Origin of the sequence: Arthrobacter sp. Soil736, from assembly GCF_001428005.1 — a bacterium.
Taxonomy (GTDB): Bacteria; Actinomycetota; Actinomycetes; order Actinomycetales; family Micrococcaceae; genus Arthrobacter.
In genome coordinates, this window is record NZ_LMSB01000034.1 from 340,547 (window position 1) to 454,663 (window position 114,117).

Annotated in this window: 98 protein-coding genes and 3 pseudogenes (2 of these 101 only partly in view); 41 read left to right on the forward strand and 60 right to left on the reverse strand. The window is 66.2% G+C overall.

Annotated elements, in window-relative coordinates; all coding sequences use genetic code 11:
• On the forward strand, nt 1–892 hold the 3' portion of the coding sequence (locus tag ASG92_RS18615) for a DUF445 family protein (RefSeq protein WP_056631523.1). Its footprint begins 461 nt before the window's first position; the window shows 892 of its 1,353 coding nt (coding positions 462–1,353); the start codon falls outside the window, past its left edge; it ends in the stop codon at nt 890–892.
• Between the two features lie 235 nt (nt 893–1,127).
• Nucleotides 1,128–3,266 carry a M1 family aminopeptidase gene (locus ASG92_RS29025; RefSeq protein ID WP_056631531.1) on the forward strand — a complete coding sequence of 713 codons (2,139 nt, stop codon included), beginning with the start codon at nt 1,128–1,130 and terminating at the stop codon, nt 3,264–3,266.
• On the opposite strand, the gene ASG92_RS18625 is transcribed toward ASG92_RS29025, so the two are convergent.
• From ASG92_RS18625 to ASG92_RS18645, 5 genes are all read right to left on the reverse strand, one after another.
• A complete protein-coding gene (locus ASG92_RS18625) occupies nt 3,253–4,185 on the reverse strand; it encodes a biotin-dependent carboxyltransferase family protein (protein ID WP_082579594.1) in 933 nt (310 codons plus the stop codon). The two genes, ASG92_RS29025 and ASG92_RS18625, sit on opposite strands and share 14 nt — an antisense overlap.
• Nucleotides 4,185–4,826 (reverse strand): 5-oxoprolinase subunit PxpB, encoded by a 642-nt coding sequence (gene pxpB / locus ASG92_RS18630; protein WP_240987192.1) that lies wholly within the window; start codon nt 4,824–4,826, stop codon nt 4,185–4,187. The genes ASG92_RS18625 and pxpB overlap by 1 nt, the downstream gene beginning before the upstream one ends.
• Complete coding sequence (locus ASG92_RS18635) at nt 4,810–5,559, reverse strand: 5-oxoprolinase subunit PxpA (protein WP_056631533.1); 750 nt, start codon at nt 5,557–5,559, stop codon at nt 4,810–4,812. The genes pxpB and ASG92_RS18635 overlap by 17 nt, the downstream gene beginning before the upstream one ends.
• Nucleotides 5,543–6,376: a hypothetical protein gene (locus tag ASG92_RS18640; RefSeq protein WP_056631538.1), complete on the reverse strand. Its 834-nt coding sequence runs from the start codon at nt 6,374–6,376 to the stop codon at nt 5,543–5,545. The genes ASG92_RS18635 and ASG92_RS18640 overlap by 17 nt, the downstream gene beginning before the upstream one ends.
• A 107-nt stretch (nt 6,377–6,483) precedes the next feature.
• Nucleotides 6,484–7,074, reverse strand: a complete 591-nt coding sequence (locus tag ASG92_RS18645; protein ID WP_056631539.1) for a hypothetical protein — start codon at nt 7,072–7,074, stop codon at nt 6,484–6,486.
• A gap of 61 nt (nt 7,075–7,135) precedes the next feature.
• On the opposite strand from ASG92_RS18645, the gene ASG92_RS18650 reads away from it, so the two are divergent.
• The gene (locus ASG92_RS18650; protein WP_056631540.1) at nt 7,136–8,470 is read left to right on the forward strand and encodes an MFS transporter; all 1,335 of its coding nucleotides are present in this window, start codon (nt 7,136–7,138) and stop codon (nt 8,468–8,470) included.
• 75 nt (nt 8,471–8,545) lie between these two features.
• On the opposite strand, the gene ASG92_RS18655 is transcribed toward ASG92_RS18650, so the two are convergent.
• The 3 genes from ASG92_RS18655 to ASG92_RS18665 all read right to left on the reverse strand — a co-directional run bounded on the left by ASG92_RS18655 (nt 8,546) and on the right by ASG92_RS18665 (nt 12,767).
• The gene (locus tag ASG92_RS18655; protein WP_056631541.1) at nt 8,546–10,915 is read right to left on the reverse strand and encodes a glycosyl hydrolase family 65 protein; all 2,370 of its coding nucleotides are present in this window, start codon (nt 10,913–10,915) and stop codon (nt 8,546–8,548) included.
• 86 nt (nt 10,916–11,001) lie between these two features.
• Complete coding sequence (locus tag ASG92_RS18660; RefSeq protein ID WP_056631542.1) at nt 11,002–11,748, reverse strand: HAD-IA family hydrolase; 747 nt, start codon at nt 11,746–11,748, stop codon at nt 11,002–11,004.
• Between the two features lie 401 nt (nt 11,749–12,149).
• Complete coding sequence (locus ASG92_RS18665; protein ID WP_056631547.1) at nt 12,150–12,767, reverse strand: phospholipase; 618 nt, start codon at nt 12,765–12,767, stop codon at nt 12,150–12,152.
• Between the two features lie 170 nt (nt 12,768–12,937).
• Between ASG92_RS18665 and ASG92_RS18670 the strand changes: the two genes are divergently transcribed.
• From ASG92_RS18670 to ASG92_RS18700, 7 genes are all read left to right on the forward strand, one after another.
• Entirely contained in the window at nt 12,938–13,195 is a 258-nt protein-coding gene (locus tag ASG92_RS18670) for a DUF6458 family protein (RefSeq protein ID WP_056631550.1), read from the forward strand.
• A 298-nt stretch (nt 13,196–13,493) separates the two neighbouring features.
• Entirely contained in the window at nt 13,494–14,303 is an 810-nt protein-coding gene (locus ASG92_RS18675) for a DeoR/GlpR family DNA-binding transcription regulator (protein ID WP_056631555.1), read from the forward strand.
• Entirely contained in the window at nt 14,300–15,298 is a 999-nt protein-coding gene (locus ASG92_RS18680; protein WP_056631558.1) for a hexose kinase, read from the forward strand. The genes ASG92_RS18675 and ASG92_RS18680 overlap by 4 nt, the downstream gene beginning before the upstream one ends.
• Before the next feature lie 2 nt (nt 15,299–15,300).
• A complete protein-coding gene (locus ASG92_RS18685; protein ID WP_056631561.1) occupies nt 15,301–17,352 on the forward strand; it encodes a fructose-specific PTS transporter subunit EIIC in 2,052 nt (683 codons plus the stop codon).
• Between the two features lie 57 nt (nt 17,353–17,409).
• Entirely contained in the window at nt 17,410–17,688 is a 279-nt protein-coding gene (locus tag ASG92_RS18690) for an HPr family phosphocarrier protein (RefSeq protein ID WP_056631563.1), read from the forward strand.
• Between the two features lie 202 nt (nt 17,689–17,890).
• The gene (locus ASG92_RS18695) at nt 17,891–18,370 is read left to right on the forward strand and encodes an SRPBCC family protein (protein WP_056631566.1); all 480 of its coding nucleotides are present in this window, start codon (nt 17,891–17,893) and stop codon (nt 18,368–18,370) included.
• Between the two features lie 24 nt (nt 18,371–18,394).
• On the forward strand, nt 18,395–18,661 hold the full coding sequence (locus ASG92_RS18700; protein WP_056631569.1) for a Rho termination factor N-terminal domain-containing protein: 267 nt from the start codon (nt 18,395–18,397) through the stop codon (nt 18,659–18,661).
• Between the two features lie 41 nt (nt 18,662–18,702).
• Here the strand turns inward: ASG92_RS18700 and ASG92_RS18705 are convergent, their stop codons facing one another.
• The gene (locus tag ASG92_RS18705) at nt 18,703–19,725 is read right to left on the reverse strand and encodes a Ku protein (protein WP_056631572.1); all 1,023 of its coding nucleotides are present in this window, start codon (nt 19,723–19,725) and stop codon (nt 18,703–18,705) included.
• Nucleotides 19,726–19,765: 40 nt separating this feature from the next.
• Here ASG92_RS18705 and ASG92_RS18710 point away from each other — a divergent pair, with 40 nt between their 5' ends.
• The gene (locus ASG92_RS18710) at nt 19,766–22,456 is read left to right on the forward strand and encodes an ATP-dependent DNA ligase (protein WP_056631573.1); all 2,691 of its coding nucleotides are present in this window, start codon (nt 19,766–19,768) and stop codon (nt 22,454–22,456) included.
• Between the two features lie 76 nt (nt 22,457–22,532).
• Here the strand turns inward: ASG92_RS18710 and ASG92_RS18715 are convergent, their stop codons facing one another.
• Together ASG92_RS18715 and ASG92_RS18720 are read right to left on the reverse strand one after the other, a co-directional pair.
• Complete coding sequence (locus tag ASG92_RS18715) at nt 22,533–22,793, reverse strand: hypothetical protein (RefSeq protein WP_056631579.1); 261 nt, start codon at nt 22,791–22,793, stop codon at nt 22,533–22,535.
• A 320-nt stretch (nt 22,794–23,113) separates the two neighbouring features.
• Nucleotides 23,114–23,620, reverse strand: coding sequence for a DUF2231 domain-containing protein (locus ASG92_RS18720; RefSeq protein WP_056632204.1), 507 nt, complete (start codon nt 23,618–23,620; stop codon nt 23,114–23,116).
• 443 nt (nt 23,621–24,063) lie between these two features.
• Here ASG92_RS18720 and ASG92_RS18725 point away from each other — a divergent pair, with 443 nt between their 5' ends.
• Together ASG92_RS18725 and ASG92_RS18730 are read left to right on the forward strand one after the other, a co-directional pair.
• Complete coding sequence (locus tag ASG92_RS18725) at nt 24,064–25,659, forward strand: MFS transporter (RefSeq protein WP_056631582.1); 1,596 nt, start codon at nt 24,064–24,066, stop codon at nt 25,657–25,659.
• Between the two features lie 205 nt (nt 25,660–25,864).
• Complete coding sequence (locus tag ASG92_RS18730; RefSeq protein WP_056631584.1) at nt 25,865–26,944, forward strand: FUSC family protein; 1,080 nt, start codon at nt 25,865–25,867, stop codon at nt 26,942–26,944.
• Here ASG92_RS18730 and ASG92_RS18735 read toward each other — a convergent pair.
• The 5 genes and pseudogenes from ASG92_RS18735 to ASG92_RS18755 all read right to left on the reverse strand — a co-directional run bounded on the left by ASG92_RS18735 (nt 26,889) and on the right by ASG92_RS18755 (nt 33,382).
• Nucleotides 26,889–27,686 carry an SDR family oxidoreductase gene (locus tag ASG92_RS18735; protein WP_056631586.1) on the reverse strand — a complete coding sequence of 266 codons (798 nt, stop codon included), beginning with the start codon at nt 27,684–27,686 and terminating at the stop codon, nt 26,889–26,891. The genes ASG92_RS18730 and ASG92_RS18735 overlap by 56 nt on opposite strands.
• A gap of 104 nt (nt 27,687–27,790) precedes the next feature.
• A complete protein-coding gene (locus tag ASG92_RS18740; protein ID WP_056631587.1) occupies nt 27,791–29,638 on the reverse strand; it encodes an IucA/IucC family siderophore biosynthesis protein in 1,848 nt (615 codons plus the stop codon).
• A 146-nt stretch (nt 29,639–29,784) separates the two neighbouring features.
• A pseudogene (locus ASG92_RS18745) lies at nt 29,785–30,300 on the reverse strand (GNAT family N-acetyltransferase); the annotation flags it as partial.
• The gene (locus ASG92_RS18750) at nt 30,297–31,712 is read right to left on the reverse strand and encodes a lysine N(6)-hydroxylase/L-ornithine N(5)-oxygenase family protein (protein WP_056631588.1); all 1,416 of its coding nucleotides are present in this window, start codon (nt 31,710–31,712) and stop codon (nt 30,297–30,299) included. The gene ASG92_RS18750 and the pseudogene ASG92_RS18745, both read right to left, overlap by 4 nt.
• Nucleotides 31,709–33,382, reverse strand: coding sequence for an aspartate aminotransferase family protein (locus ASG92_RS18755; RefSeq protein ID WP_082579597.1), 1,674 nt, complete (start codon nt 33,380–33,382; stop codon nt 31,709–31,711). Before ASG92_RS18755 ends, ASG92_RS18750 begins: the two co-directional genes overlap by 4 nt.
• Nucleotides 33,383–33,705: 323 nt before the next feature.
• On the opposite strand from ASG92_RS18755, the gene ASG92_RS18760 reads away from it, so the two are divergent.
• Nucleotides 33,706–34,134, forward strand: coding sequence for a hypothetical protein (locus ASG92_RS18760; RefSeq protein ID WP_056631589.1), 429 nt, complete (start codon nt 33,706–33,708; stop codon nt 34,132–34,134).
• Between the two features lie 131 nt (nt 34,135–34,265).
• On the opposite strand, the gene ASG92_RS18765 is transcribed toward ASG92_RS18760, so the two are convergent.
• Nucleotides 34,266–34,538 (reverse strand): hypothetical protein, encoded by a 273-nt coding sequence (locus tag ASG92_RS18765; protein ID WP_056631591.1) that lies wholly within the window; start codon nt 34,536–34,538, stop codon nt 34,266–34,268.
• Complete coding sequence (locus tag ASG92_RS18770) at nt 34,535–35,029, reverse strand: hypothetical protein (RefSeq protein WP_157372274.1); 495 nt, start codon at nt 35,027–35,029, stop codon at nt 34,535–34,537. The genes ASG92_RS18765 and ASG92_RS18770 overlap by 4 nt, the downstream gene beginning before the upstream one ends.
• Before the next feature lie 130 nt (nt 35,030–35,159).
• Between ASG92_RS18770 and ASG92_RS18775 the strand changes: the two genes are divergently transcribed.
• The gene (locus tag ASG92_RS18775) at nt 35,160–35,915 is read left to right on the forward strand and encodes a GAF and ANTAR domain-containing protein (RefSeq protein WP_056631598.1); all 756 of its coding nucleotides are present in this window, start codon (nt 35,160–35,162) and stop codon (nt 35,913–35,915) included.
• 25 nt (nt 35,916–35,940) lie between these two features.
• On the opposite strand, the gene ASG92_RS18780 is transcribed toward ASG92_RS18775, so the two are convergent.
• The 8 genes from ASG92_RS18780 to ASG92_RS18815 form a co-directional block, all read right to left on the reverse strand.
• A complete protein-coding gene (locus ASG92_RS18780; protein WP_056631607.1) occupies nt 35,941–36,294 on the reverse strand; it encodes a GNAT family N-acetyltransferase in 354 nt (117 codons plus the stop codon).
• Nucleotides 36,291–37,568 (reverse strand): acyltransferase, encoded by a 1,278-nt coding sequence (locus ASG92_RS18785; protein WP_056632210.1) that lies wholly within the window; start codon nt 37,566–37,568, stop codon nt 36,291–36,293. The genes ASG92_RS18780 and ASG92_RS18785 overlap by 4 nt, the downstream gene beginning before the upstream one ends.
• Before the next feature lie 186 nt (nt 37,569–37,754).
• On the reverse strand, nt 37,755–39,347 hold the full coding sequence (locus tag ASG92_RS18790) for a long-chain fatty acid--CoA ligase (RefSeq protein WP_056631610.1): 1,593 nt from the start codon (nt 39,345–39,347) through the stop codon (nt 37,755–37,757).
• Between the two features lie 42 nt (nt 39,348–39,389).
• Nucleotides 39,390–40,718 (reverse strand): MFS transporter, encoded by a 1,329-nt coding sequence (locus ASG92_RS18795; protein ID WP_056631612.1) that lies wholly within the window; start codon nt 40,716–40,718, stop codon nt 39,390–39,392.
• Between the two features lie 71 nt (nt 40,719–40,789).
• The gene (locus ASG92_RS18800; RefSeq protein WP_056631614.1) at nt 40,790–41,245 is read right to left on the reverse strand and encodes a MaoC family dehydratase; all 456 of its coding nucleotides are present in this window, start codon (nt 41,243–41,245) and stop codon (nt 40,790–40,792) included.
• Nucleotides 41,246–41,361: 116 nt separating this feature from the next.
• A complete protein-coding gene (locus ASG92_RS18805) occupies nt 41,362–42,573 on the reverse strand; it encodes an acyl-CoA dehydrogenase family protein (protein ID WP_056631615.1) in 1,212 nt (403 codons plus the stop codon).
• A 1-nt stretch (nt 42,574) separates the two neighbouring features.
• The gene (locus ASG92_RS18810) at nt 42,575–43,468 is read right to left on the reverse strand and encodes an amidohydrolase family protein (RefSeq protein WP_056631616.1); all 894 of its coding nucleotides are present in this window, start codon (nt 43,466–43,468) and stop codon (nt 42,575–42,577) included.
• A gap of 2 nt (nt 43,469–43,470) precedes the next feature.
• A complete protein-coding gene (locus ASG92_RS18815) occupies nt 43,471–44,424 on the reverse strand; it encodes an SDR family NAD(P)-dependent oxidoreductase (protein ID WP_056631619.1) in 954 nt (317 codons plus the stop codon).
• A 126-nt stretch (nt 44,425–44,550) separates the two neighbouring features.
• Between ASG92_RS18815 and ASG92_RS18820 the strand changes: the two genes are divergently transcribed.
• Entirely contained in the window at nt 44,551–45,033 is a 483-nt protein-coding gene (locus ASG92_RS18820) for a MarR family transcriptional regulator (RefSeq protein ID WP_056631624.1), read from the forward strand.
• Nucleotides 45,034–45,248: 215 nt separating this feature from the next.
• Here the strand turns inward: ASG92_RS18820 and ASG92_RS18825 are convergent, their stop codons facing one another.
• From ASG92_RS18825 to ASG92_RS18835, 3 genes are all read right to left on the reverse strand, one after another.
• Nucleotides 45,249–46,121 carry a class II fructose-bisphosphate aldolase gene (locus ASG92_RS18825; protein WP_056631627.1) on the reverse strand — a complete coding sequence of 291 codons (873 nt, stop codon included), beginning with the start codon at nt 46,119–46,121 and terminating at the stop codon, nt 45,249–45,251.
• Nucleotides 46,121–47,029 carry an NAD(P)-dependent oxidoreductase gene (locus tag ASG92_RS18830; protein ID WP_056631629.1) on the reverse strand — a complete coding sequence of 303 codons (909 nt, stop codon included), beginning with the start codon at nt 47,027–47,029 and terminating at the stop codon, nt 46,121–46,123. Before ASG92_RS18830 ends, ASG92_RS18825 begins: the two co-directional genes overlap by 1 nt.
• Before the next feature lie 133 nt (nt 47,030–47,162).
• Nucleotides 47,163–48,644, reverse strand: a complete 1,482-nt coding sequence (locus ASG92_RS18835; protein ID WP_056631630.1) for a four-carbon acid sugar kinase family protein — start codon at nt 48,642–48,644, stop codon at nt 47,163–47,165.
• A 148-nt stretch (nt 48,645–48,792) separates the two neighbouring features.
• Here ASG92_RS18835 and ASG92_RS18840 point away from each other — a divergent pair, with 148 nt between their 5' ends.
• Both ASG92_RS18840 and ASG92_RS18845 read left to right on the forward strand, forming a co-directional pair.
• The gene (locus ASG92_RS18840; RefSeq protein ID WP_056631631.1) at nt 48,793–49,494 is read left to right on the forward strand and encodes a FadR/GntR family transcriptional regulator; all 702 of its coding nucleotides are present in this window, start codon (nt 48,793–48,795) and stop codon (nt 49,492–49,494) included.
• A 75-nt stretch (nt 49,495–49,569) separates the two neighbouring features.
• Nucleotides 49,570–49,779: a dodecin gene (locus ASG92_RS18845; protein WP_056631632.1), complete on the forward strand. Its 210-nt coding sequence runs from the start codon at nt 49,570–49,572 to the stop codon at nt 49,777–49,779.
• A 14-nt stretch (nt 49,780–49,793) separates the two neighbouring features.
• Here ASG92_RS18845 and ASG92_RS18850 read toward each other — a convergent pair whose 3' ends face one another.
• The 3 genes from ASG92_RS18850 to ASG92_RS18860 all read right to left on the reverse strand — a co-directional run bounded on the left by ASG92_RS18850 (nt 49,794) and on the right by ASG92_RS18860 (nt 51,304).
• A complete protein-coding gene (locus tag ASG92_RS18850; RefSeq protein WP_056631635.1) occupies nt 49,794–50,039 on the reverse strand; it encodes a hypothetical protein in 246 nt (81 codons plus the stop codon).
• A 10-nt stretch (nt 50,040–50,049) separates the two neighbouring features.
• On the reverse strand, nt 50,050–50,241 hold the full coding sequence (locus ASG92_RS18855) for a hypothetical protein (protein WP_056631637.1): 192 nt from the start codon (nt 50,239–50,241) through the stop codon (nt 50,050–50,052).
• Between the two features lie 130 nt (nt 50,242–50,371).
• Nucleotides 50,372–51,304 carry a helix-turn-helix transcriptional regulator gene (locus ASG92_RS18860; protein WP_056632214.1) on the reverse strand — a complete coding sequence of 311 codons (933 nt, stop codon included), beginning with the start codon at nt 51,302–51,304 and terminating at the stop codon, nt 50,372–50,374.
• 158 nt (nt 51,305–51,462) lie between these two features.
• On the opposite strand from ASG92_RS18860, the gene ASG92_RS18865 reads away from it, so the two are divergent.
• Nucleotides 51,463–52,308 (forward strand): aldo/keto reductase, encoded by an 846-nt coding sequence (locus tag ASG92_RS18865; RefSeq protein WP_056631641.1) that lies wholly within the window; start codon nt 51,463–51,465, stop codon nt 52,306–52,308.
• Between the two features lie 35 nt (nt 52,309–52,343).
• Nucleotides 52,344–53,315 carry an aldo/keto reductase gene (locus ASG92_RS18870; protein ID WP_056631656.1) on the forward strand — a complete coding sequence of 324 codons (972 nt, stop codon included), beginning with the start codon at nt 52,344–52,346 and terminating at the stop codon, nt 53,313–53,315.
• 72 nt (nt 53,316–53,387) lie between these two features.
• Here ASG92_RS18870 and ASG92_RS18875 read toward each other — a convergent pair whose 3' ends face one another.
• Both ASG92_RS18875 and ASG92_RS18880 read right to left on the reverse strand, forming a co-directional pair.
• A complete protein-coding gene (locus ASG92_RS18875) occupies nt 53,388–53,594 on the reverse strand; it encodes a hypothetical protein (protein ID WP_056631660.1) in 207 nt (68 codons plus the stop codon).
• 164 nt (nt 53,595–53,758) lie between these two features.
• Nucleotides 53,759–54,505 (reverse strand): CDP-alcohol phosphatidyltransferase family protein, encoded by a 747-nt coding sequence (locus ASG92_RS18880; protein WP_056631663.1) that lies wholly within the window; start codon nt 54,503–54,505, stop codon nt 53,759–53,761.
• A 97-nt stretch (nt 54,506–54,602) separates the two neighbouring features.
• Here ASG92_RS18880 and ASG92_RS18885 point away from each other — a divergent pair, with 97 nt between their 5' ends.
• The 4 genes and pseudogenes from ASG92_RS18885 to ASG92_RS29970 form a co-directional block, all read left to right on the forward strand.
• A complete protein-coding gene (locus tag ASG92_RS18885; RefSeq protein WP_056631666.1) occupies nt 54,603–55,433 on the forward strand; it encodes an aldo/keto reductase in 831 nt (276 codons plus the stop codon).
• Between the two features lie 145 nt (nt 55,434–55,578).
• Nucleotides 55,579–55,842 carry a GlsB/YeaQ/YmgE family stress response membrane protein gene (locus ASG92_RS18890; protein WP_056631669.1) on the forward strand — a complete coding sequence of 88 codons (264 nt, stop codon included), beginning with the start codon at nt 55,579–55,581 and terminating at the stop codon, nt 55,840–55,842.
• Nucleotides 55,843–55,958: 116 nt separating this feature from the next.
• Nucleotides 55,959–56,447 carry a hypothetical protein gene (locus ASG92_RS18895; RefSeq protein ID WP_056631672.1) on the forward strand — a complete coding sequence of 163 codons (489 nt, stop codon included), beginning with the start codon at nt 55,959–55,961 and terminating at the stop codon, nt 56,445–56,447.
• A 1,394-nt stretch (nt 56,448–57,841) separates the two neighbouring features.
• Nucleotides 57,842–58,978, forward strand: a pseudogene (locus tag ASG92_RS29970) (HNH endonuclease signature motif containing protein); the annotation flags it as partial.
• A gap of 33 nt (nt 58,979–59,011) precedes the next feature.
• On the opposite strand, the gene ASG92_RS29975 reads toward ASG92_RS29970, so the two are convergent.
• Nucleotides 59,012–60,034: a putative protein N(5)-glutamine methyltransferase gene (locus tag ASG92_RS29975; RefSeq protein WP_056631681.1), complete on the reverse strand. Its 1,023-nt coding sequence runs from the start codon at nt 60,032–60,034 to the stop codon at nt 59,012–59,014.
• A 223-nt stretch (nt 60,035–60,257) separates the two neighbouring features.
• On the opposite strand from ASG92_RS29975, the gene ASG92_RS18915 reads away from it, so the two are divergent.
• Entirely contained in the window at nt 60,258–61,310 is a 1,053-nt protein-coding gene (locus ASG92_RS18915) for a beta-propeller fold lactonase family protein (protein WP_200952015.1), read from the forward strand.
• Nucleotides 61,311–61,465: 155 nt separating this feature from the next.
• Complete coding sequence (locus ASG92_RS18920) at nt 61,466–64,252, forward strand: alpha-amylase family glycosyl hydrolase (protein WP_056631685.1); 2,787 nt, start codon at nt 61,466–61,468, stop codon at nt 64,250–64,252.
• Nucleotides 64,253–64,265: 13 nt separating this feature from the next.
• Here ASG92_RS18920 and malQ read toward each other — a convergent pair whose 3' ends face one another.
• Nucleotides 64,266–66,503, reverse strand: coding sequence for a 4-alpha-glucanotransferase (malQ, locus tag ASG92_RS18925; protein WP_056631690.1), 2,238 nt, complete (start codon nt 66,501–66,503; stop codon nt 64,266–64,268).
• 190 nt (nt 66,504–66,693) lie between these two features.
• Between malQ and ASG92_RS27590 the strand changes: the two genes are divergently transcribed.
• Together ASG92_RS27590 and ASG92_RS18930 are read left to right on the forward strand one after the other, a co-directional pair.
• Nucleotides 66,694–67,074: a hypothetical protein gene (locus ASG92_RS27590; RefSeq protein WP_082579598.1), complete on the forward strand. Its 381-nt coding sequence runs from the start codon at nt 66,694–66,696 to the stop codon at nt 67,072–67,074.
• A gap of 173 nt (nt 67,075–67,247) precedes the next feature.
• Nucleotides 67,248–67,826, forward strand: a complete 579-nt coding sequence (locus tag ASG92_RS18930; protein ID WP_157372276.1) for a hypothetical protein — start codon at nt 67,248–67,250, stop codon at nt 67,824–67,826.
• 183 nt (nt 67,827–68,009) lie between these two features.
• Here ASG92_RS18930 and ASG92_RS18935 read toward each other — a convergent pair whose 3' ends face one another.
• A complete protein-coding gene (locus tag ASG92_RS18935; RefSeq protein ID WP_056631697.1) occupies nt 68,010–68,348 on the reverse strand; it encodes a hypothetical protein in 339 nt (112 codons plus the stop codon).
• A gap of 298 nt (nt 68,349–68,646) precedes the next feature.
• Here ASG92_RS18935 and ASG92_RS18940 point away from each other — a divergent pair, with 298 nt between their 5' ends.
• Entirely contained in the window at nt 68,647–71,241 is a 2,595-nt protein-coding gene (locus ASG92_RS18940) for a GH32 C-terminal domain-containing protein (protein ID WP_240987193.1), read from the forward strand.
• Between the two features lie 114 nt (nt 71,242–71,355).
• On the opposite strand, the gene ASG92_RS18945 is transcribed toward ASG92_RS18940, so the two are convergent.
• Both ASG92_RS18945 and ASG92_RS18950 read right to left on the reverse strand, forming a co-directional pair.
• Nucleotides 71,356–71,649: a putative quinol monooxygenase gene (locus tag ASG92_RS18945; protein ID WP_056631701.1), complete on the reverse strand. Its 294-nt coding sequence runs from the start codon at nt 71,647–71,649 to the stop codon at nt 71,356–71,358.
• Between the two features lie 66 nt (nt 71,650–71,715).
• Nucleotides 71,716–72,714, reverse strand: a complete 999-nt coding sequence (locus tag ASG92_RS18950) for a LacI family DNA-binding transcriptional regulator (protein WP_056631703.1) — start codon at nt 72,712–72,714, stop codon at nt 71,716–71,718.
• Between the two features lie 164 nt (nt 72,715–72,878).
• On the opposite strand from ASG92_RS18950, the gene ASG92_RS18955 reads away from it, so the two are divergent.
• The 4 genes from ASG92_RS18955 to ASG92_RS18970 all read left to right on the forward strand — a co-directional run bounded on the left by ASG92_RS18955 (nt 72,879) and on the right by ASG92_RS18970 (nt 77,062).
• On the forward strand, nt 72,879–73,997 hold the full coding sequence (locus ASG92_RS18955) for a substrate-binding domain-containing protein (protein WP_056631705.1): 1,119 nt from the start codon (nt 72,879–72,881) through the stop codon (nt 73,995–73,997).
• Nucleotides 73,998–74,145: 148 nt separating this feature from the next.
• Nucleotides 74,146–75,192, forward strand: coding sequence for an ABC transporter permease (locus ASG92_RS18960; protein ID WP_056631709.1), 1,047 nt, complete (start codon nt 74,146–74,148; stop codon nt 75,190–75,192).
• Nucleotides 75,189–75,983: an ATP-binding cassette domain-containing protein gene (locus ASG92_RS18965; protein WP_056631712.1), complete on the forward strand. Its 795-nt coding sequence runs from the start codon at nt 75,189–75,191 to the stop codon at nt 75,981–75,983. The genes ASG92_RS18960 and ASG92_RS18965 overlap by 4 nt, the downstream gene beginning before the upstream one ends.
• Before the next feature lie 119 nt (nt 75,984–76,102).
• The gene (locus ASG92_RS18970) at nt 76,103–77,062 is read left to right on the forward strand and encodes a carbohydrate kinase (protein ID WP_056631714.1); all 960 of its coding nucleotides are present in this window, start codon (nt 76,103–76,105) and stop codon (nt 77,060–77,062) included.
• A gap of 169 nt (nt 77,063–77,231) precedes the next feature.
• Here ASG92_RS18970 and ASG92_RS18975 read toward each other — a convergent pair whose 3' ends face one another.
• Together ASG92_RS18975 and ASG92_RS18980 are read right to left on the reverse strand one after the other, a co-directional pair.
• On the reverse strand, nt 77,232–78,863 hold the full coding sequence (locus tag ASG92_RS18975) for an amidohydrolase (RefSeq protein WP_056631717.1): 1,632 nt from the start codon (nt 78,861–78,863) through the stop codon (nt 77,232–77,234).
• Entirely contained in the window at nt 78,853–80,310 is a 1,458-nt protein-coding gene (locus ASG92_RS18980) for an APC family permease (RefSeq protein WP_056631720.1), read from the reverse strand. The genes ASG92_RS18975 and ASG92_RS18980 overlap by 11 nt, the downstream gene beginning before the upstream one ends.
• A gap of 155 nt (nt 80,311–80,465) precedes the next feature.
• On the opposite strand from ASG92_RS18980, the gene ASG92_RS18985 reads away from it, so the two are divergent.
• Nucleotides 80,466–81,071, forward strand: a complete 606-nt coding sequence (locus tag ASG92_RS18985; RefSeq protein ID WP_056631723.1) for a TetR/AcrR family transcriptional regulator C-terminal domain-containing protein — start codon at nt 80,466–80,468, stop codon at nt 81,069–81,071.
• Nucleotides 81,072–81,081: 10 nt separating this feature from the next.
• On the opposite strand, the gene ASG92_RS18990 is transcribed toward ASG92_RS18985, so the two are convergent.
• The 10 genes from ASG92_RS18990 to ASG92_RS19035 form a co-directional block, all read right to left on the reverse strand.
• Nucleotides 81,082–81,666, reverse strand: a complete 585-nt coding sequence (locus ASG92_RS18990) for an HhH-GPD-type base excision DNA repair protein (protein ID WP_056631726.1) — start codon at nt 81,664–81,666, stop codon at nt 81,082–81,084.
• A gap of 32 nt (nt 81,667–81,698) precedes the next feature.
• On the reverse strand, nt 81,699–82,742 hold the full coding sequence (locus ASG92_RS18995; RefSeq protein WP_056631731.1) for a nickel transporter: 1,044 nt from the start codon (nt 82,740–82,742) through the stop codon (nt 81,699–81,701).
• Complete coding sequence (locus ASG92_RS19000) at nt 82,742–83,497, reverse strand: urease accessory protein UreD (RefSeq protein WP_240987194.1); 756 nt, start codon at nt 83,495–83,497, stop codon at nt 82,742–82,744. The genes ASG92_RS18995 and ASG92_RS19000 overlap by 1 nt, the downstream gene beginning before the upstream one ends.
• Before the next feature lie 137 nt (nt 83,498–83,634).
• Entirely contained in the window at nt 83,635–84,252 is a 618-nt protein-coding gene (gene ureG / locus ASG92_RS19005) for an urease accessory protein UreG (RefSeq protein WP_056631737.1), read from the reverse strand.
• Nucleotides 84,253–84,264: 12 nt separating this feature from the next.
• Complete coding sequence (locus ASG92_RS19010; RefSeq protein WP_056631740.1) at nt 84,265–84,948, reverse strand: urease accessory protein UreF; 684 nt, start codon at nt 84,946–84,948, stop codon at nt 84,265–84,267.
• Nucleotides 84,929–85,411 (reverse strand): urease accessory protein UreE, encoded by a 483-nt coding sequence (gene ureE / locus ASG92_RS19015; RefSeq protein ID WP_056631743.1) that lies wholly within the window; start codon nt 85,409–85,411, stop codon nt 84,929–84,931. Before ureE ends, ASG92_RS19010 begins: the two co-directional genes overlap by 20 nt.
• Nucleotides 85,412–85,457: 46 nt before the next feature.
• The gene (gene ureC, locus ASG92_RS19020; protein ID WP_056631747.1) at nt 85,458–87,236 is read right to left on the reverse strand and encodes an urease subunit alpha; all 1,779 of its coding nucleotides are present in this window, start codon (nt 87,234–87,236) and stop codon (nt 85,458–85,460) included.
• Nucleotides 87,233–87,601, reverse strand: a complete 369-nt coding sequence (locus ASG92_RS19025) for an urease subunit beta (RefSeq protein WP_056631751.1) — start codon at nt 87,599–87,601, stop codon at nt 87,233–87,235. Before ASG92_RS19025 ends, ureC begins: the two co-directional genes overlap by 4 nt.
• A gap of 9 nt (nt 87,602–87,610) precedes the next feature.
• Complete coding sequence (locus ASG92_RS19030; RefSeq protein WP_056631754.1) at nt 87,611–87,913, reverse strand: urease subunit gamma; 303 nt, start codon at nt 87,911–87,913, stop codon at nt 87,611–87,613.
• 102 nt (nt 87,914–88,015) lie between these two features.
• Entirely contained in the window at nt 88,016–89,020 is a 1,005-nt protein-coding gene (locus ASG92_RS19035) for a LacI family DNA-binding transcriptional regulator (RefSeq protein ID WP_056631757.1), read from the reverse strand.
• Between the two features lie 650 nt (nt 89,021–89,670).
• Between ASG92_RS19035 and ASG92_RS29985 the strand changes: the two are divergent.
• Nucleotides 89,671–89,883 (forward strand): annotated as a pseudogene (locus tag ASG92_RS29985) (hypothetical protein); the annotation flags it as partial.
• An 18-nt stretch (nt 89,884–89,901) separates the two neighbouring features.
• On the opposite strand, the gene ASG92_RS19045 reads toward ASG92_RS29985, so the two are convergent.
• Nucleotides 89,902–91,428, reverse strand: coding sequence for an alpha-N-arabinofuranosidase (locus ASG92_RS19045; protein WP_056631763.1), 1,527 nt, complete (start codon nt 91,426–91,428; stop codon nt 89,902–89,904).
• A 152-nt stretch (nt 91,429–91,580) separates the two neighbouring features.
• Between ASG92_RS19045 and ASG92_RS19050 the strand changes: the two genes are divergently transcribed.
• The gene (locus ASG92_RS19050; protein WP_056631766.1) at nt 91,581–92,789 is read left to right on the forward strand and encodes a trypsin-like peptidase domain-containing protein; all 1,209 of its coding nucleotides are present in this window, start codon (nt 91,581–91,583) and stop codon (nt 92,787–92,789) included.
• A 62-nt stretch (nt 92,790–92,851) separates the two neighbouring features.
• Here ASG92_RS19050 and araA read toward each other — a convergent pair whose 3' ends face one another.
• The 6 genes from araA to ASG92_RS19080 form a co-directional block, all read right to left on the reverse strand.
• Nucleotides 92,852–94,372, reverse strand: a complete 1,521-nt coding sequence (araA, locus tag ASG92_RS19055; RefSeq protein ID WP_056631770.1) for an L-arabinose isomerase — start codon at nt 94,370–94,372, stop codon at nt 92,852–92,854.
• Nucleotides 94,373–94,432: 60 nt separating this feature from the next.
• Nucleotides 94,433–95,113, reverse strand: coding sequence for an L-ribulose-5-phosphate 4-epimerase (locus tag ASG92_RS19060; RefSeq protein WP_056631773.1), 681 nt, complete (start codon nt 95,111–95,113; stop codon nt 94,433–94,435).
• Nucleotides 95,110–96,906, reverse strand: coding sequence for a ribulokinase (araB, locus tag ASG92_RS19065; RefSeq protein WP_056631776.1), 1,797 nt, complete (start codon nt 96,904–96,906; stop codon nt 95,110–95,112). The genes ASG92_RS19060 and araB overlap by 4 nt, the downstream gene beginning before the upstream one ends.
• 257 nt (nt 96,907–97,163) lie before the next feature.
• A complete protein-coding gene (locus tag ASG92_RS19070) occupies nt 97,164–99,404 on the reverse strand; it encodes an immunoglobulin-like domain-containing protein (RefSeq protein WP_056631779.1) in 2,241 nt (746 codons plus the stop codon).
• A gap of 104 nt (nt 99,405–99,508) precedes the next feature.
• Nucleotides 99,509–102,595 (reverse strand): beta-L-arabinofuranosidase domain-containing protein, encoded by a 3,087-nt coding sequence (locus tag ASG92_RS19075; RefSeq protein WP_056631781.1) that lies wholly within the window; start codon nt 102,593–102,595, stop codon nt 99,509–99,511.
• Between the two features lie 97 nt (nt 102,596–102,692).
• Nucleotides 102,693–105,236: an alpha-L-arabinofuranosidase C-terminal domain-containing protein gene (locus ASG92_RS19080; RefSeq protein WP_082579600.1), complete on the reverse strand. Its 2,544-nt coding sequence runs from the start codon at nt 105,234–105,236 to the stop codon at nt 102,693–102,695.
• 440 nt (nt 105,237–105,676) lie between these two features.
• On the opposite strand from ASG92_RS19080, the gene ASG92_RS19085 reads away from it, so the two are divergent.
• The 5 genes from ASG92_RS19085 (at nt 105,677) to ASG92_RS19105 (ending at nt 111,983) form a co-directional block, all read left to right on the forward strand.
• Nucleotides 105,677–106,651 carry an ABC transporter substrate-binding protein gene (locus ASG92_RS19085; protein ID WP_157372278.1) on the forward strand — a complete coding sequence of 325 codons (975 nt, stop codon included), beginning with the start codon at nt 105,677–105,679 and terminating at the stop codon, nt 106,649–106,651.
• Nucleotides 106,652–106,730: 79 nt separating this feature from the next.
• Entirely contained in the window at nt 106,731–108,257 is a 1,527-nt protein-coding gene (locus tag ASG92_RS19090) for a sugar ABC transporter ATP-binding protein (protein WP_056631790.1), read from the forward strand.
• A gap of 8 nt (nt 108,258–108,265) precedes the next feature.
• A complete protein-coding gene (locus ASG92_RS19095) occupies nt 108,266–109,285 on the forward strand; it encodes an ABC transporter permease (RefSeq protein ID WP_056631793.1) in 1,020 nt (339 codons plus the stop codon).
• Complete coding sequence (yjfF, locus tag ASG92_RS19100) at nt 109,285–110,301, forward strand: galactofuranose ABC transporter, permease protein YjfF (protein WP_082579601.1); 1,017 nt, start codon at nt 109,285–109,287, stop codon at nt 110,299–110,301. The genes ASG92_RS19095 and yjfF overlap by 1 nt, the downstream gene beginning before the upstream one ends.
• Nucleotides 110,302–110,525: 224 nt before the next feature.
• Nucleotides 110,526–111,983: a family 43 glycosylhydrolase gene (locus ASG92_RS19105; protein ID WP_056631796.1), complete on the forward strand. Its 1,458-nt coding sequence runs from the start codon at nt 110,526–110,528 to the stop codon at nt 111,981–111,983.
• A 122-nt stretch (nt 111,984–112,105) separates the two neighbouring features.
• On the opposite strand, the gene ASG92_RS19110 is transcribed toward ASG92_RS19105, so the two are convergent.
• Together ASG92_RS19110 and ASG92_RS19115 are read right to left on the reverse strand one after the other, a co-directional pair.
• Nucleotides 112,106–113,131 (reverse strand): LacI family DNA-binding transcriptional regulator, encoded by a 1,026-nt coding sequence (locus ASG92_RS19110; RefSeq protein ID WP_240987195.1) that lies wholly within the window; start codon nt 113,129–113,131, stop codon nt 112,106–112,108.
• Between the two features lie 73 nt (nt 113,132–113,204).
• Nucleotides 113,205–114,117: the 3' portion of a LacI family DNA-binding transcriptional regulator gene (locus ASG92_RS19115; protein WP_056632222.1), read on the reverse strand. 98 nt of this gene lie beyond the right edge of the window; only the last 913 of its 1,011 coding nucleotides appear in the window; the start codon falls outside the window, past its right edge — the gene reads right to left on this strand; its stop codon occupies nt 113,205–113,207.

The window sequence follows — 114,117 nt, forward strand, 5'->3', positions numbered from 1 at the left end:
GGCGGGCCAGTGGCTCTCCGGTCCGGGCGGCGCCCAGCGGGTGGCCAAGGAAGGTGCCGCCGTCATCCGCGGCGCGTTCAAAGTGCTGAACGACGACGACGTCCAGGCAGTGATCGAGGGCATGGTCCGGAAGCATCTGCTCACGCCGCCGTGGGGGCCGCCGGTGGGCAGGATGGCAGAGCGGATCTTCGCCGAAGGGCACCACCACCAGCTCGTTGACCTGCTGGTGGACCGCGCTGCCGACTGGGTGGCTGCCAACCATGAAACCGTCAACCGGCTGGTAACGGACCGCTCGCCGCAGTGGGTTCCCAGCTTCGTGGACGGCCTGGTGGGAGACAAGGTCTACGTCGAGCTGCTGAAGTTCACGCGCGCGGTCCAGACTGACCCGCAGCACCAGGTCCGGCTGTCCATCGACAAATACCTCACCGACCTGGCCCAGGACCTGCAGCACGATCCGGCCATGATCGCCCGCGCGGAAAGCATCAAGGCCCAGGTCCTCGGCGACCCGGAGGTCCGCGAACTGGCCTCCCGGACCTGGGCCACCATCAAGAACGCGCTGCTCACCGCCGTCGACGATCCGGACAGCGAGCTGACCGTGAAGTTCAAGGCCGCCGTCCGCGACTTCGGCGCCCGGCTGGTCAACGACGACGAACTGGCCGGCAAGGTCAACGCGTGGATCGGTGATGCCGCGGGCTACCTGGTGCGCACCTACCGTTCCGACATCGCCGGGGTGATCACCGACACCGTGGCGCGCTGGGATGCCGAGGAGACGTCGCAGAAGATCGAACTCCAGGTGGGCAAGGACCTGCAGTTCATCCGGATCAACGGCACGGTGGTGGGGTCCCTGGCCGGGCTCGCGATCTTCACGGTTGCGCACCTGACCTTCGGCTGACCCCTCAGCCGGAAGACCCTTGACAGGCCGGACCGCCGGGGCCACGTTGGTGTCTACAACGCCACCTGGTCTCCTGCCGGGCCGTCGCGGGCTGGCGCGATCCGGCACCGCGGCGTTGGTTCCGCAGCGTCCGGAATGAGGTGCCATGAGCCGCGATCCTTGTCCCTCCCCTGTCGGACCAACGTTGTTGCGGCGCGCCCGGCGGAGATCGCCAGCCCGGAACACAGGCCGGCTGTTGTGCCTCCTGCTGCTGACCGCGGCGCTTTCTGCACAGTTCCTCCCGGCCGCCGGCGCCGGCTCCGATCCCGACGGCGGCTACCGGCCCGGCAGTCCCGGCCTCGGCGATCCGTACTATCCGCTGGACGGCAACGGCGGTTACGACGTCGGCCACTACCTGCTTGACCTCAGCTACGACCCCGCGACCAACGGCCTGGCCGGTTCCGCCACGATCAGCGCCCAGGCAACGCAGAACCTTTCGGCGTTCAACCTGGATCTGGACGGCCTCACGGTCCGCTCCGTCAAGGTTGACGGCGAGGCGGCCGCGTTCAGCCGCAGCGGCACGGAACTCACGGTGACACCGCGCCATGGCCTCAAGGACGGACGGGAGTTCGAGACCGTCGTGGCGTATGACGGCGTGCCAAAGACCCTGACCGCCCAGTTCGGCACCTCCGGGTTCATCCACACCGACGACGGCGCCCTCGTGATCGGGCAGCCCCATGTGGCCGCAACGTGGTTCCCCGCCAACGACCACCCGTCGGACAAGGCCTCCTTCACGTTCCGGATCACGGTTCCGCAGGGGCTGCAGGCGGTGGCAAACGGTGTCCTCCGCGAACAGGAGACGGAATCTGCGCAGGGCCGGGGACAGGGCCGGACAACCTGGGTCTGGAACGCGGACGAGCCGATGGCCACCTACCTTGCGACGGCGAGCGTCGGCCAGTTCCGGCTCAATGCCTACCGGGACGGCCGGATCAGCTACGTGGATGCCATCGATCCCGACCTCTTCACCCCGGTGGTGACGCCGCGGACCGGCGCGAACTTCGCGTGGTCGCACGCCGGCACGGGTTCATACACGCGCCTAACCAGGACCATCCGCGTTCCGCAGGCCGGCACCCGGCTCTCGTTCTGGCTCACGCGGAACATCGAAGCGGGGCGGGACTTCACCTTTGTGGAGGCGCGCACGCCGGGGGCCGCGGACTGGACCACGCTGCCGGATACGAACGGCCACACGTCCGCTGACACGGGCCGGTCCTGCACCAGCCTGCTGGCGCTCCACCCGTTCCTGAAGCACTACCAGACGCCCGGCAGCAAGGGACTGTGCGCGCCCACAGGCAGTTCGGGTAAGTGGTGGGCGGCCACCGGGCAGGGCACGGGCTGGGAGCCGTGGTCCATCAACCTTGCCGGCTTCGCCGGGAAAAGCGTGGAAGTCTCGCTCACCTATGTCAGCGATGACGCCATCCCCTTCGACGGCGTGTCCCTGGATGACATCACCGGCCCGGCCGGGGAAGGCTCCACGTCCTTCGAGACGGACGGCAACACCATGGACGGCTGGACCGCCACGGGCCCTCCTTCCGGCAGTCCCCCCAGCGCAGGCCGCTGGACCGCCGGGACGCAGGGGCCGCCGTCGCTCGGCGACAAAGTCCAGGCGTCCTTCAAGAGGCAGCCGGAGATCATCAGGTTCCTGGCCGGGTTCCTGGGTCCGTACCCGTTCAAGGCCGCCGGAGGAATCGTGGATGACGTGAGGAACCTCGGTTTTGCGCTGGAGAACCAGACCAGGCCCATCTATTCCCGGCTCTTCTTCGCCACGCCGAAGGGCGGCGACTCGGTGGTGGTCCACGAGCTGGCACACCAGTGGGTGGGCGATGACCTGTCGGTGAAGGAGTGGCGGGACATCTGGCTCAATGAAGGATTCGCCACCTACGCGGAGTGGCTGTGGAGCGAGAAGGAAGGACGGGAAACTCCGCAGCAGCTGTTCGATTTCTATGCCGCCGCGATACCCGCGAAAGCACCGTTCTGGTCGGTCAGGATCGGCGATCCCGGAACGGCCGCCCTCCTCGACTTTGCCGTCTATGCGCGCGGCGCCATGACGCTGCACGCGCTTCGAACGCGCGTGGGTGATGAGGTGTTCTTCGACATCCTGAAGGAGTGGACGGATTCCCACGCCGGCGGCAACGTCTCCAGCGCGGACTTCATGGAACTGGCACAGGAGCGTTCCGGCCAGGATCTGGCCGGCTTCTTCAACACCTGGCTTTTCACGCCGTCCAAGCCGGCAGGGCTGGACGCCGCTGCACGCAAGTCCGCATCCCTCGCCGTCAGCCCGCCGGAGACTGCACGGTTCCTGGAGCAGCGGGTCCAGGCCGGAGTCAGGCCCCGATAGCGCCGAGGAAACGGATCCGCTGGCCGGGCCGTGCCTGGCCGAGGAGATCCAGGTCAGCCCGCCGCACGACGGCGATCACGGGGTAGCCGCCCGTCACCGGGTGGTCTGCCAGGAACACGGTGGGAAGGCCCGACGGCGGCACCTGCAGCGCGCCGAGCACGGCACCTTCGCTGGGCAGCTCTTCCGTCCGGTTCTGGCGGAGGGGCCTGCCCAGCAGCCGCGCCCCGATCCGGTTGGATTCCGGCGACATCGTCCAGAACTGGCCGGTGAGCCGGCGGAGGGACGCGTCGTCGAACCAGTCGGCTCTGGGGCCCCGGTCCACCCGCAGGGCGATGGGACTGTCAGGGTCCGGCGCGCGGCGGAAAACACGGCGGAAGACCTCGGGCGCCGGGATCTGCGCCGTTGGAGTGGCCGCCGCGCCTGGACCGTTCACGGCGCCTGGACTACCCGCGGTGCCGTTGCCGCGCGCCAGGGCGAGGGTGTCCCCCGCCTTCAAGGGCGGCGGCCCCTCGCCGGAGAGCAGGTCGGCACTGCACGAACCCAGAAGCTCCGGGGCGGCGATGCCGCCGGACACCGCCAGGTAGTAGCGGATCCCGAACGCCGGTGGGGCGAATGCCATGACCGCTCCCGGCGGAACCCGGACGGCCTGGTATGGGTCAATGTCAGTGCCGTTGACAGTGACTCTTCCCTCGGCCCCCGTCACGGCCACGCTGGCTCCGGTGACGAACCGCAGGCGGAGTCCGCCCAGCAGCACCTCAAGTCCCGCCGCTCCGGGCGCGTTGCCCAGCAGGGCATTGGCCAGCATCAGTGATTTTCTGTCCAGCGCACCCGAGGGGCTCAGTCCCAGGTGGGCCGACCCGCGCCGGCCCAGGTCCTCGATGAGCGTCAGCGGGCCCGGGGCCATCACCACGATGCCCATCAGGCCTCCCTGAACCGCACGGTGTCACCCGGCCGGATCAGCGCGGGTTCCGGCCGGGCCGAGTCCCAAAGCACCGCCGTCGTGGTTCCGATCAGCTGCCAGCCACCCGGGGAGGAGCGCGGATACACACCGCTGAACTCGCCGGCGAGCCCCACGGCCCCGGCCGGCACTGCGGTCCGCGGCGTGCTGCGGCGGGGCACGGTCAGCTGGTCGCCGTCCGTGACGAGGTAGACGAAGCCGGGCGCGAACCCCGCGAACGCCGCCGTCCAGTGCGCGCCGGTATGGCGCCTCACGACGTCGGCCTCGGTGATCCGGAGAAGTCGCGCCACCTCGGCCAGGTCCTGGCCGCCGTACGCGACCGGGATTTCCACGGTCCGCCCGGACTCAGCGGCGCCGTGGTCCGGCTCAGCCGCGGAAAGCCAGGCCAGGACGTCCGACGGCGCCAGCGCGTCGGGGTCGAAGGTCACCAGCACGGTCCGCGCAGCCGGCACGACGTCCACGACGCCCTGCGGACGGCCCGCACTTCCGGCGCCGATGAGACCGCGGTAGAACGCGATGACGGCCGCCAGGTCCGGCAGCTCCACGAGGAAGGCGCTGTCGCCATAGGGCACCACGGCGGGCAGCTCAGGCGAAGGGCTCAAGCTCCACACCAGCTTCTTGGAGGCCCGCCCGAACGGCGGCCGCCATGCCCACGGCGCCCGGCGTATCGCCATGGATGCACAGCGAATCAGGGTCCACGCGCACCACCGAACCGTCCACGGCCACCACCTCGCCCTTCAACGCGAGGCGGACGGCCCGCTCCACGATCGGTCCGACGTCGTGCAGCACGGCGCCGGCCTGCGAGCGCGGCACCAGGGTGCCGTCGGGCAGGTAGGCGCGGTCCACGAAAGCCTCGCGGAACACAGGGTGGCCCGCTTCCTCGGCGTGCTTCAGCAGCTCCGAACCCGGCAGGCCCAGGACCGGCAGGCCCGGATCGTACGCGTGAATGGCGGCCACGATTGCCGAGGCCTGCTCGGCGTCGTGGAACGCCCGGTTGTACAGGGCGCCGTGCGGCTTGACGTAGTCCACGGATGCGCCCACAGCATGTGCCACTCCGTCGAGCGCACCCAGCTGATACAGGACATCGCCGAACAGCTCGTCAAAGGACATGTCCAGGGAACGCCGTCCGAATCCCGCGAGGTCATGGTAGCCGACGTGCGCCCCGACCGTGACATCGAGCTCGAAGGCGGCACGGCAGCTGTCCAGCATGGTGACCGGATCCCCGGCATGGAAACCGCACGCCACGTTGGCGCTGGTGACGATCTGGAACATCGCGGCGTCATCGCCCATAGTCCACGAGCCGAAGGACTCCCCCAGATCAGCGTTCAGATCCACCGTTGCCGCCTTCCGGCGCACGGTTCAGCGTCGCGCCTGCTGTTGATTCTGCTGTTTCCGCCGTTGCCTTCAGTTCCCCGGGAATGGTGTCCGGCAGCGGGCCGAACGCCTCCTTGGCATTGGCCACGACCGCACGGCCCATCATGAGGTTGCCGGCACCGCCCACCACAGCGCCGATGCCGAACGGCAGCGCCCGCCCGAACAGTGCCGTGCCCTGCCGCCTCAGCAGGCTCCGAAGGAAGACTTTCTGGACGTGCTCGCGAATGGAGCCGAACCCCGATGACGGCATCTTGCGGGCCAGGACATTTCCCCAGGCCTGAGTGGCGCCCTTCCCCTGCCCCAGGGCCTGGCCGCTCAGCGACCCGAGCAGCGCGGTCCCTTCCTCACCCAGCATCACTGCCATGACCATGGTGCTGGCTTTGTCCGGATCCGTCATCCGGATGCCGTGCAGCTCGGCCAGCGCCGTCGCATAGACCGCCGTCGCCTCGAGGAAGGCCACGGTGGCTGCGGCGGAGAGGCCGAGCGAGGCGATGGTTCCTACCCCCGGGACCACGGCCGTGGCGCCCACCAAGGCGCCTCCGCCGGTGACCGCGGCGAGGTAGTCGCGTTCCATTCTCGTCGCCAGCTGGGCGGCGGAAGCGTGCGGGAAGCGGCGCTGGAGGCGGCGGATGTACGACAGTACGAGCGGGCGCTGGATATCTACCGCGCGAAGCAGCAGATTGTGGACCCCTGGTTTGGGGTTGCCGTGGGCATCGAACACTGCATTGTGTGCTGTTTCCTGCGCGATTCTCACCGCCGGATTGCGTCGCCTGGCCATCGTCACCCCTGCCTCGATACAGCCAACAGCCGGTTGCTGTCGTCTAGCCTTAACACTAGGCCACGGCCCCTGACGCCATGGCCCGGGAGCATGCCACCAGGCAGCAGCTAGATCGCCCAGGACTCGGCCACGGCCATGTACGCGGAGGAGGACGGCCCGCGCGGCCCCGGATACACCGTGGGCGCCCCCGGCCATTCCACCCCGAATTCGGTCAGCCTGCCCGTGCCGCATGGCAGGTAGACATTGCTCAGCGCGGCGCTGGCAGGCCCGAGCTGGAAGCCCGGCGCGGCAAACTGCCGCCGGTCCAGCACCCCGGAGAGCTCGAGCGACGCGCGGCGCCCCGTGGCAGTGAATCCGCGCTCAAGGTCCAGTTTGACGTCGAAGGCGTCGTCGGTATGGCTGATCGCGCCCAGCGGAAAGCGCGCGGCCTCCGGGAAGAAGCGGGTCAGTTCGGAGGCAAGGGTTGCGGCGAAGAACTCGCTGGATCCGTAGCTGCGCCAGCCCTGGAGTGTGGCCACGAGCAGTGCGGTCCCTGTCCCCCACTTGGACCAGTCGGCCATCCAGAACGATGCGAAGCAGCTGGCGGGCTCGCCGGGAACGTGGGTGCCTTTCCGGTCCACGGGGTGCAGGGCAAGGCCGCAATTGGCACCGATGAGCGCCACGCTGCGCCGCCGCGGTCCGGCGGGTATGTTCCCCATGCCAAGAGCCTATCCCGGCCCGCACGTTCCCCCGGGCACTGGCTCGGTTTAAGATTGCCCTGTGCCACTCCCCCGAGCCCTGCGTCCGTTTGCCCACCGCGAATACCGGGTGCTGATCGGTGCGCTTGCCGTGTCCATCTTCGGTTCGGGCATGTGGGCCGTGGCCATGGTTTACCAGGTCATCCACATCGGCGGCGGCCCGCTTGAACTGTCCCTCGTGGCCACGGCCGGAAGCGTCGGGCTGGTGGCGTTTGTCCTTGCCGGCGGGATCGCGGCGGACCGTGTTCCGCAGCGCCTGCTGATCATCGCTGTGGAGGGCACCAATCTCGCTGTCATCGCCGGCATCAGCGGGCTGGCGATGGCGGGCTGGCTGCAACTCTGGCACCTGGCGGCCGGCGCGTTCGTGCTGGGCGTGGGCGCGGCGTTCTTCTTCCCGGCGTACTCCGCGATCCTGCCCAGGATCCTGCCTGCGGAGGATCTGCTGGCGGCCAACGGCATGGAGGGGAGCATGCGGCCCATCCTGCAGCAGGCGGCGGGACCGGCGGTGGCAGGCATCGTCGTGGCCGCGCTGTCGCCGTCCCACGCCGTGACAGGCGTGGCCATGTGCCACCTGCTGGCCTTCATCATCCTGAATTTCCTCGGCCAGCACGCGCTGGATGCCCCGGCCAACGGCGCCGACCATGGATCACCCGCCGGGCCCGCAGACAGCCACACCGCAGAACCGCCAGCCAGGAAATCGTTCTTCCACGACCTTCGCGAGGGAGTCAGCTACACGCTCCGCACGCCGTGGTTGCTCTGGACGCTGCTGTGGGCCTGCATCTCCGTGTTGTTCCTGATCGGGCCAATCGAGGTGCTCCTGCCCTTCGTGGTCCGCGACCAGCTGGGCGGGGACGCCAGGATGTTCGGCTTCCTGCTCGCCGTGATGGGAATCGGCAGTGCCGCAGCCTCGCTCGTCACCGCTTCCTTCAGGCTCCCCCGGCGGTACCTGACCGTGATGATGGTGTCCTGGGGCGCCGGCAGCCTGCCGCTGGCAGCCGTGGGGATCATTGACAGTTTCTGGATGTTGGCCCTGGCGCTTTTCATTTTCGGCGCCACGGGCAGCGTGGGCATGGTCATCTGGGGGACGCTGCTGCAGCGGCGAGTGCCCGCGCACCTGCTGGGACGCGTCTCAAGCCTGGACTTCTTTGTGTCGCTGGCCCTCATGCCGGTGTCGATGGCCCTGGCGGGCCCCGCGGCGGCAGTGCTCCCCATCTCGCTCATCTTCCTGGTGGCCGGAGGCGTCTGCCCCGTCATGGCGGTCGTGGCGATGGCCGTGGCCGGGATGCCCTCGGACGAAATCGCCCATCCGCTGGACCGCCGTCCCAGCCTCTCCGCGGACGCCGAAGCCAGCCGGTAGCTCATCCGCCTCAGCACAAACTGATGGCCGGTTACCCAGACGGGTAACCGGCCATCAGCGGCGTTACGTGAACGGCTAGGCGCGGGCGCGCACCACGGGGAGGCTCGCCGTCGGCGGCCCGCTCGGGAAGATCGACGGTTCAGGAACCTCAACGGGGTCCAACGCCACCCGGACGGGATCGGCGCCGACGGACCAGACTTCGCCCCGAACGTCGACCTCCAGCATTTCGCCGTCGAGGACGCTCAGCGTGATGGCGGCCGGATCCAGGTCCACGAGGAGCAGCCGCCCCTGGAGCTTCAGGTGGAAGGATAGGCTGTCCCATTCCTCGGGAAGCCGCGGGTCGAAGTAGGGCACAGCACCCTGGTCCCGGAGCCCGGCGAAGCCGCAGACCAGCGAGCTCCACACGCCGCCGGTCGAAGCGATGTGCACGCCGTCGATCGTGTTGCCGTGGGAGTCGTCCAGGTCGATGAACACGGCGTTCGTGAAGTGTTCCAGGGCCGCCTTGCGGTATCCCACTTCGGCGGCCATGATCCCCTGGACGCACGCGGACAGCGTTGAGTCGCCGGTGGTGATGGGATCGTAGAAATCGAAGGCGCGGCGCTTCTCCTCGGCGGTGAATTCCTGCCACTGCAGGAACATGGCCAGCACCGTGTCGGCCTGCTTGAGCACCTGGTGCCGGTAGATCACCAGCGGGTGGAAGTTCAGCAGCAGCGGGTACTTGGAGCGGGGCGTTGTCCAGTCCCACGGCTCCAGGGTCATGAAGTCGTTATCCTGCGAGTACACCTGGAAGCGCTCATCGAACGGCAGCTGGATCCGGGCCGCGGCGGCTTCCCACAGCTGCCGCTCGGCGTCGTCGATTTCCGGGTGGTCCAGCGCGGCCGCGGCCCGCAGGTTAAACCGGGCCATGACGTTGGTGTAGAGGTTGTCGTTCACCACGGCCGTGTACTCATCCGGTCCGGTCACGCCGTGGATGTGGAAGAGTCCGTCCTTGCCGAAGAATCCGAGGGACACCCACATCCGGGCGGTCTCGATGAGCAGGTCCGCGCCCATGCCGCCGCGGAACTCGGAGTCGCCGCTCGCCCAGACATACCGGTTGGCGGCGAAGGCGATGGCCGCGGCAATGTGGAACTGCGCCGTGCCGGCTGCGTAGTAGGCACTGGCCTCCAGCCCGTTGATGGTCCGCCAGGGGAACAGCGCGCCGTCCACGCTGAGTTCCTTGGCCCGAATCTTGGCGTCCGGCAGCATCTCGTGGCGGAATTCCAGGACCTGGCGGGCGCCGGCGGGGTTGGTGTAGGTCAGGTACGGCAGGAGGTAGACCTCCTGGTCCCAGAAGTAGTGCCCTTCGTAGCCCGAGCCGCTCACGCCCTTGGCGGGGATGCCCGCAACTCCGGCGCGGGCCGTGGCCTGTGCCAGCTGGAAGAGGTTCCAGCGGATGGCCTGCTGCAGCTCGGGCTGGCCGCCCATCTGGATGTCCGCGGTGGACCAGTAGTCGCGGTAATGGGCTTCGCTTTCGGCAAAGACCTCGCGCACCGGCTTCAGGCCCGCCTCGGCCGCCTCGGCAGGGTCCAGCCCGGCCTGGGCGTCGGCAGCTCCCGGCACGCCGGCGAGCGCACCCCGGGCCACGGCGTAGCTGACGCTCTTCTCGAGCCGGAACGGCTCATCCGCGCCAACGGCCAGCACATAGCGGACGCTGCTGTCGTCCTGGTCCACGATCGTGTCGAAGGGCTGGTGCCCCGCGGACGTCCAGTGGTCCACGGCAACCCCCACGCGCTGCTTGGATTCCGCCGCCTCCCAGGACAGCCGGAGCGAGCCGTCGCCGCCGTCGATCCTGAGGGGAAGCAGGACGCGGCCGGCGTGCCGGCCTGCCCGGCGGGGATCATGCGCGGAGTGGTCGTCCACGGGCTGGTCCTGCCGGTTGATCACGGACGAGGTCACGTCCGCGGAGACGGCGCGGTCCGTGGAAAGCTCCAGGGAAATGCCGAGGCTGCCGCGCGACTCGAACCCTACGGCGCGGCGTTCCACCGTGGTGACCGTGGCACCTGACCGGCACTGCCACACGATGCGGCACTCGTAGATTCCGGTGGCGAAATCCGTGGACCGGCGGTAGTCCAGCACGTTCGATTCAGCGAGAGTGAGCGTTTCGCCGTCGACGATCACCGTGAAGTTGTTGGCGTCCGGGATGTAGAGGATCCGCTGCCCGGTGCGGGCGAAGCCGAAGGCATTTTCCGCGTGCTTGATGTCCCAGATCTCGTGGAATCCGTTGATGAAGCTGCCCGGAAGCTCAGCATCTGCGGCTGCCCAATGGGAGCCTCTGATGCCGAGATGTCCGTTGCCAAGGGCAAAGAGCGTTTCGAGCGTGCCGGCGTTGCCGGGGGCGTGGCTGGTCTCCACGAGCTTCCAGGGATCGTTGGGGAAGCGGACGCGGTCAGCAGTAATGAGTGCCATGAGTGGCGTTCCTTAGGCGGTCGGAGGTGCGGCCAGGGTTGGGGACCTGGCGGGCGGTTCTGCGCTGCTTGGCTAGGACAGTGGGGCTAGAGGAGTTCGTCAAGATCGTTGACCACGAGCGTGGCGCCGGCATCCAGCAGCGTCTGGCGTCCTGCGCCCCGGTCCACGCCGATCACCGAATGGAAGCTGCCGGCGTTTCCTGCCTGCACGCCGGAAACGGCATCCTCGACGACGACGCACTCTTCGCTGGGCAGGTCCAGGAGCCGGGCGGCATAGTCGTAGGTCGCCGGGCTGGGCTTGCCGGGAAGGCCTTCGGCAGCGGCCACGACGCCGTCAACAACCACCGCGAAGTGGACGTCCAGCCCGGCTGCGCGCAGCACCGACGGGGCGTTGCGCGAGGAGGACACGACGGCGACCTTCAGTCCGCGCGCCAGCGCGGCTTCGAGGAAGCGCACCGATCCCGTGTACGGCTCCACGCCGGCACTGACGATGTCGTTGAAGATCTTGTTTTTCCGGTTGCCGAGGCCCTGAACGGTGGCGTGGTCCGGATTGTCGTCGGTGGGACCCTCGGGAAGCGTGATGCCGCGCGATGTCAGGAAGTCCCGGACGCCGTCGAACCTCGGCTTGCCGTCAATGTGGTCGAAGTAGTCGCTCTCGCGGTAGCCGGCCTTGCCGGGCTGGGACTCGAGGTAGCCGTCGAAGAGCTCCTGCCAGGCACGCTCATGGACCACCGCGGTGGGTGTGAGCACGCCGTCAAGGTCGAAGAGGACGGCGGAAGCACCCGTCCAGCTGTTCGGTGTGCTGACGGGACTGGGGTTGGGAAGATCGGTCATGCCTGGTGCGGTGTCCTTTCGGATTGCGGACAGCAGTGGTTGGGGACCATGCGGAAAGGGTTGGTCGCCGGTGACCGTGGGAGCTGATTCTGCGGCTCTTGCCGCTAGTGGCGCGGTGCCTCGACCGTTCGCCGGCTCCGATGGGCCAGCCCGGCTTCAGTGACGGGCTTTGTGGCGTTCAGGTGGCATACACGCGCGGACGCTCTGAGAAACGTCTCATTCCATAATGACGGGACTGAAGCGTCAGGGCAACATAGGGGGCATTCCTTAAAACAGGCATCGCGCAGCCCGGCCCTTTCAAACGCTCTCGTCGTGGGCCGGCGTTCCCGGCCGAAGACGAGTGTAAGCGCTTGCAATTTACCCGGCAACTGTTTTTACCGCCCCGCGTTTCGCCATTTGGCTCAGTTCAGGACGTAGTGGCGGAGGAACGCGCCGACGTCCACCATCTCCGCCTTCGACATCGCATGGCCCATGCCGGGATATGTCCGCGCGGTCAGCCGGGTATGGGCATCCAGCCACTCCGCGGTGTAGGCGGTGGCGTCCTCGTTGATGACCAGATCGGCCTTGTCCCTGCCCCAGAAAAACGGCGGCGGGACGTCAAAGGATTCGCTGAGCGCCAGCAGATCGTTGTCCAGGACAAAACCGGAAAGCCCGACGACGGCGGGAAAGCCCCGCGGCCGCAGCCGCAGCAGCGTGCTCGCCATCGCCATGCCCTGCGAATACCCCAGCAGGCTCACGCTGCTGTGCGCCCCTTTGACCGAATCGATCCAGGAAAAGACCGAGTTGGCGGCCGCGATGACGTCGGCAAAATCGTTCGCCAGGAAGTAGTCCAGCAGGAACCACCCGTAGCCGTCAGCGACCGGCATGGGCGCGCGCAGCGCGGCGCACGTGAATTCGGACGGGAGGTGGCCGAACAGATTCACCATCCGGGACTCGTCCGTACCGTAGCCGTGCATCATGACCAGCAGCGGCGTGCCGGCGCGCTCATTTTCCGGCTTTGACCAAACGACTGTCTCCATCGGAACAGCCTAGCGAGTCAGCACGGATCGATCCCGGGCTGACCTGCGCAGATGATTGAAACAGGGGTTACCGCGATGTAGCCTGACGCTTGACAGCATGCTTAGCAATTGACGCATGACAGGCCGTACTTACCAAGTTGCGGGAAGTCCGCGAACGCAAGGAGCAAGCCATGAGAATCGGTTCAGCCATCTTCCTGATCGCCATCGGCGCCATCCTGGCCTGGGCCATCACCCCGGGGCTCATCCCGAATGTCGACCAGACGCTGATCGGCTACATCCTCATGGCGGTGGGCGTGATCGGGCTGATCGCCTCCCTCATCCTGGCGTCCCCCGGACGGAGCCGCCGCATCAGCGAAACGCGCTCGGTAGTGGACCCCAACCCCGGCGAGCGGATCACCCGCAACGAAAGCCGTGACGGCGGACTCTGACGGCGGACTCCAGGGTCGCGCAGGAGGAACACCGCGCCGCGGAACGGCCGACCGGCCGGCCGTGGACCCCCAGATCAACACCGGACTGCCGGGCCAGACCTCCGGGTCCGGCCCGGCATTTTGGTTTCATGTTGTTTTTCATTGACAAACCAACATGAACGAAGATAAAGTCAAGTAATTGCAGATCATGTGACCACAGTCACGGATCAGGCAATCTCTGACCGGCAATCACTGCCCAGGCAGTGACGGATCGGTTTGCAGTAGTTACGCAGTGCAGGACTTACGCAATGGAGGGTATGTGTTCGCTGAGGAGCGTCAGCAGCAGATCGCCGGGCTCGTGGCAGCCAGCGGCCGCGCCAGCGTCACCGATCTCGCCGAGCGCTTCCGGATCACCACCGAAACCGTCCGCCGCGACCTTGCCGCCCTCGAATCCGCAGGCACGCTGCGCCGCGTGCATGGCGGGGCGGTCTCCGCTGACCGCTTCAGCACCACCGAGGAAAGCATCCTCGAGCGGACCATCCAGCGACAGGCCCAGAAACTCCGCATCGCCGAGGCCGCCCTCAAGTTCCTTCCGCAGGGCCCGTCCGGCAGCATCCTCCTGGACGCCGGCTCCACCACCGAGGTCCTGGCGGACCTCCTCGCCCGCCGCAGTGCCGGCGGAACCGGCTCCCAGGGTGCGGACGGCGAAAGGGAACTGGTGGTCATCACGCACGCCATTCCCATCGCCGCGAAACTTGCCAGCACACCCGGAATAGCCCTGGAGGTCCTCGGCGGCCGGGTGCGGGGACTCACCCAGGCGGCCGTCGGGCAGGCGACCGTGGACGCAGCGCACAAGCTCCGGCCGGACATCGCCTTCGTGGGAACCAACGGCATCCACGCGAGCTTCGGCCTCAGCACTCCCGATCCTGAAGAAGCCGCCGTCAAGGCTGCCTTCGTCCACTCGGCCCGCCGCATCGTGGTGCTGGCCGACTCGTCCAAGCTGGACGCGGAAACGCTCGTCCAGTTCGCCTCCTTGAAAGATCTGGACACCGTGATCACTGACCGCAAACCCAGTTCCGAACTAGCGGCCGCCCTCGCCGAGGCCGGCGTCGAGGTGGTGATCGCATGATTGTCACCCTCACCGCAAATCCCAGCCTTGACCGGACGGTGGCGCTGCCTGGCCCCCTTGAACGCGGCGAGGTGCAGCGCGCAGTCTCCGTCCGCCAGGAACCCGGCGGCAAAGGCGTCAATGTCTCCCGCGCCCTCGTGGCGTCCGGGCTGGAGACCCTGGCTGTACTTCCGGGCGGAGAGTCAGATCCCGTCCTTGCGGGCCTGCGGGATGCCAAGGTGCCTTTCGCGGCGCTGCCCATCCATGAGCCGCTGCGCACCAATGTGGCGCTCACCGAGCCCGGGGGCGTCACCACCAAGATCAACGAGCCTGGACCGGTCCTCAGCGAAGAGGCGCAGGAGGCTCTCATCGACCTCCTCCTGGAGCGCTCGCAAGGCGCCAGCTGGGTGGTCCTCGCAGGTTCCCTGCCGCCCGGGGTTCCGGCCGATTTCTACGCCACCGTCACGCGGAGGCTCCGCTCCCCCGGCTCCGGCACCAGCGTTCCGCAAATCGCCGTCGATTCCTCCGGGGCCCCGCTCGCCGCGGCGATCGCGGGCGAAGCGTCAGGAACAGTGTCCGGGAAACCGGATCTGCTCAAACCCAATGCCGAGGAGCTTGCGGAACTCGCCGCCGCAGCAGGTTTCGCCTCGGTGAGCACGGCTGAGGAACTCGAAGCGGATCCGGAGGCCGCCGCGGCGGCCGCTGCCGCCGTCGTGCGTTCCGGTGTGGGGGCCGTGTTGGCAACGCTCGGTTCGAAGGGCGCTGTCCTTGTAACGGCCGACGGCGCGTGGCTGGCCACGCATCCGCCGGTCACCGCGGTCAGCACGGTCGGCGCGGGCGATTCGTCGCTGGCCGGATATCTGCTCGCCGCCAGCCAGGGCGCCGCCCCGGCTGACTGCCTCCGTCAAGCTGTGGCCCATGGTGCCGCAGCCGCTTCCCTGCCGGGCTCCACAGTCCCGGCAGTCCACCAAACCACCCCCGAAGCCGTTACCATCACGGCCCTCCGGAAGGATTGACAGTGACTCAGCTCATCACCACCGACCTGGTCGAGCTCGACCAGAACCTGGGCAATTCGCCCGAGGACGTGATCCGGCATCTGGCAGGCAGGGTTGCCGCCACCGGACGCGCGAGCGAAGTCGAAGGCCTCTTCACCGATGCCTTCGCCCGTGAGCAGAAGACCGCCACCGGCGTGCCCGGCGGCATCGCCATCCCGCACTGCCGCTCGGAAGCGGTGACCGAACCGACCCTCGCCATGGCACGGCTGTCCCAGCCGGTCGATTTCGGCGCGAAGGACGGTCCCGCCGACCTCATCTTCTTCATCGCAGCGCCGTCGGGTGCGGACCAGGAGCACCTCAAGCTGCTGTCCAAGCTGGCCCGCTCCCTGATCAAGAAGGACTTCACCGGGGCCCTGCGCGCCGCCACGTCCAGGGAAGAAATCGTCGAACTCGTGGAAGACGCCCTCGCGGACAAGCCGGCACCCGCAGTAGCGGCCGCCCCCGCGGAAAGCACCGGAGCCGGCGCAGCCGCCGGCGCCACCGCGGCAAAGGGCGGCCCCAAGCGGCTGGTTGCCGTCACGGCCTGCCCCACCGGCATCGCACACACCTACATGGCGGCCGACTCCCTCGTGGCCGCCGCCAAGGAAGTGGGCGTGGACCTGCAGGTCGAGACCCAGGGGTCCTCCGGCGCCAAGCCTCTCGACCCGGCCGTGATCGCCGCTGCCGACGCCGTAATTTTCGCGGTGGACGTGGACGTGCGCGGCAAGGAGCGGTTCGCCGGCAAACCCGTTATCAACGCCCCCGTCAAGCGCGGCATCGATGAACCCGCCAAGATGGTCCAGGAAGCACTGGCGGCGGCAGACAACCCGCACGCCCGCCGTGTTCCGCACTTCGGCGCAGAGGAGCAGGCCGAGGCAGAAGCCGCCGAAAAGGGCGAGCACATCGGCCAGAAACTGAAGAAGGCGCTCCTCACTGGCGTCAGCTACATGATTCCGTTCGTGGCCGGCGGCGGTCTGCTGATCGCCCTTGGCTTCCTGATGGGCGGGTACCTGATCACGCAGTTCGCCGACAAGATCGTCGTGGAGAACAGCATCTTCAACCTGCCCACGCAATTCCCGGACCAGGCGTGGGGTCCGCTGGGCGCATACCTCGGCGCCGTCCTCTTCAAGATCGGCGCGCTCTCACTGGGCTTCCTCGTTCCCGCCCTCGCAGGCTACATTGCCTACGCGATCGCTGACCGCCCGGGCATCGCGCCCGGCTTCGTCGCCGGCGCGGTCGCCGGATTCATGGGCGCAGGCTTCCTCGGCGGAATCGTCGGCGGCCTGCTGGCCGGTTATGTCGCCCACTCCATCGGCAGGATAAACGTGGCACGCTGGCTGCGCGGCCTGATGCCGGTAGTGATCATCCCGCTGCTCGCTTCAATCGTTGCCTCCGGCCTGATGTTCCTCATTCTGGGTGGTCCGATCGTGGGCATCACCAAGGGCCTGAACGCCTGGCTGTCCGGCTTGACCGGTGCCAGCGCAATCGTCCTCGGCATCATCCTGGGCCTCATGATGTGCTTCGACCTCGGTGGCCCCGTCAACAAGGTTGCGTACTCCTTTGCCGTCGCCGGCCTCGGGGCCGCCTCGCTGAACAACCAGGCTCCCTGGCAAATCATGGCGGCGGTCATGGCAGCAGGCATGGTGCCCCCGCTGGCCATGGCGTTGGCGTCCACAGTCCTCGACAAGAAGCGCTTCAGCCTCGCCGAACGCGAAAACGGCAAGGCAGCCTGGCTGCTCGGAGCGTCGTTCATCTCGGAAGGCGCCATTCCCTTCGCCGCCGCGGATCCGCTGCGCGTCATCCCGGCCAGCATGCTGGGCGGCGCAGTAACCGGCGCCATCTCGATGGCTTCCGGAGTGGGCTCAAAGGCCCCGCACGGCGGCATCTTCGTCTTCTTCGCCATCGACAACTTCATCATGTTCGTCGTCTCCATCCTCGTGGGCACCGTGGTTACCGCGCTGGCGGTAATTGCCCTCAAGCGCTGGGCTGCCAGGAAGGCCGTTGATACGGTGGAGAGCGTGCCCGTAACAGTCTGACCACCCCGCTGATCACCAGCACCACAATCCCCCACACTGCAATTGCAAGGAGCAGAAATGTCCGAACGTACCGCAACCGTCGCCAGCCGAGTAGGCCTGCACGCCCGCCCGGCAGCCATCTTCGCCGAGGCAGCCGGCGAGTTTGACCTCGACATCACCATCGCCCGCGAAGGGGAGCCTGCCGACGAAGCCATGGACGCCGCCAGCATCCTGTCCCTCATGAGCCTTGGCGCATCGCACGGCGACGTTGTGGTGCTCCGGGCCGACGGTGAAGGCGCCGACGCCGCCCTCGAACGCCTGGTCCAGATCCTGGAAACGGACCACGACGCCGAATAGGCCCAGCCAGTTCACGGCCGGTTTCCTCCGCAGCACCCGTCAGGGAGCTGCGGAGGCAACCGGCCATTGCTGTTTAAGTAAGCAAACTTAGTAGTTTCTTGTGTTTGGTCCGGGGCACCACTAGCTTGGATTTGGATGGTTGGATTTGTGGCCCCGCCGTTCGATACCGCCCCGGAGACCCGGGCTGAAGGAGGATGACAGAGTGGCAATTTTGCAGGAAAGCATCGCAGTCGAAGTTCCCGTCAGCACGGCCTACAACCAGTGGACGCAGTTCGAATCGTTCCCGCAGTTCATGAAGGGCGTCGAATCCGTCGAGCAGATCGACGAGACCTCGCTCCATTTCCGCATCAGAGTGGCGGGCATCAAACGCGAATTCGACGCCCAGGTCCTCGAGCAATCGCCTGACCAGTGCATTGCATGGGTGAGCAAGGACAAACCCCGCCATGCCGGCAGGGTCACGTTCGAAAACCTGGGCCGGGACCTTTGCCGGGTAAACGTGGAACTCAAATGGGAGCCGGAGGGGCTGGTGGAGAGGACCGGCGCCGCCGCACATGTGGACGAACAGCAGGTCTCCTCCGACCTGCTGCGCTTCAAGGAATTCATCGAGTCGCGCGGCATCGAAACGGGCGCCTGGCGCTCTGCCGTGCACCACGGTGAGGTCGACGCCCCTGACGCCCACTAACCCAATCAGAAGCCGGAGGTAGCCATGCCTGAGAAAAAGAACCCCAGCTTGAAAGATCCCGAACTGTACGAAGAGCTCCGTGAGGACGGGGCCTCGAAGCAGAAGGCAGCGCGCATCTCCAACGCGGCAGCCAAGAAGGGCCGGTCCGAAGTTGGCCGCAAGGGCGGCAAGTCCGGTGACTACGACGACTGGTCCGTGGCCCGGCTGAAGGCCAGGGCCAAGGAAATCGGCCTCAAAGGCTACTCGGACAAGAGGAAGAGCGAACTCATCTCAGCGCTCAGAAATTCCTGAGCGGAGTTCCCATGAGAACGCGTGGCAGGGTGCCCGCCTCCTCAGGCGCCCTTCCGCGCTGTCTTCGCGGCCGTAGTCTTGCTGGCGGCAGCCGTCTTCGCGGCGCTTCCGGCCTTCGCCGTACCGGTCTTAGCGGGAGTCTTGGCCGCGCTTCCTTCCTTGGCTGCGTCTGCCTTGGCTGCGTCGGTTTTCGCGGCACCGCTCCTGCCGGCCGCACTCCTGCTTGCCGTCTTTGCCGCGGGCTTGGCCTGCCCGTCGGAGTCCCCTCCACCGGCCGCTCCCCGTTTCCGGTCCAGGCTGCGCTTGAGGGCCTCCATGAGGTCGATCACCTCGCCGTTGCCGGACTCGGCGGCCGCCGCCCCGAACGTCTCTTCGGTGTCCAGGGAATCGCCCTTTTCCAGTTTGGCCTCGATGAGCTGGCGGAGCTGGGCCTGGTAATCGTCCGTGAACTGCTCCGGCTCGAAGTCGGAAGCCATGGACTCCACCAGCGCGGCGGACATTTCACGTTCCTGGGCGGAGATGCGGACCGAGGTTTCCAGGGCGGGAAAACCTGCCTCACGCACCTCGTCCGCCCACAGCAAGGCCTGCAGCATCAGGACGTCGTCGCGGATCCGCAGCGCCCCCAGGCGGGTCTTGTCCCGCAGCGCAAACTGCACGATCGCCACGCGTTCCGTGTCCTCGAGCGCCCGGCGCAGCAGCATGTAGGCCTTGGGCGACTTCGAATCCGGCTCCAGGTAGTAGCTCTTCTCGAACATGATGGGATCGAGCTGTTCCGCCGGCACGAACTGCACCACTTCGATCTCGTGGCTGTTCTCCGCCGGAATGGACTTGAGCTCCTCGCGGGAAAGGACCACCGTCCGGCCGTCGTCCTCGTAGGCCTTGTCGATGTCCGCATAGTCCACAATCGTGCTGCAGACCTCGCAGCGGCGCTGGTAGCGGATCCGGCCGCCGTCGGCGTTGTGGACCTGGTGGAGGCTGATGTCGTGGTCCTCGGTGGCGCTGTAGACCTTTACCGGGACGTTGACCAGCCCGAACGCAATGGCGCCTTTCCAGATGGCTCTCATGAGACAAGTGAACATCACACTGCGCCGGAGGTGAAGACCCGTGGCCGGCGGTAGGGAGCGCGTCCGGGTGGGCAGCCGGGAACTGACACTGACCAATCTGGACAAGGTGCTCTACCCTGCCACGGGCACCACCAAGGCGGATGTCCTCGCCTACTACGCTGCCGTGGCGCCGGTGCTGATTCCGGCGGCCGCCAACCGGCCGGCGACGCGCAAGCGGTGGGTCCATGGCGTGGGGACGGCCGAAGAGCCGGGCCAGGTGTTCTTCCAAAAGAACCTGGACAATTCCACCCCGGGCTGGGTTCCCCGTGCCGCGATCACCCACAAGACCAGCACCAACTACTATCCGCTGGTCAATGACCCCGCCACGCTGACCTGGCTGGCGCAGATCGCCTCGCTGGAGATCCATGTCCCGCAGTGGCGCGTGGACTCGCACGGCAATGCCCTGCCGCCGGACCGGATCGTCCTGGACCTGGATCCCGGCGAGGGCGCCGGCCTCCCGGAATGCGCGGAGGTGGCCAGGCTGGCGCGGGCCATCCTGAAGGACGTGGGACTGGATCCGGTTCCGGTCACGAGCGGCAGCAAGGGCATCCACCTGTACGCCGGTCTGGAGGGCACGCAGACCTCGGACCAGATTTCCGATTTCGCGCACGAACTGGCCCGGGCCCTTGAGGCCGACCACCCTGGCCTTGCCGTCAGCGACATGAAGAAGACGCTGAGAACGGGCAAGGTGCTGGTGGACTGGAGCCAGAACAACGCCGCCAAGACCACCATCGTCCCGTATTCGCTCCGCGGCCGGCTGACCCCCACCGTGGCCGCGCCGCGGACCTGGCGGGAGCTGAGCTCTGCATCCCTCCGGCAACTGGATTACGAGGAGGTCATGCGCCGCGTCGCGGCAGGCAAGGACCCCTTCGCCGTCGTTGACGAGAGCAGCGGACACGCAGGCGCCGCCCCGCACGGCCCGGCAGGCAGCGGCGGAAGCCACGCTTCCGTCCAACTCAGTGCCGGAACCTCCGCGGCCGGTAGCCACGGCGAAGAGTCCGACGGCGGCGCCCGCCGGAGCGGCGGCCACGAGGATCCGCGGCTCGACAGGTACCGGTCCCTGCGCGACCAGGGCGAGACGCCGGAGCCGTTTACGGCCGAGAAGCACCGTGGCGCCAGGTCCCGTGGCGAAGACGGGGACAGTTCCCGCGAGGACAGGGCCGACCAGCAGGCCGGCGCCGGGGAGACGGACGTGAAGGAGGTCTTCGTGATCCAGGAGCATCATGCCAGCCGCCTCCACTTCGACTTCCGGCTCGAGCACGAGGGCGTCCTGGTGTCCTGGGCCCTGCCCAAAGGCGTGCCGGAGACGGGATCCAAGAACCACCTGGCGGTCCAGACCGAGGACCACCCCATGGACTACGCCGAGTTCGAGGGCACCATCCCCAAGGGCCAGTACGGGGCCGGCACCGTGAGCGTCTGGGACAAAGGCACCTACGAACTGGAAAAGTGGGTCAACGGCAGGGAAGTCATTGCCACGCTGACGGGCCGGGAAGGCGGCGGGCTGGGCGGGACCAGGAAGTTCGCCCTGATCCATACCGGGCAGGGCCAGGGCGAGCAGTCTCAGTGGCTCATCCACCTGATGGACAAGCCTCACGGAGTCCGAGGCAAGCGCAGCGCCCCGCCGTCGGCGGCTCAGGATGACGAGCCGCATGACGGGGGGCCGCATGACGAAGCTACCCAGGACCATGCACCCCACGCCGCGTCCGCCGGCAGCGGCGGAAGTACCGTCATCGAGGACCCCGTCCCGATGCTGGCAACGGCCGGGACGCCGGCGGATCTCCACGGCAGCGACTGGCTGTTCGAACTAAAGTGGGACGGGATCAGGGCCCTGGTGGTGGCGGACAGCGGGAAAGTCCGGCTGCTCAGCCGCAACGGGAACGACATGTCCGCCAGTTACCCCGAACTGACCGACAGGAGCTGCTGGCCGCCGCAGGACTTCATCGCCGACGGTGAGATCATCGCCGTCGGGCCCGCCGGCAGGCCCGACTTCGGCGTCCTGCAGGGAAGGATGAAACTGACCAAGCCGGGCGACGTGCGGAGGGCCCGCGCAGCCATCCCCGTGCGGCTCATGCTCTTCGACCTGCTGGCCGACGCCGGACGTGACTTGCGCAGGCTCCCCCTCAAGGAACGGCGGGAACTCCTCGCCGATTTTTATAGCCCCTCGGACTGCCCCGTGGAACTGTCCGAAACGCTGGACGACCGTGTGGAACACATCCTGGACAGCGCGCGTGAACTTGGCCTTGAGGGCGTGATGGCCAAGCGCACGGACAGCCGCTACGTCAGCGGCCAGCGGAGCCGGTCCTGGATCAAGCTCAAGATCGAGCAGACCCAGGAGGTGGTGGTGGGCGGCTGGCGCCCCGGAAAGGGCGAACGGGCCGACACCGTGGGCTCGCTGCTGCTGGGCATACCGGACGGCAAGACACTGCGGTATGTGGGGCGCGTGGGCAGCGGTTTCAGCATGCGCGAACTCAAGGAACTGCGGCAAACGATGGACGGGCTGGCGCGCAAGACCTCACCGTTCGATGACGTGCCGGCCGCCGACGCAGCCGATGCCCATTGGGTCAGTCCCGCACTGGTGGGCGAGGTGACCTTCGGCGAGTGGACCGGCAGCGGAAAACTCAGGCATCCCGTGTGGCGCGGCTGGCGGCTGGACAAAGAGCCGGAGGACGTCGTCGCCGAATCCCAGCGCTGAGCCCCGTGACGCGCATATGGCCTGGGGACTCCCGAATTCGGTTGTCCCCAGGCCATATGAGCATCCTCAGGCCGGACTACGACGAGTGCGGCATCTGCGGGCGGCCGGTCCGGTGGACTGCAGTCACGGCTGCCTCCTGGCCCGCGCGGCCGTGGCTTGAGCCGCGGTCCTTGGGGTGGCGGCGCTTACCGTTGCCGTCCGGCCACTGCCGGCTTCCGCCCATGGCAGCGGTGACGGCCATGGTTTCCGGGGTGGGCAGCGGCGGCCTGTCCATGGATTCCGCCAGGTGTGCTGCCACGTCCGGCTTGATGGTGCTTCCCTTATTCTTGTCAGCCATTTGTTCTTCCTTTCCGCGATGAAATGAAGTGTTCACCCAATATAGGGTTGTAATTCCGGCCTGTCTGCTGGAATCAGAAGCGATCTGGCGCCCGTTCTCAGGCTGCTTCAACTGGCCGGCATCTGCGTCCAGCAACACGGGGCAACGCGGAGGCACAGCCTCAACGGGACGCGGCATTTGTGGTCGAATGCGGAAGGCGGGGCACGGCCTGCCTCGGCGGGAACCGATGGCTGCCATGCCGGCCCATTACTCAAAGATCAGTGTTCCCATGGCTCCACCATAGGCAGAAACAGGCCAACCGGGAACCCTCCTTCGGCCACTCAATCTTCGGCGCTGCTGCGGAAGGATCCCTCCCAGACAGCCCTGGATCCCGACTCCCCGATCTGCACCACGGTGAACACCGTTCCGCCGCACAGTACAAGGACCAGGACGACGGCGATCGCGCCCACTACGCGGGAACCGGCGGTTCCGAGCCTTCTCCGCAGCCCGTCCGCCTGCGTTGCGCCGTACCGGAACCACAGCCACTGCACCAGGGCCACGATGAATACGCCCACAACCCAGGACAACAGCGTCCCGCCCAGCTGCATGTGCGCCGTGATCCGGGGCGTTGAATCGACGCGCTCCAGCAGCCAGGCGCCCGCCGCAACGGTCACCGGCACCAGGACAAGCGCCAGGAGCGCCACCAGTGGCGTGACGATCCCCAGTCGCCGCCTGGCGGCGGGCCAGACGACGCTGAGCACCACGCAAAAGGCCGCCAGCGGGACAAAGACCACGGTGGCGTGGACGAGCAACACGTGCATTGGCAGGCCGGTGACCTCATAGTCCATGCCGAACACCCCTGTCTGGAATTATCGATCCCTGAAATCTTTGTCCCGCGGTACCGGATTACCGGGCATACCCACTCAGACGAGCGCCGGCGTCGAACGGTTCAATCGAGCGGTTCAATCGAGGCTTCAATCGCGGGCCCAGACGGCGTCCGCCAAGGGGCTGTCAGCAGGCGGCGAACACGACGTTTACCCCGAAAAACAGGCCTGAAACGGCCTCTTCCAGAAAAAGGTTTGGTAACGATCCCCTCCGCCCCTGCTTTCCGCAGGATTACGCGGTCAGATCGGTCAAAATAAATATGATTTATTGCCCGGCTGGGGCGCTGAACGGGTGATCATACGGCACGAAACTCTCGATTTCCATGGAAATCGCGTAAAATCGAAGGCCTGCCCGGAGCGGGGCAGCTACAAGTCGCAAGCAAATGACCTCCACAGGAGTCGCCCAAATGCCCACAGACCGAAGCACGACCGACTCTTCAGCAGGCGTTATGAACGCCAGCGGAACCAACAATATTGCACCCCCGGGTGTGAAAAAACCGAAGCTACTCGCACGTCGCCGGCTCAAGGAGTCCGACGTCAACGTCGTAGACCAGCCAATGCTTAAAAAGGCGCTCGGCGGCACGATCGTCGGCAACACCATGGAGTGGTACGACGTCGGCGTGTTCGGCTACCTGATCACCACCATGGGACCGGTGTTCCTGCCTGAGGCCGATAAGTCCGTGCAGACCCTGTTCCTCCTCGGAACCTTCGCCGCCACCTTTATCGCCCGACCCCTGGGCGGAGTCATCTTCGGCTGGCTCGGCGACAAGATCGGCCGCCAGAAGGTCCTCGCCGCCACGCTGATGCTGATGGCCGCGAGTACTTTCGCCGTCGGCCTACTGCCCGGCTATGCGCAGATCGGAATGTGGGCAGCGGCCCTGCTGGTGCTGCTCAAGCTGGTCCAGGGTTTCTCCACCGGCGGCGAGTACGCCGGTGCCACCACCTTTGTGAGCGAATACGCCCCGGACAAGCGCCGCGGCTTCTTCGCCAGCTTCCTGGACATGGGCAGCTACCTCGGCTTCGCCCTCGGCGCCGCCCTCGTCTCCGTGCTGCAGCTGACCCTGGGTCAGGGCGCCATGGAGGAGTGGGGCTGGAGGATCCCGTTCCTGGTTGCCGGACCGCTCGGCCTGATCGCGGTCTACTTCCGTAGCAAGATTGAGGAATCCCCGCAGTTCCAGGCCACACTGGATGCCCAGGAAGACCTCGCCAAGGACGCCACTGCCTCAGATGCCGCCGCGTCCAAGGGCCCGGTGGGCATTGTGAAGGCCTACTGGCGTTCGCTCATCGTAGCCATGATCCTGGTTGCCGCCGCGAACACCGCCGGCTACGCCCTGACGTCCTACATGCCGACGTACCTCACTGAGTCCAAGGGCTACGATCCGGTTCACGGCACGCTGCTGACCATCCCCGTGCTGGTCATCATGAGCCTGTGCATTCCGCTGACCGGAAAGCTCTCCGACCGCATCGGCCGCCGCCCGGTCCTGTGGATCGGTGCAGTGAGCACCGTCGTGCTGGCTACCCCTGCGTTCCTGCTGATCGGCATCGGCGGCGTCTGGTCGACACTGGCCGGACTGGCCCTCGTTGCCTTTCCCGTCACGTTCTACGTGGCGAACCTGGCCTCGGCCCTGCCGGCACAGTTCCCGACTGCCAGCCGTTACGGTGCCATGGGCATCGCCTACAACTTCTCGGTGGCAATCTTCGGCGGAACCACGCCGTTCATCGTGGCAGCACTGATCACGGCGACGGGCAACGACATGATGCCTGCGTACTACCTCATGGCCACTTCGGCCATCGGCGCCGTGGCCATCTACTTCCTGAAGGAATCGGCCAACCGTCCCCTGCCGGGTTCCATGCCCAGCGTGGACACCCAGGCGGAAGCCCGGGAGCTCGTAGCCACGCAGGATGAGAACCCGCTGATTGATCTCGACGAACTGCCGTTCGAGGACCTGGACCTGGACGCCGAACTGGACGCCGAACTCGAAAAGGTCCCTGCCAGGGCCTAATGCGATAACAGCCCCGCGTCCGCACTGACGAAGGCCTGCCCGGCGTGCCCTCCCGCGGGGGAAGCACGCCGGGCAGGCCTTCGCTCTGCCCGGCGTTGTGTTGCCCTCTGTTGTGCTGCCCTGTGCTGTGCTGCCCGGCGCTGTGCTATTTTTCCCATGGCGGTTCTCCCCGAGAGCGGCCGGCTGAGTGATAGGTGGTTTTTCCGTGCGGTCCGTTCTGCGCCATGTCAGGATCCTGCACAGCCTGGGACCGGCCAACAACGACCATCTCTCCGCCATTCGCGTGGCCATCAGCGTGGCGGTTCCGTCCCTCCTCCTGCTTCTGAGCGGGAGGCCCGAGCTGATCATCTACGCCGTATTCGGCGCACTGACCGGCATGTACGGGCGGTCCGAGCCGCACCAGCTGCGGCTGAGGCACCAGCTGCAGGCCGCGCTGGTCCTGCTGTCCGGCGTGGGGGTAGGCGTATTCCTCTCCGTCAATCAGCTCCATTCCTGGTGGCTCGTGGGCATAGAGGCATTACTGGCCGGCGCGGGCTCGATCTACTCCGACAAGGTGCGGCTCAAACCCAACGGCCCCTTCTTCGGCATCCTTGCCCTCGGTGCCTGCGCCTCCGTCCCCACGGTTGTTCCGTGGTACGTTGCGCTGCTCATTAGCGCTGGATCTGCGGGCTTTTCCCTTCTTGTGGGCTTTGGCGGCTGGGTGCGGCGCCGCGCCTGGAACACCGGGGCGGTGCGGGAAACTGTCCGGCTGCGTGGACGGCTCCGGCGCCAGGCCATCATCCACGCCGCTCGCTACACGGTGGCGGTGGGCGCCGCCGGGACCATCGGCGTCATCACAGGCAGCGGCCACTCGCACTGGGCAATGGCCGCCGCCGCGGTTCCCCTTGCAGGCGCCGACCTGCCCAGCAGCGTCCACCGCGGCATTCACCGCATCACGGGGACGCTGCTCGGACTGGTGGTCGTCGCCGTCGTGCTCCTGCCGGGCCCGTCGGCCCCCTTGCAATTTTTCCCGGGAGCCGAGGCCGCCGTCCTTGCCGTTCTGGTGATGGTCTTCCAATTCACCACCGAGCTGTTCATGGCCCGGCACTATGGGCTGGCGATGATCTCCTTCACGCCCGTCATTCTCCTGATGACGCAGCTGGCTGCGCCGGCCGACCCCCACGTGCTCATTGCCGAACGCGGCATTGAAACAGTTGTGGGTGCGGTGACCGGCATCCTCGTGGTGGTGTTCATCCGTTCGCGCCGGAGTCCTGTTCCTTCGGCCTCCGCGGCGGGCCGGCCATGAACCGGTCCGGCAGGATCCGGGCGGCCGCGGCAAGCACCTTGTAGCGCTTGGTGGGAATCGAGACCGCCTTCCCCCGCGCGTTGTCCGCCAGCCCTTCCCGGACCACGCGGCCCGGACGCAGCCAGGTCCAGCGCGGGACGACCGATATGTCCATCCCCATCCGGTCGTGGAACTCCGTGTGGACAAAACCGGGGCAGACCGCTGTGACCTTGACGCCCCGGTCCGCGTAAGCGAGGTTGGCCCACCGGCTGAAGCTGAGCAGCCACGCCTTGGCCGCGGAGTACGAGCCGCGGGGAAGGAACGCCGCCACGCTGGCCACATTGATGATCCGGCCGGAGCCGCGTTTCAGCATCCCCTGCAGGGCAGCGTGGCTGAGCACCATGGCGGTTTCCACGTGCAGTTTCAGGTGCTTCTTCTCGTCCTCGATGCTGTTTTCGTCAAAGTTGAGCAACAGCCCGATCCCGGCATTGTTCACCAGCACGTCCACCGGACGCGATGCGTCGGACAGGCGCGCGACGACGGCGAACACACCGGCGTCGTCCGTCAGGTCCGCGGACAGCACCTCGGCCGTGGCTCCGTACCGCCGCTGGAGTTCCTCTGCAGTTGCCTGAAGGCGTGCCTCGTCGCGTGCCACCAGCACGAGGTTGTGGCCCTGTTCGGCGAGCTGGCGGGCGAATTCAGCCCCGAGGCCGGCGGTGGCACCGGTGACAAGGGCTGTGGGGTGGGTGGTGTTCGGTGTCATGCCAACAGCCTAGCTTCGCGGCCGCGCCGGAGGCAGGGCTCTTGGCAGTACGCAGGGCATGACTGTTGGCATGACGCCGAACAGGACCGGAGATCATGCCGAGATCAGGCGAACCTGGCCAGCGGATTCTTGAGCCGTCCGGCCTTCTGCAGGCCGCCCGACGGGTCCGTGAGGTCCAGCATCTGCTGGTTGTTGCGCAGCTGCAGCCGGTTGAGGCAGGACAGTTCGAAGTCCGGGGCGAACAGGTCGTGGCGGGCAAACTGGTCCTCGAGCTCGGGATGCCGCAGCTGGTAATCCCGGATTGCCGCAGCGGCCGGCCCCCAGAAGTCGTCCCCGCTGAGCTTCCCGTCCTCCACCAGCAGCGCGTTGAGGAAACGGAAAATGCAGTCGAACACGTCGGTGAAAATCGCGAGGACCTTGTCGCCATCGGGGATGTCGGCCCGGATCCGTGCCACGGCATCCGGCAGGTCCAGGCGGTCCCCCATCACCACGATTTCCTCGGCGATGTCTTTCATGATGGCCCGGACCGGAACGCCGTCTTCGAGCACCAGGATCACGTTCTCGCCGTGCGGCATGAAGGCGAGCTCATACCGGTAGACACAGTGCACCAGGGGAACGAGGTAGGCGTCGAAGTAGCGGCGCAGCCACTCGGCGGGCGCCAGCCCCGACTGCTCCATGAGGGCAGAGACCATCGGCTTGCCAAGGGCGTCCACGTGCAGCAGCGACGCCATGGTGGCCAGTTGCTGGCCGTCCCTGAGCAGCGGCAGGGGACTCTCCCGCCACAGGGCCGACAGCATTTTCCGGTAGGGCGAGTCCTTGGCGGATCCTGCCTCGTAGCGGCCGTTGTGGTAGCCGATGGCCGCCGTCTCACTGATCATGGCGAACCCGCTGCGCTGGAGGGTGCTGTCCCGGGCGATGAGCCCGCTCAGCCAGTCGTTGATGGCCGGCGTGGCCTTCATGTACTGCGGGGATAGCCCCCGCATGAAACCCATGTTGAGGACGGACAGGGCGGTCTTGACGTAGCTCTTTCGTGGATCGTCTGTGTTAAAAAACGTCCTGATGGACTGCTGCGCCTGGTAGGTATCCGCTCCCGTGCCCAAGTGCACGATGTGCTTCCGGGCTATCTCGGCAGCGAAGGTCACGGTGATCTTGTTTTCCCACTGCCAGGGGTGGACCGGCATGAGGAAGTACTGCGCCGGGTCAAGCCCCTTCGCCCGGATCCCGGCCTCGAAGTTCGCGAGTCCGGCCTCCCCCAGTTCGGCCTCCAGGTGGCTCTGGTAGTCCAGCCCCTCGCCGGAGCTGAACACAGCCCTGCTGCGGTGCACGGCAATCCATTCCAGCTGCACGGGCGCGCCTGACTCCGGTGCGAACGCCTGGTAATCGGTGATGCCAAAGCCGAGACGGCCGTTATTTGCCACGAAGCACGGGTGGCCTTCGGTCATGCTCCGCTCGATCGCCTGGAAGTCGGCTGCAGGATCCGCCCCTCCCGTGACGCCGGCCGCGAGTTGCCTGGCAGTCGCCTGCCCCTTCCATTGCTTGAAGGCGTGGCTGGACAGCGTGCTGCTGATTTCCTCGAGGTACACGGGAAGCATCTCTTCCCGGATTCCCAGCATGTTCCGGAACTCACTGATGAAACTGAGCGCATCAGGGGCGGACTCCGCTCCGTTCCGGATGCAGCGGATGGAGGCGGCGTCGATGGACCAGTGGTCCAGGTCCAGCACCCGCGCGGCGAAGGAGTACTCCACGCTGCCGTCGTCGCTCAGGACCCGGTAGGCCGTGAGCGCCGGCGCCGCAGATGCCGTGATCATCTCAGGTGCCAGGATCCGCTCGTGGGAGAACTCGGCGAGCGCCTTGCGGACCAGGTGCCGGTTGGCCCGGTCCCACAGTTCGGGCTGGAGATGGGCGATGAATTGTCCACGCGATAGTTCAGATTCGAGTTCGATGATGGTCACAGTGAGGCTTCCTGTCCGGTGGTGGAGTGGTCGGTGGTGGAGTGGTCAGTGGTGGAGTGGTCTGTGGTGGAGTCACAAGTGCCCGGCTGGTGTGAGTTCGGCCCGTGGCTGGTCGGCCTGTGGAGGGAAGGGCCGCGGCGGGCAGTCCGTGCGGATTGGAAGTCGCCCTGGGTGCAGAAGCTGAGCAGCGCCTGCTTGTCCGGCAGGGTCACTACTCCCGCAGGCCTGAATCCGAGCCGTGAATTCAGCGCCTGGATCCTGGCGTTACGCGCATCGGGCTCCACCACCACACGGTCCACGCCGGGCTTCAGGAAGAGGCGCTCCAGGACCGCCTCCATGACATCGGCGGTGAAGCCGTGCCGCGGCTTTTCCGGAGGCGCCACGAGCAGGTGCATTCCGATGTCCCCGGGCTGCACGGCATAGGCCTGGTCCAGGGGCGAGTGCGCCGGCAGGTATTCCTCCATCAGGAAGGCGGGGACGCCGTCGTCGAGCCCGAGCAGCGCGTGGTGATGCCCGCTGGACTGGATTTTGGAGTATTCCTCCGCGACGTCCTCGACCGTCGCGGAGAGCATTCCCCAGAAGGAGGCATAGGGCCGGGTCACCCAGCCGTGGATGAGTGGCGCGTCGGCCGCCGCATCGAGGCAGCGGAACGTGAAGCTCATGCCGGCACCTCGGCGTGGGCCTGCACGCCGCCTGCCTGCGGTGTCTCCGGCTCAGCCGGCCTCACGCCTTCCGGCCCGGCGGTGCCCGGCGCGCCGAATTCCTGGAAGGCGATGCTCCGCTCCACCGGGTAAACCTCGCGTCCCGTGATTTCCCGCAGGATGCAGGAGTTCCGGTAGGCCGCCATGCCAAGGTCCGGCGTGACGAAGCCGTGGGTGTGGAGTTCGGCGTTCTGGACAAAGATTTCGCCGGGTTCGACGCCGGTGCTGTAGTTCCGCTGCACCGCAAACCTGCCGCTGCTGTCGCGCGAAATTCGGCCCTGCACGCCGGCGAGGAACGCCGGCTCACGGTAGGCGTACCCGGTGGCCAGCACCACCGCCTCGGTGTCGAGCCCGTAGCCGACGCCCTGCTCCCCGTGCCGCAGCTCCAGCCGGTGCGAATCCGTGGACGCGTCCCACGAAGCTCCGGTGAGCGCCGAGTGCGTCAGCAACCGGGTGTCCACCATGCCGGAAAGGCTCTTGGTGTAGAGGAGATCGTAGATGGCGTCTATGAGCTCGGAGTTGATGCCCTTGTAGAGGTTCTTCTGGCTCCGGACCAGCCCGTCCCGCTGTTCCTGCGGCAGGGAGTGGAAGTAGTCCACGTAGTCGGGAGACGTCATCTCCAGGGTGAGTTTGGTGTATTCCAGCGGGAAGAAGCGGCCGGACCGGGTGACCCAGTTGAGCTGGTACCCGTGGACGTCGATGTCCTGCAGCAGCTCGTAGTAGATCTCGGCCGCGCTCTGGCCGCTGCCCACGATAGTGATGCTGCGCCGTTGCTGGAGCTCACTCTTCCTCGCCAGGTAGTCGGCATTGTGGAGGACAAGACCGCCGGCCTTGGCTATCCCGGCACAGGCGCCGGGAATGTAGGGCGACGTGCCGGTGCCGAGCACAAGCCTCCGCGCGCGAAGCACCTCCCGCCCGTCCAGGCCGTTCACCGCAATCCGGTACACGCCGTCGTCGTAAGTGACCTCCGTGACCTCCGTGCCGAACCGGACCGAGTCCAGCTGGCCCGCCACCCACTGGCAGTACTGGTTGTACTCCGCCCGCAGCGGGTAGAAATTTTCCCGGATGTAGAAGCGGTAGAGCCTCCCGGTCTGTTTGAGGAAGTTCAGGAAGGAGTAGGGTGACGCCGGATCCGCCAGCGTCACCAGGTCGGCCAGGAAGGGGACCTGCAGGTGGGCCGGCTCGAGCATCATGCCGGGGTGCCAGTCGAAGGACTCCCGGCGCTCCAGGAACACGCCGTCCAGGCCGTCGACCGGTTCGCTCAAGGCGGCCAGTCCCAGGTTGAAGGGCCCGACGCCGATTCCGGCGAAGTCGTAAATGCGGCCTGCGCCGGAGGGGCTCAATGAAGGGGAGCTCAATGCCGACGTGCTCATGCGCGTGCCTCCCGGGCTGCAGCGGCGGATTCGCCCGCAGGCGCCGTGCCGGTCAGGCTCTCCCCTGCCCGCCGGACGAGCTCGATGATCTCCCGGATGTCCTCCAGCGTGGCCTCGGCGTTGAGCAGCGTGAACTTCAGGAAGTGCCGGCCCGCGACCTTGGTCCCGGCCACCACCGCTTGGCCCGAGGCAAAGACCGCGGCGCGGATGGCCGGGTTCAGGCTGTCCGCGAGGTCCTCGGACAGCCGCGTCCCGTCCGCGAGCACCGGCCGGTAGCGGAAGACCAGGGTGCTCAGTTGCGGCTCGGCCGCCAGTTCGAAGTCGGCATCCGCCGAGAGCACCGTTCCCACGCGGGCGGCGAGGTCGATCGCCTCGTCGAGGAGCGCACCGATGGCATCCGCCCCCATGATGCGGAGCGTGAGCCAAAGCTTGAGGGCGTCGAACCGGCGCGTGGTCTGGATGCTCTTGTCCACCTGGTTGGGGATCTCGGCCCTTGCGGCGGCTTCCGGGTTCAGGTAGTCGGCGTAATACGTCACGTGCCGGAGCATGGCGCCGTCCCGGACCAGGAGGGCGCTGGAGCTGACCGGCTGGAAGAACGTCTTGTGGAAGTCAACGGTGACGGAGTCGGCCAGCCGGATTCCGTCCAGGAGGTGCCGGTACCTGTTGGACACCATGAGCCCGCCGCCATATGCGGCATCCACGTGGAACCAGGCACCGTAGCCGCGGGCCAGGGCGGCGAGCTCGGCGAGCGGGTCCACGGCACCGAAGTCGGTGGTCCCCGCCGTGGCCACAACCGCCATCGGCACCAGGCCGGCGCTGCGCGCTGCCGCGATGGCCCCGGCCAGTTCGGAAGGATCCATCCGGTGGTCGGCGGCGCAGCCGACGGAGACGACGGCGTCGAAGCCCAGCCCGAGCATGGACGCCGACTTCCGGATGCTGAAGTGGCTGTCCGCCGACGTGAAGATCCGCAGCTTTTCCAGCAGTGCCGGGAGCCGGAGCCCGGCGTTCGCCGGATCGAGCCGCAGCTCCGCCACGGCGTGGTTCCGCGCGATCAGCAGCGCCTGGAAGTTGGACTGGCTGCCGCCGGAGGTGAACACGCCGTCCGCCCCGCTTCCCAGCTGCAGGCGGCCCGCCGTCCAGTCGATGAGGCGCCGCTCGATCATCGTGGCGCCCGCGCTCTGGTCCCATGTGTCCATGGACGAGTTCACGGCGGACAGGACGGCCTCCCCCACGAGCGCCGGAATGACCACCGGGCAGTTCAGGTGCGCGGCGTACTTGGCATCGTGGAAATAGACGGCGTCGCGCAGATACGTCTCCTGCAGCTCGTCGAGGGCGGCCGCCGTGTCGGGCAGGGGCAGGTCCAGGTCGACGGCGTCCACGCGGCTCTTCATCTCGGCAGGGCCGACGCCGGTGAACGGCTGAGAGGTCCGCTCAATTTTGGTGGCCACGGCGTTGACTCCCTGCAGCACCTGCGCCACGTACCGCGGCGCGTTGCGGGCGTTGAAGAGGTGGTTGCTGGCGGCGAGGGCCAGCTCCACCCCGGCCCCGAAGTCGACGTCCGGCGAAATGTTGCCGCGAAGACGGGAACCGGCCGTTGCCTCTCCTGCGGGATATCCGGTATCGGTTTCTTGGTCCACGCGTGTTTCGTCCACATCGGGCAGCAGGGTCATGGCAGTCATCCTTTTTTCGGGATCGGGTCCGCTCAGTTGCGGCGACCGCTACTAAGCAAGGCAAGCCTTACTTAGGACACCCTTTTAGTCAAACTTCAGTGATGTAATTCAAGAAATCCCCGAAAAGTGGCGGCTTTGCGCCGATATCCGGGGTCATTGACTTTCCTTCGCGGGGTGAATTACCCGAGAATGCCCCCTGCCGGGAGGGCGAGCGTGTTCCCGGGGGCTTGGGACACGGGTATCGCCGCAAGCCGGGCGCCGGAAAGTCATGCGGAGTAGAGTTCCTAGCACGCGGCCTTAGAGGCGGCAGGAAGCGGGGGGACGTGTCCGGCACTGAGCATGATCCGATCAATTTCAGGGAAATGGATTCCGAGGGGCGGCCCACCGGCTACGGGCGTATACCGGTCCCGGCCGGCACCGGGCTAAGCGGCGGAGCGCAGGCGGGAGCAGCTAACTTTGCCGGCACTGGTTTTGGCGTGGCCCAATTGGACGCGGCGGATTCACAGCCGGGCCGCCTCATGATCAACCCGTTCATCGCGGCCCTATGGGTCGTCGTTTCGGGGCTGATCGCCGCCTCGTTCGGGGCGTTCACGATTGCCCAGGAAACCGTCAATTCGGGCCCGACAGGTCCGTCCATGCCCCTGAGCTACATCTTGATCAGCTTCGCCCCGCACGTCATGTTCGCCGGACTCCTCGGCCTGCTGGGCCTCCTCTTCTGGCACGCAGCGCAATGGCGCCGGAACCGCGAATAGCAGCCCCCGCCGTCGTAAGTGAACCCTCCGTAAGTCGACCCCTGCGGCCGCCCAAAGTCACAGCGCGAACGAACACTTGTGGCCCCCCAACCGTGCATTTCCTGGGCCACAAGTGTTCGTTCGCGCTGCAGCTAACCGGCCGGGACTTCGCGCCCTGCAGGTCCTCCCGGGCCCCGGTCATCCGAGGCCGCCGGGGTGTCCGCGCTGCCGGTCAACCGACGCATCCGGAGCTCGTCCGCGACCTGGACGTACCAGGAGTGGGCACCGAAGGTCGGGCTGGGCGTATCCAGGTGCCGGTACAGCGCGTCTGCGAGTTCTACCAGCGCCGGTTCGGGCAGCGCCGCCACGGTTTCGGCCGGGTCCACGGTCTCGTCGAAGTACCGGGACAGATCTTCCTCGTTCATCGGGCGCTCCCCGCTTCAACCAGCCCGGCAAGCGTCCCGCCGGGAAAGGACTGAGGACTGATGTTGCCGGCAAGCGGTACGCCGGCCAGCGCTGATTCTGTGTCGGCTTCGCCGCCGTGATCGGTTTCGCCGCAGTGAATGGGGCAGACCGGAAGTTCGTCCGGCTCCAGGAGTGTCAGCCGAAAGTCGTCTGCATCCTCGAGGGCGGAGGCGGCCGCAACCCCGAGTTCGTGGTGCACTTCCACGTGCTCTCCGAGGGCATGATCCTCCGGCAAAGCCACCTGCTGCAGGTAGGACAGCACTGACTCGTCAAGGTGCGAGGCCTCGCGGAAATCCAGCGTGATCCTGGGGCAGGTAGAGAGCTTCTGCGCGCGCAGCAGCAGGTGAAGAAGTACGGGGAAGTTCGCCGGGGTCAGGCACCCGCTGACTTCCAGGGTGACATGCCCGGGATCCAGTTCCACCCATACCAGCACACGCAGTTTGTGATTCAAAGAATTCCCCAACGAGAGAGTCCGTCAGCCAACTGCATAGCCAGCCTGAATCGTATGTAATTGTCGCGGGGGTCACAAGTCCGGACCCGGCGCGGCTCCTTATCGAGCGGGCAGACCTAGACTGGAAAACATGGACGATACTGCACTGGAGACATCGGACCACGGATTCGCCGCTGCGGCGGGGCAGTTGCAGGATCTGGTGATCGACAGCAACGACGTCAGCAGCTTCCTGTCCGAGCTGTGCGAGTTTTCAGCCAAATCCTTCTCCGCCTCCATGGGCAGGGAGGTTGTCTGTGCCGTGACGCTGCACCGGCACCGGCGCCTGAACACGGCAGCCTGGAGCAGCCCGGACGCGCGCAGGTTCGACGAAATCCAGCACGGGTTCGGCGAGGGGCCGTGCCTCCACGCCATGGAAACCCAGACCACGGTGCTGGTGCGGGATACGCGCGCGGATCCGCTATGGCCGGACTACTGCCAGGCGATGGCAGCCCTGGGGCAACTAAGTGTCCTTGGTGTTCCGCTGGCCCTGGACGAGGGCGCCACGGCCGCGCTCAACATCTTCGCCAGCGTGCCTGATGCGTTCGATCCGGCCACCATAACGTCGGCGGAGCTTTTTGCTTCCCAGGCGCAGAGGGCCCTGCGCCTTGCGGTCCGCATCGGCGTCCGTCAGCAGCTGGCCGATGACCTCCGCGCGGCAATGGAATCGAGGACCACCATCGACCTCGCCGCGGGGATCATCATGGGACAGAACCGATGCTCCCAGAACGAAGCAATGGCCATCCTGACCAGGGCCTCCAGCGGGCGCAACATGAAGCTCCGGGATGTGGCCGCCGGACTGGTGAGCTCATTAGACGGTGCGCCGGTGGCCACGCACTTCGACTCCTAGCTCCGAACCAGCACGCTCCGCAGCATCACGTGCCCATGAGCTTGGGCGCAGCCTCCTCAGGCCAGTCAATGCACTGCGTGTAGATCTCGTGCTTGCGCAGGTAGCGTGCGGTGAAGGGGCAGTGCGGGATGATGCGCTTCCCGGCGGCCACGACGTCGTCCAAGGCGAAGTGCACGAGGACATTGGCGAGGCCCTGCCCCGCAAACTCCTCGGCCGTTTCGGTATGGATGAAGTCAACGTGTCCCGGTTTGTCCATGAACCGGATATGCACCGCCAGCTTCCCGCCCACGTGCAGCTCGTAGCGGTGGAGCGCATCGTTCCGGAAGGTGGTGACATCCGGGGTGAATTGGTCCTCGGTGGATACCGTGTTCTCCGTCATGGTTCGACATTGGCACTTAATGCCCGTGCTGGCAATGGCTCCGGCGCGAGGGCCGGAACGCGTCCCAGCAACAGGGCAGCGAGCGTAAAGCAGGCCGATCCGCCGCCCAGGAGCCCCAGCGTCAGTCCGTTGAACGCTGCGTCCGCCACCGGAACAAAGACGACGACGGCGGCCGTCACCACGGCGGCACGGGGCCGGCCGCGTGAGTGGACAGACGCCGTCGGCCGTTCCTCCAACCGCCCGAACAGGGCAATGGCGGGGAGCAGCAGGAGAACAACGCCCAGCAGCACCAGCGGACGGGACCACCACCATTCGGCAGTTCCGGAGGCGGGCTTGGGGAAGTCCGTGAGCAGGAGCAGCCCGGCCATCGCGCCCAACAGCGGCAGGTGCCAGAGGTAAACCGTCATCGACCGGCGGCCCGCGAGCGCCACCACGGCCCGGACCCAGCGAACGGAGCCGATCCTGTCCAGCGCGGGCCCCGAGAGCTGTAGCGTCGCGGCCTGCGAGACGCCCAGCAGGAAGAGGCAGAAATTCGGCGGGTTCAGGTTTACCAGCATGTTGTCCCGGTACAGGCCCAGCCCGGTAAGGACGCCCAGCAGCAGGTTACTTGCGGCGACCAGACCCACCAGCTGCGAGGCACGAAGCCGGGCGAGGTGGCCGTCCGCCATGAAAAAGCCGAGCTGCTGCACGGCACACCACAGGAAGATCATGTTGACGTAGGCGATGAGCGGCATGGCGCCGCGGAAACAGTCGACCGCCACCACCAGAGCCGCAAGCCCTGCCAGTGTCAGCCAGGGCGCCCGCCGGTGGAGCCGCTCCAGGAGCGGGATATTCAGCTGGGCTGCGAGGTAGGTGGCCAGGAACCACAGCGGCATGCCGGCCCCGCTGGCCAGGAGCTGCACCACCTGGGGGTCCACGCCCATTAGCAGGGCGCCCCACAGGCCCACGAACATCACGGCCAGCAGTGCAGCCGCCGGGCGGATGAGGCGCAGCAGCCGCGACTGGGCGAACCCGTAGCCGCTGCCTCCACGGTCCCGCAGCCTGCGCCAGGACTGCACGCCGGTAATGCCGCCTGCCACGAAGAACAGCGGCATCACCATGAAAATCCAGATGACGGGCTCGAACCAGTCCTGCTCGGCGAGGGTGTTTTCGGTGGTCACCGTTCCGTCGGGATGCAGCACCGGGCTGGTCATCATGCAGTGGCTGATCACTACCAGGGCCAGGCAGAAGAACCGGGCAAGGTCTATGGCCAGGTCGCGGGGCGGTGATGCCATGCCCAAGCCGGAGGAATCCGTGCCCACGCCGGATCTTGCCCGCTGCGCTGCACCATCCATGGCGCCCCTCCCCGACGCTGAACCGGCGAACCATTTTTCCAGGGTCCGTTGTTTTGTAGGGTCCATTGTCCGCCGGGACGGCGGCGAGGGCCAGCAGGCCGGCGGGCGAATCGCCGGCAGCCGGCGTCAGGGCTGGCCGGACTTCTGGCGCAGTTCCGCTTTCCGGATCTTGCCACTGGCGGTCCTGGGCATTTCATTGATGAAGACGACGGATTTGGGGATCTTGTACCGGGCGAGCTTCCCGTCCAGGTACGCCCTGAGTTGGTCCTCGCTGAGCTGCGCACCTTCGCGCAGGACCAGGACGGCCCGGGGCACTTCTCCCCACTTCTCGTCAGGCACCCCGATGACAGCGACGCTGCCGACGGCCTCGAGTTCGATGATGGCCTGCTCCACTTCCGCCGGGTAGATGTTCTCCCCGCCGGAGATGATCATGTCCTTGAGCCGGTCCGACACGAAGACAAAGCCGTCCGGGTCCTTGTAGCCCATGTCGCCGGACCTGAACCAGCCGCCGTCGGCATACGAGGCCGCGGATTCATCGGGGCGGCCCCAGTACCCGTGGATGACATTCGGGCCCTTGACCTGGATTTCTCCCACGGTTCCGACGGGCGACGGATCGCCGAGAGGGTCCGCGATCCGGACGTCCGTGAAGAAGTGCGGCAGCCCGGACGAGCCCGCCTTGTCCCGTGATCGTGAGGCGGGGAGCGTTGTGGCTCCCGGGGCCGTCTCCGTCATGCCGTAGCCGTTGGAAAATCTGAGGCCCCGAGCCTCGTATGCCTCCAGCACCCGCGTGGGAACTGCCGAGCCGCCGCAAGTCAGCTTGTTCAGCGAACTGATGTCCGCCGTCGCCCAGTCCGGGTGTTCGCAGAGCAGCTGGTAGGTGGTTGGAACGCCGCTGATGGTGGTGACGCTGTGCTGCTCAATGAGCTGCAGGGTCCGCGACGCATCGAACTTGGGCTCCAGGACGACGGTCCCGCCCTTGAGGAGGGTCGGGAGCACCCCCATGTTCAATGAAGCCACGTGGAACATCGGCGAAATCATCAGGGCCACGTCCGTAGAAGCGAAGTCGAAATCCACGATGACGTTGATGCAGTTCCAGGTGATGTTTCCGTGGGTCAGCAGGGCGCCCTTGGGATGCCCGGTGGTTCCCGAGGTATAGAGGATCATGGCACCGTCGTCCAGGCCTACGGGCTCGTCCGGGGCCACGTCCGCGCCGGACGCCACAGCGTCTTCGTAGCCTTCCGCCGCCGGCGATTCCGCCGCGGCAGGAGAGGCGCCGCCGCCGCGGGCGTTAGCGCCGGCGTCGTGATTGCCTCCTGCGCGGAGGTCGTCGACGACGATCCGCCGACGCACCGCGGTCCCCGCACCGCCGCGGACCGCCAGGTCCGAAAGGCTGTCTGCGTGCACCAGCAGGACTGCACCGCAGTCCCGGAGCTGGTACTGGATTTCCGGGGGCGCCAGCCGCGTGTTAAGCGGGACGAAGACGGCCCCCGCCAGACCGCAGGCAAACAGCGTTTCCAGGAAGGACGGATCGTTCTCCCCCAGGTAGGCCACCCGGTCCCCGCGGCCCACGCCGCGGTCCCGGAAGGCGTTGGCGAGCCGGGCGGAGCGTTCCGCCAACTGCTCGTAGCTGACCTCCCGGCCTCCGGCGATGAGTGCTGCCTTGTTGCCCGACTTCGGGCGGCGCCGTTGCAGCCACGAGCCGATGCCAAAATTTTCCACGGCAAATCCTTTCTAATTAGACGGTAGTCTCTGGCGGCCGAATCAGGCCTGGACAGTCTGGAGATCGTTGTTCTTGGGTTCCCGGGTCAGCAGGATGAAGACGATCGAGACCACCGACATGATGGCCAGGTACCAGACCACGGAACCGGTGTTCTGGCCGGAATCCTTGAAGATCTGCGCCACGATGCCGGGCGTAAATCCTGCACCGAGCAGCGTTGCCAGCTGGTAGCCCAGCGAGGCTCCCGTGTAGCGGGAGGTGGTGCCGAACTGCTCGGACACGAAGGCCGCCAGCGGCCCGAACAGCGTGGAGTGGATCATCAGGCCCACGGCGAACGCCACGAAGATCAGCATGATGTTGTTGGAGGACAGCAGCTGGAACATCGGCATGAGGTAGGCGATGAACACCACGAGTCCGCCGACCATCACCGGCCGCCGGCCCAGCTTGTCCGAGAGTCTGCCGCCCAGGACCACAAAGACGATCGAGACCAGGGAGGCCGCGGCGTAGGCGTAGAGCACGCCCTGGCGGTCGGCGCCCTTGGAGACGGCGAAGGTCACCGCGAACGTTGCAAGCACAACCTGCAGGGCGAACCCGGCAGCACCGGCCAGCATGGTGAAGATCAGCGTCTTGGGGCGGCGGAGCACCTGGAGGAGGGGAATTTCCCGCTTCTCCTGCTCCCGCGTCTCCTGCTCCAGCGCCGCCTTGAAGATGGGGCTCTCGGAGACCTTCAGGCGGACAAACATGCCCACGCCCAGCAGCACGAAGGACAGCAGGAACGGCACGCGCCAGCCCCAGGCGAGGAACTGGTCGTTCGGCAGTGACGAGAACGCGCCCATGATGAACGTGCCCAGCACGGCGCCCGTCGGGGCACCGGCGTTCACGAACGACGCCGCAAAACCGCGCCGACCCGACTCCGAGTGTTCCAGCGCCATCAGGGCGGCACCGCCCCATTCGCCGCCGACGGCGATGCCCTGGAAGACGCGGAGGATCACCAGCATCACGGCGCCCCAGGGGCCCGCCACGGAGGCGCCCGGGACCAGGCCGATCAGGGTGGAAGCGACGCCCATGACCAGCATGGACACGATGAGCATTCCCTTGCGGCCCATCTTGTCACCGAAGTGGCCAAAGATGACGCCGCCGAGCGGGCGTGCCACGTAGCCGGCGGCGAAGGTGCCGTAGGCGGCCACCACGCCTACCCAGTCGTCCATTCCGGAGAAGAAGACCTTGGGGAAGACCACAGCGGCGGCGGTGGCGTAGAGGAGGAAGTCGTAGTACTCGATGGTGCTGCCCAGATAGCTGGAGGCGATGACCGTGTGCGCTTCCTTGCGGCGTTCGGCAGTACCCATGGCTTGGAGCTGAGTGAGTCCGGACATGGCTGTTCCTTAGGACAGAGGGACAAAAAGGGGTTGGTTACCTGTAGAAGCTGTAGACCTTTGGAAACGGACTACTTGTAGAAGCGGGCGAGGAACTCTGCCACGACGGCGGGGCGCTCCTGCCCTTCGATCTGGATGGTGTTGGACACCTTGATCTGGGCGCCGCCCTTGACCTCGGTGACTTCCGCGATGGTGGCCTGCATGCGGATCCGCGAGCCCACCTTCACCGGTGACGTGAAGCGGACCTTGTCCAGGCCGTAGTTAACTTTGGTGGTGACGCCGTCGACGTCGAACAGTTCCCCCCAGAACGGGATGATGAGCGAGAGCGTGAGGAAGCCGTGCGCGATGGGGGCGCCGAACGGCCCGTCTTTGGCGCGCTCCGGGTCCACGTGGATCCACTGGTCGTCGCCGGTGGCGTCGGCGAATTTGTTGATCTGTTCCTGGGTGATCTCGCGGTATTCGGTCACGCCGAGGTAGGTTCCGGCGAGCGTGAGCAGTTTGTCGAAGTCGACGACGAGATTGGGCATCTTTGCCTCCTGGGCTGGGTTTTTGGAGTTGCTGAACTACGACGGCGGTGCGGTGCTGCCGCCGTCGGGTCCGGGTGTTCGTTCGGTTCAGTTAGTGCGCTTCAGTGTGTGCGGCGTCAGCGGGTGAAGGCGCTTTCGCCGGTGAGGGCGCGGCCCACGATGAGCGCATTGATTTCGTGGGTGCCTTCGTAGGAGTAGACGGCCTCGGCGTCGGCGTGGAACCGCGCGACGTCGGATTCGAGCGTGATGCCGTTGCCGCCCACCGCTTCGCGGGCCAGGGCCACGGTTTCGCGCATCAGCAGCGATGTCTGCATCTTGGCCAGGGCCGAGTCCTGGTCGCGGTAGATGCCTTTGGCTTGCTGTTCGGTCAGCCGGACCACCAGGGACAGGGAGGCCGTGACGTTGCCGAGCATCCGGGCCAGTTTTTCCTGGACCAGCTGGAAGGATCCCAGCGGGCGGCCGAACTGCCGGCGTTCCGTCACGTAGCGGAGGGCGGCTTCGAACGCGCCGGCCTGGATGCCGGTGGCGATCCAGGCGACGTCGGAACGCATGGCACGGAGCATTGCGGCCACGTCCCTGAAGGAGTTCACGTTGTGCAGCCGCATGGATTCCGGGACGCGGACGCCGTCGAGGGTGATGTGGGCGTTCTGCATCATCCTCAGTGCTGTCTTGCCGTGGATCTTCTCCAGCGTGACGCCGTCCGCCTGCCGGTCCACAAGGAAGGCCTTGACCTGCCCGTCTGCTACGTCGCGGGCGAACACCGCCAGGACGTCCGCCGTGGCGGCTCCCCCGATCCAGCGCTTGGCGCCGTCCAGGACCCAGGTGTTGCCTTCCCGGCGGGCTGTCGTGGACAGCCCGCCGGCGATGTCCGAGCCGGAGTCAGGTTCGGTGAGCGAGAAGACGCCCTTGAGCGAGAAGTCGATGACCTTCGGCATCCAGTCGGCCTGCTGCTCGGCCGAGGCGCCCACGCGGATGGCTGTGCGGAACAGCCCGGCCTGCGCGGTGTACCAAGTGGCCAGCGAGGCATCCGTGCGGGCCAGTTCGAAAATCCGGAAGCCCTGGTAGATGCCCCGGGCTGAGCTCCCATCCGCACCCGGGCCACTGAGCCCGGCAGGTTCCATGAGGTCCAGGTCAGCCAGCGGCTGGGCGAGCTGCTGCGGAAACTCGCCCCGCTCCCAGTACTCGGCCAGCAGCGGCCGGGCTTCGCGGTCCAGGAAGCTCCGCAGCCGTCCCAGCACGCGGCGTTCGTCCTCCGTGAGGAGGGACTCGGCGTCGTAGTAGTCGCAGACGCCGTAGAGCCTGGTTTGCTCAGCTGTGGCGGCGCCCATGTCAGCCGTCCAGTCCGAGCAGGCGCACGGCGTTGTGCTTGAGGATCTTTGGCCGGACCTCGTCCTTCAGCGGCAGGTCCGCGAACGCGCCCAGCCATTTCTGCGGCGTGATGAGCGGGAAGTCGGTGCCGAACAGGACCTTGTCCTGCAGCACGGAGTTGGACATCCTGACCAGTGACTCCGGGAAGTACTTGGGAGACCAGCCGGAGAGGTCGATGAAAACGTTGGCCTTGTGCGTGGCGATGGAGTTGGCCTCGTCCTGCCACGGCACGGAAGGGTGCGCCATGATGATCTGCAGGCCGGGGAAGTCCGCGGCCACGGCATCGAGCAGCAGCGGGTTGGAGTAGGCCAGCTTGATGCCGTACCCGCCGGGAAGACCGGCGCCCATGCCGTTCTGTCCGGTGTGGAAGATGGCCGGCAGGCCCAGTCCCTGCAGGGTCTCCCACAGCGGATAGAACTGTTCGTTCGAGGGGTCGAAGCCCTGCAGGCTGGGATGGAACTTGAAACCGCGGGCGCCCAGGTCGATGGCCTGGCGCTTGGCGCCCTGGATGGCCTCGGCGCCGGTGCGCGGATCCACGCTGCCGAAGGGGATCAGCACGTCGTTGTTCCTGGCGGCCCCGGCGATCAGGCCTTCAATGCTGTTGGGCTCGTGCTTGAGCTGGGTGCGTGCATCCACGGTGAACACGACGGCGGCCATGTTCAGTTCGCGGTAGACCTCCGCGATCCGGTCCAGCGACGGCGTGCGGTCCTCGGATTTGAAGTACTTCGCCGAGGCCTCGGTCAGGGCCGGCGGCAGTGATTCATGGCCGTGGCCGTCCACTTCGAGGTGGACGTGCATGTCGATCGCGTCGAGCTTCGAGGCGTCGATGCCGGGCTCGTAGCGGGTGGCAGCCATGGCTAGCGGACCTTCGCGGTCGCTGCGGCAGGCTGCGCCTCCGGCTGCAGTTCCTCGGGCAGCGGGAGGAATTCCTCGCCGACTGACTGCAGCTTGTTACCGAAGAGCGGGCCGAAGTTCTCCACGAGATCCTGGTAGCGCCAGCCGCCCTCGCGGTATTCGGTGGCCGCGGCCTCGGGGTGGGTCCAGAGCTGCAGCCGGTCACCGCCCGCACCGATGGCCTGGCCGGTGATGCCGGCCGCCTCATCGGAGGCGAGGAACGCGACCAGTCCGGCGACGTCGTCGGCCGTTCCGAAACCCAGCTCGTGGCGGAAGAAAGCCGGCATGGCCTCGCCGCGCTCATCGGCCTCCACCGCCTTCCGGAAGTAGGGGACGGTCTTGGTCATGGCCGTGGCGGCCACCGGGATGACGGCGTTGGCGGTCACGCCGGCCTTCTTCATTTCCAGCGCCCAGGTGCGGACCATGCCCACGATGCCGGCCTTGGCGGCGGCGTAGTTGGTCTGGCCGAAGTTTCCGCGCTGCCCGGTGGGCGAGCCGATGGTGATGATCCTGCCGGCGATGCCGTTCTCCTTGAAGTAGGCGAACGCTTCCCGGACGCACGTGAACGTGCCGCGGAGGTGGACGTTGATGACGAGATCGAAGTCCTCATCGGTCATTTTGAGCAGGCTCTTGTCCCGCAGGATGCCGGCGTTGGCGACCAGGATGTCCAGGCGGCCGAAGGCTTCGACCGCCGCCTGCACCAGCTGCTCGGCAACCTCCGTGCTTCCGACGGGAGCGACGACGGCGGCTGCCTTCCCGCCGTCGGCCTGGATCAGCGCCACTGCCTCTTCGGCGACCGTCGCGTCGACGTCGTTGATGACGACGGCGGCACCCTGCCGTGCCAGTTCCCGGGCGTAGGACAGGCCCAGGCCCCGACCGCTACCCGTGACGATTGCTACTTTGCCTGACAGGCTCATCGCTGCTCCTTTTGCTAGCTGACCTTGTGCATACTGCCCTGCGGCATGGGATGCTGTTCTGTATCCATGAAAATATGGATAGTTGAAAATGTCAACGATTTGTTTTGAGGATTATTGGAGTTGGGCATGACGATCGAGACACAAGGCGAGCCGCGAACCGAACAGGCCCACAAGCTCGTCGCCGCGTCGATCAGCCAGGATCTGGGTTTTCTTCTGGCAAAGCTGCATGCCGCCGGATCGGTCCTGAACAACCGCGCACTGTCCGAGTTTGACCTCAAGGAGCGCTCGTACTCGGTGCTGATCCTCGCCAACAGCGGGCTGGAGCCGACGCAGCGCGAAATGGCGGACTTCCTTAGCCTGGACCCCAGCCAGATCGTGGCACTCGTGGACGAACTCGAAAAGCGCGGACTGGTGGTGCGGGCCGCCGGCAAACAGGACAGGCGTGCCAAGATCGTCACCGCCACGGGGAAAGGGAGCCGCGTCCTGGCTCAGGCCGCCGAGGCCGCCGGCCGGGCCGAGACTGACGTGCTGGACGGGCTCTCGGGCGAAGAGGCGGCGCAGCTGAAGGCGCTACTGCGAAAAGCATTGTGGGGTGCGTCGGGCGCGTGAGCAGCGCCCGCATTCCGGGGCAGGCTTGCGCTGAATCCTAGCCGGCCAGCACCGCCGGGAGGCAGAGGACGACGGCGGGCAACGGCGTCGTGCCTTGCGTGGCCGCCGCGCAGAGGTACTCCTGCCGCTCAGGGCGAGCGCACCGGATGCCGGGAAGGCCGGGATCGTGGTTCGATCCCGGCCTTCCCGGCGGCCTTCCCGGCGGCGGACCGTCGTTAGCGGCTGAGCATGCCCAGCGCGGCGGCGGCAAAGTCCTTGGCGGAGGCGTTCCAGTGGCCCAGCAGCCCCTGCAGGTTCTCGCCGTCGGCCCGGTGCGCCGCGGTCTGTGCCTCGAGCGTGGCCAGGACGCCAGTCCGGAGTTCGGTGTTGAAGTTGACCTTGCCCACGTTCATGGCCGGTGCCTTGGCGAGCTCGTCTGCCGGAATTCCGGACGCACCGTGGAGAACCAGCGGGATGCGGGTGCGCACGGCAATGTCCTGCAGGACGTCCCACCGCAGCTGCGGCTCGCCCTTGTACTTTCCGTGGACGTTGCCTACGGCCACGGCCAGAAGCTGCGCTCCCGTCCTTGCCACGAAGTCCTCCACCTGCGCGGAATCCGTGAGGCCGGCCACGTCGTTTCCGGAGGCTTCGTCCGAATCGGCGCCGAACGCCTTGTCCTCATCGCCGGCGAGCCCGCCCAGCTCGGCTTCCAGCACGACGCCGGCACTGCCCCGGGCGTCCAGGGCCGCCCGGACTTCGCGAACGAGGGCGATGTTCTCCTCGTAGGGCAGGGACGAGCCGTCCGCGAGGACGGAATCCGCCCCGGCAGCGACGGCCGCGGTGATCACATTGAGGTCTGACGCGTGGTCCAGCTGCACGGCAACCGGCACGGAGGCCTCGTCCGCCAGGCGCCGCAGCGCGGAGATGAGCCGCAATCCGTTGGTGGTGGCGGCGGTCTTGGGAGCCACGAGCAGAATGACGCCGCGGCCGGCTTCTTCGGCGGCGCCAACCACGGCCAGGGCCGTGGTGAAGTCATAGCATGTGAAGGCAGGCACGGCCGAGCCCTGCTGCAGCGCGGAGGCCACCAGCTCGTCGAGTTGCGCGCGCATCAGCCCGCCTGAGCGGTGCGCTTGGTGGGGGCCACAACCTTGATCACGGCGGAGTCGTCCGCGGCGGCGAGGCCATGGGCCTGGCCCAGCAGGTAGAGCTGCTCGGCGGCGGCGGCAACGGGCGTGGCGAGGCCGGCGCTGCGGGTTGCCTTGCCGACGATGCCCATGTCCTTGACGAAGATGTCCAGGCGGCTGAGCACCTCGGCGCCCTCCTCGCTGTACGCCTCGAGGATGCGCGGGCCGCGGTTGGACAGCATGAAGGATCCGGCGGCACCCGCTTCGAGGGCGGCGAGCGTCTTCGCCTGGTCCAGGCCCAGGGCGTCGGCGAGGGCCATGGCCTCGGCCGCGGCGGCGATGTGGATTCCGCAGAGCAGCTGGTTGACGGTCTTCAGGGCCTGCCCGTCGCCGGGCTTGTCACCGACGACCGTAAGGGTGGAGGCGAGCAGTTCCAGGACGGGACGGGCGGTCTCGAGCGCGGCGGGCTCGGCGCCCACCACGATCAGCAGGTCGCCTTCGCCGGCGCGCTTCGGCCCGCCCGAGAGGGGTGCGTCAACAAGCCCGACGCCGAATTCGGCCAGGCGGCTGACGGTGGCCGGAATCGCTTCGGTGCCCACGGTGCTGGTCAGGATGACCACGGCGCCCGGTTTCAGCACCGAGGCCACGCCGTTTTCGCCGAAGAGGACGTCGTTGAGCTGTTCGCTGTTGCGTACGGCCAGCAGGAGCGCGTCGGTGCCCTCCGCGGCTTCGCGGGCGGAGGCAAAGGTGCGCACGCCGGCCTCTTCAGCTAGCTGCAGGCGCGGTTCGGCGATGTCGAAGCCGTGGACGGTGAGCTGGCTCGCCAGGCGTGTGGCCATCGGCAGGCCCATTGCCCCGAGGCCGAGGACTGTGACTTTGTAATTCGCGGTCATGGTGTTCTCCGTTGAATGCGTGATTGAGCTTGTTTCCGCTGATTGAGCTTATTTTCCGCTCATCGAGCCTTGTTGTCCGCCGGTTTGAGCCTGCCGAAACCGCGGCCCCGGCGGGCTCAACCAGCTGGTGAAATTAGAAGGTGTTGCTGAGCTTGCGGGTGACCTGGGCGAGGGACTCGTCGTCACCCACGTTGCCGGCGAACACGATGTACGGGATGCCCTGGGCCGGGCCGTCAACCGGATCCCACAGGCTGACGATGCCGGGCAGCATGGGCCCGCGGACGATCGCGTGCCGGATCTCCAGTCCATGTGCTGCCACGTCCGAGGACGTGATGCCGCCCTTGGCAATTACGAAACGCGGCGGGAACGTCTTGAGCGTCCGGTTTACCACCGCGACGACGGCCGCGGACACCGTGCGAGCGATCCGCAGGCTTTCGGCCGGGTCATCCGTCTTGATGAGCAGGCGGCTCGTGTGGACAATGACGTCACCGCCGTGGAGCGCCTCCACCACGGTGTCCACCGTCTGGTCGAGGTAGGCGTCCGCTTCATCCCCCAGCAGCTTTTCGACGTCGATCTCCACAATGCGGGCAGCGTTGTGCTGATCCGTGAGTACCTTGAGCTGCCGCGTGGTCACGCCGACGTGCGAGCCCACCACGATCAGGCCGCCGGCCTCGGACGGGGTGTGGCCGGCGTAGGCTTCCTCGCCGCTTAGCTCTGTCCGGATGTCCTGGCCGATCCTGGCACGGACGAACGGCGGGCCAACGCGGTAGAGCAAGTTCTTGCCGCGGCGTTCCGCCTCTTCGAGCCCCAGCGCGAGGGCGCGGAGGTCGTTCTCCGTGACGATGTCCGCCACGATCGGGGTGGAGGCAGTGGCAGGTTCGATCGCGTCGGCGATTGCCTTCGCGGAAACGTCCGCGTCCCCGGTGCGGGCGCCGGCGCGGATGATGTTGAGGTCCAGTACGATCACGGAGTCCGCGGGGAACTTGCCCTGCGACTTCTCCTCGACGTACTTGGCCATTTCGGAGTTGGCGAATCCGAACGTCGCGTCCTTGGCGAATTCCGTCTCAGCAACGGGGGTGAGGTTCCCGGCGTCGGGCCCGGTTCCACGCATGTAGTGCACGCCGCCGATGGTCACACGGCCGGCATCGGGAAACGCGGGGACGATCACGACGCCGTCCGTGGCCGCGCCGCTCTCCGCGGCGACGGTGGCGGCGATGACGTCGGGCTCGAGCGGGAAGTGTCCGCGGAGCGTCGAATCGCTCCGGCTGACGAAGCTGAGGTGGATTTCTCCCTCACCGTCGCGGGCTGCGGCCAGGGCGTTGCGAACGATTTCTTCGTTGCGGGCGGCTGCTTCGGCCGGGTCCAGGCTGCGGGTGTTGGTCAGGACATAGACCGCGGCCTTACCCTGATGAAGAGCCCAGGTGAAGTCTGCGACTTCCCAGCGGGTGAGCACGGGCAAGTCGGCAACCGACTGGGTTCCGGTGGGGTCGTCGTCGAGCACCACCAGTACGCGGGGAGACGTCGCAGCAGAGGCCGCGACCGCCCTGGCGACCTGCTCGGCCGGGATCTGGAGCTCCGCGGGGAAAGCGGCCAGGATGTCTGCTTCAAGGGGCACTGTGCACTCCGTTGTGTCGAAACTATATTGCGGAAAGATCTTTGTCAGATGTCAGACATCTGGCGTTTGATGCTAGTGTGGCATAACGCACAGCACGTGCGCAAGTAGACTTGTCAGACATACGGGCCTAACAGGGTGAACGGGGAAAATGGCACGCAAATCACTGGTGGGCGTCGTCGCCGACGAACTCCTTGACCGCATCATCTCAGGCGAATTCCCGCCTGGCGCCAGCGTGCCCGGCGAGCTTGAGCTCAGCGCGCGGCACGAGGTCAGCAGAATGACCGTCCGCGAGGCCATGAAAACACTTGAAGCGCAGCGCATCCTCAGCGTGGAGCGAGGCCGCGGAACGTTCGTGAATCCGCTGAACCGCTGGTCGTCACTGGAGGCCGTGCTCCGGGCTGCCTCCGAGGGGCAGAACGGGCCCGCCGCCGCCATCCAGCTCATCGAGCTGCGCAGGATGCTGGAAACGGGTGCATGCGAGCTCGCGGCGCAACGAATCACCGCCGCGGAACTCGAGTCCCTGCACGTCCAGGTAGAGGAGATGCGCGAAGCCCACCGCGCCCAGGACCTGGCCCGGTTCGTGGCGGCGGACCTCGCATTCCACGACGAGATCCTCCACGCTTCCGAGAACGTTTTTGTAGCCGTCCTTTTCGAACCGCTGCACCGCGTTCTGGAGAAGCGGCGCACGGAAACGTCACAGGTGCCGGAGATCCAGGAGCACGCGATCGGCCATCACCAGAGTATTTTCGACGCCCTGGCTGCCCGAGATCCCCGGCGCGCACGCGACGCGATGGACGCCCACATGCAGCAAACCCTGGACGACCTCAGAAGCTACGTCCTGGAAGCCTAGTCCAGCGGCGCCTCGTCCGATACTCTGCAGGAACGGCCCGCAGCCGGGTATCAATGGCGATCACGAGGAGCGAAGTTGTCTAATCACACCTACAGCATTTCTGAAATTGTCGGAACCTCGACCGAAGGCGTGGACGCGGCCGTCCGCAACGGACTAGCCGAGGCAGCAAAGACCCTGCGAAACCTGGACTGGTTCGAGGTCCAGGAAATCCGCGGCCACCTCGACGACGGCCAGGTGGCCGACTGGCAGGTGACCATCAAGCTCGGCTTCCGGTTGGAGCGCTGACCGAACGGGTCAGTTCAGTCCCGGGTCCACACTTGGACGGGGTCGCCGCCGCACAAGAGGCGGCGGCCACGGACTGAAAAATCCACCCAGAGCATTTCCTGGTGCGTGGAGACTTCGTCGACGTGTCCTGCAACGAATCCGGAGCCGGCACTTTCTACCCACACCGCTTCGCCGGGAGCCAGTTCGGTCCAGCGCGCAGCCGGAAGCCGCGTCCCGGCGGTGGGCGGCCTGTCCTCCAGGCCCGGGTTAAGGCTCAACATTTCCGGCCCGTCATTCCTGGCCAACTGCCCGGCGGCGCCACACGGTGGGCATGCCCTGGTACGTCGGAAAGACCTGGCCCTCAAAGAACGTGTGGGCCTCGTCCGGCGACTGATCCGGCGTCCACAGGCCTGACACCGGGCAGTGGGCCCCCGTCGAAGCCGAAGGCGCGTAGCGCTCCCTAAGTAATGCGATGCGTTTCATCGTTGAATGCCATCCTTGGTGGTCGAAAAAGTTTCTCCTCCAAGGCTAGGAAAGCGGCTCACTGCACCCAATGGGCGAATGGATAGAATCCCGCCTGTGGGCTGGGCAGCAGCACAGTAGGGCCGGGCGGTCAGGGAAGCTTTGCTCCCCGATGGCCCGCCCGGCTTTCCGGCGATTCCGGTGCGGTGCGGCTGGAAGCCTCCCCCGCCGTCGTGCTTTCCCGCCCGGTACCGGCGCCCAGGCTGCCAAGCAGCGCCAGCGCGTCCGCCGACGGCGATCCCGGCTTCGCGGAAAACACCCGGAGCATCTGGTCCGGATCGTCCGGCAGGACGAGGTTTTCAAAGTTCAGTTCCAGGTCCCCGACGGCGGGGTGATGGAGCCGCACGCTGCCGGAGGAACGCGTCGCCACCCGATGGCCGGCCCACCACTGGCGGAAATGCTCGCTGTGCACCGCGAGCTCGCCCACCAGCTGATTGGCCTGCGCGTCGTTGGGATGCCGCCCCACGTCCACGCGGAGCGCGCCGGCGGCCTCGGCCGCCACTGTCTTCCAGTCCCGGAAGAGCTCGCGCGCCCGCGGATCCAGGATCAGCCAGCGGGTGAGGTTCCGCTCCCCCGGCGGCAGCTCCGGGAAATCCTCGAACAGCAGGAACGCCATCCGGTTGCCCGCCAAGACGTCCGTGCGCCGCCCCAGGACAAGGGCCGGGACTTCACCCACGGCCTCGAGGAGCTGGCGCAGCGCCGGACGCACGGCCTGGACCGGCACGGGCGAACGGGCAGATTCGGCACAGTGCTGCAGGAGATCCATCATGTGCGTGTGCTCGCCGGCATCAAGCTTGAGGGCCCGGGCCACCGAATCAAGCACCGCCCGAGACGGATGGATGTTCCGGCCCTGCTCCAGTCGTGTGTAGTAGTCAGTACTGACGTCCGCGAGCCGGGCAATTTCCTCACGGCGCAGCCCCGGCACGCGTCGGGCGCTGCCGCCGCTGGCCACGCCGGCATCTTCCGGTTTCAGCCGTGACCGCATTGCCTTGAGGAATTTGCCGAACTCGGCGCTCTGACCCATGCCTTCCATTCTGCACGGCCCCGGGGGTCCTTTCTACAACGAAGGTAGGACTGCCAGTCCTAGGAAAAGCAGGGACAGGCACAACTGCTGACTCAGGGGGTCCACACGAATAGGCTCATTTAAGAGCCTGACAAATCCCCCTATCGAGGAGAACTCCCATGTCCCAGACACCTGAAACCGGCTTCCGCCAGCTCACCCTCAACAACGGCGTCGCCATCCCGCAGGTGGGTTTCGGCGTTTTCCAGGTCCCGGCGGAAGAGACCCAGCGGATCGTTGAGGAAGCCCTTGAAGCCGGCTACCGGCACATTGACACCGCTGCCGCATACCGGAACGAGGCCGGCGTCGGCGCGGCAATCGCAGCGTCCGGCATCCCGCGTGAGGAACTCTTCATCACCACCAAGCTGCGCAACGGCGAGCAGGGCTCCGCCGCCGAGGCCTTCGAAAACAGCCGCAAGGCCCTTGGCCTGGACGTCGTTGACCTCTACCTCATTCATTGGCCGGTACCGTCCCAAGGCTTGTTCACGCAGGCCTGGAAGGTCATGGAAAAGCTGTACGCCGACGGCCAGATCCGCGCCATCGGCGTGTCCAACTTCCTGGAAGACCACCTGGACACGCTCCTGGCGGAGGGCGGCATTGTGCCCGCCGTGAACCAGATCGAGCTCCACCCGACGTTCCAGCAGTCTGCGCTGGCCCGCAAGAGCCGTACCTACGGGATCGCCGTCGAGGCTTACAGCCCGCTGGGGCAAGGTGCCGACCTGAACGCCCGGGCCGTTACGGCCCTGGCCGAGGACAGGGGCGCCACCCCGGCGCAGATCATCCTGGCCTGGCACCTGGCGGCCGGCACCATCGTGATCCCTAAGTCCTCCACGCCGGCGCGCATGCGGGAGAACCTCGCTGCCGCGAACATCTCCCTGAGCACGGCGGATCTTGAGTCCGTCAACGCGCTGGACGCCGGCACCCGCGTTGGCGGAGATCCCGCCGTCGCAGCGCACAGCCAGCTTTAGCTTCAAATAAGCCAACAGGAATCGAGGAAAGACCAATGCAGTACACGCACCTGGGCCGCTCCGGCCTGAAAGTCTCCCGCCTTTGCCTCGGCACCATGAATTTCGGCCCGCAGACGGAGGAATCCGCAGCGCATTCCATCATGGATTCGGCGCAGGAGTCAGGCATCAATTTCTTCGACACGGCCAATGTTTACGGCGGCGCGGATCACCGCGGCTGGACCGAGGAAATCATCGGCCGCTGGTTCGCCCAGGGCGGTGAGCGGCGTGAACGCACGGTCCTGGCGACCAAGCTCTACGGCACCATGACGGACCGCCCCAACGAGTCCAAGCTATCGGCGCTTAACATCCGCCGGGCTCTCGATGCCAGCCTGAAGCGGCTCCAGACCGACTACATCGACGTCTACCAGTTCCACCACGTGGACCGGAACACCCCGTGGGACGAGATCTGGCAGGCCACCGAGGTGGCCGTGCAGCAGGGAAAGATCCTTTACTCCGGCAGCAGCAATTTCGCGGGCTGGCACATTGCGCAGGCCCAGGAAGCCGCCGCCCGGCGCAACTACTACGGCCTGGTCAGCGAGCAGTCCATCTACAACCTGCTGACCAGGAACGTGGAGCTTGAAGTCATTCCTGCCGCGCAGCAATACGGACTCGGAATCATTCCGTGGTCCCCGCTGCACGGCGGACTTCTCGGCGGGGTTCTGAAGAAAGAGCGCGACGGCGTCCGGCGCCTTGAGGGGCGCGCGCACGAAACGCTGAAAAAACACCACGACCAGATCCGGGAGTACGAGGACTTCGCCGACGACCTTGGCCACGAGCCCGGGGACATCGCCCTCGCCTGGCTCCTCCACCAGCCGGCGGTGACCGCGCCGATCGTGGGGCCCCGGACGCAGGAGCAGCTCGACGCCGCCGTCCGGGCTTTGGACGTCTCGCTGAACGACGACGCACTCAAGCGCCTGGACGGCATCTTCCCGGGGCACCGCACGGCACCGGAGGACTACGCCTGGTGACCGCCGCAGCCCGTGGGCGGCAGCCGCCGTCGGGCCCGTGGGCGGCAGTCGCAGCCTACGGCAGCGTGCCGGCTAGGGCTGGACGGTTGAGCCGCTGGGACCCGGCGGATGCTGGGGGTCTTCCAGGGCCGGATCCTCAGGTTCGCCGGACTGTCCCTCCGGCGCGCCCGGCGGCGACTGCGGAGGGTTCGCGGGGTCTTCCGAGGGCGGGTTTTGCTCGGGATCGAAGGGAAATTTGCCGGCCGGGCTGGCGGTGGAATCGTCGGGCTCTTTGCTCATAATCAGGATCCCTTTGCTGGTTGGGAGTGCCTGGCATCAGGTACGGCCGAGGTGTACCCCGGCAGGTCTCGCTCTTGCGCCGCCACCCACAAGGGATATCAGCGCAGTCCCGGTTAGTCCATAGCCCTGTCATCGCACACTGTCCTCGCGCACGGGCAACTCGGTCAGTTGACCAATTCCGCCCCGGACTCATATCCAACCGGCTTCCGGTGGCTCCGCTCCAACTCAGTGACGTCCCGTCCGAAGGATGCCACCAGCGTCAGCAGTGCCAGGGCCACCGCTCCCGTGCCGAGTCCTTCCGGCACACCAGGTGTGAGCGCCAGCAGGAAAGCAAACGGCTGGTAGGCGCCGATAATCTTCCGCAGCCTGCTCGGCCTGAGCACACCCCGCAGAGCGGGGCGGACCTGCCCAGCGGCCACGAACACGTACCACATCAACCCGATGGCAAGGACCCATGCGCCAAGGCTGCGCGCCGCGGCACACGACAGGACCAGGACGAGGGCTGCGTCGGTCTGAACGTCCAGGCGAGCACCCGCCAGTGACGAACTGCCTGTCCGGCGCGCCACAGCTCCGTCCACGGCATCGAGCAGGAACGCCAGGCCGCCCAGCACAACAAAAGAGGGGCCCGGCGAGCTGCCATTCAGCAGGGCGGGAACGGCCATGGTTGCACAACACGCCACGAGAACGGCGCGGACTAGCGTCACGCGATCGGCGGGGGTGGTGCGGCGGGGCTTGCGCCGGAGGATCGAGGCATCAGCGCTTCCCACCACCGCGATTCCGGCCGCCAGCGCCAAATACGGGACCGCAAAGTCCCGAAGCGGGACCGCCACAATCCAGCTCCCGGCCGCGAGAAATCCAGCCATCGCAGCCGCGGCATCCGTCACGGCACTGCGTCCCGCCGAACTCTCCATAAGCCACCTCGCGCTCATCGTAGCAACTCCCGGTCAGTCTGAAAGGCGCTTGCGATTGCCCCTGTGCAAACAGCTGTCCATAAGAAAGACTTTTCGCATGGCTCTATCACCGCTCGTCGAATTGAACGACGGCTACCTGATACCGCAGATCGGACTCGGCACCTGGCCACTGAACGACCGCGAGGTGGCGGACGCCGTCGTAAGTGCAGTGGAAGCCGGGTACCGGCATATCGATACTGCCGTGAAATACGGAAACGAAGCCGGGGTGGGCGAAGGGATCCGGGCAAGCGGCCTGAACCGGGAGGAGTTCTTCGTCACCACCAAACTCGACGGTGAATTCCAGGGCGAGGACAGGGCCGTGGCCGGCCTCGAGGGATCGCTGAAGCGACTGAATATGGAGTACGTTGACTTGCTGCTGATCCATTGGCCGCTGCCCCGGCGCGGGGATTTCATCTCCACCTGGAAGACCTTCGAACGGCTTCAGGCTCAAGGTAAGGCCCGTTCGATCGGGGTGTCGAATTTCAAGCCGTCGCACCTCGAACAGCTGATGTGGGCGAGTGACGTGGTGCCCGCCGTCAACCAGATCCAGCTGAACCCTTCGGTCACACGGTCCGCGGACTGCGCATACCACGAGCACCACGGAATTGTCACCGAATCGTACAGCCCGCTCGGGACAGGTTTCGGCCTGCTGTCCGCACCGGTATTGAATCGCATTGCCGGGAAACATGGCAAAACCGAAGGCCAGGTGGTGCTCCGCTGGCATGTTCAACAGGGGCTCGTCGCCATCCCGAAGTCCGCAGATCCACGGCGAATGAAAGAAAATATCGATGTCTTTGACTTCGTTCTGGACGACGAGGACCTGGCCGCCATTAACACGCTGGATGAAGGGCCGGAGGCGGGCGTGAACTCGGATGTCCAGGGACACTAAGGTGCGCTAAAGAGGCCTTCTATCGGGAGTTGCCCGCCAACACCGACTGGCAGAAAAATAGTAAGCATGTTTAGTATTGAGGAGAAGGACGAAGCGTACCCGGCACACCGGGTGCCTCCTCTATGAAAGAAGAAGGAACGACAAAATGGGTTTTTTCGCATTTCTGATTCTGGGCCTCATTGCCGGCGCTATTGCTAAGGCCATCCTCCCCGGCCGGCAGGGCGGCGGCATCTTCATGACGCTGCTGCTCGGCGTTGTCGGAGCATTCCTGGGCGGCTGGCTTGGCGGCCTGATCTTCGGAACCGGGCTCCAGGAATTCTTCTCACTTCAGACATGGCTGCTGGCTATCGGCGGTGCGATCATCGTGCTGCTGGTGTACGGCATGATTACCAAGCGCACCGCCCGCTAAACAGAGGGTGGCCGAAGCCGGCCCCGGGACACTTCCCGGGGCGGCTTCTTAGCTAGGGCCCTTAGCAGGGTGAACCTTTACACCGTACTGATCCCCCACAAGAGCAGGAGTTCACCATGAAATCCAAACTTCTCTTCGGCGTAGGAATTGCCGCTGGTTATGTGCTCGGATCGAGGTCCGGCCGGGCAGCGTACGACAAACTTAAGGCCCGGGCCGCCGGCATCTGGGACAGCAAACCAGTTCAGGACAAGGTTGCAGCCGCCACTGAGGCGGTCAAGGAAAAGGCGCCCGAAGTGGGCGACCAGCTCTCTGAGGCCGCGCGGCGGGCCGGCACCGTGCTCAGCGCCGCCATGCACCGCGACGCTTCAAAGGCCGGTGACACCGCGAGGGCAGCAGCGCAACCGTCTGCCGCCGGCGCGTCAGGTGCCGACTCGGACAGCGGGCACGTTCCCGCCCACAGCACACACCCGGAGACGGTCAACCTCGGCACGTCCGACGTCGAATCCGATCCGGCCCTGAGCGATACGTCGGGTCAGGACTGGTCCGATGAAGGTGGCGCCACTCCGGCAGGAGCCGCAACCAACGTGGACCCCAAGAGGCAATAACTAAAGTCCTGGCCTTGGATTTGCCGTCTGGTGTTGGGCTCGTTCCAATCTCGGACCCGTGCAGTCTCGGTCCCCTGCAGTCTCGGATAACAGGGCAATGATTTAGTCCGCAGCAATAATGTCAGTCCCCTCTGGCAGAGTTTCCATATGGAAGCCATTGGGGAAGGCGCAAGCAGTACGGCGGCACGGGCAGCAATGCCCGGCCGCCGCACTCCGCCGCTGCGCAGCGTCCCTGATTCAGGGGCTCTTACTCCTGCTTCCCTGGCCGGCGCACCCGCCGTGGCGGACGCTTCTGCGTCCGACGGCGGGGCTGCCCCGGGCTTTGGTGCCGCGGGCTTGGGTGCTGCCGGCCTTGGTGCCACCGGCGGGGATGCCATGACTACCGGGGCAACCCACAGCCTCAAACGCTGCCTGGACCTGCTTGGGGCAGCGGTCGAATCCGCGCCCGGTGAGCTGGCTCTGGCCGGCTTCCCGGCCGCCGCGGACTTCGCCGGGCTCGCCGAGGAGATCTCCCGCGGGGCCGAGTACCTGCAGCTGCTGGGCGCGGCCGCGGTGGACCGGACCCGCACCGAGGCGATCAACTCCGCCGGACCCGCGAGCAAGGCCGCCGGCTGGACCACTGGCTGGGGCACAGGCACGGACGACGGCACCGGAGCCGCCGCTACCCCCACTACTTCCGCCTCCCCCGCCGCGGCACCTTTCTGCGCTGACGAAGCTGCCGTCGGGACTGCTGCGTCAGGCTCAGCCGCCACGTCGGCGTCCGCCTCCGTCCCGGCCGTGTCGCCRGCCGATGACGGATCCCGCAACACCGCCGAGTTCCTCAGGACCCGGCTAAGGATCGGCGCCGSAGAAGCCCGCCGCCGCCTCGCCCTCGCCTCCGCCRTACTCCCCCGCACCGGCATCACCGGCCAGCCCATGCCCCCGGCCTACGAAGAAACCGCCGCCGCCCTCGCTACCGGAACCATCGCCTCCCGCGCCGGAACCATCATCACCACCGCCCTGGACCGCGTCCGCCACATCGCCGCCCCCGCCGACCTCGCCCGGATGGAACACACNCGGAACCATCGCCTCCCGCGCCGGAACCATCATCACCACCGCCCTGGACCGCGTCCGCCACATCGCCGCCCCCGCCGACCTCGCCCGGATGGAACACACCCTCACCCGCACCGCGATCSAGAACGACCACGACTTCCTCACCCGCATCGCCCACCGCTGGGCCGACGCCATCGACCAGGACGGCACCGAACCCACCGAAGAAGACCTCCGCCACCGCCAAGGCGCCTTCCTCCGCCGCCCCCGCCGCGGACTCCACCACCTCGAAATCTTCGCCACCCCCGACCAATACGAACACCTCCTCACCGTCATGAACACCGCCACCAACCCCCGCACCCAANCCCCGCCGCGGACTCCACCACCTCGAAATCTTCGCCACCCCCGACCAATACGAACACCTCCTCACCGTCATGAACACCGCCACCAACCCCCGCACCCAAGCATCAGCCAGCACCGCCACAGGCACCACGGCAGGGAACAGCGAGGAGGTCCGCGCCGAGAACGGCACCACCACGGACACACCCACGGATACGGACGAAGGCACGGACGACGGCATGGCCGCCGGACCCCACACCGGACCGGGGTTCGGCCCCGAAGCCGAAACCGCCGCCGCCGACGCACCCCTCGAGCGCCGCACCCGGCCCCAACAACTCCTCGACGGCCTCGTCGGCGCCTGCAAAACCGCCCTCGCCACCGGAACCCTGCCCGCCACCGGCGGACTCCGCCCCCAGGTCATGGTCACCATCAGCTACCAGGACCTCCTGAACCGCCTCGAAACCACCGCCACCAACGGACCCCGCTACACCACCACCGGAAACCCCAGCCCCACCAGCGGCAACCACCCCGAGCCCCCGGCAGGAAAACACGCCGGGTCCACCGCCGGCGGCCAACTCGGATTCACCACAAACGGCCACCCCGCCTTCCCGGCAGGCCACCTCCCGGCGTCCGCTGCGGGCGGGCTTCCAGGCACCACGACCGGCACCGGAACGTTCACCTTCACCGGGCCCGTCACCCCCGCCACCATCCGCAAAATCGCCTGCGACGCCGACATCATCCCCGTCCTGCTCGGCAGCGAAGGCCGCATCCTCGACATCGGCCGCACCACCAGAATCTTCCCGCCCCACATCCGCAAAGCCATCACCGCCCGCGACCAAGGCTGCACCTTCCCCAACTGCACCATCCCCGCCCCCTGGTGCGAAGCCCACCACCGCAAAGCCATCACCGCCCGCGACCAAGGCTGCACCTTCCCCAACTGCACCATCCCCGCCCCCTGGTGCGAAGCCCACCACACCACCTACTGGTCACACGGCGGACCCACCAGCACCGAGAACGGCACCCTCCTCTGCACCCACCACCACCACCTCATCCACAAAGAACAATGGCAAATCCACATGCAAACCGGCATCCCCTGGTTCATCCCGCCACCCCACATCGACCCCCAACAAACACCCCGCCGCAACCACCACCACCGACTATGAACCCCGGAACCCACAGTCGGCTGCCGCGCAAGGCTACCGCCGCCCGATGACCACCGTCGCGTCCAGTTGCTCCGAATAGGCAATGCGGGGCGTCAGGCCGCCCTGGGTCATGGCCATCGCGGTCTGCCGGGCCTGACGGCGGCTCGTTTCAATGAGCAGGTACCCGCCCGTCCGGAGCCATACAGGGGCTTGCGCGATTACCCTTCGCTGGACGTCGAGCCCGTCGGGCCCTCCATCGAGCGAAACCCGCGGCTCGTGAACCCGGGCTTCGTGGGGCATGCTGCTGATGGACGCGGTGGGCACATATGGCGCGTTGACCGCCAGAATGTCAACGCGCCCTCTCAGCCTGGCCGGCAGCGCCGCGTAAAGATCGCCTTCATGGACGTGGCCGCCTGCCGGGACAACGTTGCCGCGGGCGCAGCGCACTGCGGAGGGATCGACGTCGGCGGCATGCAACTCGATGCCCGTGACTGCGGCGGCCAACGCAGTAGCCACCGCGCCCGAGCCACAGCAAAGGTCCACGACAATCCGCTCCGGCCCCGCAGCGAATGGCCTGGACCGCGCTCCGATTCCCGACGCCACCGTCATTCCTGCGGCGTCAGTTGGGGAGGCGACTCCCGCGTTAACCGAAGGGACGGGCTGAAGCACAGCCGACGGGCTGGCCGCCTCCACGGGCGCGATGGCGTGCGCCCTTGCTTGTGGGTCGGCTGAACGTCGGTCGGCTGAACGTGGGACCGGTGAATGTCGGTCGGCACCATCCGGACCGGAAGCTAGGGCCGCTAACAGCGCGGCCGCCTCGCTGACGAGGAATTCCGTGCGCCGGCGCGGTACGAAAACCCCCGAGTCCACGGCGATCCGCAGGCCGCAGAACTCCGCCCAGCCAAGGATATGTTCAAGCGGAAATCCGCCAACCCGCCGTTCGACGGCGGCGGCCAACTCACTTGGGCAGAAGGGTGCGGCAAAGAGGAGATCGGCTTCGTCTTCGGCGAAGACACAGCCCGCGGCGCGGAGCCGGGCGATGACAGTGGAACGGGTCAGGGAGGGGTGAACGGGCATGGATGCGTCCTTCGGTTGAACGATGGGCGCTCCATGCATCGACTAGCCCCGGTGGTTCGGTCGGCAGCGGGCAGGGAGAACCCAGGCTGGCATTGCGTGAATCGTTCTCACCTCCCGGAGTCTTCAAAACGGCTTCTTCAGAACAGTTCAGGGCCTCAAGTAAGCCCGTCGAAAGACCATGTTATCTGACGCCAATGCCGGCAATTCTTGGCAGGATTGGACGATGACCCGCAGCGACAATCACACTCTCATCTGGACCGGCTCATACACCGCGGATAGTGGAGGCCACGGGGCCGGCATCGGAGCTGTCTCGGCTAATCCTGATGGAACACTCACCTGGCTGGGCACGGCCGCGAAGGCGGACTCGCCGTCGTTCATTGCAGTCCACCCGTCGCTTCCCGTGGTCTACGCCGTCGGCGAGACTGCCAAAACCGTCCAGGCGTACCGCCGGAGGGGAGAATTCGGGCTCGAAGCGGTTGGTGAACCGTGGGCCGCCGGCGAGGCTGCGTGCCACGTTGCCGTCGATCCGGAGGGCAGGTTCCTGATGGTTGCCTGCTGGGGCGACGGCCAGGTGCTGCTCTACGAACTGGATACCGACGGCGGCATGACAGCCCGCTTTTCGGCGGCACCGTCTGTGGACCCCCACCGTGACGAAGAGAGCGACGGCGGACGTCCGAGCCGTGCCCACGCAAGCCTGATGCTGGCCGATGGCAGGATCATGACAACCGATCTCGGCCACGACCTGCTGCGCGTGTGGAACTACGTTCCCCGGGCCGGACTTGCTGTGGACCACGAGGTGGTGCTTCCGAAGGGCAGCGGCCCTCGGCACCTCGTGCAGCATCCCGGCGGAACCGTATTCGTGGTGTCCGAGTACTCCATCGAGGTTTTCGCCGCGCGGGCTGCGTCCGGCGCCGGACGGTTCGAACTTGTCAGCAAAGGCCCGGCAACGGCAGGCGGAGCCCAGGAAGGTGACTCGGCAGCGGAGATTGCACTCTCCCCCGGCGGCAAACATGTGTATGTGGGAGTCCGGGGTTCCAACCGGATCTGCGTGCTGGAGGTCGGCGGAACATCCGGGCAGCTTCGCCCCGTCATGGACTACGCCAGCGGAGGGGATTGGCCGCGGCACCACCTGGTCCGCAACGGCTGGCTTCACATCGCCCACGAACGCTCCCACGACGTGACAACTTTCCGCCTTGATCCCGAAACCGGGCTGCCAGGCGATGTGCACCACCGGCTCGTGGCGGGTTCCCCCACGGCCTTGGTTGTGGCAAGCTAAACCAAATCGACAAACCCAATACAGGATTCGTCACTCCTATTACAACGACGCGTAAGCCGTTGTAATGATGACTTCTGGGGCCGGGGCAGGTCGCCACGCAGGTTCATCCGGATGGACCGGGCCAAGCAGAGTCGCTTAGCGGAAGGTTTTCAGCCATGTTCACCAACCCTGTCCAAATCCTCCCCCGTGCCGCCGCGGCGGCGGCCTCAATCTTTGTCCTGCTGGCAGCAGCCGCACTCCCCGCCCAAGCGGCACCGGGCACAACGGCACCGGGCACAGCGGGGCCGGGATCGCCATCAGGTGACCAGCCGCCGTCGGGCGCCCTGCGGGCTCCGGTAACTGACGAGAACTTCTACTTCGTCATGGCGGACAGGTTCAGCAACGGGACCACGGCCAACGACGACGGCGGCCTCGGCCCGGATCCGATGGTGTCCGGCTTCGATCCCCAGCGCAAAGGTTTTTACAACGGCGGCGATCTGAACGGGCTGCTCGACAAGATCGACTACATCCAAGGCCTCGGGACCACGTCCATCTGGCTGACGCCCAGCTTCAAGAACAAGGCCGTCCAACCGGAGGACAACTCCGCCGGCTACCACGGGTACTGGGTCACGGACTTCACCCGGATCGACCCCCACCTGGGCACCAACGCGGAGCTGAAGGCGCTCATCGACGAGGCCCACTCGCGCGGGATGAAGGTGTACTTCGACATCATCACCAACCACACGGCGGATGTCATCGGGTACAAGGAAGGCGCCCGCACCGGCTACGTGTCCAAGGACAAGGAGCCCTACCGCACAGCCGCCGGGGCGGTCTTCGATGACCGCGACTACGCCGGCCAGACCGGCTTCCCGGAACTCGACGCGGAGCGGTCCTTCCCCTATACGCCGGTGCTCGACCCGGCGGAAAAGAACCTGAAGGTTCCCGCCTGGCTCAACGATCCCACGCTGTACCACAACCGCGGGGACACCACCTTTGCCGGTGAGAACTCCTCCTACGGCGACTTCTTCGGCCTGGATGATCTGTTCACCGAGCACCCCAAGGTTGTCGACGGCATGAAGGACATCTACAAGACGTGGATCCGGGATTTCGGCGTTGACGGCTTCCGGATCGACACGATGAAGCACGTCAACGACGAGTTCTGGCAAGAGTTCGGCCCCGACGTCCTCAACTATGCGAAGGAACAGGGCAAGAACGAGTTCTTCATGTTCGGCGAAGTCTTCGACACGTCCAAGAGCTTCACGTCGCAGTTCACGACGCGCAACAGCATGCAGGCCGTGCTGGACTTCCCGTTCCAGGACGCCGCCCGCAATTTCGCGTCCCGAAGCCAGGACGCCAGGCAGCTGGAAACCTTTTTCGACGGGGACGACTGGTACACCGATGCCGACTCCAACGTCTACCAACTGCCCACCTTCCTGGGCAACCACGACATGGGCCGGATCGGCAGCTTCATCAGCTCGGACAACCCCGACGCAAAGGATGCCGAACGCGTGGCCCGTGACGAACTGGCCCACGAACTGATGTACTTCTCCCGCGGCAACCCGGTGGTCTACTACGGTGACGAGCAGGGCTTCACCGGCCCTGGCGGGGATCAGGACGCCCGCCAAACGCTCTTCGCCAGCAAGGTGCCGGAATACCTCGACGACGACCTGCTCGGCACCGACGCCACCCATGCCACCGACAACTTCAACACAGGGCACCCGCTGTACGGCAAGATCAGTGAACTGGCGCAGCTGACCAAGGACCATCCCGCCCTTCGCGACGGCGCCCACCAGCACCGGTACGCAGCGGCCGGCCCCGGCATCTACGCGTTTTCCCGCACTGACGCGACGGACCAGCGGGAGTACGTGGTGGCACTGAACAACAGCGAGCAGCCCCGGACGGCGGCTGTCCCCACGTACATCGCGAAGCGCAATTACAGCCTCATCTACGGGGATGCAGTTGCCGACTCCAAGACCTCCGCGGACGGCAGGCTGACCGTCACGGTTCCGCCGCTGTCGGCGGTCGTCTACAAGTCATCGGGCCGGATTCCGAAAGCCAAGGCGGCACCCGCCGTCTCTCTTCAGGCGCCCGTCCCCGCAGCGGCCACCGCAACCTCCCAGGGTGACAACGGCCGGATGCAGGTGACCGCCGACGTCGGCGGTACTTCGTTCTACGAGGTCACCTTCGAGGCGAAGAAGCCCGGCGGACAGTGGGAGCCTATCGGCACGGATGACACCGCCCCGTACCGCGTCTTCCACGATGTCGCAGGGCTCAGCCCGGGTGCCACCGTGGAGTACCGTGCCGTGGCACTTGATAACGCGGGCCACACATCGGTGAGCAGCGCACGGGCCGCAACGGTTCCGGCACCCGTGCTGACCATCCAGCAGCCGGCGGAAGGCAGCACTGTCCAAGGGAAGGTGGAAGTGGCTGCCACGGCGGATCCGGAAAAGGCCAGCCACGTGGTGGGCTTTGAACGGAGCGTGGCCGGGGGCCCGTGGACTGCCGTCGGCGAGGCCGATTCATCCTCGCCCGCCTACACGGTGACGGACGATCTGGCCGCGCTGAACCTGGCGGACGGCACCGGGGTGCGCTACCGGGCGACGATGTCCGGCCCCGGTTTCAACGTGGTCAGCGGCGTGCGGACCGTGCTGGTCGGCGCCGCACCACAGCCTGAATCCGTCACGGTGGTGGGCAGCCTCAACAGCGAAATGGGCTGCCCGGACGACTGGCAGCCCGCGTGCGAGTCGGCGTTCATGACGCTGGACCCGGCCAGCCGCACCTGGAAACTGACCTCGGACCTTCCCGCGGGCCAGTATGAATTCAAGGCCGCCATCAACGGTTCCTGGGACGAGAACTACGGCCAGGACGGCGCGCCCAACGGGTCCAACATCCAGTTGAATCACGACGGCGGTCCGGTCACCTTCCGGTACGACCACACCACGCACGTGATTACTGCAGAATGAACGAGTTGAGGTCCTAGCCGCGCAGCGACTCCTCCACGGCGGCCAGGAGCGAGTTGAACCGCTCGTTGTCCGCCAGGCTGTCAATCAGGACGGATTGGCCGTCGGAATCAGCCAGCGGCACCTGCCAGTTCGGATATTGGGCCGACGTGGTCCCGGGCTGGTTCTGCACGCGGCGTTCGCCCACGGCGTCCACGAGCGCCACACCGAGCAGGACCGACGGGGACTGCGCGAGCAGGCGGTGCAGCGCCTCGATCCTCTCTTGCTCGGTGCCCGGCTCGTCGGCGGGCAGGAGGCCGCGATGCCGGAGCAGGGCCATCATTTTCTCCAGCTTGGCGTTGTGTTCCAGGCGTTCTTCCTCCGCGGACCGCTCCAACAGGCCCAGCCCGCTTCGCAGGGTCACGTGGTCTCCGGCGAGATAGCCCGCCGTCGGCGGGAGGTCGTGCGTGTTCACACTGGAGAGCGCCTGTACACGGTACCGTTCCGGCGGAAGCGGGGCATCGCCGTCGTTCTCAAACCACAGAATGGAGGTGCCCAGAATGCCCCGTGCCGCGAGGTAATCGCGGACCCAGGGCTCGAACGTGCCCAAATCCTCCCCGATCACCACGGCTCCGGCGCGCTGGGCCTCCAGCGCGAGGATCCCGATCATGGCGTCGTGGTCCAGGCGGACGTAGGCACCGTCCGTGGGCGAGTTGCCCTCGGGCACCCACCAGAGCCGGAAGAACCCGAGAATGTGGTCCACCCGGATCCCGCCCGAATGCCGCAGCACGGTTGCCAGCATCTCCCGGAATGGCTGATAGCCGGCTTCAGCCAGGCGAGTTGGATGCCAGGGTGGCTGGTGCCAGTCCTGCCCCAACTGGTTGTACATGTCCGGCGGCGCGCCCACGCTGACGCCGGCTGCGAGGACTCCGCGCAGCGTCCAGGCGTCGGAGCTTTGGAGATCCGCCCCGACGGCGAGGTCATGGACAACGCCGAGACGCATCCCTGCACGCCTGGCCGTCGCCTGGGCGGATTCGAGCTGTTCGTCGCAGAGCCACTGCAGCCACCGGTGGAAGTCGATCCGTTCCGAGAGTTCGGTCCTCAGCTTCACAAGCAGCGGCGATCCGAGCGCCGCTGCAGGGTCCGTCCAAAACGGGTCATCGGCGTCGAGGTCCTCCCGCACGGCACACCAGAGGGCGAAGTCGTCCAGGCCCGCGCCGGCCGCGCGGCAAAAGACCTCAAATGCCTGCTGACGGGACGGCGAACGGCGGGCTTCATAGAGCAGTTCCAGCGCTGCCAGCTTGGCGGCGTACGCCTTGTCCCGGTCCAGCCGGTTGGTGTCCTTGTTCAGCTTCCGCGCCTGTTTACTAAGGCTGTGGATGACTGCCTGCGTCTTCGGCTTCAGGTAGGCGAGCTCCGGAATCGCCTCGATCCTCAGGTAGAGCGGGTTGAAGAAGCGCCGCGTGGACGGCGAGTACGGGGAGGGCTCCAGCGGCGGCACGGGTTCCGCCGCGTGCAGGGGGTTCACGAGCACGTAGTCGGCGCCGTGAGCACCTGCGAGCGTGGCCAGTTCGGCGAGGTCCGCGAAGTCGCCGATGCCCCAGGACCGCTTCGAACGCACGGAATAAAGCTGCGTGGCCAGGCCCCAGCCGCGGCGCTCCTCCAGCGCGGCGGCCGTGGACAGCCGGGCCGGAACCACCACCAGCGTGGCCTCTGCAACCTTGCCGTCGGACTCAGCCCGCAGCGTGTGCCATCCTTGACCGGTGTTGTCCGGCATGTCGAACGTGGCCCGGCCGATGGTCACGCCGTCCACGACGCGCGGCTCCACCCAGATGTCCTCCTGCGGTGCGACGAGTTCCCGTCCGTCCTCCGTGTAGACCGTCACCCGCACCGGGGCACCGTGCCGGACATGGACCGGCACCAGCGCCGGTCCGCCTTCCTGAACCGCGACGGCGGGCGGCAGCATCCGCCGCCAAGGCGCCAGCTCCGCTTCGGCCAGTGCCGCCTCGATGAGCTGGTCCGTGTGGGCCTGCACGCCCAGGGCGGCCAGGACGCGGATCAGGGTGGCCGGCGCAACTTCGTGCGGATGCCCGTCCCAGCCCTGGTACGACGTCTCCACACCGTGGACCTCTGCCAGCCAACGCAACAGATCGAGGCTGACGGGATCGGCGTGCCCAGCATCAGCTTGCCCGGGTGCGGCGCCTGGAACCGTCTGGTTGGCGGCTGGATCGGCGGGTGTTCCGGAGGATGCCTCGTGCTGGCTGGGAGCCTTCATTTATGTCCGCCTCGTCTGTTGATCGGCCCGAACTTACAGTGCTGCCCGCTGCGGCCGGCCGCTTCTCAGCGTGGGGCGCAACTGTTGGTTCCGATTATTGCAGGGCGACGCCGGGCGGGGTCCAGAGCTACGGGGCGTGACGCGCGTTGCGGCCGCAAAGCAAACTTGGGCGGATGATTAGCTAGGATGCATGGAATCAAGATTTGTCCGCTACCAGGCAACCACGCCCAATGGCCGTGGAAGCTACCCGGGCATCTTCGCCCTAGCCAATGGTTTGGCAAACGGCGGCAGCCTCAGCAGCGAAGACTGGGCTTCCTGGCGGTGCGCAAACGATCATTACGACGCCGCATATGTGGACCCTTCGACTGTGGATGAATCAATCTACGACCGTGCGATCAATCCTTCAGCACAGTCATGGTTCAAGAGCACAGCCACTCATCTCTTGGTTGGCCTAGAGTTTTACACGGATCTTCTACGCCGCTATGCCATTGAGTGGCAGGTGCTTTATTCGAATGATCCAGGAATCCTCCTGTACGAAGACGGCGTCCAGATAGTCGTCGCGCCTCATTAGCAGGGATGATCAGCTGCATGACGTCTCTGGCGGCAAGATACGAGGCTGGCGAGTGGACCGACGTGTGGGCAGAGATACGACGCCTGGGGCCACTGCCTACATCGCGTCGGGCCGAAGTTGAGGAAGTAGCTCATTCGACCATGCGGCGGGCTCGTACACACATCGACCACATCGTGGATGGCCTCATCCGCATCGGATTCGAGCCTGCGTCCTCAGATGTTCCCCTGATCGCTCCGCCGCCGTGCGACGTGTTCGACCGGATCGGGAAACTGGAAGACGCACTGGGGCCGATTCCCGAAGCCCTCAAAGCGAGCATGTGCGAAATTGGAGGCGTGTGCTTATTGGGCGACTGCCCACCACTGGCTCTCTACTATCACGGTGGCCCTTCGTCACGAGTTGCCTCCATTCCTCCGGGCGCGGACTTCCCTGATCCTTTATGCCTGCCCGCCGTCGACTCGGTGGAGTTGGAGTTGGACGAAAGACTGCAGAACTCGGCGGAATTGTTGGCCGAACCGTTCGCATTCGCCCCTGATGAACTGCACAAGGCCAACATCAGCGGCGCAACACACGACGTCTGGCCGCCTGACGCCCACGCAGATCCGGTTCTTGTCGGCGTTGCCGGACGACCAGGGATTACCCTCGTGGAATACCTCCGCACCTCCGTCAGGTGGGGAGGCCTACCTGGTTATTCGTTCGCCTCGGCAGCCCGGCCCAAGGATCTCGAGCAACTCATGTCACATCCACAGTTCTAAATTTGGCACGTACGTCTGCCTGAACCGGTACACGGCTACTTGGGCGCATTTATCGCGAGAAAAGCGGCAACCGGGGATTCTCCATGGTTGTCGTGGTCGGCGCCGCTTTGATAGCACCTCTGGCGATATTCGGGGCAGCGTTACTCACCATCTACCGGTAGCGTCCCTTGGACCCGATGCGGCTCAAGATGCGGTGCAGGCCTTCCGGAGCTCGGCAACTGACTCGCTGGGAACCTGGTCTCCGGCCTGGGCAATCTCCTTGAGCGGACTCGTGATCTCGGACGGAACGCCGGCGGTTTCGGCGCCAGCCACGAGTCCGGTTAGTGCTGCCTTGTCCGACGCGCTGACCAGCCCGTCTTCCAGCAAGGCGCAGATCTGGCCCTTCACCTGCTCGGCCGCGGCGTTGGCCACCCCGGACGCCGCCGAGCTGGCCGCATTCTGCGCGGCTTCCTGGGCCTGGCCGCAGCCCGCCAGAAGTACCAGCGCGGGGATCATGGACAGGGCGAGGAAGGTACGTTTCATGCTTCCAGCCTAACAACCGGCCGATGGCAGCCTTCGCAGGCTGACCCCGGCGCCGGCTGCGTCGACAGTTCTTCTGACAACGGTGTCGACGTGCGACTTACCTGCCTGGGCCCGAAAAGTTGCCCCGCGACCGCTCCGTTGCACCGCGGAATCGAATCGTTGACTTGTCTCGTGGACATCACCTAGCGTTCCAGTCACTGACAACGTTGTCTGCGGGAGGACACGCGCAATGAAGGGCGATCTCAGCAATATGCACACCAGAAATTCACGAAGAATGCAGGCATGTACTGCGCTAGCCATGGCGGGACTCAGCCTGGCCGCGGCGCTGGCCGGAGCAGGACCTGCGCCGGCAGCAGTAACGGTAGGAGACGAGCAATACCGCCCTGCGATCCACTACACGCCGAAACAGAACTGGATGAACGATCCCAACGGGATGGTCTACTACAAGGGCCTTTACCACCTTTACTACCAGCACAATCCGTCAGGAAATACGTGGGGAAACATGTCCTGGGGCCACGCCACATCCACGGACCTGGTGCACTGGAAGGAGCAGCCGCTGGCCATCCCAACAGATGACCAGCAGGACATCTTCTCCGGCAGCGTGGTGGTGGACAAGAACAACTCGTCCGGGTTCGGAACCGCCGAGAAACCGCCCATGGTGGCAATCTTCACCAGCGCCTACAAGGACGCCTCACCGTACCGGGGGCTGCAGGCACAGTCGCTGGCGTACAGCCTGGATGACGGCCAGACGTGGACGAAGTACGCCGCCAACCCGGTGCTCAACCGCAATTCGGCGAACTTCCGCGACCCCAAGGTGTTCTGGTACGACTCCCCCGGAGGCGGAGGCTACTGGGTGATGACCGCCGTCGAAGCAACGGAGCACAAGGTGCTGCTCTACAAGTCCAGCAACCTCAAGGAGTGGACGCCGCTCAGCGAGTTCGGCCCGGCCAACGCCACGGGCGGGCTGTGGGAATGCCCCGACCTCTTCCCCCTCGCGGTCGACGGCGATCCAGCGAACATCAAGTGGGTCATGGTGGTCAACATCAACCCCGGCGGCGTGGCCGGAGGGTCGGCAGGCCAGTATTTCGCGGGCAGGTTCGACGGCACCACCTTCACTTCCGAAAGCACGAAGGCCAGCGACTCGTTGCCCGCCGGCACCCCCCTTGCGGGCTTCAACGACGGCACCTACAACGGCTGGACCGTGAACAACGAACCCGGCAACTGGAAGAACGGGCCGTTCGGGGATGCCCCTGCAGCCGGAACCCTGGCAGGGCAGAACGGCGTCACCGGCTTTGCCGGCACCGGCCTGATCAACTCCTTTAACGACGGCGACTGGCCGCTCGGCGCCATGAACTCCCCGGAATTTACGGTGGACAGCGACTACCTCAACTTCCTGGTGGGCGGCGGCCAGCATCCGCGCGTCTCGGACAAGCTGGACAACACGCCGCCGCCCGGCGACCTGCTGTTCAACGGTTTCGAAGTCGCCGACGGTTCCACCCTGGCCGACGCCGGCTGGACGGGGACCGGCGATCTCGCCCCGGCATTCCAGCCCGCCACCGCGGGCGGTGACTTCTTCATCGGCGCAAAGCGCATCAACACGTTCGAAGCGGGTGGAGCTCCCGGTGACGACAGGCAGGGAACCATGACGTCGCCGTCGTTCCTCCTCTCCCGGAACTTCATGAGCATGCTGGTGGGCGGAGGGCACCGCACGGCGGACTCCGGCCAGCTGCTCGAGGTCCAGCTGCTGGTGAACGGCAACGTGGTGCGCAGCCTCGCAGGGGACGACGCCGGCGCCCTCAACTGGAAGAGCTGGGACGTGTCGGAATTCGCCGGGCAGCCGGCACAACTTCGGATCGTGGACCAGGCCACGGGAGGCTGGGGGCACCTCACGCTTGACCATGTCATGCTCACGGACCAGGCCGCCGTTCCCCGCTCCGACGAGACCACCGTGAACCTCGTGGTCGACGGCCAGGTGGTCCGCACGGCCACCGGCGCGAACAGCGAAGTCCTGGACTGGGCATCCTGGAACGTCGCGGAGTTCAAGGGGCGGCGGGCCAGCATCAGGGTGGTGGACAATAACCGGTTCGGCTGGGGCCACATTCTTGCCGATGAGTTCGTGGCGTCACCCCGGCCGGCAACGCCCCGGCTGCAGTCCTACGACTGGCTGGATTACGGCCGCGACTACTATGCGTCCGTTTCCTTTGGCAACATGCCCCAGGACAAGCGCATCATGCTCGGCTGGATGAACAACTGGGACTATGCCAACAGCATTCCGACAACACCGTGGCGCAGCGCCATGTCCCTGCCCCGCGAGGTTGCGCTGACACAGACGGCAAGCGGGCCGCGGCTGACCCAGAAGGCCGCCCAGCAGGTGGATGGCCTCGGCACAGGCGTGAGCTATGCAGAAAAGCGGACGCGCAACATCGCCCCGGGCACCCACGCGCTGCCGGCGGCCGCCTTCGGGCAGGTGCAACGGATCGACGTGACACTGGCGCCCGGCACGGCGTCGAAAGCGGGAATCACGGTGCTGGGGAACGGCAACACGTCCACCGTCATTGGCTATGACAGGGCGGCCGGAGAGCTGTTCGTGGACCGGAGCAACTCCGGAAACACCGCCTTCCACCCGCTTTTCGCTTCGGTGGACTCGGCTCCCGTCTCGGTGGACGCCAACGGCAACGTGACCCTGCGCATCTACGTCGACCGGTCGTCCGTGGAGGTCTTCGCCCAGAACGGGCTGCGGACCATAACAGACCAGGTCTTCCCGGAGCAGGGTGCAAACCAGGTGGCGCTCTTCGCCGAGGGCGGCACCGCCCAGCTGAAGTCGATCACCGTCACGCCGCTGGCCAAGTCCATGTTCGGAACAGCGGAAAAGCCTACGAAGAACCGAGGCTAGGTTCCCGGGCAGTTCACTGAGACACACGAGCGAAAGGGCCGGTGCCCGCATGAATTATGCGGGCACCGGCCCTCATCGTTGCCGGGCTGTGCGGGTTGCAGCCTGAAGTGGGCGTCAGTGAACCGGCTGCAGCCAGGTCAGCACCGAGCCGTCCTCCTCAATGTGATCCGCCAGCTCCCCGTTGAACGTGGCCCCGTAATCCGCGCTGATGTGCTCCTGGAATGCCGCGGCGTCCTCATAGACCTCGAACACAAAGTACTCCCGGGGATTGCTTTCCCGGGTGTACGGCAGGAACAGCTGGTTGCCGGGCTCCCTGCGCACCTGCTCGGTCAGCTCGCGCATCATTTCCGCTACGCGGGCTTCGCTGCCGGGTTTTACGGTGAATTCGGCGTACAGCGTTTTGGTCATGGGATTCCCCTCTTCAAGGTTCGGTATGGGTGGTTGAAATCGTTGCCGATCAAAGGGCGGTCCGGCTCAGTGCGGTGGGCGGAGTTCCCCTGATCCGCGCTCAATGAGCTCGGACCGAACGACGTACGTCTGCGGGGCCCCGTCATCGCCGTCGATCCTGGCTAGGAGCCGCTCTGCGGCGAGCTTCCCGATCCGCTCGGGATGCTGCGCAATGACGGTGATGCCGGGGTCCATCATGTCCGCCAGGGTGAAGTCGTCGAACCCCACCAGGGCCACGCGCTTGCTGGCGCCGAGCTCCTTGAGAGCCCGCATGACCCCGAACGTGACGAGGTTCTGGCTGGAGAATATAGCCGTGGGCGGATCGTCGGACCTGAGCAGCCCAAGGGCCGCCTGGCGGGCTGACTCCTCGTCATGCAGGCCCTCGAGCACCGGAACCGTGGACGTCGCGATGCCGGCCCGGCCGAGTTCCTCAATAAAGCCCCGCCGGCGTTCGCGGGCTGTCTGGATGTCTGTACGGTCACCCAGGTAGGCAAGCTTCGTGTGGCCGTGTGCGATCAGGTGGCGGGCGGCCTTGGCGGCTCCGACGGCGTTGTCCGTCACCACGGCGTCCGCCTCAACGCCCACCGGTTCACGGTCAATGAAGACCATGGGCAGGTCGCGCGAATGCTCCGGAATGACGTAGGCCTGGCTCTTGGCGATGGGGGTCAGGACCAGGCCATCAACACGCCGGCCAAGGAAGGCGGCAACCAGTGCTTTCTCCCGTTCGGGGTCGTCGTCGAGGCTGGCGGCGAAGACCGCAATACCTCGGGCGGTCAGGGAGTCCTCCAGGGCGCGGTGAATCTCGCCGCTGAAGGGGTTGGACACGCTTGGCAGCAGGAGCCCGATGGAGAGGGTCTGGCGGCCGGCCCGGCGGAGGCTTCCCGCTGCCATGTCCAGCTGGTAATTGAGCTGCTGGGAGGCGCCGAGGACGCGCTGACGGGTTGCCTCGGACACGCCCGGTTCATCGTTCATCACCCGGGAGACGGTCTTGATGCCGACGCCGGCCAGTGCCGCGACGTGGCGCATCGTGGGCCGGTTCTTCGCTCCGTCAGGCTGGTAACGATTAGACATCGTTGTCATTACTTGGTCCTTCATCATCGAATTTCTCTTGACTGTACCTTGTGATCTTGATTACATGATGCATGACATCGTTGTCAGGCACCAGAAGTGCCACGAAACCAGGAGATTCAATGTTGAGTTCCAAAGCCCCGCGGACAGTCACCCACCGCCTGCTTGCCATCGGTGCAGTCCTGACCCTCGGCACGCTCAGCCTCACCGCCTGCGGCGGGAGTTCCCCAACCACCTCGTCAGCCGGAAGCTCTTCGGCCGAGAAGGTCGGCGTGTCCCTGATTGTCAAGACCACCTCGAACCCGTTCTTCGTTTCCATGCAGGATGGCGCCAAGACGGCTGCCGAAGCAGACGGCGTGGACCTGAAGCTCGCGGCCGGCAAGGCTGACGGCGACGAGGAAACGCAGATCCAGGCAATCGAGAACGCAATCTCCAAGGGTGACAAGGGCATCCTCATCACGCCCAACGGCCCTTCCGTCGTGGATGCGCTGAAGAAAGCCAAGGACGCCGGCCTGTTCGTCATCGCCCTGGACACTCCGCCGGACCCCGCTGACGCCGCCGACATTACTTTCGCCACGGACAACTTCGCCGCTGGTGAACTGATCGGCAAGTGGACCGCCGCGCAGCTGGGCGGCAAGAAAGCCACCATCGCGCTGCTGGACCTGTTCGACGACAAGGTCGTCTCCGTGGACTACAACCGGGACCAGGGCTTCCTCAGCGGCCTCGGCATCGACACCGCGGACAAGAAGAAGAACGGTGACGAGGCCAAGACCGGAAAGTACACCGGCGGCAAGGGCGGCGACTACGAGATCGTGGGCAGCCAGGCAACCCAGGGTGCTGAGGACGGCGGCCGGACCGCCATGGAGACGCTCCTCGCCAAGAACCCGAACGTCAACGTGGTCTACACCATCAACGAGCCGGCTGCGGCCGGCGCCTTCGAGGCGCTGAAGTCCGCCGGCAAGGAAAAGGACGTGCTGGTGGTCTCGGTGGACGGCGGCTGCTCGGGCGTCAACAACGTCAAGGCCGGCGTCATCGGTGCAACTGCCCAGCAGTACCCGGTGAAGATGGCGGAACTGGGCGTCAAGGCCATCGTTGAGCTGGCCAAGACCGGGAAGAAGCCAGCCAACTCCGCAGGACTGGACTTCTACAACACCGGCGTGGAGCTCGTCACGGACAAGGCCGCAGACGGCGTCAAGAGCATCACCACCTCCGACGCCTCCAAGATCTGCTGGGGCAAGTAACAAGCATTGACCTCGCACCGCGGGAAGGTGCTGAATATGCAGTACCTTCCCGCGGTTCACAGCAGGAGAATCCGCGGCAGAAGTAGCAGCAGCCGCACCAGCCCCAGCCGAACCAACCCCAGCAGGACCTTGAAGTTCAGGAGCAACAGTGACCCAGCAACAGACCGCAGGCCCGCCCGCCGCAGGGCATGCAGACCCGGCCGAGGAATTCCTCGACCGCCAGACCCCGCTCAGCCGAATCCGCAACATCCTCCACCGCTATCCCGCACTAAGCCCGGCCATTGTTCTGCTTGTTGCGGTGGTGGTCTTCGGGCTCCTCAATGAGAGGTTCCTGCGGGTCGAGAACCTGTCCCTGATCACCCAGCAGGTCTCGGTGGTAGGAACGCTCGCCATCGCTCAGACCCTCATCATCCTCACCGCCGGCATCGATCTCTCGGTGGGTGCGGTCATGATCCTCGCCTCCATGGTGGTGGCCCAACTCGCCGTCGGCAGCGGCGCGCCCGCTCCGCTCGCTCTCCTCCTCGGCCTCGTCGTGGGTCTGGCAGCGGGGGCGCTGAACGGTTTCCTGGTCACCAGGTTCCGGCTCCCCCCGTTCATCGTCACGCTCGGAACGCTGAACATCTTCATCGCCGTGACGCTCCTCTACTCCGGCGGCTCCACAGTCCGCGGCTCCAGCATGCCCGGCCTGCTGACATGGATGGGCAGCACGTTCCCGGTTGGTCCCGTGCGGATCTCCACCGGCGTGGTCATGATGCTCCTGCTCTACATCGCGGTCGCGTTCATCCTCGGAAAGACCGCCTGGGGCCGACACGTCTACGCGGTGGGCGATGACAAGGAAGCCGCCCGCCTGGCCGGTATCCCGGTGAACCGCGTCCTCATGAGCGTCTACCTCGCAGCGGGGGCCGTGCTCGCCGTTGGCGCGTGGATCCAGATCGGCCGCACGAACGCAGCCAGCCCCAACGCCGGCGTGGACCTGAACCTCGACTCCATCACCGCCGTGGTGATTGGCGGAACCAGCCTCTTTGGCGGACGCGGCTCCATCTGGGGCTCCCTCCTCGGAGCGCTGATCGTCGGGGTGTTCCGCAACGGCCTCTCGCTAGCGGGTCTCGATGTGCTCTACCAGACCCTCGCCGTGGGCGTCCTCATCATCCTCGCTGTGTCGATCGACCAGTGGATCCGAAAGGTGAAATCATGACCGCCACCCAAATCCAGCCGGCCAACACCGAGGTCCGGCAGCCGATCCTGCAGGCCAGGAACCTCGTCAAGACTTTCGGCCGCGTTGTAGGTCTGGACGGTGTCAGCCTCGACCTGTACCCGGGCGAAGTCCTGGCGATCATCGGCGACAACGGTGCCGGAAAATCCACACTCATCAAGTGCCTCACCGGGGCCGAGGTCCCGGACTCGGGCGAGTTGTTCGTTTCCGGCCAGCAAGTCCACTTCAAGCGCCCGCAGGACGCACGCGTCCACGGCATCGAAACGGTCTACCAGAACCTTGCCGTGTCACCTGCACTCGACGTCGCCTCCAATCTGTTCCTGGGGCGGGAAGAGCGGGTTCCCGGCCCACTGGGAAAGATCTTCCGCGTCCTTGACACCAAGGGCATGCGCCGCAAGGCCAAGGAGGAGCTGACCCGGCTCGGCATCTCCACGCTCCAGGACGTGACGGTTCCGGTGGAAAACCTGTCCGGCGGCCAGCGTCAGGCCGTCGCCGTGGCCCGCGCCGCCGCATTCGGTTCCAAGGTGGTGGTCCTGGATGAGCCGACGGCGGCCCTCGGCGTGCGGGAATCGAACCAGGTCCTGCAGCTGGTCCGGGACCTCCGGGACCGCGGCCTGCCGGTCATCCTGATCAGCCACAACATGCCCCACGTGTTTGACGTGGCGGACAGGATCCACATCCAGCGCCTCGGCAAGTGCGCGGCCACCATCACGCCTCAGTCGCACAGCATGACCGATGCGGTGGCGATCATGACGGGTGCCGCCACGGCCTAGCCGGCCACAGTACCACCGAATTTCAGCACGAACGTGTTACCGCACCACCGTTTTACCCTCCCCAACTCCGTCCGCGGGCCTTAGACAGGTCCGCGGACGGCTCCGTGAAAGGCCCTGCCATGCTCAAGACCCATTCCAGCGCAGCTCCCCCGGCAACCCCCGAAGTGATCGTCATCGGCGAAGCGCTGGTCGACGTCGTCACCTCTCCAGAAGGTACCGTTGAACACCCCGGCGGATCGCCGGCGAACGTCGCGTACGGGCTTGGACGCCTCGGCGTCCGCGCCGCCCTCCTGACGTCAATCGGCGACGACGACCGCGGCGCAGCGATCGAGGCGCACCTGAGCAGCGCCGGCGTCGTGCTGCTGCCGGGCTCCAGGACGCCGGGCCGGACGGCGTCCGCCACCGCCACTCTCGCCGCCGACGGCTCCGCCCGGTACGACTTCGACATCAGCTGGGAACTCCCTCCGGTGGCCCCGGCGTTCCTCCCCAAGGTGCTCCACACCGGCTCGATCGCCACGTTCCTGGCGCCCGGTGCCGCCGCGGTCAAGGCACTCCTGGAGCAGTCGCACCGGGAATGCATGGTCACCTACGATCCCAACATTCGTCCTGCGCTGCTGGGCAGCCAGGCCGAGGCCAGGGCCATCTTCGAGGAGCTTGTTCCCCTGACGGACGTGGTCAAGCTCAGCGACGAGGACGCACAGTGGCTCTACCCGGGCCTGCCGCTTGAGGATGCCGCTGCGCGGATACTGGGCCTCGGCGCCGGGCTGGCCGTGGTCACCCGCGGCTCCGAGGGATCGCTGCTGGCCACCCCGGCCATACAGCTGCACATCCCGGCCATCACGTCGGTGGTGGCTGACACCATCGGCGCCGGCGACTCCTACATGGCCGCGCTGATCTACGGTCTGCTCGCACGCGGGACCGACGGATTGGCTCCGGCGGTGCTGGAGACCCTCGGACGCACGGCCTCGAAGGCCGCGGCCATCACGGTCCGCCGACCCGGCGCCAACCCGCCCACGGTTGAAGAGCTGCTCGCGGACCTGCCGGATGGCGCGGCCGCTCCTGCCGCCGTCGTCGCGTGATCCAGGCGCCGGCACCTGCTTCTTGAACGAGCTTCTAGAACGAGGCAACGCGGGGTCACCTACGGCCGCCTCCGGGCACGCTGTCGGGCCGGGGTGGCCCGTGTTGCTCGCTCAGTAGGCCCGAGACGTCCGGCATTTAGCCGACGCCGCCGCGGGCGCCGCCCGCAGCCTACCTGGCAGAGCCCACCGCCAGGTGCTGCACCCGTCCGTCCACAAACGTGGCCAGTGCCTGCGCAGCAGCCAAATCATCCGGGGCAACCGACAGCGGGTCGACGTCGAACACCGTGAAGTCCGCGCGCTTGCCCACTGTGACGGACCCGGAGACCGCCCATTCCCCCGCAGCCCTTGCGGCGTGCGAGGTGTAGCCTTCGAGCGCCTGCAAAGCAGTGAGTGCCTGGCCCGGAACGATCGGCTGTTCGCCCTGGCGGCCGGCCCGCCGTCGTAATTGCGCGTCCGCCAAAATGGGCAGCGGTTCGAACGGGGCGATCGGCCAGTCGGAGCCGAGCCCCAGGGTGGTTCCCGCCGCGCGGAGGTCCGCGCACCGCCAGGCGTTGTTCGCGCGTTCGGTTCCGAGCCGGGTGGACCAGTTGTCCGTCTGGTCGGCGCGGGAGTAGTGGGTGCAGTGCGTCGGTTGCATGCTCGCCGCCAGGCCCGCGCGGGAGAACCGCTTAATGAGGTCGTCCGGGACGGTTTCAAGGTGTTCGATCCGGTGCACGGCCGCCGGTCCGCCGGGAGGCAGGGACTGGAAGGCGTCCAGGACTGCGGCCACTCCGGCGTCGCCGATCGCATGCGTGGCGGTGGGAATGCCGCGGCCAGCGAAGAAGCGCACCGCCTGTGCATATTCCTCGGGGCGGGGCCAGAACGGGGCCACCGACTCCCCATGTACATCGGGCTCAAACAGCCACGCCGTGCCGTTGTCCACCGTGCCGTCAACGAACAGCTTGATCCCGGCCACCTCCCAGCGCTTTCCGCCCAGTCCGATCTGCTCCGCGAGCCGGTGCCAGTCTTCCTCGCCGGTGCCGGGCATGCACCACGGCGAAATCCTCAGGCGCAGCGGGAGGCCGCCGTCAAGATCGTCTTCGAGGGCCCGGTAGAGCTCCAGCGAGCCCTCCCCGCAGTCCATCACGTGCGCTCCCGTCAGCCCGGACCGCGCGAACTGCGTGAAGAGTTCCGCCAGCCTCGCCTTCCGCTCGGCGAAGGACTCCGCCGGCATCACCTGCGCCACGAGCTCGACGGCGGCGGCCTCCAGCAGGAGCCCCGTGGGCCTGCCGCTGGGGTCGCACACCACCTCCGACGCCTGGTCGAACTTCCGCGGACCGGTGACCTCCGCGATTTCGAGGGCGCGGGAACTGGCCAGCGCTGAATGCCCGTCAAAGAGGCGGACGAGGCAGGGCCGTCCGGCGACGACGTCGTCAATCAGCTCGCGGTGGGCGGCGGCGGATCCGAACACGTTGGGGTCCAGGCCCCAGCCCCGCACCCAGTCCCCGTGCGCTGTTGCTGCCGCTTCGGCGCGCAACAGTGCGCGCACCTCGGCAAGGTCGTTAGCGCCGGACAGGTCGCAGCCGCGTGTCAGCTCCAGGCCAAGGACGGGGTGGATGTGGCAGTCCACCAGGCCGGGAGTCAGCACGGCGGCACCGAAGTCGATGACCTCCGCGGCCGGCCAGTTCTCGGCATCCGAACGGCTTCCGAGTGCGGCAATCACGCCGCCCTGGACCGCCACGGCCTGGGGCGCGGGGTTCCCGGGCGACCGGCCGTCCATCGTGTGGACGGTGTCGGCGAGGATGATCAAATCAGGATTCATGGGTTTCGAAGCTGCCAATCTGTGCGAAGGTATCGGGACGGTGGCGGCGCACCCAGCGGGCGGCCAGGAGCCCGGCGATGAAGACGACGGGCGTCACCAGGATGAGGATGGTATTGGTCAGCGCGTCGGCGAACGTGAGCAGCTCGATGTTCAGGCCGATCAGCAGCACCACGCCGAAGAGCAGGATGGCCGATGCCAGGCTCAGCGGCACCATCAGTTTGTGAGTGGCCGCAGCCGGATTGCGGCGCAGGTAGAGGAAGGCTGCGACCGAAACCAGGCCCTGGAGCCCGACGATGCCGAAAATCCCCGGCGTGTTCACCCAGATCAGCAGCTGCTGGTAGGGATCGGCGTTGAGCAGGGCGCAGATGGTGATGACCACGGCGGCGAGAACCGTCTGCAGCTGGCCTGCGCGGTGCGGGGACTGGAACCTGGGGTGGGTGCGGCCGAGGAAGGCGGGCAGCACGCCGTCGCGGGCCAGCATGTAGACGTAGCGGTTGATCGCGTTGTGGAAGGCCAGCTGCGAGGCGTAGACGCTGGTCACGATCAGGACGTACATAACCACTTCGGCCCACGGGCCCACATAGTGATTGATGGTCTGGAAGAACATCCCGCCGGCCAGTTCGCCCGCGGCTTCCACGGCACGGTCTTCGCCGTAGGCCTGGACCACGGTCCAGACGATGAAGGCGTAGAAAACGGACATGAAGCCGACGGCGATGTACATGGCCCGCGGCACGGATTTGTCCGGGTTGCGTGCCTCGGAGCGGTACAGCACGGTGGACTCGAAGCCCATGAAGGCGGCGAAGCAGATGCCAAGGATTGCCAGGACGCCCGGGCCGAACGCCTGCTCCGGGCTGAAGGAACCCACGCTGATCCCGTGGGCTCCGCCGCTGCCGAGGATGCCCACTCCCATCACGGCCAGGATGCCCGTCTCGGCGACCAGGAGCACGCCGAGCACCTTCGCGCCGACGTCGATCCCCCGGTAGCCGAGGAACCATACGGCTGCGACGGCGGCGAGCGCGACGGCCGGCCACGGCACCTCGAGTCCGAACAGCACTTTGAGCATGTCGTGGGTCTGGACGGCGAAGAGACCGTAGACGCCGATCTGGAGGCAGTTGTAGGAGACGATCGCCAGGATGGCGGAGGCCAGTCCCACGGTCTTGCCCATGGCCAGCGAGATGTAGGTGTAGAAGCCGCCGGATGCCTTGACGTGGCGGGTCATGGCCATGAAGCCGATGGCGAAGAGGGTGAGTACGATGCCCGCCATGAGGTAGCCGGCCGGGGCGCCGATGCCGCCCACGCCGATGGCTACGGGTGCCACGCCCGCCATGACGGTGAGCGGTGCTGCTGCCGAGATAACGAGGAAGGCGATGCCGCCCGTACCTAGGGCATCGCGTTTGAGGACGCCGTCCGCGGACGACGTCGGTGGTCTGGTTTGGGTATCCGGCACTAGTCCGTCCTTTCTTGGGAGCCCGCCTAAACGAAAGGCTTTCGTTTATTATGGAGGCGTGTGGCGCAGAGCACAATAGTTTTCCCAAAACGGCGTCGCGGAGTCCCGCCGACTAGGCTGGGTCTGACGTTCAAGAGCTGCAGTCAGGAGAACCCATGGGGCGCCCGCTCCTCCCGCTGATATCCGTGGAGGCCCTCACCACGGCCGCCCTGGAGCTGGTTGATGAGAGCGGCGACTTCAGCTTTCCGAAACTGGCGAAGAAGATCGGCGTCAGCCAGTCCTCCATCTACAACCACGTCAGCGGCAGGGACGAGATCCTGGAGCTCCTGCGCCACCGGATCATCACCGAAGAGCCGTATCCGCCTGTTGACCACAGCGACTGGGAGGCTGCCCTGCGGGTCCTGATCCGCGCCTACCGGGACGCCTTTGCCCGCCATCCGCGGCTGGCGCCGCTGCTGGTGCTGCAGTCCATCACCGATCCGGACGTCATCGGCCTCTATGAGGACCTGGCATTGGCCCTTGAGGGGGCGGGGTTCCGGGGACGGGACGTGGTGGCGGCCATCTCCACGATCGACAGCTTCGCCCTCGGAGCCGCCCTGGACCTGGCTGCTCCGGAAGTTGTCTGGGACCCGCCGGCGGAGGGCTACCCCACGCTCAAGCGCGCTCTCGGCAATGCAGGACCCTCGGAGGAACGGGGCGGGCACGCCTTCGACTTCGGCCTTGACGTGATTATCGGCGGACTCCGGGCGAAGCTGGCTTAGCTACGCAGCTTCAGTGCCCGGCGGCCTTCGCAGCCTTGGCGGCGGCCTTGGCGGCCTGCTTGCTGGCGCGCACCTTGCTCAGCGACTCCGGATCCACAATGTCGGCAACAGACAGGAACGCGTCCTCCTGGCCGTAGTGGCCAGCTGCCTCGCGCCAGCCTTCCGCCTGGAGTCCGCACTGTTTGCCAAGGAGCGCGAGGAAGATCTTTGCCTTTTGTTCGCCGAACCCAGGTAACGCCTTGAGCCGGCCTAGCACCTCCTGGCCGTCGGGGTCGCCCTGCGTCCAGATGGCTGTGGCGTCCCCGTTCCAATCATGGTGCACGGTCTCAGCGAGGGCCTGGACGCGTCCGGCCATGGATCCCGGGAAACGGTGCACGGCCGGCTGCTCCTTGAACACCTCCACGAAGCCCTGGGGGTCGTACCCGGCGATCGCCGCAGGGTCCATGGATCCGATGCGCGTCCGGATCTTTTCGGGACCGGCAAACGCCGACTCCATGGTCACCTGCTGGTCAAGCAGCATGCCGGTGAGCAGTGCAAACGCGTCATCGCTGAGCAATTTATCGGCAGCGGGGTCCCCTGTGATGTGCAGTTCCATGCGTCCTATCCTCCCACCCGCTCCAGTCCGCGTCAGGGGTTGCCCCTCAGCCGGCCCCGCAACGACGCGGCTCCCCACGCCGCCAGGAAGGCAGCCACGAGCAGCAGCCCGGCGTCGCCCAGATCGATGGCCGCCAGCCACGCCGTCACGGGATCCCCCAGGCCGAACGCCGCGTCGAAAAGGCCTCCGAGGGTGATGACGGCGACGAAGAGTGCCGACAAGGACGAAATGCCCGTAATCACGGCGTTGAAGCCAAGCTTTCGGCTGGGATCATGAATGGCGGACTTGTACATCCGCATCATGGCCACGCCGTTCAATGAATCGCAGAACGTCATCGACGCCGCGAACGCGAACGGCAACGCCATCAGGGCCAGCGGCGACACTCCGGCGAGGGATGCCGCCGTCGTCATGACCAGGAGGCCGATGGTCGTGGCGGTGTCGAACCCCAGCCCGAACAGGAAGCCGATTGCATAGATGTTGCGCGGGTGCTGGACGCGGGACAGCGGCTTGGCCAACAGCCGTGCAATGAAGCCCTTCGCCTCGAGGTCATCCAGGGAGATGCTCGCGCCCGACCGGGAGCTGCGGTAGAGCTGTGCAGTTCGCACGAACGCGGAGCCGTTGAAGATGCCCATCAACAGCAGGAAAAGCCCGGAAACACCGCTGCCGATGAGCCCCAGGACGAGGTTCCCGGTTGTGCCCTCCTCCATGAGGCGCCCGACGGCGGTTGCACCGGAAACCACGAGGACGCCTGCCAGGACCACCACCGAGCTGTGCCCCAGGCTGAACGCGAAACCGACGCTGACAGGGTCCCGCCGCTGCGCGACGAACTTGCGCGTGGAGTTGTCGATCGCAGCGATGTGGTCCCAGTCGTAGCTGTGCTTAATGCCTGCCACATAGGCGGTCAGGACCAGACCCAGCGCCAGCGGCTGGCCGGCACTTGCCGTGCCGAGTGCGAGGAGGGAGACGGCGGCAGCGTGCAACGCGATGACAGCACCGAACGTCCACAGCAGCCTGGTGCGCATCGACAGCTGTTCGCGAGTGCGATAGAGGACGGCCAGGTCTGTCAGCGTTGTCATCAGTGCTTCCTCAGGTTCAGGGGATCCTGACCGTTCCAATTGTGACGCAACAGCGCTGTGCACGCACCCAGCAAACGGGCGAGCTCCTCCGTGCTGTTGGCCAGCGAACGCACTATGAGGCCGGTGGTGCCGGCGACGGAGTGGGTCAGGGAAATTCCGGTGTAGGCGTCATGGCCCTGCGTCACGGAGTGGAGTTCGTCGGCGAGCGCCTGGTCCACGCGCGGGTCCACCACAATGAGCGACCCCAGATGGCTGAAGCCCTCCATGAAGGCCATGCCGGTGACGTCGTTGAGGGGCGGACGGACCAGCAGGTTGTCGAGAGCCAACAGTTCCGTGCCTGCGCCAGTTTCCACGTGGATCTCGCTGCGGAGCCGCAGTTCCTCGTACCGGAAGGAGGAGCCGTCCGGCGACCACCCCGGAGTGATCACCTCGGACATCATCAGGCTCGACGACGGCCGCACCGTGATGTGCGTGTTCTGCCGGTAGCTGGCCTCCCGGTACGCGATGAGCTGGTCCGGGGCGAGTTCGAGCTGCGCGCCGTCCCCCAGCCGCAGGGTCATTCGTTGCTCGGCAAAGGACCCCGGAGTCCGGTAGATCTTCGTCGCCGACTGCGTGGTCAACAGCAGCTTCGCGCCGTCCCCCACCTCCACATCGATGACGTAAAGGTCCGCGCCAAGATACGCCCCGCCCGGATTCACGAGGACATAGCAAACCTGGCCGCTGTCATCCAGATAGTGCGGCCGCAGTACTCTCAAGGCGCCTTGATGGAACTGCCTCGAGGCAATCGATTTCCCGCGGCGTTCAGTGATAAGGAGTTCAAGACGGCCCCTCTCGGGCCGATCAGCGGACCCGGGTGAGATGACTGCTTGAGCCGGCTCGGCCGCCGTCGTGCTCATTGCGCCAGGTCGAGCATCAGGACGTCCCGCCGCACCCATTCGATGACGGCGTCGAGGCCTTCGTCGGTCTTCAGGTTGGTGAAGCAGAACGGCTTGGCACCCCTGAACTCGCGGGAGTCCTTTTCCATGACGGCGAGGTCTGCGCCCACGTGCGGGGCGAGGTCGGTCTTGTTGATGATGAACAGATCGGACTTGATCATGCCCTGCCCGGCCTTGCGCGGGATCTTCTCGCCCTGCGCCACGTCGATGATGTAGATCGAGAAGTCGACCAGTTCCGGGCTGAACGTGGCGGAGAGGTTGTCGCCGCCGGACTCCACGAAGATCACCTGCAGGTCCGGGTGCCGCTTCTTGAGCTCCTCGATGGCCGCCGTGTTCATGGAGGTGTCCTCGCGGATTGCCGTGTGCGGGCAGCCGCCGGTCTCGACGCCGATGATCCGGTCCTCCGGCAGGATCCCGTTGGCTGCCAGGATCTTGGCATCCTCGATCGTGTAGATGTCGTTGGTGATGGCGGCCATGGAAATTTCGCCGCTCATGTGCCGGGTGAGCCGCTCCACGAGCTGGGTCTTGCCGGCGCCAACCGGTCCGCCGACACCGATCTTGATGGGTTCAGACATTCTTTCCTCCTGCTAACTCATGAACATGCGGGCACGCTGACGCTCGTGCCGCATCTGCGAAATTTCCAGCCCGGGGCTGACGGCGCCGAAGTCGTCCGGCGTGAGGTGACCGACCTGCTCGACGGCGGCAGCAACGCCGTCGGACGCGTTCCGCAGCAGCCGCTGGCCGGCGTTCTGCCCCAGCGGGATGGCACGGACCGCGTTCTGGGTCAGGGACGTGACGGCAGCGAAAAGGTACGCGGCGAGCGCCTCCGGCAGGGGCACTCCCAGTGAACGGGCGACGACGGCGAACGCCAGCGGCTGATGGCCGGCGGAGCGGCCCGCAGTCACCAGTTCCCGATACGCCGCGAGCTCGGGAGACGGGAAGACCTCGTTCCCGATTTCCAGCAGCCGCGTGCCCATCTTGGTGCTGGCCTCCCGCAGCTGCCGCGGCAGGAGCTGCGCCGTCAGCATCGAATCCAGCTCCGCGACCGGAGCGCCCTCATAGAGGAACCGGATGGCCAGTCCGTCAGAGTACGTCAGCTGCTGCCCGATGAACGCTGACAGCCACACCCCAAAGGACCCCTCGTCATGAACCATCCCGCGCTCAATATAGGTCTCAAACCCCAGCGAGTGCGCAAACGCCCCGGTAGGAAGGGCAGAGTCAGTCAGCTGCTGCAGGGCGAGCTGGTAACTGTCAGTGCGAGTGTTCGGCATGGCGGAAGGGGACGGGCATGACGCGTTCCTGGCGGTCATAGGGCACTCCGACGTGTTTGAGATAGTCCTCCACGGTGTGGTCGTACTGGCACACCATGACCTCGGCCCCGTACTCGGAGGATGCGTCGAAGAACTGGGCCTGCAGGTGCCGGTTGCCCAGCGAGTGCGCCACGATTCCCATCTCGTGGATGGTCCGCGGCGCGATCACCAGGACGTCGGTGGGCAGCACGGACACCACGATCACGTTCGTCTCGGCCACGTGGAGGACGTCGCCGTCGCGAAGGTCAGCGGAACCGGCGGGCAGCCGGATGCCTAGTTCCTTGCCGTGGTCGGTGGTGACGCGCTGGATCCGTTTGACCAGCTGGGAGCTGGGCAGCACAACTTTCTCCTTGTGCAGCCCGAAGTAGGGATCCGCACCCGGGGCCTGATCGTGCAGGTTGCCCAGGATCTTCTCGATGATCATGTGGTTCTCCGTAGTGCTTTGAAACGGTCGTGCCTAGAAGTCGTGCCTAGAAAAGAAAGTAGCGCTGGGCCATCGGCAACACATCCGAAGGTTCGCACGTGACGTCCTCACCGTCCACTGTCACCTTGTACGTTTCCGGATCCACCTGGATGTCTGGGGTGGCGTCGTTGTACTTCAGGTCGGCCTTGGACAGCGTCCGGATCCCGGACACCGGCCGGATGACCTTCTCCAGCCCCAGTTCTTCCGGCACGCCGGCGTCAATTGCGGCCTGGGACAGGAAGGTGATGGAGGACTGCTGCAGGGCCTTGCCGAACGTGGCGAACATGGGGCGCATGGTGCGCGGCTGCGGCGTGGGGATGGAAGCGTTGGCGTCGCCCATCAGGGCATAGGCGATCTGGCCGCCCTTGAGCACCAGTTCGGGCTTCACACCGAAAAACGCCGGATCCCACAGCACCAGGTCCGCGAACTTGCCCTCCTCCACCGATCCGATGGAGTCGGCCATGCCCTGCGCGATGGCCGGGTTGATGGTGTACTTCGCCACGTACCGCTTGATCCGGAAGTTGTCGCTTTCCGCGCCCAGGCCGGAATCAGCAGAACCGTGCACACCGCCGTCAGGATCCTTCAGGACGCCGCGCTGCTTTTTCATCTTGTCCGCCACCTGCCACGTGCGGATGATCACCTCGCCCACCCGGCCCATGGCCTGCGAGTCGGAGGAGGTGATGGCGAAGATCCCCAGGTCCTGCAGGACGTCCTCGGCCGCAATGGTTTCGGCGCGGATGCGGGAGTCGGCGAACGCCACGTCCTCCGGAATGTCCGGGTTCAGGTGGTGGCACACCATGAGCATGTCCAGGTGTTCTTCGATGGTGTTGCGGGTGTACGGCAGCGTGGGGTTCGTGGAGGCGGGCAGGACGTTGGGCAGCCCGGCGATCTTGATGATGTCCGGCGCGTGGCCGCCGCCGGCTCCTTCGGTGTGGAAGGTGTGGATGACGCGGCCGTCGATGGCGCGGATGGTGTCCTCCACGAAGCCGCACTCGTTGAGGGTGTCGGTGTGGATGGCCACCTGGACGTCGTATTCGTCGGCAACCTTCAGGGACGTGTCGATCGAGGCCGTCGTGGAGCCCCAGTCCTCGTGGACCTTCAGGCCCACCGCCCCGGCCCGGATCTGTTCGGCCAGCGGCTCGACGGCGGATGCGTGCCCCTTGCCCAACAGGCCGATGTTGACGGGGAGCCCTTCTGCGGCCTGCAGCATGCGCTGGATGTGCCACTTTCCGGGAGTTACCGTGGTGGCCTTGGTGCCTTCCGCCGGGCCCGTGCCGCCGCCCACCATGGTGGTCACGCCGCTGCACAGCGCCGCGGGCACCTGGTCCGCGGAGATGAAATGGATGTGGGTGTCCACGCCGCCGGCGGTGAGGATCTTGCGCTCCCCCGCGATGATTTCGGTGCTGGCGCCGATCACAATGTCCACGCCGTCGGCGATCTGCGGGTTGCCGGCCTTCCCGATCTTGAAAATGTGGCCGTCCTTCAGGGCGACGTCGGCCTTGTAGATTCCGGTGTAGTCCAGCACCACCACATTGGTGATCACAGTGTCGGGGACATCCAGCTTTTCAGGGCCGCCGCGCGGCAGGTCGCCGTCGCGGGTCACCTGCCCGTTCTGGCCCATGCCGTCGCGGATGACCTTGCCGCCGCCGAACACCACTTCCTCGCCGTATACGGTGAGGTCCTTTTCGATCTCGAGGAACAGGTCGGTGTCGGCCAGGCGGATGGCGTCACCCGTCGTCGGGCCGTACAGGTCCGCGTACCGCCTGCGGGACAATTCGAAACTCACTGTGCTCCCCCTGCGTTTTCCTGGGCGGACTGAGCGTTTTCCTGGGCGGACGGTGCCGTCCCAAGGCTGCCGTTCACCGCGTTGCTCAGCCCGAAGACCTCCCTGTTGCCGGCCAGTGCGATCAGCCGGACGGTCTTGCTGTCGCCGGGTTCGAAGCGCGCGGCCGTGCCGGCGGGGATGTCGAGGCGGCACCCGTAAGCGGCCCGGCGGTCGAACTCGAGCGCGCGGTTGGCTTCGGCGAAGTGGTAGTGCGAACCCACCTGTACGGGGCGGTCACCGGTGTTAACGACGACGACGTCGATCGCCTCTCGGCCCGCGTTGACCACCACGGGCTCGGCCCGCAGGACGTACTCTCCCGGAATCATGGCGTTCCCCTATCGGATGGGATCGTGGACGGTGACGAGCTTGGTGCCGTCGGGGAAGGTCGCCTCGACCTGGACGTCGTGGATCATTTCCGGCACGCCTTCCATGACGTCGTCGCGGCTCAGCAGGGTGGTGCCGTAGCTCATCAGTTCGGCCACGCTCCGTCCGTCCCGGGCACCCTCAATCAGTTCGTAGCTGATGATGGCCACCGCCTCGGGAAAATTCAGCCGGAGCCCGCGCGACTGGCGGCGGCGTGCGAGGTCGGCGGCGACCACGATCATGAGCTTTTCCTGCTCGCGGGGCAGCAGATGCATTCCAGGAATCCCTTCTACGGCGGGCACCGCGGCGGCATGCAGCGGCTGCGGTGTGCCACCAGCGTATGCGGCGGACGTTTCCGCAAGATTTCAGAACATTGTTCAGGGTGCCGAGGCGCGGATCCTCAGCTCAAACTCCACTTCGACGTGCACCCCCTGCTCCGCTTGTCCGGCGCCTTCGATCCGATCGATCAGCAGCGCGATGGACCGTTCGGCAATGTCGTCCATGCCAGGGGCAACAGTGGTGAGTGACGGCGACGCGAACCGTGCCTCGTCGATGTCGTCAAAACCGGCCACGGCAACGTCCGCCGGCACGTTGACGCCGCGGATCTGCAGTTCGTGCATGGCACCCAGCGCCAGGACGTCGTTCAATCCGAAGACGGCATCGAAATCCGCGCCGCTGTCCAGCAGCCTCCCGACGGCGGATGCGCCGCCATCGCGCCGCCACTCGGCCGGCACAATGAGCGCCGGGTCAAAATCCACTCCCGCGGCGGCGAGCGCCTCCCGATATCCGGTCATGCGCAGGCCCGGGCTTCCGGCGGAATCCTCCGCCGACGCTCCAAGCACCGCTATCCGGCGGCGGCCTCCTGCCAGGAGGTGGTCCGTGAGCGCCCGGGCGGCTCCGACATTCTTCATGGTGACGAGGTCGAACCGGGGATCGTCGATGTGCTCCCCGAGCATCACAAGCGGCTTGGTTCCGCGCCGGTGGGCCACGGCGTCGGCCCCCAGCGTCAGGGGCGTGAAAAGCAGCCCGTCCGTGAGCTGGCGGAAAGTACCCTGCAGCGCGCTGAGCTCGTTCGCCTCCTCTGCCGCAGACTGCTCCACGAGCACGCGGTAGCCCCGGGCTGAGGCAACCGTCATAAGCCGTGAGGCGAGCTCGGCGTAGTACGGCACGGAGAGGTCGGACAGGACCAGCCCCAGCATCCGGGACTTTCCGGATCGGAGGCTCCGCGCCGTGAGGTTGGCCTCGTAGCCCAGCTCAGCGATCGCGTCCAGCACCTTCTGCTTGGTGGCCGGCCTGATGAACTCATAGTCGTTGAGCACGTTGGACACTGTCTTGAGGGAAACTCCCGCGGCACGGGCAACATCATTCATGGTCACGGCCATCCAAAGCTCCTTCTCGCGGCGGTTCGTCTGGGTACATCGTGACAGAAAGGTACATCGTTGCAGAAAGCGGACCGCCCCGCCCGCAAGAATTTCCCAAGGTGCCTGACCCACCCTTTCTCCATGGTCTCTACGCTCCGTGGCCTGGGCAACGTCGCCTGGCCACGGGGATATCGGGGGGAGACCCACAGTGCGGGTCCCCTAGGAAATGCCGGGGGGAGTTTCTAGGGGCCCGCCCGGGGGCAATATCTGGGGGCAGGTCTGGGGGCAAAGTTGGGGAAATGCCTGGGGGAACCATGGGGAAAGCGGGGCGGAAATTGGCGCAGAGTTCCGGGGTGCCCGTCGCGGATCGGTCCGTCGCAGACCGGGGGCTGTTCGCCTTGGTCGCCTCACATCGCGGTGCCCGGGCGGCCGGGTTGCAAGGGCTGGAACGGGCCGCCTTAGGGGTGCGCGGAACCGGGCCGGAGTTCCTGGCACGGCCGGGCTCGGGTCCCCGGCGGATCACGTCGGCAGTCATTGCGGACCTGCCCGACATCGCCGGAGCCGTTGTCCTGTCAACGTGCAACCGCTTCGAGGTCTACTGCGAAACAGCCCCCGGCGCTGACCTGAAACTGCCCGGGAGGACGTGCTGTCCGTCATCAGTATGTGTTCCGCACGGCTGCACTGCCGCGGCGGAAGCGGTGGAGCTCGCCCTCCGGCGCGTCGTGCGGCAGCTCCTTCATGTTCCCACCGCCCGGGCGCGGGAACTTGCCGCGGCCGGGCGGCGGGACGACTACACCGCCGCCCTCGAAGCCCTCTACGGGCTGAACGTGGAAGCCGAAGCCCGGCCGCAGGAGCCGTTCCTCACCCTGTCCGCCGCGGGCTAGTTGCCGGTCCCAAGCAGGTCAGGACTCCAACGCCAGGCGGATCATCGTCCACGAAACGGCCGGGAGAACCGCGGTAAGGCGGCCGGCGTCGAGCTTCACACTGACGTTCTCCGCGGGCAGCACCGACGTGGAGTCATCCGCCGTCGCGTGCCAGTACGGGTCCTTGTTGGCGAAGGTGACGGCCTCGATCAGCCGCACGTTGCCTAGCCCGGCCACGGCGGCCTCGAGCGACAACGCCTCGGCGGCTGATCGGTTGACTGCGAAAACCACGGCTTCTCCGGCCTCGGCGTCGAAGGTCGCCACCGCGGAGAGTGCGGCAAAATCCCCGGTCTTGCCGCCGCTCAGCAGCGGGGACTCCACCGCGAGCTGCAGCACCGTGCCCGCTGCGTGCCGGGAAGTCAGTGCGAACGGGTGGAAGATGGTCTGCTTCCAGGCGCGTCCGCCCGCTTCCGTCATGATCGGGGCGATGACGTTGACCAGCTGGGCAAGGCTCGCCGAGTGGACACGGTCCGTGTGGCGCAGCAGGGTGACCAGCAGGTCGCCGACGACCACGGCGTCCGCCACCGAATAGCGGTCCTCCAGCAAGGCGGGAGCGACGGGCCAGTCCTTGCCTGAGGGGACCTTGGATTCGTCGCGGCCGGCGTGCCATACGTTCCATTCGTCAAAGGAGATGTTGACCTGTTTCGCGGTCTTCTTCACCGACTTCACATGGTCGATGTGGGAAATGATGTCCCGGATGAAGGAATCCATCCGGTGCCCGGCCGAGAGGTGTTCCTGAAGGTCGCCGAAGTCTTCGAAGTACTGGTGCGCGGAGACGAGGTCCACGAGATCGTACGTTTCGGTCAGTACCACCCGCTCCCATTCGCCGAAGGTGTCCATGCCGGGCGCGGAACTTCCGCAGGCCACGAGTTCGAGGTCGGGGTCAACCATGCGCATGGCCCGGGCCGCGTCGGCTGCCACCCGGCCGTACTCCAGGGCGTTCTTGTGGCCGATCTGCCAGGGCCCGTCCATCTCGTTGCCCAGGCACCACATCCGGATGCCATAGCCCTGCTCGGCGCCGTTGGCCCTGCGCCGGTCCGAGAACGCCGTGCCGGCGTCGATGTTGCAGTATTCCAGCAGGTCCACGGCTTCCTGCGTGCCGCGCGTGCCGAGGTTCACGGCCATCATCGGCTCCACCCCGGCCTTGGCCGACCATTTGGCGAACTCGTCCACGCCCACGAGATTGGGGTCCGTGGAGTGCCAGGCGAGGTCCAGTCTCGCGGGGCGCTCTTCCGACGGGCCTACGCCGTCCTCCCAGCGGTAGCCGGACACGAAGTTCCCGCCCGGGTAGCGGACCGTGGAGACGCCCAGTTCCCGCGTCAGTTCCAGGACGTCGGTGCGGAAACCGTCCGCGTCCGCCTGCGGGTGGTCCGGCTCGAAGATGCCCGTGTAGACGCAGCGGCCCAGGTGCTCGACGAAGGCGCCGAAAGTCCTGCGCCTCACCGGCCCCACGGTGAAGGCCGGATCAATGGTGATTTTCGCGGAATTGGCGGCTGGAGTGCCCATCGGTATATCCTCGTTTCCATTTTTCTACAACGTTATAGAAGCAATACTGACGGCTGTCAGCCGCGCCCGTCAAGGCCTCTCTGGCAACCGGGTCCATCCGGGGTTAATTTTTAAACAGCTCCCCCGCTCGCCCGGAAATGAGAGGAAGTCCAATGAACCCCCGGCCAGCGACCGCTCATCGCGTATGCCGCACGCTCCGCATTCTCGGGGCGGCCGCCGTCCTCGCAGGCGCGGCGTCCGGATGCACCGGGAGCCCGGCGCCGCCGCCGTCATCGCTGCCCTCCGGCAGCTCCCCCGCCAGCGCCTCCCCCGGTACCGCCTCCCCCGGCAGCACCACCAGCGGCCCAACCGGCGGCACGCCCAGCAGCCCCACGGGCGGCTCCACGGGCGGCGCCACACCGGCGCAGCCGACGCCGGGGCAGGCCACAGCGGGACAGGCGCCGGGCAGCCCGCAGGGACCGGCGGATATTCCTTCAATCGTCAGCAACGTCCAGCCGTCCGTGGTCACGGTCTTCACCAACGGCGGGCTGGGAAGTGGCGTCGTGTACTCGGAAGACGGGCTGATCCTGACCAACGAACACGTGGTGCGTGGCACCAAGGACGTTGAAGTGGCCTTCGCCGACGGCCGCCGCGTCGCCGGCACCGTGCGGGCCACCGATGCCATCTCCGACCTCGCCCTCGTGGAGGCGAAGCGGACCGGCCTTCCGGTGGCCAAATTCCAGTCCGAGCTGCCCCGGATCGGCGAACTCGCCGTCGTGATCGGCTCCCCGCTGGGATTCGAAAACACGGCGACGGCGGGAATTATCTCGGGCCTCCACCGCGAGATCCCCGGGTCGGCCGCCAGCAGCCAGTCCCTGGTGGACCTGATCCAGACCGATGCCGCCATCAGCCCCGGAAACTCCGGCGGCGCGCTGGTGAACGGCCGGGGCGAGGTGATCGGAATCAGTGAGGCTTACATCCCGCCGCAGTCCGGGGCGGTGGCCCTTGGCTTTGCCATCCCGGCGGCCACCGCCGTCAAGGTGGCGGACCAGCTCCGCGAGGACGGCACGGCCGATCACGCCTTCATTGGCCTGTCGCTGGGGGACATCACCCCGCAGATCGCCGAACGGCTGGGCCTGCCGGACACGCGCGGCGCCCTGGCCCTCGCGGTCCCGGACGGCGGACCGGCCGCCAAAGCCGGCATCCGGCCCGGCGATGTCCTCGTGAAGCTCGACGGCGAAGAGCTCGCCTCGCCCGAGGACCTGCTCGCCGCCTTGCGGAGCAGGAGCCCGGGACAGACCGTGACCGTCGAATTCCGCCGGGGGACGTCAACGCAGGAAGTCAAGGTTCAGCTCGTTTCGCGCGCTTCCCAGGCGGCGTGAGCGCGAACCGGGCTGCCCCTGGAATCGATGCCCCGCACCAATGCCCCCGGAACGAAATGCCGCTACAGCCCGCCGGCCAGTTTGTAGTAGGCCGCGTTCCAGTTCAGTTCCTTCTTGAACTGCTTGATGGTGGTGCCCTCGTCGATGGTGAGTAGCTCGGTCTGGGCGATCTCGGCGAAGTCCTCGAAGACGTCCATTCCGACGGCGGTGGAGAGGACGGTGTGGTGCGCTGCGCCGGCGGTGAGCCAGGCTGCCGCCGAGGTGGCGAAGTCCGGCTTGGGTGACCACAGGGCCCGGGCGACGGGCAGGTTGGGCAGCGGTTCGTCGAGGTCCACGACGTCCACGGCGTTGGCCACGAGGCGGAAGCGGTCGCGCATGTCGGACAGCGCAACGACGACGCCGGGCCCGGCGTCGGTGTCGAAGACCATCCGGACAGGGTCTTCCTTGCCGCCGATGCCCAGCGGGTGGATCTCGACGCGCGGTTTGGTGGCGGTCAGGGAGGGGCAGACTTCGAGCATGTGCGCGCCGAGGATCTTCTCCTGGCCGGGGGCGAGGTGGTAGGTGTAGTCCTCCATGAGGGAGGCGCCGCCGGGCAGGCCTGCGCCCATGACCTTGGCGGCGCGGACCAGGATGGCGGTCTTCCAGTCGCCCTCGGCGCCGAACCCGTAGCCGTCGGCCATGAGCCGCTGGACTGCCATGCCCGGCAGTTGGCGCAGTTCGCCCAGGTCCTCGAAGGAGGTGGTGAACGCGGCGGAGCCGTTGGCCTCGAGGAAGCTGCGGAGGCCCAGCTCGATGCGGGCGCTGTAGCGCAGCGACTCGTGCCGCGCTCCCCCGGCGCGGAGTTCCGGGACCACCTCGTAGAGGCGCTCGTACTCGGCGACGAGGGTGTCGACGTCGGACTCTGCGGCGCCGTGCACGGCGTCGGCGAGCTCGTTGACGGACCAGGTGTTCACGGAGACGCCGAAGCGGAGCTCTGCTTCGGTCTTGTCGCCTTCGGTGACGGCGACGTTGCGCATGTTGTCCCCGAAGCGGGTCAGCTTCAGGGTCCGGACGGCTGCCCAGCCGGCGGAGGCGCGCTGCCAGGCACCCACCTGGCGGGCCACCTCGGGGTTGGAGGCGTGCCCCACGACCGTCTTGCGCGGGATGCCGAGGCGGGACTGGATGTAGCCGAATTCGCGGTCGCCGTGGGCGGCCTGGTTCAGGTTCATGAAGTCGAAGTCGATGTCCGCCCACGGCAGTTCGACGTTCGCCTGGGTGTGCAGGTGCAGGAGCGGTTTGCGGAGCAGGTCCAGGCCCTGGATCCACATCTTCGCCGGGCTGAAGGTGTGCATCCACGCGGTCACGCCGATTACGGCATCGTCCGAGTTGGCCTCGAGCGCAGTGCGGCGGATGGCGTCCGAGTCGGTCAGCACGGGCTTCCAGACCACCTTGACCGGGACATCGGAGGAGGCGTTCAACGCGGCAGCAATCTCCTGCGACTGCGCGGCGACCTGTTTCAGGACGTCCTCGCCGTAGAGGTGCTGGCTGCCGGTGAGGAACCAGACCTCGTAGTGCTCAAGGGATGTGTTGTTGGCGTGGGGCATGGTGGTTCTCCTGGGAAACTCTGGGATGAAAGGGAAGGGGCCTGGCGTCCGGGGACGGGCTTAGCGGCCGTAGACGTTCTGGTAGCGGTCGTAGAGGGATTCGATCTGGCCCGGGTCGATGGGCAGCGGCTCGCCGAGCTGCCGGGCTATGTGCACGGTGCGGGCCACTTCCTCGCACATCACGGCCGCTTTGACCGCCGAGCGGGCGTCCTTGCCGATGGTGAACGGGCCGTGGTTCTGCATCAGGACCGCCGGGGAGTGGGAGGCCTGCAGGGTTTCCACGATGCCGCGGCCGATCGAGTCGTCCCCGATCAGCGCGAACGGGCCCACCGGGATGGTGCCGCCGAACTCGTCTCCCATCATGGTCAGCACGCACGGGATCGCCTCGCCGCGGGCCGCCCAGGCTGTCGCGTAGGTCGAGTGCGTGTGCACCACTCCCCCGACCTCGGGCATGTGCCGGTAAACGTAGGCGTGCGCGGCCGTGTCCGACGACGGCGTGAGGGCCGGGTTCTCCCACTCGCCGTCCGCGGGGACGCCGTAGAGGTCCGTGACCACCATGCTTTCCGGAGTGAGGTCCGCATAGGACACTCCGGACGGCTTGATCACCATCAGGTCGTGGCCGGGAACACGGGCGGAGACGTTCCCGGCGGTCCAGACCACCAGTTCGTAGCGGGTCAGCTCGGCGTGCAGGGCACAGACCTCGGCCCGGATTCGGGCCAGCGTTTCCAGGAGGGCGCTCATGCGGAGACCTCCTCAAGGCGCTCAGCAGCGTCGGAGCCGGCAGGCACGGCGGCGCCGTTTCCCGGCTCGGCCTTTGCGCTGCGCCGGGCCGCACCACGCTGGATGGCCTTGAGCCGGTGCATGACGTCGTTGGTTCCCCGGCCGAAGTAGTCGTGCAGCGTGCGGTATTCGCGGAAGAGCTCCTCATAGGCGGCAACGTTTTCCGGGATCGGCGTGTACACGGCACCGGGGGCGGAGCCCATGGCCGCCGCGGCCGACCGGATGTCCGGGTACGTGCCGGCTGCCACGGCGGCGTGGATGGCCGAGCCCAGCGCGGGTCCCTGGGTGGAGCCGATGGTGGAGAGCTGGAGCCCGGTGATGTCCGCATAGATCTGCATCAGCAGCTTGTTCTTCAGCAGCCCGCCGGCCACGATGAACTCCTTCACCGGCACGCCGGAGTCGCGGAAGGCGTCCACGATGGTGCGGGTGCCGAACGCGGTGGCCTCCAGGAGCGCGCGGTAGGTGTCTTCGGGGCGTGTGGCCAGGGTCTGGCCCACCACCGCACCGGACAGTTCGTGGTCCACCAGCACCGAGCGGTTGCCGGAGTGCCAGTCCAGGGCGATCAGGCCATGCTCACCGATCGCCTGGCCGGAAGCCAGTTCCGTGAGGTATTCGTGGATGCCCAGGCCCTGGGCGGCGGCAGCCTCGTGATACTCGGGCGGAACACCGTACTTGGTGAACCAGCCGAAGATGTCGCCCACGCCGGACTGGCCGGCTTCATAGCCCCAGAGACCGTCGACGATTCCGCCGTCGACCACCCCGCACATCCCGGGCACCTCGCGCAGTTCCGTCCCGTTCATGACGTGGCAGGTCGAGGTGCCCATGATGGCCACGAGCTGGCCCGGTTCCACCGCCTTGGCCGCCGGGGCGGTGACGTGCGCGTCCACGTTGCCGACGGCCACGGCGATGCCCTCCGGCAGGCCGGTCCAGGCGGCGGCCTCGGCAGTCAGGAAGCCTGCGGCGTCGCCGAGCCGGCCGATGGTGTGGTCCAGCTTGGCGCTCACGAAGTCTTTGAATTGCGGGTTCAGCGCGGCCAGGAACTCCTCGGACGGATAGTTCCCGTCCTGGTAGATGCCCTTGTATCCGGCCGTGCAGGCGTTGCGGACATAGTTGCCGCACAGCTGCCAGACAATCCAGTCCGCGGCCTCCACCCAGTGGTCCATCTCCGCGTACGCTTCCGGATCCTCTTCCAGCAGCTGCAGGCCCTTGGCGAACTCCCATTCGGAGGAGCTCAGCCCGCCGTAGCGCGGCAGCCAGGACTCGCCCAGCTCCGCGGCCAGGACGTTGATGCGGTCAGCCTGGGCCTGTGCCGCATGGTGACGCCAGAGCTTGACGTACGCGTGCGGCCGGTTGGCGAAGCCTGGCAGTTCGTTCAGCGGGGTGCCGTCAGCCTTGACCGGCACCATGGTGCACGCCGTAAAGTCCGTCGCGATCCCGACCACCGCGGACGGGTCGATGCCCGCATCCGCGATCGCCGCCGGCACGGCGTGCCGGAGCACGTCCCGGTAGTCGTTCGGCACCTGAAGTGCCCAGTCGCCGGGAAGGCGTGTCACTGTTCCATCTGCTACGTCCGCCACATCAGCCGGAAGTGCCTCGGTGACCACCGCGTGCGGGTAGTCGAAGACCCCGCTGCCGAGCTCCTTGCCGTCGCGGACCCGGACCACCACGGCGCGGCCCGACAGGGTGCCGTAGTCCACTCCGATGACATAGTTCTCGCTGCCCGGATTGAAACCGGTGTTATCGCTGGATTGCATGCTAAAACCTCCATCCGGGAGGTGCTGGCCCCTATGCCCGGTATCGAAAACGTAAAAGATTCTCTTAGATTGTGAACGCTAACATATCTACGCGTCAAGCATTGGCGGCGACCAATTCTGAGGCGTCCCAGGTCACGCTGCCGCCTCCCCCTCACCCCGCCGCACCAATGGGGCAGGGGCCCCGCCCTGCTGGCGGAGCCCCCTATCCCTTCCGGCAGGAGAGTCGTTCTTGGCGTCAGATATTTGCCCGTGGCACCCTAGCCGAGCTGGCTGTGAAGGCGCTCCAGCTCCGTTTTGGTAACGGGCAGGACAGTGCCGTGGCGCGGTGCACGAGGCAGTTCGTAATTGCTCGCGAGCTTCCAGACGGGGTTCTCCAGACTGGTGCTTTCCAGCGGGATGTAGCCGCGGCCGCCAAACTCATCCACGAAGAGGTAGTACTTCTCTTCAGTGTTTGATTTGAAGACGGTCGGTCCCTCCACGCCGCCGGTCCCGGCGTTCTTGCCGATGCAGTTGGCCATCAGGGACCAGTTGCGCGGGTTCGTGGCCGGCAGGTCGACGGCGAGGAGATCCGTGGACTTCTCCTGCATGATGTCGAGGCAGCCGGAGACACGGGCCTCGTCCTTGGTGAAGCGGTAGTAGGTGTCGCCCTCCTTGATAACCGTGGAGTCGATGACCGAATCACCCGGGTCGTTCCAGACCTTGGCTTCGCTGAAGCTCCGGAAGTCGCGCGTGGTGGAGTACATCATCTTGTTGTGGGTACCGCCGGAGTGGTTCGGATCATTGTCGGCGTAGATCTTGGAAGCCCAGTAGACGACGTAGGCCCCGATTTTCTCGTCGTAGTGGGCTTCCGGCGCCCACGTGTTCCCTGCTGTGTCCGGAGAGACCTTCACGTGCCGCTGCCCGGACCAGTTCACCAGGTCCGTTGACTCCCAGACTTCGAGGTACTGGCTGCCCTGGCGCTGGGAGGAGTCCCAGGATGTCCCGCTGCCGATGGAGAGGTCGGTGGCGATCATGTAGAACTTGTCGCCTTCCGGAGAGCGGATGACGAAGGGGTCGCGCAGGCCCTTTGTGCCAAGGCTGGACTTCACCACCGGCTTTCCGCCGTTGAGTTCGTCCCACTTGAGTGCGTCATTGCCCCGGCTGGCGGCCATGAAGATGTTCTCTCCGGCGATGTCGTTGCCGGTGAAATACGCGAAGGCGTAGCCCTCTTTGGCCTCCGTCTTGGGCAGCGGAAGGACGGTGACGCGGAAGGTCTTTTTCGTCTTGTCCTTGCCGTAGCTGACGAACGCGTGGAGGTTGAGCCGGGCAGGCTCGCTGCCGTAGGCCGGCCGCGTGACCTCGCCGGTGGCGGTGATGACGGATTCGTCTCCCGATTTCCAGACCACGCTGGTCCCGTGCAGGCCCTTCGTGGGCAGGGTTATGTTGCCGCGGATTCCCTCGGCATCCCACACGTTCAGGGCGGCCGCGGCCTCGCTGACTTTCTGCTCGCCGCTGATGTCTTCGAGGACCGTCACGGTAAACGTCTTGGCAGCTGATGCCTGACCGGAAGTGGCCGTGGCCGTGAGCGTCACGGTCGCGTTTCCCGTCCCGTAGGCGGGACGGGTGACAACGCCTTTGGAAGAGACGATGCCTTCGTTCGAGGATGCCCAGGTGTAGGCCGACCCGTTGGGCCCGGTGAGAGCCAGCTTCAGGTCGGCGGTAACGGCGCTGGTGTCCCCGAGCGAGAGATCCTGGAGATCGAGGGCCACCTTCTCCTCCGGGGAGACGTAGCCGAGTTCACGCACTTCGGCCGGTGAGAGGGCGCGGCTGTAGATGCGGAAGTCGCGGACCTGCCCCTTCAGGTACTTGTCTCCGCTGTAGACCGATCGTCCCAGGTAGTTGGCTGCCGTGCTTCCGCCGCCGATGCTGCCCGGGGTGATGGTCACTCCGCTCTTGCGGGCGACTTCGACGCCGTCCTCGTACAGGACAGCGGTGCCGCCGGTGAGGGTGTAGGTGATGGTCTTCCAGGCTCCCCGCGCCAGGTCCCTGCCGGCATTGGCAGTCTGCTCCGTTGACCAGTTACCGCTGGCGATCGAGGTGCGGTACGAGTTGCCGGTGGTGAACAGATAGCCGTTCCCCACGCCGTTGCTGGTATTGCCCAGCCCCCAAATGAAATACGGGCTGGCCTGATCCGGCGCGAGCTTCACGTCCGCCGAAACGGTGATGGAGTCCAGGCCCCGCATGACGTTGTTGGGAAGGCGGACATGGGCGTTGGTGCCGCCGAGCTGCAGGCCTTCATCGCCCAGGCGGCTGGCGTCGCCGCTGATGACACCGTTGCGGCCATTTCCGGAGGTGTCTTCGGCAACGGAGCCAGTCGGTTCGGTCAGGTTGTATTTGAGGATGAGGCCGTCGTCAATGGCGGCCTGGGCGGGGACGCCGGCGGCGAGACCACCCAGTACCAGGGCAGCCGCTGTGAGGACGGCCGGCCCTGTGCGGGATCGAAGGGGATTTAGTGGCATGGATGGTGCTTTCGTTAAGGCGGCAGCGGGGCCGCGGTTGACGGACGGGTCTTAGGGGTGGGCCTTGGGGGTGTGCCAGGGGAACGGCAGCTGCGCGGTCCCGATCAGGAGGTCAGCCTGATGATGAGGGCCTGTGCACCGCTCACCAGCACGTCCCGAAGGGCCTGGTTATCGACGCTGCTCCCGGCGAAGTCGAGGTACTGCTCCAGGTAGTGCACGGCCTTCGCAGTGGTTTTCTCCGTCAGTGCTTTCCGGGCCGACTCCAGCCGGGAGCCGAGCATCGCGTGCGCCTCCGCTGACATGGTGCCGGCGCTGCGGGCTGCATCCGCAACCACCTGGAGGTCATCGATCTCGCCGGCCGGGGGCGTGAAGGCTGCGCGCTGGGCAGCCCGGTAGATGCGGTCGGCGTCAGCTTGGGACAGGGCGCCCTCGATGATCCAGGTGCTGTTGACCTGGGCCACGCGCTTCAGCAGTTCAGGCTTGTTCAGGAAGGAAGCAGCGTTCCAGACGTCGTCGAGCAGGGTGGTCTTGTTGGCCCGTGCAGGGTTGGCCACCCCGGAATCCACGCCGCCAAACACGACCTTCGGCTCATTGCGCCGGAAGTATGAGTGGAATGCGTCTGCCGTTCCTTCGAGGAAGGGCGCTAGTTCCACGCCGGACAGGGTGAAGTGCAGCGGCCTTCCTGCAACCGGCTGCAAGGCCGGGGCGAGGTCCCCGTTGAGCTTGGCCGTGGCGTAGAGGCTGAACGGCAGGAACGTGGTGCGGCCGTCCCGGGCGACGAGGTGCACGGGACCGTACATCAGCGTCTGGACTGTCGGGTCGTCCAGGGCCCTTTCGGCACGCAGCGTGAACGGCATGTCAATCTCTACGGAATCGCCGCTCTTCCACGCCCTGGGAATGTTGAGGTAAGTGCCAGGTGCCGCCTGCACGTCGACCGGAGTTCCGTTGACGCGGACGGTGAAGCCTGCGGTCGCCCATGCCGGAACTCTCAGGCGCAGTTCGAACTGGCCGCCACCGGCGAAGGTAAGTTTCGACCGCTGCTCGAGCGGATACGACGTCTCCTGCGTGACAGTTAGGTTCCTGGCCGCCCAGTTGAGCACGGACGGGATATAGAGGTTCACATACAGTGCGCTGTTGTCTTCGGCAGTGAAGTACACGGAATCCTGGTACTTCGTCGCGGACTCCATGCCGGTGCCTTCGCAGCAGGTGGTCCCGTTCTTCGGGGTGAAGTCGCGGACCGCGCCAGGCTGAAGGCCAATGAAGTAGGTCGCAAGCGGCAGTTCGGCGCTGTCCTGGTCCTGCTTCGAGCCCAGCACCTGGTTCAGGAGCGCGCGCTCGTAATAGTCCATGTAAGCGGGGTTCTGCTCCTTGAAGAACAGCTCACGGGAGAGCTTGAGCATGTTGTAGGCGCAGCAGCTTTCGGCGTCCGTGTCATGCAGCGTGCTCGCAATCTGGTTGGGCGCTTTCCAGAATTCGGTCTGGCTTGTCCCGCCGATGCTGTAGGTCCGCGTGTTTGCGACCATGCCCCAGAAGTTGCGGGCGGACTTGAGGTACCTCTCCTCGGAGGTCTTGTTGTACATGAGCATCAACCCGGTGAAGATCGGGATGTGCTGGTTGGCATGGAGGCCGGTGAGGACGTCCTTGTTGGCGGCACACGCGTCGATGAGGGAGTCGAGGTCGAAGTATTTGGCGAGTTCAAGGTGCTCCGGCTTGCCGGAGTGTCCGTGGGTCTCCAGGATGGCCTCGACGATGCCGCCGTACTCGCCGCTGGAGAAGATCCCCCACATGCGCTGGCGTACGGCCGGGGTGAGCTTGCTGAGCCGCGAGTGCATCCAGTCACAGAGGCCGACCGCCAGGTCAAGGGCCTTCGGTTCCTTCGTGGCCGTGTACGCATCCAGCAGGCCCTTGAGGATCTTGTGCGCTGTGTAGTACGGGGCCCAGACGCGGTGGTAGTCAGGCGTGGTCCTGCTTTCGAGTTCGATGAACTGCGTTTCGGGGTAGGCCGCGAGGAAACCGGGGTGGCTCGGGAGGCCCCAGGTCCGGCGCAGGGTGGCGTGACGGCGCTTGCCGGAGGCGTCGGTGAGCGTCGACCCGCTGGTCTCGCCGCAGGCGATGGAGACGACGTCCCCGCCGCCTGCCGAGGTAGCTGACGCACGCGTCCCGGCGAGCTCTTCGATCTGCCCCGCGGTCAGCGCCGCTGACCATATGTTGATGTCCTGGTACCCGCCCGCATAGGTCGGGTCGTTGTACTGGGAACGGCCCAGCCACACGTTGCCCAGGCTCCCCAGCACCGCGGGGGTCAGCGTCATGGAGGTGTTTTGGCCCGCCCGCCGACCGTTAACGTACAGGGTGCCCGTCCCGCCGTCGAGCGTGACCGCAACATGGCTCCATTCGTTGAGCGGCAGCGGCGAGGACCCCACGATCTTCTGCTCGCCCCACCCCCAGTTCTGCGTGATGGCGAACCGCGGAAGCCCGTCACCGTCGCGCTGGGCCAGGAAGGCATAAGTCCTGGTGTCATTTCCGACGTCGAATATCCGTGCCCAGTTCGCCGCCGCCGTGGGGCGCACCCAGGCCGCGAAGGTCATGCTGCGAAGCCCGTCGACCGTACCCGGAGGCAGCTGACCATAGAGATAGGAGCCGCGGGCCATCTCGACGGCGGAAGCGGAGACCCGGCCGGCTGTTGCCTGGACGGATGGATCCTGCGACAGCGCCTGCCGGCATTCGTGGAGCGAGGACACCAGGTTCTGCAGCTTCGTCCCGAACACCTCCTCCCCTGTACTGGCATAGGCCTGGGCGAGCATGGACATATGGTGGCCGGTGAAATGACCCCTGAGATTTCCGTTTGCTTCGCCGTCGAGGCCTTCCCACCCGCCGGCCGGAAGGGGCGTGACGCCGGCAATGGTCCGGAGGCCGGCGTTGGCCCGGAAAACATTGATGTAGCGGCGCTCGTCGTAGCCCCGGGCGAAGTTGAGGATCAAGTCGCGCTTCCGTGCGAACACTCCGGGACCCAGCGTGACGTCCGAGAGTTTGAAGGGGCGAAGGGTGAGCGCGGCGGTAACGCCGCCGGTGTCTGGCTGGGGTCCCTGCGCGGCGGCTGCCGTAGCCGCGGTTGCAAGCGAGGGGAGCCAGGGAAGCGCCGCGGCGGCCGCTCCGAGCCTGAGGATATTGCGCCTGGATACAGGATTCGTCATTGGATCTCCGATACGTTGTCGCGGACGGACGCGGAAGTTATGCGGGAGTGGCCCGGCCGGTTCGCCAGCCGGGCCGCTCCCGGTCAAACCTGGGTTCCTATTTGCGTGAGCCGGCGTCGGTCAGCCGGATGAAGGTCACAGAACTGGGCTCGAAGGTGTAGGTGAACTTCGGCCCGGCGCCGTTGAAGGAGCTCGCAGCGGAGGCGAGGTTCTGCCCGTCTGCCGTCTCGGTGAGCGTCGTCACGGCAGCGGTGGCCGAAATGTTGGCCGCACCGGTGACGTTGACGTCTACGGCCGCCTTTTCGGTTGAGGTGTTGACCACCTTGACGATGGTGTCGCCTGACTTTGTGTCCTTGGTGACCACGGAGTAGATGGGATCGGCCGGAGTATCGTCCACCGTGCCCCACAGGACGTTGTCCAGGTACAGCTTCGCGGTGCGCCCGGTGACTTCGATCCGGATGTCGTATTCATGTCCGGTTGCGATCACCGTGTTCTTTTCGAGGACATTCGTCTTGCCGCCGTTGACGGCCTTCTCGACGACGGACTTCGAGTTGTTCCAGCCGCCCAGGTTCCACCAGAAGTAGTTTCCGGTGTCCTTGACTCCGAAGGAGACAAGGAAGCCTTCCGAGCCGGCCAGCTTTGTTGCCTTGGTGCTGAGCGTGTAGTTGTTCCAGTCGGCGCTTCCGGCCGTCACCATCGTGTTCTGTGCCGTGGTGCTTGACTGGACATAGCCGCCGTCCTGAATGGACCAGGATCCGGTGCCGTTGCCGGTCCATGCCGCAGCCGTTCCCGAGAAGTCGTCGCTGAACAGGGTGGCGCCGTCGTGGCCGGTCACCTTGACGTCGTCGTAGCGGGCTGACGTGGCCCAGGTGGACAGCCCGATCTTGCCTGCAATCGGTGCCACGGTCGAGGCCGGGTTTTCCTGCGTGCTCGGCACCACCTGCGTGCCGACGTTGTTCATGAACAGCTTCTGGACCTCGTAGTTGGGTGTGGTCCGGACGGACGTTCCGTTGAAGAACATCATGTCCGGGCTCCACTGCGTGTTGGCCTCATTCGCGATCAGCGGCGCGTAGGACGCCATCTTGACCACGTCTGCGTTCCGCTCGAGGCCGGTCATGTAGGAGGCTTCCGAGAGGGCGTTGAAGGGTTTGTTTCCACGGGAGGCGTACTCGCCAAGGAAGACCTTGTAGCTGTTGCGGTTGTAAGAGTCGTAGCGGTGGTTGTTGTTCAGGAACCAGGACGGATCGTTGTAGTAGTGCTCGTCGACGAGGTCCACGCCCGTGTCGGCGTTGAATTTGGCGAGGTCGTCGAATTCCGGCCCCTGGCTGAACGGCCCCGTGTTTCCGATGATCTTGATCTCGGGGTGGGCCTTGCGGACGGCGTTGTAGAACTGCGTGAAGTATTGCTTGAACTCCGGCTTGTACTCCTCGTTGCCCAGGCTGATGCGGTCCAGGTTGTAGGGCTCAGCGTGGCCGTATGCGATGCGCTTTGCACCCCACTCGGTGCTGGCGTCGCCGTTGGCGAATTCGATGAGGTCCAGCGTGTCCTGGATGTAGCGGTCAAGGGTCGCCTGATCGGGAGCGGACTTGTTGTCGCCGCATCCCGTGACACCCACCGGAACCACCGGCACAGGGGCTGCGCCCATGTCCTCAGCCCACTGGAAGTACTCCATGTAGCCCAGGCCGTACGTCTGGTTGTAGCCCCAGAAGTTCCGGTTCGCCGGCCGCTGCTCCACCGGACCGATGGTGTCCTTCCACTGGTACGTTCGGGCGCGCGTGTAGTTGGGGGCTGAATACGTGTCGTAGCTTCCGGTGTTGACGATGCAGCCACCCGGGAAGCGCAGGAAGCCGGGGTTGAGGTCGGCGACCTTTTCGGCGAGGTCCTGACGAAGGCCGTTTGCCCGGCCGTTCCACGTGTCCTGGGGGAACAGCGAAATCATGTCGAGCCGGACCGTGCCGGTTCCCTGCACGACTGTCGCCAGCCTGCCCGCTCCGGTGGAGGACTTGGGCGTCAACGTCACACCGTATTTGGCCCACTTGTCACCCTTGATCTTGACCGTGGCGATGTCCAGGCGGGTGCCTTCCGGCGTCTCCAGCGTTACGGCAAGGTTTGTACCGGCAGAGTTGGAAGTGCGTGCCCAGACCGAGTAATTGTATTTCTTGTGTGCCTCGAGCTTCTGCCCGGCGTTCCAGCCGCTGTTGCGGACGCCGACACCGGCGGCGCCGCCTGCGCCGGCGGTGGCGGCGTCGATCTGCAGGTAGTTCCGGTTGTTCTCATTCAGGCGATTGCTGTCATTGACGACGGCGACTGTTCCGTCGCTGCCCCGCCTCAGAGTTTCCCAGGCGGTCATGGGCGTGTAGGTGCGGTTGTCCCCCGAGTTGAATTCAAACGACCGGTTCTGGACGAGCTCGGCGTAAATGCCGCCGTCGGCGCCCTGGTTAATGTCCTCGTAGAAGGCCCCGTACATGGTGGGATCGATCGAAGGGCCGGTCTCAGCAGTATTAATGTTGATGGTTCGGTTTGTTGCCGGCTCTGCATTGGCGCCCAGTGCCGGGGCCAGTGACAGCATCGCTGCTGCCAGTGATCCGGCAAGCGCCATGGTGCAGGCCCGCTTTGCGGGACTTGGGGATTTTGATGGCATGGAAGAGATGGCCTTTCTCCATTGAACGGTCCGCCGGCTCGCCGGCGCAGCTCAGGCAGGGCGGCCGCCGACAGTTTCGCAGGGTGCAATACCGTCCTTGGGCGTGGCCGCCGGTGAATGGGTGACAAAAGCTGTTAACGCTAACAAAGTGCGCGTCGGGAAAAGTATTGGACATCTTTGCAGTGTTGTAAAGAGGCTTGACAAGAGCGACGGCCGGATGAGAGGCCCCGGGGCGCCCTCCCGCGATTTCCTCCTGGACCCCTCGTCGGCGGCGCGGCCAGCCAGGCAGTCAGACACGTCACCGATTTGTGACCCGCACTACTTGACGGCCCTCTTTGTTAGCGTTCACAATGAGTCGCAGAGCTCATCAGCTCACTTGCAGCAATGGCGGTGTTCGAGGTTCTCCCGCCTGCATGTAACTACGCTTCCGGGAGGATGTTGTGTTTAAGAAATCCCTAATTGCGGTTGCCGCCGCGTCGATGCTCACCCTGACAGCCTGCGGCGGAACCGGCAGTGCTGCCGGCAACGCGGGCACTGACAAGATCACCATGGGCTTTGCCCAGGTCGGCGCCGAAAGCGGGTGGCGCACCGCCAACACCAAGTCCGTACAGGAGTCCGCCAAGAAGGCCGGGGTCGATCTGAAGTTCTCAGATGCCCAGCAAAAGCAAGAGAACCAGATCAAGGCGATCCGTTCCTACATCCAGCAGAAAGTCGACGTCATTGCGTTCTCCCCCGTGGTGGAGTCCGGCTGGGACACGGTGTTGAAGGAAGCCAAGACGGCGAAGATTCCCGTCATCCTCACCGACCGGGCGGTCGATTCCTCGGACAAGACCCTGTACAAGACGTTCCTCGGTTCCGACTTCGTCGAGGAGGGCAAGAAGGCGGGAGCCTGGCTCGTGGAGGATTCAAAGGCGGCCTCCGACACCGTTAACATCGTCGAGATTCAGGGCACCACGGGATCCGCGCCGGCGAACGACCGGAAGGAAGGGTTCGAGGAGGCCATCAAGGCCAATCCGAAGCTGAAGATCATCGCCTCGCAGAGCGGGGACTTCACCCGCAGCGGCGGAAAGCAGGTCATGGAGGCCTTCCTCAAGAACAACCCGGACATCGACGTTGTCTTCGCCCACAATGACGACGAGGGCCTGGGTGCCATCGAGGCCATCGAAGCGGCCGGCAAAGTTCCCGGCAAGGACATCAAGATCGTCACCATTGACGCGGTGAAGGACGGCATGACCGCGCTGAGCAACGGCAAGATCAACTACATCGTCGAATGCAGCCCGATGCTCGGCGACCAGCTCATGGACCTTGCCAAGAAGGTTATCGCCGGCGAGACCGTCCCGGAACGGGTCGTCACCGAGGAAACCACGTTCACCCAGGAGCAGGCAAAGCAGGTACTTGCCAGCCGCCCCTACTGAGTCCCGGCTCCCCTGAACGCCCGCGCGGCGGCGGATCACCGCCGCCGCGCGGCAACCAAAGCACAGAAAAGATACGAGGATGAACGAAATCGTTCCGGTCGTCGAGATGACCGACATAGCTATTGGATTTCCAGGAGTTAAGGCGCTCGACGGAGTCAACTTCCGCCTCTTCCAGGGTGAAGTTCATGCCCTCATGGGAGAGAACGGTGCTGGCAAGTCCACCCTGATCAAGGCCCTGACAGGCGTGTACACCATTGATTCAGGCACGATAACCGTACTCGGCGAGCACAAGCAGTTCCCGACGCCGGCCGCCTCACAGGCAGCCGGCATCAGCACTGTCTACCAGGAGGTCAACCTCTGCCCCAACCTGACCGTTGAGGAAAACGTGATGCTGGGACGGGAGCCGCGCCGCCGCGGCTCCATTGACTGGAAGGGCGTACGGTCCCGGACCCGGGAGGTCCTTGCAGAGCTGCACCTGAACCATGTTGACCCCGGATCCCTTCTGTCCTCGCATTCCATCGCGGTCCAGCAACTCATCGCCATTGCCAGGTCGGTGGAGATCAACGCCAAGGTCCTCATCCTGGATGAACCGACGTCGAGCCTGGATGCCGACGAAGTCAACCAGCTCTTCCGCGTCATCCGGGACCTCCGCGACCGCGGAGTAGCCATCCTGTTCGTCTCCCACTTCCTTGAGCAAGTCTATGAGATCTCCGACCGCATGACGGTGCTCCGCAACGGAAAGCTGGTGGGCGAATACCTGACCCGCGACCTCTCCCGCATGGGCCTCATTTCCAAGATGATCGGCAAGGAAATGGAGGCACTCGCCGAGCTGGACCAGGCCCCCGCCCGGACACGCGCCAGGACTGACTCCGAGGTGACGCCGTTCGTCGAGGCCCGCGGGCTCGGGAGGAAGGGATCGGTTTCGAATGTGGACCTCTCCATCTACCCCGGGGAGGTCGTTGGCCTCGCAGGCCTGCTGGGAGCAGGCCGAACCGAGATCGCCAGGCTCCTTTTCGGCGCCGACAAGGCCGACGAAGGCTCCATAAGGGTCAAGGGCGTCAGCCAAAGGATCCGCTCCCCGCGGACCGCCATCGATAAGCGCATCGGCTTCTGCTCCGAGGACCGCAAGGAGGAAGGCCTCATCGGAGACCTGTCCGTCCGCGACAATCTCATGCTGGCCATGCAGGCCAGCAAAGGCTGGGCGCGCCGCATCCCGCGCCGCGTCCAGGACGAGCTGGTCGCCGAATACATCGCCACCCTCGATATCCGCCCGGCAAACCCGGACGCCCTGATCCGCAACCTCAGCGGCGGGAACCAGCAGAAGGTTCTGCTCGCCCGCTGGCTGATCACTTCCCCCGAACTTCTGATCCTCGATGAGCCAACCAGGGGAATCGACATCGGGGCCAAGACCCAGATCCAAAAGCTCGTCAACAAACTCGCGACCGAAGGGATGTCCATCCTCTTCATTTCCTCGGAGCTCGAAGAGGTCCTGCGCCTGAGCGACCGCGTCGCCGTCATCAAGGACAGGGAAATGGTCGCCGAAATCAAGAATGACGACGTCTCAGTGGAAGACGTCATGACGGTCATCGCCGGAGGTACGCAGTGAAATCCCTTATGAAGAACCGCCTTGCGTGGCCGGTGATCGCGCTGGCAGCGCTGCTGCTGCTGAACCAGATTTTCCGGCCGGACTTCCTGAGCCTGAGGATGCAGGACGGGCACCTCTACGGCAGCATCATCGACATCATGCGCAACGGCGCCCCCACCATCCTCATTGCCCTGGGAATGACCCTGGTCATCGCCACCCGGGGCATTGACCTCTCGGTCGGCGCGGTCGTAGCAATCGCCGGTGCGGCATCGTGCGCCTACATCGCCGCTTCCCCGGAACCCGCCTCGCCGGTAACAGCAGCCATGGCCGTTCTCATCGCGGTGATGGCGGGCCTTTTCCTGGGCTTGTGGAACGGGTTCCTGGTCTCGACGGTCGGCGTGCAGCCCATCATCGCGACCCTGGTGCTGATGACCGCCGGAAGGGGCATCGCCCAGCTCATCACGGGCGGTCAGATCGTCTCCGTATCGAATGACCACTACAAGTCCATCGGTGCCGGGTACCTGTTCACCCTTCCCATCTCCATCCTGATCACCGCGGCGGTCTTCGTCCTGGCGGCCGTCCTCACCCGGCGCACGGCGCTGGGAACCCTCGTCGAAGCCGTGGGCATCAACCCGGTGGCCAGCCGCCTGGCCGGGCTCCGCTCGCGGAACATCATCTGGATCGTTTACGTCTTCAGCGCGGTGTGCGCCGCAATCGCCGGCCTGATGATCAGTTCCAATGTCACCGCAGCCGACGCCAACAATGCCGGCCTCTACATTGAAATGGACGCGATCCTTGCCGTCGTCATCGGCGGCACTTCACTCGCGGGCGGGCGGTACACCCTGGCAGGGACCGTGATCGGGGCCTTCATCATCCAGACCCTGACCACCACCGTCTATACGCTCGGAATCCCGCCGGAAGTGACACTGGTGTTCAAAGCCCTCGTCGTCATTACCGTATGTCTCCTGCAGGCACCCAAGGCACGGAACCTGCTGAGGAGCCTCAAAGCCGCTCCCAAGCCCGGCACCAAGGAAAAGGTCGCAATCTGATGTCTTCCCTGTCCACCCTTACGCCACTGACCGTCAAGGAACCGACGCCCCTCCGCAACCGCATGCGCGGGGGTGCCCGCTACGCGCCGACCCTTGCGACCCTGGGACTCTTCATCGCCATGTTCGCCGTGGGTGCGGGCATGTACCCGAGCTTCCTCTCCGGCCAGGTGTTCCTGAACCTCTTCATCGACAACACCTTCCTGATCGTGCTCGCCGTCGGCATGACGTTTGTGATTCTGACAGGGGGCATCGACCTGTCAGTCGGAGCCGTCGTCGCACTGTCGATGATGGTCAGCGCCACGCTTCTCCAGCAGGGCTGGAATCCGGCCACCGTCATCTTCCTTGTCCTGGTCATCGGCGGCGGGCTGGGCCTCCTCATGGGACTGATCATCCAGTACTTTGACATCCAGCCCTTCATCGTCACCCTCGCCGGCATGTTCCTCGCCCGCGGCCTCTGCTACGTCATCAGCCTCGACTCGATCCCCGTCACCGAGGGATTCTTCACCAGCGTGGCCCAGGCCCAGATCCCGCTTTCCGGGGACCTCTTCGTCTCGCCCGGCGTGCTCCTGGCGCTCGCCATCGTCGCCGCAGCTTTCTTCATCCTCCACCACACCCGCTTTGGCCGGACCGTCTACGCCATCGGAGGCAATGAGCACTCGGCAATGCTCATGGGGCTGCCGGTAACGAGGACAAAAGTCCTGGTCTACGCACTCAGCGGCCTCTGCTCCGCCGTCGCCGGAGTGCTGTTCTCCTTCTACAGCCTCTCCGGCTACAGCCTCGCAGCGCAGGGAATGGAACTTGATGCCATCGCCGCCGTCGTCATCGGCGGCACCCTGCTGACGGGCGGAACGGGCTACGTCCTTGGATCCGTCGTGGGAGTCCTCGTGCTGGGAATTGTCCAGACCTTCATCGCCTACGACGGAACGCTAAGTTCCTGGTGGACCAAGATCGTCATCGGCGGGCTGCTCCTCGTCTTCATCCTGCTGCAACGGCTCTTCGCCAGGAGGACGGCCTAAGCGGCCCGGCGCCGCAAGCTCCACACTCCCAAACCTTTCCAACCGATTCATCAGCTCCAAACCGTTCACAAATCGCGAAGCCCAGCCAGGGAGCCTGCACGCCGTGTGCCGCAAGCCCCCGGGCCGGCGCTTCACCAACGACCCCTTCTCCGCGGCCGCGCGGTCTGCCATGCGGCACGCCCGCGCCCACGCGGGGAAGGGAATCCAGGAAGGACGCTTCTAGCATGAATGTTCCCCTCAACCGGCAGTTTTCGCGCCGCTCGTTCCTCGGCACCGGAACCGCCGCAGCAGCCACCGTGATACTGGCCGGCGCCGGTGCCGGAACCCTGGTTGCGGCCCCGGCGGCCACCGCCGCTCCCGTCCCCGCGACACCGGTCATTAATCCTGTCGTTCCGCAGCGGGCTGACCCCTGGCTCATGAAGCACACCGACGGCCGGTACTACTTCACCGGCTCCGTGCCTGAATACGACCGGATCATCCTCCGCTCCTCATCCACCATCTCCGGACTGGGCAGCTCCCCGGAGGCTGTGGTGTGGACGCGGCCTGCCACCGGGACGATGGGCGGCTACATCTGGGCACCGGAGCTGCACCACTTTGACGGGAAGTGGCACATCTACTTCGCCGCCGGGGACAGCAGCGATGTTTTCCGGGTGCGGATCTACGTGATATCCACGGCCGCCGCAGACCCGACGACGGCGGTGTGGGAACCACCAGTCCGTGTGTACACGCACGCCGACACTTTCTCCCTGGACGCCACCACCTTCGAGCACGCCGGCACGCGGTACCTGCTCTGGGCCCAGAGCGATACCGGCGTGAATTCGAGCCTGTTCATCGCCTCCATGGCCTCTCCCTCCACCCTGTCCAGCGCTCCGGTCCGCATCGCTGTGCCCACGCTGAGCTGGGAAACCAAGGGGTACAAAGTCAACGAAGGGCCCGCCGTGATCAAGCGGAACGGCCGGATCTTCGTGACCTTCTCCGCCAGTGCGACAGACGCCAACTACTGCATGGGCCTCCTGACCGCGGACGAAAACGCGGATCTGCTCAATGCGGCGTCCTGGACGAAGACCCCGACGCCGGTATTCAGCACCTCGGAGGGGTCAAAGCAGTACGGGCCGGGGCATAACTCCTTCACAGTGGACGAAGCGGGCAATGACGTCCTCGTGTACCACGCCAGGTCCTACCGCGACCCGATCGGCAACCCGCTCTTTGACCCCAACAGGCATGCCCGCGTTCAGCGGCTGCACTGGAATGCAGATGGAACACCCGATTTTGGCGTTCCCGTCGGGGACGGTGAGCTCCCCGTGCGATTGGAGTCAGCCGCCGCCCCAGGCTCCTATCTCGTTCACGACGGGACAATCGTCACGGCCTCGTCAGCGCCGTCGCTGGGAGCGTCCCAGTTCCGCATCGCCCCCGGCTATGCGAAGAAGAACTCTGTGGTCATCGAACCGGTCCTGACCAAGGGAAGGTACCTTCGGGTCCAGGGCTCAACCGTGGCAATCGCGTCCACCGACGGATCGTCGTCGGCATTCATCCAGCGGGGCGGACTTTCGGATCCGGCAGGAGTCTCCTTCGAGTCAGTCGATGTCCCCGGCTCCTATCTGCTGCTCCGGCAGGGCGTCCTCACCGTAGCCAAAGCCGGTAAGGACGACAGGGACGCGGCCACTTTCTTCCAGAGCACATAGCCGCACGGCACGGTTGCGGTCAGCATCACCCCGCAGGGCCCGGCAAGCTTCCCAGCTGCCGGGCCCTGCGTGTGCCCTCTCAGAGCCGTTCGCTCGCGTCTGTCGCGGCCCCCTCCGCGGGCTCAGCGTGCGGTGTGTGGGGGCGCGGTGGTGGAGCGAACCACAAGCCTGGGGTTGACCACCGACGATGCACCTGAATGGCCGTTGGCCATGTCGAAAAGGAGCATTTGCATGCAGCGGGCTCCAAGCTCCTTGAAACCCTGGTTGACAGTGGTCAGGGGCGGCACCAGATACGCGGCTTCGGGCTGGTCATCGTAGCCAACAAGGCTGATGTCCTGCGGGACGCGCAGCCCGGCTTCGCTAAAGGCGCGCAGGGCTCCGAGCGCCATCTGGTCGTTGGCCGCGAAGAGCGCGGTGACCTTTCCTGCGGCCGCAAGTTCCAGCCCGGCCCGGTAACCGCTTTCGGCGCTCCAGTTGCCCCGGATCAGCACGGAGTCGTCCAGTTCCGCCTGGGCGAGAGTACGGCGCCAGCCGTCAATGCGGGCAGCAGCGTCAATCCAGTCCGGCGGCCCGGAAACATGGGCGATGGCTGTATGGCCAAGATCCACCAGGTGCTGCACGGCAAGGCTGGCGCCCATCCGCTGGTTCACCGCGGCGACACTCAGCCGCTCGTCGACGCCGAAGCCCACCGCGACCAGCGGGACGGCCATGCTGATGGTGCTGAGAGACTCGAACATGGCCTCGTGCGGCACGATCACGACGATGCCGTCCACTGACTGCATCATGAAGTATTCGAGGGCGTCCTGGATCGCGACGGGCGTGACTTCATTGAGGCTGGCCATGCTGACGAAATAGCCCTTGTCACGGGCTGCCTGCTGCACTCCGAGCAGCGTATTGGCCGGTCCGTAGTGGGACATGTCGCTTCCCAGGACGCCTATCGTTTGGGAGCGCCGGGTAACCAGGCTGCGCGCTGCAGTGTTCCGGCGGTAGCCCAGTTCGCGGATGGCCTGTTCGACGCGTTCGCGGGTCTGGGCGCTAACGTTCGGATGCGCATTGAGGACCCGCGAGACAGTCTGGTGTGAAACGCCGGCCAGCCTGGCCACGTCCTCCATCACGGGAGGCCGCCTGATCTCTGATCCTACTGACATTCCTCCCCCTAAGTTAGCGCTAACAATTAGCTTACCAGCTAGGGCCGGATCAGGCTGCGGGAAATCTAGGGTCTCAGGCAGGGGCGGAGGTGCTTTGCCGCACCACCAGTTCGGGCGCCACCACGGTGCTGCTTACGCTGTCGCCGTCCTCGATGGCGGCCAGCATGATGTCCAGGCAGCGCCGGCCGAGTTCCTCGAAGTCCTGGCGGACGGTGGTGAGCGGCGGCGTGAAGTAGCCCGATTCCGGCTGGTCATCGAACCCGACGACGGAGACGTCGTCGGGCACGCGGACGCCGGCCTCATGGAACGCGCGCAGCAGGCCCAGGGCCATCTGGTCGTTGCCCACGAAAATGGCCGTGGCCGAGCGGTCGGCAGCCAGCTTCCTGCCAATCTCGTAACCGCTGCCGGCGCTCCAGTCACCGGTCATCAGGAGATCGTCCTCAAGGCCGGCGGAACGCAGTGCGGCGCTCCACGCCTCGGCCCTCGCCACGCCGTCGATCCAGTCCTGCGGTCCGGCGACGTGCCCGATCCGCCGGTGGCCCAGTTCAATCAGGTGCCCGACGGCGAGTTCGGCCCCGCGCGCCTGGTCCACCATCGCGCCGCTCACCGCGTCATTTCCCAGCGACCCCACCGCCACCACCGGTACGCCGAGCTTCAGTTCCGCAAGGGCGAGCAGGGTTTCGGAATGGGGCACGCTCACCACGATGCCGTCGACGGACTGGTCCATGAAGTGCCTGACGGCATCGAAAATCGCCTCACGGCTGACGGACTTCAGCGCCGCGATACTGACAAAATAGCCGGCGTTCCGGGCCGCCTGTTCAACGCCGAGCAGGGTGTTCGCGGGACCGTACTGGGAGAGCTCGCTGGCCAGGACGCCGATGGTCTGGGAGCGCCGGGTGACCAGGCTCCGCGCCGCGGTGTTGCGCCGATAACCCAGCTCGGCGATGGCCGCCTCGACCCTCTCGCGCGTGGCCTTGCTGACATTG

Excerpts from the sequence above, each read along its gene's own strand:
- ASG92_RS18625 (WP_082579594.1), bottom strand. The coding sequence starts at position 4,185 with ATGGGCATCGTGGTGATGGCCCCGGGCCCGCTGACGCTCATCGAGGAC.
- ASG92_RS18640 (WP_056631538.1), bottom strand. The coding sequence starts at position 6,376 with ATGGCCAGGCGACGCAATCCGGCGGTGAGAATCGCGCAGGAAACAGCA.
- ASG92_RS18645 (WP_056631539.1), bottom strand. The coding sequence starts at position 7,074 with ATGGGGAACATACCCGCCGGACCGCGGCGGCGCAGCGTGGCGCTCATC.
- ASG92_RS18655 (WP_056631541.1), bottom strand. The coding sequence starts at position 10,915 with ATGGCACTCATTACTGCTGACCGCGTCCGCTTCCCCAACGATCCCTGG.
- ASG92_RS18660 (WP_056631542.1), bottom strand. The coding sequence starts at position 11,748 with ATGACCGATCTTCCCAACCCCAGTCCCGTCAGCACACCGAACAGCTGG.
- ASG92_RS18665 (WP_056631547.1), bottom strand. The coding sequence starts at position 12,767 with ATGGAGACAGTCGTTTGGTCAAAGCCGGAAAATGAGCGCGCCGGCACG.
- ASG92_RS18670 (WP_056631550.1), top strand. The coding sequence starts at position 12,938 with ATGAGAATCGGTTCAGCCATCTTCCTGATCGCCATCGGCGCCATCCTG.
- ASG92_RS18680 (WP_056631558.1), top strand. The coding sequence starts at position 14,300 with ATGATTGTCACCCTCACCGCAAATCCCAGCCTTGACCGGACGGTGGCG.
- ASG92_RS18690 (WP_056631563.1), top strand. The coding sequence starts at position 17,410 with ATGTCCGAACGTACCGCAACCGTCGCCAGCCGAGTAGGCCTGCACGCC.
- ASG92_RS18700 (WP_056631569.1), top strand. The coding sequence starts at position 18,395 with ATGCCTGAGAAAAAGAACCCCAGCTTGAAAGATCCCGAACTGTACGAA.
- ASG92_RS18705 (WP_056631572.1), bottom strand. The coding sequence starts at position 19,725 with ATGAGAGCCATCTGGAAAGGCGCCATTGCGTTCGGGCTGGTCAACGTC.
- ASG92_RS18715 (WP_056631579.1), bottom strand. The coding sequence starts at position 22,793 with ATGGCTGACAAGAATAAGGGAAGCACCATCAAGCCGGACGTGGCAGCA.
- ASG92_RS18720 (WP_056632204.1), bottom strand. The coding sequence starts at position 23,620 with ATGGACTATGAGGTCACCGGCCTGCCAATGCACGTGTTGCTCGTCCAC.
- ASG92_RS18725 (WP_056631582.1), top strand. The coding sequence starts at position 24,064 with ATGCCCACAGACCGAAGCACGACCGACTCTTCAGCAGGCGTTATGAAC.
- ASG92_RS18735 (WP_056631586.1), bottom strand. The coding sequence starts at position 27,686 with ATGACACCGAACACCACCCACCCCACAGCCCTTGTCACCGGTGCCACC.
- ASG92_RS18750 (WP_056631588.1), bottom strand. The coding sequence starts at position 31,712 with ATGAGCACGTCGGCATTGAGCTCCCCTTCATTGAGCCCCTCCGGCGCA.
- ASG92_RS18755 (WP_082579597.1), bottom strand. The coding sequence starts at position 33,382 with ATGACCCTGCTGCCCGATGTGGACGAAACACGCGTGGACCAAGAAACC.
- ASG92_RS18765 (WP_056631591.1), bottom strand. The coding sequence starts at position 34,538 with ATGAACGAGGAAGATCTGTCCCGGTACTTCGACGAGACCGTGGACCCG.
- ASG92_RS18775 (WP_056631598.1), top strand. The coding sequence starts at position 35,160 with ATGGACGATACTGCACTGGAGACATCGGACCACGGATTCGCCGCTGCG.
- ASG92_RS18780 (WP_056631607.1), bottom strand. The coding sequence starts at position 36,294 with ATGACGGAGAACACGGTATCCACCGAGGACCAATTCACCCCGGATGTC.
- ASG92_RS18785 (WP_056632210.1), bottom strand. The coding sequence starts at position 37,568 with ATGGCATCACCGCCCCGCGACCTGGCCATAGACCTTGCCCGGTTCTTC.
- ASG92_RS18795 (WP_056631612.1), bottom strand. The coding sequence starts at position 40,718 with ATGTCCGGACTCACTCAGCTCCAAGCCATGGGTACTGCCGAACGCCGC.
- ASG92_RS18800 (WP_056631614.1), bottom strand. The coding sequence starts at position 41,245 with ATGCCCAATCTCGTCGTCGACTTCGACAAACTGCTCACGCTCGCCGGA.
- ASG92_RS18805 (WP_056631615.1), bottom strand. The coding sequence starts at position 42,573 with ATGGGCGCCGCCACAGCTGAGCAAACCAGGCTCTACGGCGTCTGCGAC.
- ASG92_RS18810 (WP_056631616.1), bottom strand. The coding sequence starts at position 43,468 with ATGGCTGCCACCCGCTACGAGCCCGGCATCGACGCCTCGAAGCTCGAC.
- ASG92_RS18815 (WP_056631619.1), bottom strand. The coding sequence starts at position 44,424 with ATGAGCCTGTCAGGCAAAGTAGCAATCGTCACGGGTAGCGGTCGGGGC.
- ASG92_RS18820 (WP_056631624.1), top strand. The coding sequence starts at position 44,551 with ATGACGATCGAGACACAAGGCGAGCCGCGAACCGAACAGGCCCACAAG.
- ASG92_RS18825 (WP_056631627.1), bottom strand. The coding sequence starts at position 46,121 with ATGCGCGCGCAACTCGACGAGCTGGTGGCCTCCGCGCTGCAGCAGGGC.
- ASG92_RS18830 (WP_056631629.1), bottom strand. The coding sequence starts at position 47,029 with ATGACCGCGAATTACAAAGTCACAGTCCTCGGCCTCGGGGCAATGGGC.
- ASG92_RS18840 (WP_056631631.1), top strand. The coding sequence starts at position 48,793 with ATGGCACGCAAATCACTGGTGGGCGTCGTCGCCGACGAACTCCTTGAC.
- ASG92_RS18850 (WP_056631635.1), bottom strand. The coding sequence starts at position 50,039 with ATGTTGAGCCTTAACCCGGGCCTGGAGGACAGGCCGCCCACCGCCGGG.
- ASG92_RS18855 (WP_056631637.1), bottom strand. The coding sequence starts at position 50,241 with ATGAAACGCATCGCATTACTTAGGGAGCGCTACGCGCCTTCGGCTTCG.
- ASG92_RS18860 (WP_056632214.1), bottom strand. The coding sequence starts at position 51,304 with ATGGGTCAGAGCGCCGAGTTCGGCAAATTCCTCAAGGCAATGCGGTCA.
- ASG92_RS18865 (WP_056631641.1), top strand. The coding sequence starts at position 51,463 with ATGTCCCAGACACCTGAAACCGGCTTCCGCCAGCTCACCCTCAACAAC.
- ASG92_RS18870 (WP_056631656.1), top strand. The coding sequence starts at position 52,344 with ATGCAGTACACGCACCTGGGCCGCTCCGGCCTGAAAGTCTCCCGCCTT.
- ASG92_RS18875 (WP_056631660.1), bottom strand. The coding sequence starts at position 53,594 with ATGAGCAAAGAGCCCGACGATTCCACCGCCAGCCCGGCCGGCAAATTT.
- ASG92_RS18880 (WP_056631663.1), bottom strand. The coding sequence starts at position 54,505 with ATGGAGAGTTCGGCGGGACGCAGTGCCGTGACGGATGCCGCGGCTGCG.
- ASG92_RS18885 (WP_056631666.1), top strand. The coding sequence starts at position 54,603 with ATGGCTCTATCACCGCTCGTCGAATTGAACGACGGCTACCTGATACCG.
- ASG92_RS18890 (WP_056631669.1), top strand. The coding sequence starts at position 55,579 with ATGGGTTTTTTCGCATTTCTGATTCTGGGCCTCATTGCCGGCGCTATT.
- ASG92_RS18895 (WP_056631672.1), top strand. The coding sequence starts at position 55,959 with ATGAAATCCAAACTTCTCTTCGGCGTAGGAATTGCCGCTGGTTATGTG.
- ASG92_RS29975 (WP_056631681.1), bottom strand. The coding sequence starts at position 60,034 with ATGCCCGTTCACCCCTCCCTGACCCGTTCCACTGTCATCGCCCGGCTC.
- ASG92_RS18915 (WP_200952015.1), top strand. The coding sequence starts at position 60,258 with ATGACCCGCAGCGACAATCACACTCTCATCTGGACCGGCTCATACACC.
- ASG92_RS18920 (WP_056631685.1), top strand. The coding sequence starts at position 61,466 with ATGTTCACCAACCCTGTCCAAATCCTCCCCCGTGCCGCCGCGGCGGCG.
- malQ (WP_056631690.1), bottom strand. The coding sequence starts at position 66,503 with ATGAAGGCTCCCAGCCAGCACGAGGCATCCTCCGGAACACCCGCCGAT.
- ASG92_RS27590 (WP_082579598.1), top strand. The coding sequence starts at position 66,694 with ATGGAATCAAGATTTGTCCGCTACCAGGCAACCACGCCCAATGGCCGT.
- ASG92_RS18935 (WP_056631697.1), bottom strand. The coding sequence starts at position 68,348 with ATGAAACGTACCTTCCTCGCCCTGTCCATGATCCCCGCGCTGGTACTT.
- ASG92_RS18940 (WP_240987193.1), top strand. The coding sequence starts at position 68,647 with ATGGCGGGACTCAGCCTGGCCGCGGCGCTGGCCGGAGCAGGACCTGCG.
- ASG92_RS18945 (WP_056631701.1), bottom strand. The coding sequence starts at position 71,649 with ATGACCAAAACGCTGTACGCCGAATTCACCGTAAAACCCGGCAGCGAA.
- ASG92_RS18950 (WP_056631703.1), bottom strand. The coding sequence starts at position 72,714 with ATGCGCCACGTCGCGGCACTGGCCGGCGTCGGCATCAAGACCGTCTCC.
- ASG92_RS18955 (WP_056631705.1), top strand. The coding sequence starts at position 72,879 with ATGTTGAGTTCCAAAGCCCCGCGGACAGTCACCCACCGCCTGCTTGCC.
- ASG92_RS18965 (WP_056631712.1), top strand. The coding sequence starts at position 75,189 with ATGACCGCCACCCAAATCCAGCCGGCCAACACCGAGGTCCGGCAGCCG.
- ASG92_RS18970 (WP_056631714.1), top strand. The coding sequence starts at position 76,103 with ATGCTCAAGACCCATTCCAGCGCAGCTCCCCCGGCAACCCCCGAAGTG.
- ASG92_RS18975 (WP_056631717.1), bottom strand. The coding sequence starts at position 78,863 with ATGAATCCTGATTTGATCATCCTCGCCGACACCGTCCACACGATGGAC.
- ASG92_RS18985 (WP_056631723.1), top strand. The coding sequence starts at position 80,466 with ATGGGGCGCCCGCTCCTCCCGCTGATATCCGTGGAGGCCCTCACCACG.
- ASG92_RS18990 (WP_056631726.1), bottom strand. The coding sequence starts at position 81,666 with ATGGAACTGCACATCACAGGGGACCCCGCTGCCGATAAATTGCTCAGC.
- ASG92_RS18995 (WP_056631731.1), bottom strand. The coding sequence starts at position 82,742 with ATGACAACGCTGACAGACCTGGCCGTCCTCTATCGCACTCGCGAACAG.
- ureG (WP_056631737.1), bottom strand. The coding sequence starts at position 84,252 with ATGTCTGAACCCATCAAGATCGGTGTCGGCGGACCGGTTGGCGCCGGC.
- ASG92_RS19010 (WP_056631740.1), bottom strand. The coding sequence starts at position 84,948 with ATGCCGAACACTCGCACTGACAGTTACCAGCTCGCCCTGCAGCAGCTG.
- ureE (WP_056631743.1), bottom strand. The coding sequence starts at position 85,411 with ATGATCATCGAGAAGATCCTGGGCAACCTGCACGATCAGGCCCCGGGT.
- ASG92_RS19025 (WP_056631751.1), bottom strand. The coding sequence starts at position 87,601 with ATGATTCCGGGAGAGTACGTCCTGCGGGCCGAGCCCGTGGTGGTCAAC.
- ASG92_RS19030 (WP_056631754.1), bottom strand. The coding sequence starts at position 87,913 with ATGCATCTGCTGCCCCGCGAGCAGGAAAAGCTCATGATCGTGGTCGCC.
- ASG92_RS19035 (WP_056631757.1), bottom strand. The coding sequence starts at position 89,020 with ATGGCCGTGACCATGAATGATGTTGCCCGTGCCGCGGGAGTTTCCCTC.
- ASG92_RS19045 (WP_056631763.1), bottom strand. The coding sequence starts at position 91,428 with ATGGGCACTCCAGCCGCCAATTCCGCGAAAATCACCATTGATCCGGCC.
- ASG92_RS19050 (WP_056631766.1), top strand. The coding sequence starts at position 91,581 with ATGAACCCCCGGCCAGCGACCGCTCATCGCGTATGCCGCACGCTCCGC.
- araA (WP_056631770.1), bottom strand. The coding sequence starts at position 94,372 with ATGCCCCACGCCAACAACACATCCCTTGAGCACTACGAGGTCTGGTTC.
- ASG92_RS19060 (WP_056631773.1), bottom strand. The coding sequence starts at position 95,113 with ATGAGCGCCCTCCTGGAAACGCTGGCCCGAATCCGGGCCGAGGTCTGT.
- araB (WP_056631776.1), bottom strand. The coding sequence starts at position 96,906 with ATGCAATCCAGCGATAACACCGGTTTCAATCCGGGCAGCGAGAACTAT.
- ASG92_RS19070 (WP_056631779.1), bottom strand. The coding sequence starts at position 99,404 with ATGCCACTAAATCCCCTTCGATCCCGCACAGGGCCGGCCGTCCTCACA.
- ASG92_RS19075 (WP_056631781.1), bottom strand. The coding sequence starts at position 102,595 with ATGACGAATCCTGTATCCAGGCGCAATATCCTCAGGCTCGGAGCGGCC.
- ASG92_RS19080 (WP_082579600.1), bottom strand. The coding sequence starts at position 105,236 with ATGCCATCAAAATCCCCAAGTCCCGCAAAGCGGGCCTGCACCATGGCG.
- ASG92_RS19090 (WP_056631790.1), top strand. The coding sequence starts at position 106,731 with ATGAACGAAATCGTTCCGGTCGTCGAGATGACCGACATAGCTATTGGA.
- ASG92_RS19095 (WP_056631793.1), top strand. The coding sequence starts at position 108,266 with ATGAAGAACCGCCTTGCGTGGCCGGTGATCGCGCTGGCAGCGCTGCTG.
- yjfF (WP_082579601.1), top strand. The coding sequence starts at position 109,285 with ATGTCTTCCCTGTCCACCCTTACGCCACTGACCGTCAAGGAACCGACG.
- ASG92_RS19105 (WP_056631796.1), top strand. The coding sequence starts at position 110,526 with ATGAATGTTCCCCTCAACCGGCAGTTTTCGCGCCGCTCGTTCCTCGGC.
- ASG92_RS19110 (WP_240987195.1), bottom strand. The coding sequence starts at position 113,131 with ATGTCAGTAGGATCAGAGATCAGGCGGCCTCCCGTGATGGAGGACGTG.